At 65.5% G+C, this 110,387-nt stretch carries 116 protein-coding genes and 2 pseudogenes (1 of these 118 running past the window's edge); 46 read left to right on the top strand and 72 right to left on the bottom strand.

Annotated features, from left to right (window positions below; genetic code table 11):
• On the bottom strand, window positions 1-788 hold the 5' portion of the coding sequence (gene miaA / locus ASD14_RS03815; RefSeq protein ID WP_056129257.1) for a tRNA (adenosine(37)-N6)-dimethylallyltransferase MiaA. The gene continues 181 nt to the left of window position 1, outside the view; the window shows 788 of its 969 coding nt (coding positions 1-788); its start codon is at window positions 786-788; its stop codon lies beyond the left edge, outside the window.
• Between the two features lie 59 nt (window positions 789-847).
• Window positions 848-2,275, bottom strand: coding sequence for an amino acid permease (locus ASD14_RS03810; RefSeq protein ID WP_056129254.1), 1,428 nt, complete (start codon window positions 2,273-2,275; stop codon window positions 848-850).
• A gap of 285 nt (window positions 2,276-2,560) precedes the next feature.
• Between ASD14_RS03810 and ASD14_RS03805 the strand changes: the two genes are divergently transcribed.
• Window positions 2,561-3,070: an aldehyde-activating protein gene (locus ASD14_RS03805; protein WP_157475057.1), complete on the top strand. Its 510-nt coding sequence runs from the start codon at window positions 2,561-2,563 to the stop codon at window positions 3,068-3,070.
• Between the two features lie 266 nt (window positions 3,071-3,336).
• Here the strand turns inward: ASD14_RS03805 and folP are convergent, their stop codons facing one another.
• From folP to rlmE, 3 genes are all read right to left on the bottom strand, one after another.
• Window positions 3,337-4,236, bottom strand: a complete 900-nt coding sequence (folP, locus tag ASD14_RS03800; RefSeq protein ID WP_056129253.1) for a dihydropteroate synthase — start codon at window positions 4,234-4,236, stop codon at window positions 3,337-3,339.
• A gap of 227 nt (window positions 4,237-4,463) precedes the next feature.
• Window positions 4,464-6,383: an ATP-dependent zinc metalloprotease FtsH gene (ftsH, locus tag ASD14_RS03795; RefSeq protein WP_056129251.1), complete on the bottom strand. Its 1,920-nt coding sequence runs from the start codon at window positions 6,381-6,383 to the stop codon at window positions 4,464-4,466.
• Window positions 6,384-6,531: 148 nt separating this feature from the next.
• Window positions 6,532-7,179: a 23S rRNA (uridine(2552)-2'-O)-methyltransferase RlmE gene (rlmE, locus tag ASD14_RS03790; RefSeq protein ID WP_056129248.1), complete on the bottom strand. Its 648-nt coding sequence runs from the start codon at window positions 7,177-7,179 to the stop codon at window positions 6,532-6,534.
• Window positions 7,180-7,251: 72 nt separating this feature from the next.
• Between rlmE and yhbY the strand changes: the two genes are divergently transcribed.
• Both yhbY and ASD14_RS03780 read left to right on the top strand, forming a co-directional pair.
• On the top strand, window positions 7,252-7,557 hold the full coding sequence (gene yhbY, locus ASD14_RS03785; protein WP_056129247.1) for a ribosome assembly RNA-binding protein YhbY: 306 nt from the start codon (window positions 7,252-7,254) through the stop codon (window positions 7,555-7,557).
• Window positions 7,558-7,636: 79 nt separating this feature from the next.
• A complete protein-coding gene (locus ASD14_RS03780) occupies window positions 7,637-8,014 on the top strand; it encodes an Mth938-like domain-containing protein (protein WP_056129244.1) in 378 nt (125 codons plus the stop codon).
• 13 nt (window positions 8,015-8,027) lie between these two features.
• Here the strand turns inward: ASD14_RS03780 and ASD14_RS03775 are convergent, their stop codons facing one another.
• The 4 genes from ASD14_RS03775 to surE are packed head-to-tail and all read right to left on the bottom strand — an operon-like array spanning window position 8,028 to window position 10,952.
• Window positions 8,028-8,873 carry a peptidoglycan DD-metalloendopeptidase family protein gene (locus ASD14_RS03775; RefSeq protein ID WP_157475053.1) on the bottom strand — a complete coding sequence of 282 codons (846 nt, stop codon included), beginning with the start codon at window positions 8,871-8,873 and terminating at the stop codon, window positions 8,028-8,030.
• Window positions 8,870-9,487: a YqaA family protein gene (locus tag ASD14_RS03770; protein ID WP_056129236.1), complete on the bottom strand. Its 618-nt coding sequence runs from the start codon at window positions 9,485-9,487 to the stop codon at window positions 8,870-8,872. Before ASD14_RS03770 ends, ASD14_RS03775 begins: the two co-directional genes overlap by 4 nt.
• Window positions 9,484-10,176 (bottom strand): protein-L-isoaspartate(D-aspartate) O-methyltransferase, encoded by a 693-nt coding sequence (locus ASD14_RS03765; RefSeq protein WP_056129233.1) that lies wholly within the window; start codon window positions 10,174-10,176, stop codon window positions 9,484-9,486. Before ASD14_RS03765 ends, ASD14_RS03770 begins: the two co-directional genes overlap by 4 nt.
• Window positions 10,173-10,952 carry a 5'/3'-nucleotidase SurE gene (gene surE, locus ASD14_RS03760; protein ID WP_056129229.1) on the bottom strand — a complete coding sequence of 260 codons (780 nt, stop codon included), beginning with the start codon at window positions 10,950-10,952 and terminating at the stop codon, window positions 10,173-10,175. Before surE ends, ASD14_RS03765 begins: the two co-directional genes overlap by 4 nt.
• Before the next feature lie 153 nt (window positions 10,953-11,105).
• On the opposite strand from surE, the gene ASD14_RS03755 reads away from it, so the two are divergent.
• A complete protein-coding gene (locus ASD14_RS03755; protein ID WP_056129226.1) occupies window positions 11,106-11,663 on the top strand; it encodes a Smr/MutS family protein in 558 nt (185 codons plus the stop codon).
• Window positions 11,664-11,702: 39 nt separating this feature from the next.
• On the opposite strand, the gene ASD14_RS03750 is transcribed toward ASD14_RS03755, so the two are convergent.
• From ASD14_RS03750 to ASD14_RS03700, 11 genes are all read right to left on the bottom strand, one after another.
• Window positions 11,703-11,927 carry a hypothetical protein gene (locus ASD14_RS03750; protein ID WP_157475051.1) on the bottom strand — a complete coding sequence of 75 codons (225 nt, stop codon included), beginning with the start codon at window positions 11,925-11,927 and terminating at the stop codon, window positions 11,703-11,705.
• A gap of 138 nt (window positions 11,928-12,065) precedes the next feature.
• Window positions 12,066-13,088: a tRNA pseudouridine(13) synthase TruD gene (gene truD, locus ASD14_RS03745; RefSeq protein WP_056129222.1), complete on the bottom strand. Its 1,023-nt coding sequence runs from the start codon at window positions 13,086-13,088 to the stop codon at window positions 12,066-12,068.
• 45 nt (window positions 13,089-13,133) lie between these two features.
• Window positions 13,134-13,613: a 2-C-methyl-D-erythritol 2,4-cyclodiphosphate synthase gene (gene ispF, locus ASD14_RS03740; protein ID WP_056129219.1), complete on the bottom strand. Its 480-nt coding sequence runs from the start codon at window positions 13,611-13,613 to the stop codon at window positions 13,134-13,136.
• A complete protein-coding gene (locus ASD14_RS03735; RefSeq protein ID WP_056129216.1) occupies window positions 13,610-14,056 on the bottom strand; it encodes a hypothetical protein in 447 nt (148 codons plus the stop codon). The genes ispF and ASD14_RS03735 overlap by 4 nt, the downstream gene beginning before the upstream one ends.
• A 9-nt stretch (window positions 14,057-14,065) precedes the next feature.
• The gene (gene ispD / locus ASD14_RS03730) at window positions 14,066-14,764 is read right to left on the bottom strand and encodes a 2-C-methyl-D-erythritol 4-phosphate cytidylyltransferase (RefSeq protein WP_056129212.1); all 699 of its coding nucleotides are present in this window, start codon (window positions 14,762-14,764) and stop codon (window positions 14,066-14,068) included.
• Complete coding sequence (gene ftsB, locus ASD14_RS03725; protein ID WP_056129209.1) at window positions 14,764-15,111, bottom strand: cell division protein FtsB; 348 nt, start codon at window positions 15,109-15,111, stop codon at window positions 14,764-14,766. The genes ispD and ftsB overlap by 1 nt, the downstream gene beginning before the upstream one ends.
• Before the next feature lie 10 nt (window positions 15,112-15,121).
• The gene (gene eno / locus ASD14_RS03720; protein ID WP_056129206.1) at window positions 15,122-16,408 is read right to left on the bottom strand and encodes a phosphopyruvate hydratase; all 1,287 of its coding nucleotides are present in this window, start codon (window positions 16,406-16,408) and stop codon (window positions 15,122-15,124) included.
• An 84-nt stretch (window positions 16,409-16,492) separates the two neighbouring features.
• Window positions 16,493-17,326: a 3-deoxy-8-phosphooctulonate synthase gene (gene kdsA / locus ASD14_RS03715; RefSeq protein ID WP_056129204.1), complete on the bottom strand. Its 834-nt coding sequence runs from the start codon at window positions 17,324-17,326 to the stop codon at window positions 16,493-16,495.
• Window positions 17,323-18,996 (bottom strand): CTP synthase, encoded by a 1,674-nt coding sequence (locus tag ASD14_RS03710; RefSeq protein ID WP_056132045.1) that lies wholly within the window; start codon window positions 18,994-18,996, stop codon window positions 17,323-17,325. Before ASD14_RS03710 ends, kdsA begins: the two co-directional genes overlap by 4 nt.
• A gap of 186 nt (window positions 18,997-19,182) precedes the next feature.
• The gene (locus ASD14_RS03705; RefSeq protein ID WP_056129201.1) at window positions 19,183-19,452 is read right to left on the bottom strand and encodes a hypothetical protein; all 270 of its coding nucleotides are present in this window, start codon (window positions 19,450-19,452) and stop codon (window positions 19,183-19,185) included.
• 144 nt (window positions 19,453-19,596) lie between these two features.
• Entirely contained in the window at window positions 19,597-20,253 is a 657-nt protein-coding gene (locus ASD14_RS03700) for a hypothetical protein (RefSeq protein ID WP_056129198.1), read from the bottom strand.
• Window positions 20,254-20,567: 314 nt separating this feature from the next.
• On the opposite strand from ASD14_RS03700, the gene parE reads away from it, so the two are divergent.
• Complete coding sequence (gene parE, locus ASD14_RS03695; RefSeq protein WP_056129194.1) at window positions 20,568-22,475, top strand: DNA topoisomerase IV subunit B; 1,908 nt, start codon at window positions 20,568-20,570, stop codon at window positions 22,473-22,475.
• A 167-nt stretch (window positions 22,476-22,642) separates the two neighbouring features.
• Here parE and ASD14_RS03690 read toward each other — a convergent pair whose 3' ends face one another.
• The 4 genes from ASD14_RS03690 to ASD14_RS03680 all read right to left on the bottom strand — a co-directional run bounded on the left by ASD14_RS03690 (window position 22,643) and on the right by ASD14_RS03680 (window position 25,712).
• On the bottom strand, window positions 22,643-23,131 hold the full coding sequence (locus ASD14_RS03690; protein ID WP_157475049.1) for a hypothetical protein: 489 nt from the start codon (window positions 23,129-23,131) through the stop codon (window positions 22,643-22,645).
• 358 nt (window positions 23,132-23,489) lie between these two features.
• Window positions 23,490-23,663 (bottom strand): hypothetical protein, encoded by a 174-nt coding sequence (locus tag ASD14_RS15910; RefSeq protein WP_157475047.1) that lies wholly within the window; start codon window positions 23,661-23,663, stop codon window positions 23,490-23,492.
• On the bottom strand, window positions 23,660-24,439 hold the full coding sequence (gene hutG / locus ASD14_RS03685; protein WP_056129188.1) for an N-formylglutamate deformylase: 780 nt from the start codon (window positions 24,437-24,439) through the stop codon (window positions 23,660-23,662). Before hutG ends, ASD14_RS15910 begins: the two co-directional genes overlap by 4 nt.
• A gap of 13 nt (window positions 24,440-24,452) precedes the next feature.
• A complete protein-coding gene (locus tag ASD14_RS03680; RefSeq protein WP_056129187.1) occupies window positions 24,453-25,712 on the bottom strand; it encodes an FAD-dependent oxidoreductase in 1,260 nt (419 codons plus the stop codon).
• A gap of 479 nt (window positions 25,713-26,191) precedes the next feature.
• On the opposite strand from ASD14_RS03680, the gene ASD14_RS03675 reads away from it, so the two are divergent.
• Window positions 26,192-27,295, top strand: coding sequence for a M35 family metallo-endopeptidase (locus ASD14_RS03675; protein ID WP_056129184.1), 1,104 nt, complete (start codon window positions 26,192-26,194; stop codon window positions 27,293-27,295).
• 170 nt (window positions 27,296-27,465) lie between these two features.
• Here ASD14_RS03675 and ASD14_RS03670 read toward each other — a convergent pair whose 3' ends face one another.
• Window positions 27,466-27,945, bottom strand: coding sequence for a peptidylprolyl isomerase (locus ASD14_RS03670; protein WP_056129182.1), 480 nt, complete (start codon window positions 27,943-27,945; stop codon window positions 27,466-27,468).
• Between the two features lie 174 nt (window positions 27,946-28,119).
• Between ASD14_RS03670 and ASD14_RS03665 the strand changes: the two genes are divergently transcribed.
• Window positions 28,120-28,602: a C40 family peptidase gene (locus ASD14_RS03665; protein ID WP_235565350.1), complete on the top strand. Its 483-nt coding sequence runs from the start codon at window positions 28,120-28,122 to the stop codon at window positions 28,600-28,602.
• A 180-nt stretch (window positions 28,603-28,782) separates the two neighbouring features.
• The gene (locus tag ASD14_RS03660; protein WP_235565305.1) at window positions 28,783-29,457 is read left to right on the top strand and encodes a C40 family peptidase; all 675 of its coding nucleotides are present in this window, start codon (window positions 28,783-28,785) and stop codon (window positions 29,455-29,457) included.
• Between the two features lie 67 nt (window positions 29,458-29,524).
• Here ASD14_RS03660 and ASD14_RS03655 read toward each other — a convergent pair whose 3' ends face one another.
• A complete protein-coding gene (locus tag ASD14_RS03655; protein WP_056132035.1) occupies window positions 29,525-30,016 on the bottom strand; it encodes an acyl-CoA thioesterase in 492 nt (163 codons plus the stop codon).
• 95 nt (window positions 30,017-30,111) lie between these two features.
• On the opposite strand from ASD14_RS03655, the gene ASD14_RS03650 reads away from it, so the two are divergent.
• From ASD14_RS03650 to ASD14_RS03640, 3 genes are all read left to right on the top strand, one after another.
• A complete protein-coding gene (locus ASD14_RS03650; RefSeq protein WP_056129179.1) occupies window positions 30,112-30,516 on the top strand; it encodes a hypothetical protein in 405 nt (134 codons plus the stop codon).
• Window positions 30,517-30,601: 85 nt separating this feature from the next.
• The gene (gene bla / locus ASD14_RS03645) at window positions 30,602-31,468 is read left to right on the top strand and encodes a subclass B3 metallo-beta-lactamase (RefSeq protein ID WP_056129176.1); all 867 of its coding nucleotides are present in this window, start codon (window positions 30,602-30,604) and stop codon (window positions 31,466-31,468) included.
• Window positions 31,468-31,956: an 8-oxo-dGTP diphosphatase gene (locus ASD14_RS03640; RefSeq protein WP_056129175.1), complete on the top strand. Its 489-nt coding sequence runs from the start codon at window positions 31,468-31,470 to the stop codon at window positions 31,954-31,956. The genes bla and ASD14_RS03640 overlap by 1 nt, the downstream gene beginning before the upstream one ends.
• A gap of 12 nt (window positions 31,957-31,968) precedes the next feature.
• Here ASD14_RS03640 and ASD14_RS03635 read toward each other — a convergent pair whose 3' ends face one another.
• Together ASD14_RS03635 and ASD14_RS03630 are read right to left on the bottom strand one after the other, a co-directional pair.
• Window positions 31,969-32,337, bottom strand: a complete 369-nt coding sequence (locus tag ASD14_RS03635) for a GNAT family N-acetyltransferase (protein ID WP_200947037.1) — start codon at window positions 32,335-32,337, stop codon at window positions 31,969-31,971.
• 251 nt (window positions 32,338-32,588) lie between these two features.
• A complete protein-coding gene (locus ASD14_RS03630) occupies window positions 32,589-33,938 on the bottom strand; it encodes a dicarboxylate/amino acid:cation symporter (RefSeq protein ID WP_056132029.1) in 1,350 nt (449 codons plus the stop codon).
• 242 nt (window positions 33,939-34,180) lie between these two features.
• On the opposite strand from ASD14_RS03630, the gene ASD14_RS03625 reads away from it, so the two are divergent.
• Complete coding sequence (locus tag ASD14_RS03625) at window positions 34,181-35,896, top strand: alkaline phosphatase (RefSeq protein WP_056129172.1); 1,716 nt, start codon at window positions 34,181-34,183, stop codon at window positions 35,894-35,896.
• A 100-nt stretch (window positions 35,897-35,996) separates the two neighbouring features.
• On the opposite strand, the gene ASD14_RS03620 is transcribed toward ASD14_RS03625, so the two are convergent.
• Window positions 35,997-36,449: a CopD family protein gene (locus ASD14_RS03620; RefSeq protein ID WP_056132025.1), complete on the bottom strand. Its 453-nt coding sequence runs from the start codon at window positions 36,447-36,449 to the stop codon at window positions 35,997-35,999.
• A gap of 105 nt (window positions 36,450-36,554) precedes the next feature.
• Here ASD14_RS03620 and ASD14_RS03615 point away from each other — a divergent pair, with 105 nt between their 5' ends.
• From ASD14_RS03615 to ASD14_RS03605, 3 genes are all read left to right on the top strand, one after another.
• On the top strand, window positions 36,555-37,145 hold the full coding sequence (locus tag ASD14_RS03615; RefSeq protein ID WP_056129171.1) for a class I SAM-dependent methyltransferase: 591 nt from the start codon (window positions 36,555-36,557) through the stop codon (window positions 37,143-37,145).
• Between the two features lie 176 nt (window positions 37,146-37,321).
• Window positions 37,322-38,569 (top strand): polyhydroxyalkanoate depolymerase, encoded by a 1,248-nt coding sequence (gene phaZ, locus ASD14_RS03610; RefSeq protein ID WP_056132022.1) that lies wholly within the window; start codon window positions 37,322-37,324, stop codon window positions 38,567-38,569.
• A gap of 92 nt (window positions 38,570-38,661) precedes the next feature.
• Entirely contained in the window at window positions 38,662-38,973 is a 312-nt protein-coding gene (locus ASD14_RS03605; protein ID WP_056129168.1) for a zf-TFIIB domain-containing protein, read from the top strand.
• Window positions 38,974-39,044: 71 nt separating this feature from the next.
• On the opposite strand, the gene ASD14_RS03600 is transcribed toward ASD14_RS03605, so the two are convergent.
• The 4 genes from ASD14_RS03600 to ASD14_RS16630 form a co-directional block, all read right to left on the bottom strand.
• Entirely contained in the window at window positions 39,045-39,968 is a 924-nt protein-coding gene (locus ASD14_RS03600) for a sensor domain-containing protein (RefSeq protein ID WP_056129165.1), read from the bottom strand.
• 34 nt (window positions 39,969-40,002) lie between these two features.
• Complete coding sequence (locus ASD14_RS03595; RefSeq protein WP_082538723.1) at window positions 40,003-40,245, bottom strand: PspC domain-containing protein; 243 nt, start codon at window positions 40,243-40,245, stop codon at window positions 40,003-40,005.
• Window positions 40,242-40,643 (bottom strand): PadR family transcriptional regulator, encoded by a 402-nt coding sequence (locus tag ASD14_RS03590; RefSeq protein WP_056129161.1) that lies wholly within the window; start codon window positions 40,641-40,643, stop codon window positions 40,242-40,244. Before ASD14_RS03590 ends, ASD14_RS03595 begins: the two co-directional genes overlap by 4 nt.
• Before the next feature lie 185 nt (window positions 40,644-40,828).
• Window positions 40,829-41,317, bottom strand: a complete 489-nt coding sequence (locus tag ASD14_RS16630) for a hypothetical protein (RefSeq protein WP_157475043.1) — start codon at window positions 41,315-41,317, stop codon at window positions 40,829-40,831.
• 429 nt (window positions 41,318-41,746) lie between these two features.
• Here ASD14_RS16630 and ASD14_RS03580 point away from each other — a divergent pair, with 429 nt between their 5' ends.
• From ASD14_RS03580 to ASD14_RS03550, 7 genes are all read left to right on the top strand, one after another.
• Window positions 41,747-42,568 (top strand): peptidylprolyl isomerase, encoded by an 822-nt coding sequence (locus ASD14_RS03580; protein WP_056132019.1) that lies wholly within the window; start codon window positions 41,747-41,749, stop codon window positions 42,566-42,568.
• A 167-nt stretch (window positions 42,569-42,735) separates the two neighbouring features.
• A complete protein-coding gene (locus ASD14_RS03575) occupies window positions 42,736-43,038 on the top strand; it encodes a hypothetical protein (RefSeq protein WP_056129156.1) in 303 nt (100 codons plus the stop codon).
• Between the two features lie 10 nt (window positions 43,039-43,048).
• Window positions 43,049-45,049, top strand: coding sequence for a hypothetical protein (locus ASD14_RS03570; protein ID WP_056129153.1), 2,001 nt, complete (start codon window positions 43,049-43,051; stop codon window positions 45,047-45,049).
• Window positions 45,046-46,065: a hypothetical protein gene (locus tag ASD14_RS03565; protein ID WP_056129150.1), complete on the top strand. Its 1,020-nt coding sequence runs from the start codon at window positions 45,046-45,048 to the stop codon at window positions 46,063-46,065. The genes ASD14_RS03570 and ASD14_RS03565 overlap by 4 nt, the downstream gene beginning before the upstream one ends.
• A 103-nt stretch (window positions 46,066-46,168) precedes the next feature.
• Window positions 46,169-48,004, top strand: coding sequence for a DUF885 domain-containing protein (locus ASD14_RS03560; protein WP_235565304.1), 1,836 nt, complete (start codon window positions 46,169-46,171; stop codon window positions 48,002-48,004).
• A 286-nt stretch (window positions 48,005-48,290) separates the two neighbouring features.
• On the top strand, window positions 48,291-49,733 hold the full coding sequence (locus tag ASD14_RS03555) for an amidohydrolase family protein (RefSeq protein ID WP_056129147.1): 1,443 nt from the start codon (window positions 48,291-48,293) through the stop codon (window positions 49,731-49,733).
• 3 nt (window positions 49,734-49,736) lie between these two features.
• The gene (locus ASD14_RS03550) at window positions 49,737-50,582 is read left to right on the top strand and encodes a DUF72 domain-containing protein (protein ID WP_056129144.1); all 846 of its coding nucleotides are present in this window, start codon (window positions 49,737-49,739) and stop codon (window positions 50,580-50,582) included.
• 99 nt (window positions 50,583-50,681) lie between these two features.
• Here the strand turns inward: ASD14_RS03550 and ASD14_RS03545 are convergent, their stop codons facing one another.
• Genes ASD14_RS03545 through ASD14_RS03535 form a run of 3 tightly spaced genes read right to left on the bottom strand, consistent with a single transcriptional unit; the run spans window position 50,682 to window position 52,339 of the window.
• Window positions 50,682-50,987: an antibiotic biosynthesis monooxygenase gene (locus ASD14_RS03545; RefSeq protein ID WP_056129141.1), complete on the bottom strand. Its 306-nt coding sequence runs from the start codon at window positions 50,985-50,987 to the stop codon at window positions 50,682-50,684.
• A gap of 32 nt (window positions 50,988-51,019) precedes the next feature.
• A complete protein-coding gene (locus ASD14_RS03540) occupies window positions 51,020-51,919 on the bottom strand; it encodes a DMT family transporter (protein ID WP_056129139.1) in 900 nt (299 codons plus the stop codon).
• A gap of 24 nt (window positions 51,920-51,943) precedes the next feature.
• Complete coding sequence (locus tag ASD14_RS03535) at window positions 51,944-52,339, bottom strand: cupin domain-containing protein (RefSeq protein ID WP_082538721.1); 396 nt, start codon at window positions 52,337-52,339, stop codon at window positions 51,944-51,946.
• 324 nt (window positions 52,340-52,663) lie between these two features.
• Between ASD14_RS03535 and ASD14_RS03530 the strand changes: the two genes are divergently transcribed.
• Window positions 52,664-53,560, top strand: coding sequence for a LysR substrate-binding domain-containing protein (locus tag ASD14_RS03530; RefSeq protein WP_056129136.1), 897 nt, complete (start codon window positions 52,664-52,666; stop codon window positions 53,558-53,560).
• Between the two features lie 56 nt (window positions 53,561-53,616).
• On the opposite strand, the gene ASD14_RS03525 is transcribed toward ASD14_RS03530, so the two are convergent.
• Window positions 53,617-53,973: a TfoX/Sxy family protein gene (locus ASD14_RS03525; protein ID WP_056129132.1), complete on the bottom strand. Its 357-nt coding sequence runs from the start codon at window positions 53,971-53,973 to the stop codon at window positions 53,617-53,619.
• Window positions 53,970-54,626: a Pr6Pr family membrane protein gene (locus tag ASD14_RS03520; RefSeq protein WP_056129129.1), complete on the bottom strand. Its 657-nt coding sequence runs from the start codon at window positions 54,624-54,626 to the stop codon at window positions 53,970-53,972. The genes ASD14_RS03525 and ASD14_RS03520 overlap by 4 nt, the downstream gene beginning before the upstream one ends.
• A 181-nt stretch (window positions 54,627-54,807) precedes the next feature.
• Between ASD14_RS03520 and ASD14_RS03515 the strand changes: the two genes are divergently transcribed.
• From ASD14_RS03515 to ASD14_RS03505, 3 genes are all read left to right on the top strand, one after another.
• Window positions 54,808-55,752: a DMT family transporter gene (locus ASD14_RS03515; protein ID WP_056129127.1), complete on the top strand. Its 945-nt coding sequence runs from the start codon at window positions 54,808-54,810 to the stop codon at window positions 55,750-55,752.
• Between the two features lie 93 nt (window positions 55,753-55,845).
• Window positions 55,846-57,510 carry an ExeA family protein gene (locus ASD14_RS03510; protein ID WP_157475041.1) on the top strand — a complete coding sequence of 555 codons (1,665 nt, stop codon included), beginning with the start codon at window positions 55,846-55,848 and terminating at the stop codon, window positions 57,508-57,510.
• Between the two features lie 2 nt (window positions 57,511-57,512).
• Entirely contained in the window at window positions 57,513-58,301 is a 789-nt protein-coding gene (locus tag ASD14_RS03505) for a general secretion pathway protein GspB (protein ID WP_056129122.1), read from the top strand.
• Between the two features lie 11 nt (window positions 58,302-58,312).
• On the opposite strand, the gene ASD14_RS03500 is transcribed toward ASD14_RS03505, so the two are convergent.
• Window positions 58,313-58,654 (bottom strand): cupin domain-containing protein, encoded by a 342-nt coding sequence (locus ASD14_RS03500; RefSeq protein WP_056129120.1) that lies wholly within the window; start codon window positions 58,652-58,654, stop codon window positions 58,313-58,315.
• 145 nt (window positions 58,655-58,799) lie between these two features.
• Between ASD14_RS03500 and ASD14_RS03495 the strand changes: the two genes are divergently transcribed.
• Together ASD14_RS03495 and ASD14_RS03490 are read left to right on the top strand one after the other, a co-directional pair.
• A complete protein-coding gene (locus tag ASD14_RS03495) occupies window positions 58,800-59,315 on the top strand; it encodes a sigma-70 family RNA polymerase sigma factor (protein ID WP_056129117.1) in 516 nt (171 codons plus the stop codon).
• Window positions 59,316-59,325: 10 nt separating this feature from the next.
• Window positions 59,326-59,988, top strand: coding sequence for a hypothetical protein (locus tag ASD14_RS03490; RefSeq protein WP_056129115.1), 663 nt, complete (start codon window positions 59,326-59,328; stop codon window positions 59,986-59,988).
• Between the two features lie 69 nt (window positions 59,989-60,057).
• Here ASD14_RS03490 and ASD14_RS03485 read toward each other — a convergent pair whose 3' ends face one another.
• Complete coding sequence (locus tag ASD14_RS03485; protein ID WP_056129113.1) at window positions 60,058-61,086, bottom strand: fatty acid desaturase; 1,029 nt, start codon at window positions 61,084-61,086, stop codon at window positions 60,058-60,060.
• 161 nt (window positions 61,087-61,247) lie between these two features.
• Between ASD14_RS03485 and ASD14_RS03480 the strand changes: the two genes are divergently transcribed.
• The 3 genes from ASD14_RS03480 to ASD14_RS03470 all read left to right on the top strand — a co-directional run bounded on the left by ASD14_RS03480 (window position 61,248) and on the right by ASD14_RS03470 (window position 63,140).
• Window positions 61,248-61,469, top strand: a complete 222-nt coding sequence (locus ASD14_RS03480) for an RNA-binding S4 domain-containing protein (protein ID WP_056129110.1) — start codon at window positions 61,248-61,250, stop codon at window positions 61,467-61,469.
• Window positions 61,470-61,603: 134 nt separating this feature from the next.
• Window positions 61,604-62,128 (top strand): GAF domain-containing protein, encoded by a 525-nt coding sequence (locus ASD14_RS03475; protein WP_056129108.1) that lies wholly within the window; start codon window positions 61,604-61,606, stop codon window positions 62,126-62,128.
• Between the two features lie 109 nt (window positions 62,129-62,237).
• Entirely contained in the window at window positions 62,238-63,140 is a 903-nt protein-coding gene (locus ASD14_RS03470; RefSeq protein WP_056129104.1) for a c-type cytochrome, read from the top strand.
• 9 nt (window positions 63,141-63,149) lie between these two features.
• On the opposite strand, the gene ASD14_RS03465 is transcribed toward ASD14_RS03470, so the two are convergent.
• Window positions 63,150-64,115 carry an alpha/beta hydrolase gene (locus tag ASD14_RS03465; protein ID WP_056129101.1) on the bottom strand — a complete coding sequence of 322 codons (966 nt, stop codon included), beginning with the start codon at window positions 64,113-64,115 and terminating at the stop codon, window positions 63,150-63,152.
• Window positions 64,116-64,245: 130 nt separating this feature from the next.
• On the opposite strand from ASD14_RS03465, the gene ASD14_RS03460 reads away from it, so the two are divergent.
• Window positions 64,246-65,097, top strand: coding sequence for a helix-turn-helix transcriptional regulator (locus tag ASD14_RS03460; protein ID WP_056129096.1), 852 nt, complete (start codon window positions 64,246-64,248; stop codon window positions 65,095-65,097).
• Window positions 65,098-65,112: 15 nt separating this feature from the next.
• On the opposite strand, the gene ASD14_RS03455 is transcribed toward ASD14_RS03460, so the two are convergent.
• Window positions 65,113-65,796 carry a GNAT family N-acetyltransferase gene (locus ASD14_RS03455; protein WP_056129093.1) on the bottom strand — a complete coding sequence of 228 codons (684 nt, stop codon included), beginning with the start codon at window positions 65,794-65,796 and terminating at the stop codon, window positions 65,113-65,115.
• 245 nt (window positions 65,797-66,041) lie between these two features.
• The gene (locus ASD14_RS03450; protein ID WP_056129091.1) at window positions 66,042-67,031 is read right to left on the bottom strand and encodes a right-handed parallel beta-helix repeat-containing protein; all 990 of its coding nucleotides are present in this window, start codon (window positions 67,029-67,031) and stop codon (window positions 66,042-66,044) included.
• A 788-nt stretch (window positions 67,032-67,819) separates the two neighbouring features.
• Between ASD14_RS03450 and ASD14_RS16430 the strand changes: the two are divergent.
• Window positions 67,820-68,050 (top strand): annotated as a pseudogene (locus ASD14_RS16430) (GIY-YIG nuclease family protein); the annotation flags it as partial.
• A 116-nt stretch (window positions 68,051-68,166) separates the two neighbouring features.
• Here the strand turns inward: ASD14_RS16430 and ASD14_RS03440 are convergent.
• The 5 genes from ASD14_RS03440 to hutU all read right to left on the bottom strand — a co-directional run bounded on the left by ASD14_RS03440 (window position 68,167) and on the right by hutU (window position 73,795).
• Window positions 68,167-69,594 (bottom strand): MATE family efflux transporter, encoded by a 1,428-nt coding sequence (locus ASD14_RS03440; RefSeq protein ID WP_082538718.1) that lies wholly within the window; start codon window positions 69,592-69,594, stop codon window positions 68,167-68,169.
• A 174-nt stretch (window positions 69,595-69,768) separates the two neighbouring features.
• Window positions 69,769-70,218 carry a nuclear transport factor 2 family protein gene (locus tag ASD14_RS03435; protein WP_056129087.1) on the bottom strand — a complete coding sequence of 150 codons (450 nt, stop codon included), beginning with the start codon at window positions 70,216-70,218 and terminating at the stop codon, window positions 69,769-69,771.
• A 138-nt stretch (window positions 70,219-70,356) separates the two neighbouring features.
• A complete protein-coding gene (locus ASD14_RS03430) occupies window positions 70,357-71,394 on the bottom strand; it encodes a DUF1615 domain-containing protein (protein WP_056129085.1) in 1,038 nt (345 codons plus the stop codon).
• 71 nt (window positions 71,395-71,465) lie between these two features.
• Window positions 71,466-72,131: a DsbA family oxidoreductase gene (locus ASD14_RS03425; protein ID WP_200947013.1), complete on the bottom strand. Its 666-nt coding sequence runs from the start codon at window positions 72,129-72,131 to the stop codon at window positions 71,466-71,468.
• Complete coding sequence (gene hutU, locus ASD14_RS03420; RefSeq protein WP_056129082.1) at window positions 72,128-73,795, bottom strand: urocanate hydratase; 1,668 nt, start codon at window positions 73,793-73,795, stop codon at window positions 72,128-72,130. The genes ASD14_RS03425 and hutU overlap by 4 nt, the downstream gene beginning before the upstream one ends.
• Window positions 73,796-73,940: 145 nt before the next feature.
• On the opposite strand from hutU, the gene ASD14_RS03415 reads away from it, so the two are divergent.
• The gene (locus ASD14_RS03415; RefSeq protein WP_056129079.1) at window positions 73,941-74,555 is read left to right on the top strand and encodes a TetR/AcrR family transcriptional regulator; all 615 of its coding nucleotides are present in this window, start codon (window positions 73,941-73,943) and stop codon (window positions 74,553-74,555) included.
• A gap of 116 nt (window positions 74,556-74,671) precedes the next feature.
• A complete protein-coding gene (locus tag ASD14_RS03410) occupies window positions 74,672-75,517 on the top strand; it encodes an N-acyl homoserine lactonase family protein (protein ID WP_056129076.1) in 846 nt (281 codons plus the stop codon).
• A 57-nt stretch (window positions 75,518-75,574) separates the two neighbouring features.
• Here the strand turns inward: ASD14_RS03410 and ASD14_RS03405 are convergent, their stop codons facing one another.
• Window positions 75,575-75,928 (bottom strand): hypothetical protein, encoded by a 354-nt coding sequence (locus ASD14_RS03405; RefSeq protein ID WP_056129073.1) that lies wholly within the window; start codon window positions 75,926-75,928, stop codon window positions 75,575-75,577.
• Window positions 75,929-76,017: 89 nt separating this feature from the next.
• A complete protein-coding gene (locus ASD14_RS03400; RefSeq protein ID WP_157475037.1) occupies window positions 76,018-76,548 on the bottom strand; it encodes a DUF4440 domain-containing protein in 531 nt (176 codons plus the stop codon).
• Window positions 76,549-76,650: 102 nt separating this feature from the next.
• Between ASD14_RS03400 and ASD14_RS03395 the strand changes: the two genes are divergently transcribed.
• From ASD14_RS03395 to ASD14_RS03385, 3 genes are all read left to right on the top strand, one after another.
• On the top strand, window positions 76,651-77,880 hold the full coding sequence (locus tag ASD14_RS03395; protein ID WP_056129070.1) for an ectonucleotide pyrophosphatase/phosphodiesterase: 1,230 nt from the start codon (window positions 76,651-76,653) through the stop codon (window positions 77,878-77,880).
• 75 nt (window positions 77,881-77,955) lie between these two features.
• The gene (locus ASD14_RS03390; protein WP_056129066.1) at window positions 77,956-79,458 is read left to right on the top strand and encodes a DNA-3-methyladenine glycosylase 2; all 1,503 of its coding nucleotides are present in this window, start codon (window positions 77,956-77,958) and stop codon (window positions 79,456-79,458) included.
• A complete protein-coding gene (locus tag ASD14_RS03385) occupies window positions 79,455-79,961 on the top strand; it encodes a methylated-DNA--[protein]-cysteine S-methyltransferase (protein WP_056129064.1) in 507 nt (168 codons plus the stop codon). The genes ASD14_RS03390 and ASD14_RS03385 overlap by 4 nt, the downstream gene beginning before the upstream one ends.
• Before the next feature lie 86 nt (window positions 79,962-80,047).
• On the opposite strand, the gene ASD14_RS03380 is transcribed toward ASD14_RS03385, so the two are convergent.
• Window positions 80,048-81,397 carry a formimidoylglutamate deiminase gene (locus ASD14_RS03380; RefSeq protein ID WP_056129060.1) on the bottom strand — a complete coding sequence of 450 codons (1,350 nt, stop codon included), beginning with the start codon at window positions 81,395-81,397 and terminating at the stop codon, window positions 80,048-80,050.
• A gap of 166 nt (window positions 81,398-81,563) precedes the next feature.
• Between ASD14_RS03380 and hutI the strand changes: the two genes are divergently transcribed.
• The gene (gene hutI / locus ASD14_RS03375) at window positions 81,564-82,802 is read left to right on the top strand and encodes an imidazolonepropionase (RefSeq protein ID WP_056129058.1); all 1,239 of its coding nucleotides are present in this window, start codon (window positions 81,564-81,566) and stop codon (window positions 82,800-82,802) included.
• Window positions 82,803-82,815: 13 nt separating this feature from the next.
• Window positions 82,816-84,006, top strand: coding sequence for a dipeptidase (locus ASD14_RS03370; protein ID WP_056129053.1), 1,191 nt, complete (start codon window positions 82,816-82,818; stop codon window positions 84,004-84,006).
• An 81-nt stretch (window positions 84,007-84,087) separates the two neighbouring features.
• Here the strand turns inward: ASD14_RS03370 and ASD14_RS03365 are convergent, their stop codons facing one another.
• From ASD14_RS03365 to ASD14_RS03345, 5 genes are all read right to left on the bottom strand, one after another.
• A complete protein-coding gene (locus ASD14_RS03365; protein WP_056129051.1) occupies window positions 84,088-84,276 on the bottom strand; it encodes a 30S ribosomal protein THX in 189 nt (62 codons plus the stop codon).
• A 167-nt stretch (window positions 84,277-84,443) separates the two neighbouring features.
• On the bottom strand, window positions 84,444-84,911 hold the full coding sequence (locus ASD14_RS03360; RefSeq protein WP_056129048.1) for a MerC domain-containing protein: 468 nt from the start codon (window positions 84,909-84,911) through the stop codon (window positions 84,444-84,446).
• Between the two features lie 49 nt (window positions 84,912-84,960).
• Window positions 84,961-85,773 carry a metal ABC transporter permease gene (locus ASD14_RS03355; protein WP_056129046.1) on the bottom strand — a complete coding sequence of 271 codons (813 nt, stop codon included), beginning with the start codon at window positions 85,771-85,773 and terminating at the stop codon, window positions 84,961-84,963.
• On the bottom strand, window positions 85,770-86,684 hold the full coding sequence (locus tag ASD14_RS03350) for a zinc ABC transporter substrate-binding protein (protein ID WP_056129043.1): 915 nt from the start codon (window positions 86,682-86,684) through the stop codon (window positions 85,770-85,772). Before ASD14_RS03350 ends, ASD14_RS03355 begins: the two co-directional genes overlap by 4 nt.
• A gap of 151 nt (window positions 86,685-86,835) precedes the next feature.
• On the bottom strand, window positions 86,836-88,248 hold the full coding sequence (locus tag ASD14_RS03345) for a carbohydrate porin (RefSeq protein ID WP_056129040.1): 1,413 nt from the start codon (window positions 88,246-88,248) through the stop codon (window positions 86,836-86,838).
• A gap of 127 nt (window positions 88,249-88,375) precedes the next feature.
• On the opposite strand from ASD14_RS03345, the gene ASD14_RS03340 reads away from it, so the two are divergent.
• Both ASD14_RS03340 and ASD14_RS03335 read left to right on the top strand, forming a co-directional pair.
• On the top strand, window positions 88,376-88,831 hold the full coding sequence (locus ASD14_RS03340) for a MarR family winged helix-turn-helix transcriptional regulator (protein WP_235565303.1): 456 nt from the start codon (window positions 88,376-88,378) through the stop codon (window positions 88,829-88,831).
• A complete protein-coding gene (locus tag ASD14_RS03335; RefSeq protein WP_056129034.1) occupies window positions 88,828-90,054 on the top strand; it encodes an MFS transporter in 1,227 nt (408 codons plus the stop codon). The genes ASD14_RS03340 and ASD14_RS03335 overlap by 4 nt, the downstream gene beginning before the upstream one ends.
• A gap of 229 nt (window positions 90,055-90,283) precedes the next feature.
• Here ASD14_RS03335 and ASD14_RS03330 read toward each other — a convergent pair whose 3' ends face one another.
• Together ASD14_RS03330 and gltX are read right to left on the bottom strand one after the other, a co-directional pair.
• Entirely contained in the window at window positions 90,284-90,778 is a 495-nt protein-coding gene (locus tag ASD14_RS03330) for a transcriptional repressor (RefSeq protein WP_056129031.1), read from the bottom strand.
• A 9-nt stretch (window positions 90,779-90,787) separates the two neighbouring features.
• Window positions 90,788-92,191: a glutamate--tRNA ligase gene (gltX, locus tag ASD14_RS03325; RefSeq protein WP_056129029.1), complete on the bottom strand. Its 1,404-nt coding sequence runs from the start codon at window positions 92,189-92,191 to the stop codon at window positions 90,788-90,790.
• A gap of 81 nt (window positions 92,192-92,272) precedes the next feature.
• Here gltX and lpxH point away from each other — a divergent pair, with 81 nt between their 5' ends.
• The gene (gene lpxH, locus ASD14_RS03320; protein ID WP_056129025.1) at window positions 92,273-93,004 is read left to right on the top strand and encodes a UDP-2,3-diacylglucosamine diphosphatase; all 732 of its coding nucleotides are present in this window, start codon (window positions 92,273-92,275) and stop codon (window positions 93,002-93,004) included.
• 241 nt (window positions 93,005-93,245) lie between these two features.
• Here lpxH and ASD14_RS03315 read toward each other — a convergent pair whose 3' ends face one another.
• The 8 genes from ASD14_RS03315 to serA form a co-directional block, all read right to left on the bottom strand.
• Window positions 93,246-93,617: a hypothetical protein gene (locus ASD14_RS03315; protein ID WP_056129023.1), complete on the bottom strand. Its 372-nt coding sequence runs from the start codon at window positions 93,615-93,617 to the stop codon at window positions 93,246-93,248.
• Between the two features lie 181 nt (window positions 93,618-93,798).
• On the bottom strand, window positions 93,799-94,617 hold the full coding sequence (locus tag ASD14_RS03310; RefSeq protein WP_056129020.1) for a ferritin-like domain-containing protein: 819 nt from the start codon (window positions 94,615-94,617) through the stop codon (window positions 93,799-93,801).
• Between the two features lie 247 nt (window positions 94,618-94,864).
• Window positions 94,865-96,334, bottom strand: coding sequence for an amidophosphoribosyltransferase (gene purF / locus ASD14_RS03305; RefSeq protein ID WP_056129017.1), 1,470 nt, complete (start codon window positions 96,332-96,334; stop codon window positions 94,865-94,867).
• A 28-nt stretch (window positions 96,335-96,362) separates the two neighbouring features.
• Window positions 96,363-97,115, bottom strand: coding sequence for a CvpA family protein (locus ASD14_RS03300; RefSeq protein WP_056129014.1), 753 nt, complete (start codon window positions 97,113-97,115; stop codon window positions 96,363-96,365).
• 94 nt (window positions 97,116-97,209) lie between these two features.
• The gene (locus tag ASD14_RS03295; RefSeq protein ID WP_056129011.1) at window positions 97,210-98,235 is read right to left on the bottom strand and encodes an SPOR domain-containing protein; all 1,026 of its coding nucleotides are present in this window, start codon (window positions 98,233-98,235) and stop codon (window positions 97,210-97,212) included.
• Window positions 98,236-98,403: 168 nt separating this feature from the next.
• Window positions 98,404-99,714: a bifunctional tetrahydrofolate synthase/dihydrofolate synthase gene (gene folC / locus ASD14_RS03290; RefSeq protein WP_056129010.1), complete on the bottom strand. Its 1,311-nt coding sequence runs from the start codon at window positions 99,712-99,714 to the stop codon at window positions 98,404-98,406.
• A gap of 192 nt (window positions 99,715-99,906) precedes the next feature.
• Entirely contained in the window at window positions 99,907-100,551 is a 645-nt protein-coding gene (locus ASD14_RS03285) for a histidine phosphatase family protein (RefSeq protein ID WP_056129006.1), read from the bottom strand.
• Window positions 100,552-100,553: 2 nt separating this feature from the next.
• Window positions 100,554-102,119 (bottom strand): phosphoglycerate dehydrogenase, encoded by a 1,566-nt coding sequence (serA, locus tag ASD14_RS03280; RefSeq protein WP_056129004.1) that lies wholly within the window; start codon window positions 102,117-102,119, stop codon window positions 100,554-100,556.
• A 248-nt stretch (window positions 102,120-102,367) separates the two neighbouring features.
• Here serA and ASD14_RS03275 point away from each other — a divergent pair, with 248 nt between their 5' ends.
• Window positions 102,368-102,766 carry a DUF3224 domain-containing protein gene (locus tag ASD14_RS03275; RefSeq protein WP_056129001.1) on the top strand — a complete coding sequence of 133 codons (399 nt, stop codon included), beginning with the start codon at window positions 102,368-102,370 and terminating at the stop codon, window positions 102,764-102,766.
• Window positions 102,767-102,835: 69 nt separating this feature from the next.
• On the opposite strand, the gene ASD14_RS03270 is transcribed toward ASD14_RS03275, so the two are convergent.
• Window positions 102,836-104,995, bottom strand: a complete 2,160-nt coding sequence (locus tag ASD14_RS03270; protein WP_056128998.1) for a S46 family peptidase — start codon at window positions 104,993-104,995, stop codon at window positions 102,836-102,838.
• A 158-nt stretch (window positions 104,996-105,153) separates the two neighbouring features.
• Here ASD14_RS03270 and tdh point away from each other — a divergent pair, with 158 nt between their 5' ends.
• Both tdh and kbl read left to right on the top strand, forming a co-directional pair.
• Entirely contained in the window at window positions 105,154-106,188 is a 1,035-nt protein-coding gene (tdh, locus tag ASD14_RS03265; RefSeq protein WP_200947012.1) for an L-threonine 3-dehydrogenase, read from the top strand.
• 132 nt (window positions 106,189-106,320) lie between these two features.
• On the top strand, window positions 106,321-107,517 hold the full coding sequence (gene kbl, locus ASD14_RS03260; RefSeq protein WP_056128995.1) for a glycine C-acetyltransferase: 1,197 nt from the start codon (window positions 106,321-106,323) through the stop codon (window positions 107,515-107,517).
• A gap of 111 nt (window positions 107,518-107,628) precedes the next feature.
• On the opposite strand, the gene ASD14_RS16425 is transcribed toward kbl, so the two are convergent.
• From ASD14_RS16425 to ASD14_RS03240, 5 genes and pseudogenes are all read right to left on the bottom strand, one after another.
• The gene (locus tag ASD14_RS16425; protein ID WP_056128991.1) at window positions 107,629-108,027 is read right to left on the bottom strand and encodes a hypothetical protein; all 399 of its coding nucleotides are present in this window, start codon (window positions 108,025-108,027) and stop codon (window positions 107,629-107,631) included.
• 277 nt (window positions 108,028-108,304) lie between these two features.
• The gene (locus ASD14_RS03250; protein WP_056128988.1) at window positions 108,305-109,048 is read right to left on the bottom strand and encodes a pseudouridine synthase; all 744 of its coding nucleotides are present in this window, start codon (window positions 109,046-109,048) and stop codon (window positions 108,305-108,307) included.
• Between the two features lie 19 nt (window positions 109,049-109,067).
• A complete protein-coding gene (locus ASD14_RS03245; protein WP_056128985.1) occupies window positions 109,068-109,568 on the bottom strand; it encodes a hypothetical protein in 501 nt (166 codons plus the stop codon).
• Between the two features lie 198 nt (window positions 109,569-109,766).
• A pseudogene (locus tag ASD14_RS15640) lies at window positions 109,767-109,955 on the bottom strand (OmpA family protein); the annotation flags it as partial.
• 46 nt (window positions 109,956-110,001) lie between these two features.
• Window positions 110,002-110,387 (bottom strand): OmpA family protein (locus ASD14_RS03240; protein ID WP_157475201.1); only part of this gene is annotated, 386 nt, incomplete at both ends.

Genomic DNA, 110,387 nt, shown 5'->3' with positions numbered 1-110,387 from the left:
TCGAGGTGTTCCCATGCCTGCCGGTAACCGACGGCGCGCAATGCGGGCAAGTCGAGCGGACGCGGAAGCGCCTGCAATGGCGGCAGCGCGCGCAGACGCCGGACTTCGTCGAGGAAGCAGGCTTCGAGCATCGCGTCGAAGCGACGCTCGATGCGCTGGTGCAGGACGCCGCGATCGGCTGGGGCCAGCACCAGCTTCAACACGCGGAACGGCAGTCGCGGCGCGTTGAGCGCAGCGCGGCGCCAGTCGCTGATCGTTCGGCCGGAGAGGCGGAACACTTCCAGTGCGCGCTGGATCCGCTGCGCATCGGTGGCGTGGATACGTGTTGCTGCTTCGGAATCGATGCGTTGCAGCTCGGCGTGCATCGCGGCCCAGCCGCGTTCGCTCGCTTCGGCTTCGATGCGCGCGCGTGTTTCGGCGTCAGCCTCAGGCATGTCCGACAGACCATGCAGCAGTGCGTGGAAGTAGAGGCCGGTGCCGCCCGCGAGGATCGGGAGCTTGCCGCGGCTGGCGATGTCGTCGAGCACCTTGCGCGCATCGTTGGCGAATTCGGCGGCCGAATACGGCTGCCAGGGTTCGCGCAGGTCGAGCATGTGGTGCGGGATCGCCGCCTGCTCTTCGGCAGTGGGCTTCGCCGCGCCGATGTCGAGGCCGCGATACACCAGCGCGGAATCGACGCTGACGATTTCGCCATCGAAACGCTCGGCGAGTTCGAGCGCATACGCCGTCTTGCCCGACGCCGTGGGGCCCATCACTGCAATGGCGAGCGGGCGCGTATCGGCGCTCATTTCCTACCCGGCCTTCGTTGCGCGCAGTCGATGTGTGCTTCGACTGCGCGCGGCTTCAACTAACCAGCCGCCTGCGGTGAGAACTTCGCCAGCAGGCTGTTCCTCCGCGCGTACACCAGATAGACCAGCAGCCCGAACGCGTTCCACAACAGGCACCAGAGCTGGGTCCGGGTCGGCAGGCTCGAGAACAGGTACGCACAGCCGAGGATCGCGAGCGGCCCGACCAGCCATGCCAGCGGCGCGCGGAAAACACGCGTGCGATGCGGATCGCGCTTGCGCAGCACCAACAGGCAGGCGGCGACCGCGATGAAGGCGATCAGCGTGCCGGCATTCGCCAGCGCGGCGATTTCATCGAGGCGCGCCACGCCGGCCAATGCCGAGGTCACGACTGCAGTGAACACCGTGATCACCACCGGCGTGCCGCGCTTGCCGACCTTCGACAGGCTGCGCGGCAGCAGGCCGTCGCGCGACATCACGAAGAAGATGCGGCTCTGTCCGTAGAAGAACGCCAGCAGCACGGTCGGCAGCGCCACCACCGCCGCAGCGGCAACGATCTTCGCCGCCGCGCCGTGTCCGAGTTCGCGCATGATCAGCGCCAGCGGTTCGGGACTCTGGCCGAAGACGGTGTAATGCATGGCACCGACCGCGGCCAATGCCACGACCATGTAGATCAGCGTGCAGCCGATCATCGAACCGACGATGCCGATCGAGAGGTCGCGGCCGGGGTTCTTGGTTTCCTCGGCCGCGGTGGAGATCGCGTCGAAGCCGTAGAACGCGAAGAAGATGATCGCCGCCGCCGCCATCACGCCGTGCTTGACGTTGTCGGGACCGGCCGATTCAGCGAATCCGTACGGCATGAACGGATGCAGATTGGACGCATCGAATGCCGGCAACGCGACCGCGACGAATACTCCGAGGGCCAGCAGCTTCGCCACCACCAGGATCGCGTTGAGCGTTGCGCTCTCGCGGGTACCGACGATCAATGCGCCAGCGACGACCCAGGTGATCGCGATGGCAGGCAGGTTGACGAAGCCACCGGCGTGCGGCCCGACCGTCAATGCCTGCGGAAGATCGACGCCGACGCCCTTGAGGAAGCCGACCGCATATCCGGACCAGCCGACCGCGACCGTGCTCACCACCAGCGTGTATTCGAGGATCAGGCTCCAGCCTACGATCCAGGCAATCGTTTCCCCAAGTGCGATGTAGCTGTAGGTATACGCGCTGCCTGCAGCCGGCATCATCGTGGCCATCTCGGCGTACGCCAGCGCGGCGCAGGCGCAGACCACGCCCGCCACCAGGAACGACAGCAGCACGCCCGGGCCGGCAAGGTTCGCGCCCACGCCGATCAGCGTGTAGATACCCGTGCCGACGATGGCGCCGATGCCCAGTGCGACCAGATGAGGCCAACCCAGGGTGGGCACCAGCCGGCGCCCTTCCTCATGCACCGTGACCTGGTTGATGTCCTTGCGCCGGAGCCATGCCTGCATACAACCCTCGTATCTGACGGACGAACGGAGCGCACATAGTGAGCCATCGACCGGGGCAATGCGATGTGCCACAGAGGCGGATGGCGCAGGGCAGCATGCGGGAGTGCGGGGTGGATCGCATTTGCCCGGATTGGCGGGTTAGGCTGGTTGCGCGGCCCCGAGGAGGTCTGCGGATCTGGGTTGTCGTGTTGGCTGGTGTTACGGCGCTTGTCGTAGTCGCGTGGAAGGCATCGCGCCACGGACGTCCATCTCGCACGGTTGGCGTCGAGGGCGCCGGCACGCTCCTTGAAGGCGGAGGCGTCTCGGGTTCGGATCACGCCACTTCACTTTGCATGGATTCGACTGACGGTGGTGGAGGTGGCGGCTGTGACTGATCCAACCACTCCGGCGCATCACGGCGGCTGCCATTGCGGCGCCGTGCAATTCGCCTTCGCGACGCAGCGCGCGCTGCCCGACTTCACCCCGCGCGCCTGCGACTGCGACTTCTGCATGCGGCACCGTGCCGCGTGGATATCCGATGCGGCCGGACGGCTTCGTATTACCGCTTCGGATGCGCTGCGCCGCTATCGGCAGGGATCGGGCCAGGCCGAATTCCTCTTCTGCGGCCACTGCGGCGTGCTCGTCGCCGCCGCCTCCACGGGCGCTGACGGGGTTTTGCGTGGCGCGATCAACCGCAACAGCTTCGACGAACGCGAGCTGTTCGCTGCCGAAGTCGCGGCATCACCACAACAGTTGGCGCCGGACGCCAAGCTCGCGCGCTGGTCGCAACTGTGGACGCCGGCGTTCCTGGATTGAGCGCTTCGGCATCGCGCCCGTGCATTTGCCCACAACGCCTGTGGGCAAGCTGTTGGTACATCCTGTGGACAAACGCATGCGCGCCTTGCAGGACAAGCGTGTCAAGCGGTTTGGCCAAAAAATGACCAGAAAAAATTATCGCCGCGGTTGGTGAAAATTTGACCAATCCGCTTGACAGCCCCGTCACGTCTGGGCGGCAGCCACTTGTCCACAGGATGTACTCGCAGCTTGCCCACAGCCGTTGTGCACAAGTCGAAGCGGAGCGCTCAGTCGTCGTCGGGCCAGCGGATGCCCGGACTTGCGGGCTTCGTTTTCGGCGGGGGCAACGCGGCGACCGCGTTCCACACCTTGAGCGCGTCGACGGTTGCGGCGACGTCGTGCACGCGTACCAGCTTCGCGCCGCGTTGTGCCGCGATCACGTGGGCCGCCACCGAGCCGAAGACGCGATCGTGCGCATCCTCGCGGCCGGTGATGTCCCCGATCGTCTTCTTGCGCGAAAGTCCCGCCAGCAGCGGCACGCCGAGTTCGGCAAAGCGTTCGAGCTGCGCGAGCAGCATGAGGTTGTGTTCGCGGTTCTTCCCGAAGCCGAAGCCGGGATCGACGATGATCTTTTTCTTGGCGATGCCGGCCATTTCCGCGGCGAAGATGCGTTCGGCGAGGAAGCGGTGCACTTCCGCGACCACGTCGTCGTACTGCGGCGCGGCCTGCATCGAGCGCGGTTCGCCCTGCATGTGCATCAGCACCACGGGAACCCCGAGTTCGGCCGCGGCGTCGAGCGCGCCTTCGCGGCGCAGTGCGTAGACGTCGTTGATCATGCTGGCGCCGGCCGCGATGGCGTCGCGCATGACTTCGGGTTTGGACGTATCGATGCTGATCGGGACGGTGGTCTGCTTTGCCAGCCGCTCGATCACGGGAATAATGCGGCGCAACTCTTCCTCGACACTGACTTCGTCCGCACCGGGCCGCGTCGATTCGCCGCCGATGTCGAGGATGTCGGCCCCCTCTTCCGCGAGCTTCACGCCGTGCGCGACCGCTGCATCCAGCGTTGCGTGTTCGCCCCCATCGGAGAACGAATCCGGCGTGACGTTGACGATGCCCATGACGCGTACGCGATCGAGGACGAGCATGCGGCCGTTGCAGTCGAGGGTTGGCGTGGTGTCGAACATGCCGAGTTACGGGTTACCAGGTCCCGTCCAGACTAGTGCAGCCGGGCTGCTTTTGCTCGTCATTCCCGCGAAGCGGGAATCTCGTCCTTGTAGTACGCCGAAAGACTAGATTCCCGCTTTCGCGGGAATGACGGGCAGCGGTTCAAGCGATGGCCCTCGCGGTGTCTAAAAGAAACGGCGCCGGTTTTCCGGCGCCGTTGTCTTATGGATCATTCCCGAATTACAGCTCAGGTCTGCGCAGCAGGCCCGGCGATCGGCGGCAGAGGCGGCACTTCCGCCGGCTTGCCATTGCCGTTCTTGGTCCAGCCTTCCGGCGGCGGCGGGTCACGGCCATCCATGATCGCGTCGATCTGCCTGGCGTCGATGGTTTCGTACAGCAACAGCGCTTCGGCCATCGAGTGCAGCTTGTCCAGGTGTTCCTTGAGGATCTGGGTGCTGCGTCCGTAGGCCTTGTCGAGGATGGTGTGCACCACCTCGTCGATCTTGCGCGCGGTCTCGTTGGAGACGTTCTTGTGCTGCGTGACCGAACGACCGAGGAAGACTTCCTCGTCTTCTTCGCCATAGGCGATCGGGCCGAGTTCATCCGACAGGCCCCACTTGGTGACCATGTTGCGCGCCATCTTGGTCGCGCGTTCGATGTCGTTCGATGCGCCGGTGGTGACCTTGTCGGCACCGAAGATCAGTTCTTCGGCGACGCGTCCGCCATACAGCGAGCACAGCTGCGATTCGATCGCGACCTTGTTGTAGCTGTACTTGTCGCCTTCCGGCAGGTACATGGTCACGCCTAGCGCGCGGCCGCGCGGAATGATCGTGACCTTGTAGACCGGATCGTGCTCCGGAACCATGCGGCCAACGATGGCGTGGCCAGCTTCGTGATACGCAGTGAGCTTCTTTTCCTGCTCGCTCATCGCCATCGAGCGGCGCTCGGCGCCCATCAGGATCTTGTCGCGCGCCTTGTCGAAGTGATCCATGCGGACTTCCTTCGCGTTCTCGCGCGCCGCGAACAGCGCCGCCTCGTTGCAGAGGTTGGCGAGGTCCGCACCGCTGAAGCCCGGCGTGCCGCGCGCGATCGTCATCGGCTCGACGTCGTCGGCCAGCGGCAGCTTGCGCATGTGCACGCGCAGGATCTGCTCGCGGCCTTTCACGTCAGGCAGGCCCACGACGACCTGGCGGTCGAAGCGGCCCGGACGCAGCAGCGCGGGGTCGAGGACGTCGGGACGGTTGGTCGCCGCGATCACGATCACGCCTTCGCCGCCTTCGAAACCGTCCATCTCGACCAGCAGCTGGTTCAGCGTCTGCTCGCGTTCGTCATGCCCACCGCCGAGACCAGCGCCACGGTGGCGGCCGACCGCGTCGATTTCGTCGATGAAGATGATGCACGGCGCGTGCTTCTTCGCCTGCTCGAACATGTCTCGGACGCGGCTGGCGCCGACGCCGACGAACATCTCCACGAAGTCGGAACCGGAGATCGAGAAGAACGGCACCTTGGCTTCGCCGGCGATCGCGCGCGCCAGCAGTGTCTTGCCGGTACCGGGCGGGCCCACCATCAACACGCCGCGCGGAATCTTGCCGCCCAGCTTCTGGAACTTGCCCGGATCGCGCAGGAACTCGACGAGCTCCTGCACTTCTTCCTTCGCTTCGTCGCAGCCGGCGACGTCGGCGAAAGTCACTTTGACCTGGTCCTCGCCCTGCATCTTCGCGCGCGACTTGCCGAAGCTCATCGCGCCCTTGCTTCCGCCCTGCTGCATCTGCCGCATGACGAAGATCCAGAAGCCGACGATCAGCAGGATCGGCAACAGGTTGAATACGATCGACCAGAACGAGGGACCGGAGCTCGGCGCCTTGCGGGTGATCTCGACGTTGTGCTCGAGCAGGTCGGTGACCAGCCAGTTGTCGGAGGGACCGAAGGCGGTGCCCTTGGTGCCGTCCTTGCGTTCGAACTGGAGGGCGTTGACCGCGAGGTTGGTGTCGTCGGTGTACTCGACCGACTTGATGCGGTCGGACTTCACGTCCTTCATGAACTGGGAATACGTGACCTCGCTGGCGGGCGCGCCCAGTCCGGTGCGCGGGCCAAACGCCTGGAACACCACCATCAACACGACGGCGACGATGACCCAGAGCAGGAGGTTCTTAGCGAGATCGTTCATTTGTTTACCTGTTCAGCCGTCCGTGCTGGTGTGAAAGCCCGGATGTCCGCCATCCGGTGTGTAAGCAGGGCCGCTAGGGTCGCAGAAAAACGCTGGTATTTCAGGCTCTTTCCGACATTTTGCGAATCTGTCGACCTTGCGGTCAGGTTCATTTCATCTGCGCCAGCTTTCCCTGCGCCAGTGCATAGACTTCCGGTGATCGCTTGCGCGACGCCGCGGGCTTGCGGATCACGACCTTGGTGTAACGACGACGCAATTCACGCACGTATTCGTCGAAGCCCACGCCCTGGAACAGCTTGATCAGGAGCGCACCGCCGGCGCGCAGATGGTGGTCGGCGAAATCCATCGCCAGTTCCGCCAGGTGCATCGCCCGCGGCAGGTCCACCGCATCCACACCGCTCATATTGGGGGCCATGTCGGAGAGGACAAGGTCCACGGGCTGGCCGTTCAAGCTGGCTTCGAGGGCCGCGAGCACCGCCTCCTCGCGGAAATCGCCGTGGTGGAAGTCCACGCCGGCCAGGGTCGGCATGTCCAGGATGTCCAGTGCGATCACCCGCCCGGGATGGGCCGCATCGAGGCGGTTGAGTTCCTGCCGGACCCACTGCGACCAGCCCCCCGGCGCGGCGCCGAGGTCGACGACCACCATCCCGGGCTTGAGCAGGCGGTCGCGTTCGACCAGTTCCTCGAGCTTGTAGGCGGCACGCGAACGCAGGCCCTCGGCCTGCGCCTTCTTCACATAAGGGTCGGAGAAGTGTTCCTTGAGCCAGCGCTGGCTGCTTTTGCTACGGGTCGCCACGGGAGCGCTCAGCCGGGAACTACGGGCCGCCATGATACCCTGCACGCCCGTTCTGCCTTGTACGTGATCCGCATGAGTACTGCCCTGACCGCCGCCCAGACCCGCTTCCTGCGTGGGCAGGCACACGATCTCAGGGCGATGCTGCAGGTAGGCGGAAAAGGCATCACCGACGCGCTCCTCGCCGAGATCGACCTGGCGCTCGAACACCATGAGCTGATCAAGGTGAAGGTTGGCGCCGAAGACCGCGACGCGCGTGACACGATGATCGGGGATATCGCCGAGCGCGTGGGCGCTGCCCTCGTGCAGCGGATCGGCCACACGGCCGTCCTCTACCGGCCGAGCAAGGACAAGCGGCAGATCGTGCTGCCGCGCGCCTGATCCGCGAACCTGAGCCGGGCCCGGCGTCGCATTCGCGACTCGCCCACATTTCCAAACATAGCCTCGGGAGTCCTGCTTCATGCAGCTGAACCTCGAACATCCCGACCAGGAATTCCTGCTCCGGGGCGCCGATGGCAGCCAGGCCCTCGTCAACGATCGGCACCTGACCTCCAGCTTCATCGTTTCGCCGGACAAACTCGTCGAAGCGTGGTCCGTGCGCGATCCCCGCGCGCTCACTGCTGCGGACCTCGAGCCACTGCTCGCGCTCGATCCGGAAGTCGTCCTGCTGGGTACCGGCGGTAGCCAGGTCTTCCCGCCGGCCGCGGTGATGGCGGCATGCCTCAGCCGCGGCGTGGGCGTGGAAGTGATGAACAACTCGGCCGCCGCGCGCACGTTCAATGTGCTCGCGGGCGAAGGGCGCCGCGTGGTAGCGGGGCTTGTTCTGGTCCCGCAGTAACGCGGAAGCCGGTTCAGCGCTTCGGGAGGTAAAGCAGCGGATCGACCGGCTTGCCGTTGTAACGGATCTCGAAGTGCAGCATGTCGCGCGGTGCACCGGTGCGGCCCATCACCGCGATCTGCTGGCCGGCTTTCACGATCGCGCCTTCGTTCACCAGGCGTGCGCGGTTGTGGCCGTACGCAGACAGCCATCCTTCGTTGTGCTTGATGATCACCAGCTCACCGTAGCCGACGAGACCCGAGCCCGAATAGACCACGACGCCATCGGCCGCAGCTTTCACGGACGCGCCGCTGGCGCCGGCGATATCAACGCCCTGCTTCGTCGGTTCGCCGCCGACGAAGCGGCTTAGCAATGCGCCTTCGGCCGGCCAGCGCCAGCGGATGTCGCTGGCGGGTGCGGATGCGACGGGTGCCGGCTTCGTGGCGGTCGCTGTTGCAGGTGTAGCCGTCGCGGGCGCAGTCGCCGGCGGCTTCGTCGCCGTTGCGGCAGCATCGGGCGTCGCGGTCGTGGCCGGAGACGATGACGACGGACGGGTCTCGATGGCGACCGGACGAGCCGCCGTGCCCGCCGCGTGGCGCGGATAGAGGCGCAGGCGCTGGCCCGGATAAATGGTGTACGGCGCACTCAGGCTGTTCCATTCGGCGAGGTCGCGCACGTCGACACCATTGCGGAAGGCGATGCCGTACAGCGTGTCGCCGCGCTGCACCTGCGCCGTGGCGCCGTACTTCGGCGTGGAAACGGGCGCGGGTGCGGACGTCGAAGCGGACGCCGTTCCCGTCCTGCGCACCACGGTGCTGGTGCAGGCCGCGAGCGCGGCTACAGCGATGCCAACCAGGACAATTCGCTTCGTGTTTGTCATACGCCTTGCCGTGCTCTCCAGGCCACCCATGCGACCAGTGCCAGCAGCAGCAGGGTCGCGATCCAGCCGATCGGTTCGATGTAGCGGCGAAGCATGGCTTCGGCGCGCGGACCACCGATGCGTATCGCGGCCGCGAGGAGAAAGACGCGCTTGCCGCGACCGATCAGCATGCTGAGGAAGTATTGGAGCATGGGCACGCCGACGATGCCCGACGCCCAGGTGAACACTTTCATCGGGATTGGCATGAAGCCACCCAGGACCAGGAAGGTGAACACTGCCCACGGCGACTCTGCCATCTTCGCCTGCACGACACTGATACCCGACTCGATGCCATGCAGCATCCCCAGCGAGGCGAAGACCGGCTTGAGCGCTTCGAAGGCGTAGTGACCCAGCGCGTAGCCCACCAGTGCGCCCGCCATCGAGCCTGCGAGGCTCAGCGTGGCGAACCAGAAACCGCTCTTCGGCTTGGCCACGCACATCGGCGCAAGCATCACTTCGGGCATCACCGGAAAGATGATGGCTTCGACGAAACTCAGGCCGGTGAGATAGGCCGGCGCGTGGCGATGGCGCGCCCAGCCGAGGGTGCGTTCGTAGAGCGGACCAAAAATCTTCAATCGATCATCCCGGAAAGCAGGGGAACGAACACCACCGGCGCGAGCACTTCCTGCGTGATCTGGCCCTCGGCGTCCTTGTGCAGTTTCATCAGCGATTGCGAGCCTGCGCCGCCTACCGGAGCGATCAGGTTGCCGCCAGCGGCCAATTGCGACGTCAGAGCGTCGACCAGGGCGGGTGCAGCAGCGGTGACGATGATCGCGTCGAAGGGGCCGTTCTCGGGCCAGCCGATGCGGCCGTCGTCGTGCTTGCTGCGGATGTTCATGCCGAGCGTGCGGAAGCGCTTGCGTGCGGTGCGCAGCAGTTCGCCGATGCGTTCGACGGTGTGCACTTCGAGGCCGAGTGCAGCGAGCACGGCGGCCTGGTAACCCGAGCCGGTGCCAATCTCGAGCACCTTGTTCGGCGCGCCTTCGAGCACGGCTTCGGTCATCTTTGCCACGACCCATGGCTGCGAGATGGTCTGGCCATGGCCTATGGGCAACGCGGTGTCTTCGTACGCGCGCGTGGCCAGCGCTTCGTCGACGAACAGATGGCGCGGCACGGTGCGGATGGCGTTGAGCACGCGCTCGTCGCGGATGCCCTCGCCGTTGCCGGTGCCCGCGCGCAGGCGCTCGACCAGGCGATCACGGACGCGTTGCGAAGTCATGCCGCTGCCGATGGCTTCGGGCTGCAGCTTCATGCGCATCATCATGCGGCCTTCCCTGTCGAAACCGTGAGGCCGCCGACCCAGCTCGCGACCTGTTCGAGCGCCGTGTAGCGCGTGAGGTCCACCTGGATCGGGGTCACGGAGATGTGGCCGCGACGCACGGAATGGAAATCTGTCCCCGGGCCCGCATCGGCTTCCGGTCCGGCCGAACCGATCCACCACCACTGCCGGCCGCGCGGATCGCGTTGCGGAATGCAGGGTTCGGCACGATGGCGATTACCCAGGCGCGTCGCTTCGAAACCAGAAAGTTGTTCCCAGGGCAGGTCGGGAACGTTGACGTTGAGGATGGTATCGGCCGGCAGAGGCTCTGCGACGAGCCGCGCGATGATCTCGACGGCGGCGCGTGCCGCGGTTTCGTAGTTCTGCCCCTTGTGGTCGGCGGTGACCAGCGAAACTGCCACCGCTGGCAGGCCGAGAAAGCGGCCTTCCATCGCCGCGGCGACAGTGCCGGAATAGATGACGTCGTCCCCCAGGTTGGCGGTGTTGTTGATGCCGGACACGACGATGTCGGGCTCGCCTTCGAGCATGCCAGTGATGGCGACGTGCACGCAGTCGGTGGGAGTGCCGAATACGCGCCACGTCGTCGCATCCTGCTGGACGACCCGCACAGGCATGTCGAGCGTAAGCGAGTTGCTGGCGCCGGAACGGTCGCGATCCGGAGCAACGATCACCACGTCATGGCCCGCGGCGCGCAGCCCCGCGGCGAGAACCTGGATGCCGGGAGCGTCGACACCGTCATCGTTGCTGACCAGAACGCGCATTAATTCACAGGCAGTGGCTTGGAGCGGAACCGGCATGATAGCCGATGACCACGGGCCGCCCGGCATGGCGTGCGCTTTGCCGCATGCCGGACTTCGCAACGTCGCCGGGTTGGATGTCATCCGTCGTGACATGCATCGCGCTAGGCTGGGACCATGACGTCAGACAACGACGACGACGCCGACCTGTTCCGATCTGCCGTCGGCCCGATACGGCGGCTTCGCGATGCCGCGCCACCACCTTCCGCACCGAAGCCGAAACCACGCGCGCGCATGGCCGAACGCGACGAGGCAGCCGCGCGCGAAGAATTCCGCCATGCATTGGACCTTTCGCTCGCGCAGTCCGGCGATGTGCTGTCGTATCGGCGCGATGCGTTGCCACCACGTGCATTGCAGCGGCTACGCAAGGGCGAAATCGCGGTGCAGGACGAACTGGACCTGCATGGGCTCGATCTTCGCGAAGCCGAGACTCTGCTACGCGCTTTCCTTGCGCATGCACGTGAGCACGACGCCGGTTGCGTCCGGATCATTCACGGGAAAGGACTGCATGGCGGCTCGGTGCCTTTCACGAGCCGCGACGCCCCGGTACTGAAAAACCTCGTCGACCGCCTGCTGCGCCAACGCGCAGACGTCCTTGGCTTCCACTCCGCGCCGCCGGCCCAGGGCGGCACGGGAGCGGTGCTGGTCTTGCTCGCGCCGCGGCGGCTGCGCTGAGCCCGGCTCAGGCGCGACCGATCCGCGACGGCGGAGTTCTCACTCCTTGGCGACGATCTTGCGCGGCGGGTTCACCCACTGCAGATCGATGCCACGGCGGCGCGCCGCTTCTTCGACCCGCGCCATGTACAGGGTGTCGTTGTCCAGGCGCGTTTCCGCGTATTGCTTGTCGGTTGCGGTGCTGTAGCTGGTCATGCCACCGGAACTGGCACACGCGGCCAGGCCAAGCATCGACACAGACAATACGGCCATGCGTACTTTCATGACGGCATCTCCAGACGGCTCTTGCGCCCGCGCGCCTATCGCGCGGACGGCTACGGTCTGTGGACCGTGCGATTCCTGCTTATACGCCGGCCGCCCGGACGGGCCAGTGTCGCCGATGGCTTTCCGACAAGCGGTCGATCAGGCGCCCATCAACGTATTCATGTCGCCAAGTTCCGCCAGCACGACCGTGGCGTAGGCGCCCGGTGGCAATGAAAACGAAAGCTGGAGCGCAGTGTCGTCCTGCCACTGCCAGCCCATGTCCGCCGGACGTAGCCGCAATGCGCGACGCTCCTGTTCCAGGCCAGCCGATTCCAGTCCTGCCCGAAGGGCGAGCGCATCCTCGTCGGCCAGTACCTGCATCTCGACTTCGGCAGCGGCGGAGCGACTGCGCAGTTCGCCGCGCCCCCACAACGGACCGCTCGGATGGATGTCGAACCCGGCCAGTCGTCGCGCCAGCTCGTCCGTGAACGGCTCCGGGCCGAACACACTGCGGCTGCCCGCCAGCGACCACACTTCGCCTTCGAGCGCCGAATCCCAGTTGCCTGCGCGCACCCGTGCGGCAAGCACGCGGTTGAACAGCTCCGAGCGCGCGGCGGACAGCAGGAGCGTGCGTTCCTCGCGGCGAACCCGGCGTCCGCCGAACATCGCCAAGGCCTGCGCGACGTTGTCGCCGCCGCGCCCGAAACGCTGCTCGCCGAAGTAATTCGGCACGCCGCGCTGCGCGATTGCTTGCAGGCGTTGCCCGATCGCTTCGCGGTCGCCCTGCACGTCGCGCAGCACCAGCACGAAGCGGTTTCCCGCCAAGGCGCCGCGTGGCAGCTTGCGCGAATGCCAGGTGTGTTCGAGGACACGCAGTTCGTCGGAATCCAGCAGCGCGATATCCGGCGCCACCTTCTTCGGCAGGTGCACGCTGAAGCGTTGGCGCGTGACCGCATGGCGATCCTTCAGACCGGCATAGCTCACCGACATCTCGGGCACGCGCGCCCATTGCGCCAATCGCTTGGCGGCGAAAACGGTGTTCATGCCCCGCTTTTCGATCGTCAGCAGCAGGTGTTCGCCGGCGCCACTGGGTTCGAAGCCCGACAGTTCCTCGACGAAGAAGTCCTCGGGCGTAGCGCGGATCCGCGCGGAGAGCAAGGCATCGCCGTGGGCGCGTGACAAGGATTGATTGGAGTCCACGTTGCTACTGGTCCGGTTGAGCGGAGGCTAGCGCTGCACGAGCAGGACGACGGCCTGCGCCGCGACGCCTTCGCCGCGACCGGTGAAGCCAAGTTTCTCGCTGGTAGTCGCCTTCACGCTGACTGCGTCGAGAACCACGCCCAGGTCGGCAGCCAGGCACTCGCGCATGGCCCGTGCGTGCGGGCCGATCTTCGGGCGTTCGCAGACCACGGTAATGTCCGCATTGCCGACGCTCCAGCCGCGCTCCCCGATGAGGTCCTTGCAATGGCGCAGGAAATCGCGGCTGTCCGCATTCTTCCAGCGCGCATCGCCCGGAGGAAAGTGCTGGCCGATGTCGCCCAGCGCGAGGGCACCGAGCATCGCGTCGCACAGGGCGTGGATCGCCACGTCACCATCCGAGTGCGCGACCACGCCGCGCTCGTGTGGAATGCGCACGCCGCCGATCACGACATGGTCGCCATCGCCGAAGGCGTGGACGTCGAAGCCCTGGCCGATGCGGATGCTCATTGCGTCAGCAATGCCTGCAGGATGCGCTGCTTGTCGATGCGCTCGCCGAGCTGCGCCATGCTGGCCTGGACCTGCGCGTCTTCGACCACGCCGCCCATCGCCAGTTCTCCGAGGGTCTTGAAGGCGGCCTGGAATCCTTCGGTGCCTTCCTGCGTCAACGCGCGCTTGGTCTGCGCCGTACAGTCCTCGACGATCAGGCGCTCGAACACCGCGACGGATTCCGATTCGATCTGCTCGCGGCGCGCGGCGTCGATCGTCGTGAATTCCTTGAGGTCGGGGTGCGCGGCGATCGCGGAAAAAATCCAGCGCACGAGAGCACGGCGATCGTCGGTCGTGGTGGACTCGGAAAGGCATTTGGACAAGGCATCTCCAGCTTCACCCGCGCGCGCCTGGGGCGCCAGCAGGGAGCTGGCAGCCAGAACCAGCGCCAGTGCGTGCTTCATCGTTATTCCTCAAGGTCGCGTCAGCAGGAACTCTACCAACATCAGGTCTGCCGGCGTGGTCACCTTGATGTTGTCTTCGCGCCCTTCGACCAGCATCGGCCGGGCACCCGTGCGCTCCATCGCCATGGCTTCATCGGTCACGATGACGCCGTCCGCACGCGCGCGCTCGAGCGCCGCGGTGAGCGGCGCACGGCGGAACGCCTGCGGCGTCAGCGCGCGCCATAAGCCATCGCGCGGTTCGGTTGCGGCAATACGCGAATCGCTGCCGGCGCGCTTCAGCGTATCGCGTAGCGGCGCAGCCAGCAGCGCGCCGTCGTCGCAATGCGAGGCCGCTTCCACCAGGCGGTCGATGTCGGATGCGCGCAGGTTCGGCCGCGCGGCATCGTGCACGAGCACGAGCGCATCGCCGTTCACTTCGGTGGGAAGCGCATCCAGGGCGGCGAGCACGGAATCGGCGCGTTCCCCACCGCCGGTGCAGCGGACGATCGGCTTGCCGTGTAACGAAGTCCAGCCCGGCCAGCGCACGTCGTCGGCAGCGAGCGCGACCACCACGCCTTCGATGCGCTCATGCGAAAGCAATGCGTCCAGCGCGTGGGCGATCAATGGCTTGCCGACCGCTTCCAGGTATTGCTTGGGAATGTCGCCACCGAACCGCGTTCCGCGTCCGGCGGCAGGGATGACAGCCCAGATCCGCGCGGAGGTCGCCATCAATCCGCAGGCTCCGTCTTCTCGCCTTCGCTATCGGTTGCTGCCGCATCCACAGCCGACTGCGGCTCGACCACGCGATAGAACGTTTCGCCGGGCTTGATCATTCCCAGCTCGCTGCGCGCGCGTTCCTCGACGGCGGCTTCGCCGGACTTCAGGTCTTCGACTTCGGCCGAGAGCGCCGCGTTGCGCTGTTGCAGGCCTTCATTCTCGTGCGACTGTTGATCGACCTGCCGGTGCAGATCGGCGACCGAACGGCGGCCGCCCTCACCCCACCACAACCGGTATTGCAGGAAGGCCAGCAGCGCGATCAGCGCCACCAGCACCAGCTGCAACCAGCGCGTCGCCAAGTGCGCGGCCTCAGCGCTTCAGCGACACGAAAGCATTGCGGCCGGCGTACTTCGCCGCCGCGCCGAGCGCTTCCTCGATGCGCAGCAGCTGGTTGTACTTGGCCACGCGATCGCTGCGGCACAGCGACCCCGTCTTGATCTGCGTCGCGGTGGTGGCAACGGAGATGTCGGCGATGGTGGTGTCTTCGGTTTCACCGGAACGGTGCGACACGATCGACGCATAGCGGTTCGCATTGGCCATTGCGATGGCTTCGAGCGTTTCGGTCAGCGTGCCGATCTGGTTGACCTTGATCAGGATCGCGTTGGCGACGCCCTGGTCGATGCCTTCCTTGAAGATCTTCGGGTTGGTGACGAACAAGTCGTCACCGACCAGCTGCACCTTGTTGCCGATGCGGTCGGTGAGCAGCTTCCAGCCGGTCCAGTCGGCCTCGTCCATGCCGTCCTCGATCGTGACGATCGGATATTGCGCGGCCCAGTTCGCCAGGAAGTCGACGAACTGTTCCGACGTCAGGCGCTTGCCTTCGCCGGTGAGGTTGTACTTGCCGTTATCGAAGAACTCGCTCGCGGCGCAGTCCAGGCCGAGCAGGATGTCCTCGCCCGCTTTGTAGCCGGCCTTGCCGATGGCTTCGAGGATGGTTTCGAGCGCTTCCTCGTTCGAACGCAGGTCGGGGGCGAAGCCGCCTTCGTCGCCCACCGCCGTGCTCAGGCCGCGACCCTTCAGCACCGACTTCAGTGCATGGAACACCTCGGTGCCCGCGCGCAGCGCTTCGCTGAAGCTGGCGACGCCCACCGGCAGGATCATGAATTCCTGCAGGTCGACATTGTTGTCCGCGTGAGCACCGCCGTTGATGATGTTCATCATCGGCACGGGCAGCACGGCTTCGCGACCGTTCGCGAGGTACTGCCATAGCGGGATCTTCTTCGAAGCGGCCACCGCGTGCGCGTTGGCCAGTGAAACGCCCAGCAATGCATTCGCGCCGAGACGGCCCTTGTTCTCGGTGCCGTCGAGATCGATCAGACGGCGATCCACCGCGGCCTGGTCGGCGGCATCAAGGCCGCTCAGCGCCGAGGCGATCGCGCCATTGACGTTGTCGACCGCCTTGCGCACGCCCTTGCCGAGATAGCGCGTCTTGTCGCCATCGCGCAGCTCCACGGCTTCCTTGGTGCCGGTGGAAGCACCGGACGGCACCGCGGCGCGGCCGAAGCTGCCGTCGCTCAGGGTGACTTCGGCTTCCAGCGTGGGATTGCCACGGCTGTCGAGGATTTCGCGGGCATGGACTTTGGCGATCGTGGTCATCGGTCTGCTGTTCTGGGGGAATTCGTTAGGCAGGTTTTTTAACCCGCAGCCTGCGGGCGGACAAATAACGTTGCGGGGAATGCCCTACACCGTCGACTCGAGGAAACCGTTCTTCTTGGTGATCCGGTCGATCTCGAGCAGCGTCTCCAGCAGCGCGCGCATCTTCGGCAGCGGCCAGGCATTGGGGCCGTCGCTGAGTGCTTCTTCCGGCCGCGGATGCGTTTCCATGAAGATGCCGCTGATGCCCACCGCCATCGCCGCGCGCGACAGCACCGGCACGAATTCGCGCTGGCCACCGCTCTTGCCACCGGCACCGCCGGGCAGCTGCACCGAATGCGTCGCATCGAAGACCACCGGGCAACCGGTGTCGCGCATCACGCTCAGCGAGCGCATGTCGCTGACAAGGTTGTTGTAGCCAAAGCTCGCGCCGCGCTCGCAGACCATGATGTCCTTGTTGCCGGTCGCCAGCGCCTTGTCGGCGACATGCTTCATTTCCCACGGCGACAGGAACTGGCCCTTCTTGACGTTAACCGGCTTGCCCGCGCGCGCCACGTTCTGGATGAAGTCGGTCTGCCGGCACAGGAACGCGGGCGTCTGCAGCACGTCGACGACGGCCGTGACTTCGTTCAGCGGGGTGTATTCGTGCACGTCGGTGAGCACCGGCACGCCGAACTGCTTCTTCACTTCGGCCAGCACCTTCAGGCCCTCCTCCAGGCCGGGGCCGCGGAAGCCCGACACCGAGGTGCGGTTCGCCTTGTCGAAGCTGGACTTGAAGATGAAGGGAATGCCGAGTTCGGAAGTGATTTCCTTCAGCGTGCCTGCGGTGTCGAGCTGCAGCTGCATCGACTCGATGACGCAGGGACCAGCGATCAGGAAAAACGGCTTGTCGAGACCGATCTCGAATCCGCAAAGCTTCATGCGTTCGCTTCCTTCAGCAGTCGGCCGCCGGCCTGCGCCTTGTGTTCACGGGCTGCACGGATGAAACCGACGAACAACGGGTGCCCATCGCGCGGCGTGGACAGGAATTCCGGGTGCGCCTGGCAGGCCAGGAACCACGGGTGCTTGTTGCGCGGCAGTTCCACCATCTCGACCAGCGTTTCGTCCATCGACTTCGCACTGATCACCAGGCCCGCGTTCTCGAGTTCGTTGAGGTAGCGGTTGTTGAATTCGTAACGATGGCGATGGCGCTCGCCGACCACGTCCTTGCCATACAGCTCGCGCGCGAGCGTGCCGGGCTTGAGGCGCTGGTCCTGCAGGCCCAGGCGCATGGTGCCGCCGAGGTCGGATTCCTCGCTGCGGCGTTCGACTTCGCCGCTCGCGGTACGCCATTCGGTGATCAGGCCGATCACGGGATGCTGTGACTGCTTGTCGTTCTCGGTGCTGTTGGCATCGGTGTAGCCGAGGACATGGCGCGCGTAATCGACCACCGCGGCCTGCATGCCGTAGCAGATGCCGAAGTACGGCAGGCCGTGTTCGCGCGCGTATTGCGCGGTGCGCACCTTGCCTTCGAAGCCGCGATCGCCGAAGCCACCTGGCACGAGGATGCCGTCGACGTCCTGCAGGACCTTGTCGCCGTTCTGCTCGACGTCGGTTGATTCCAGCCACTTCAGCCGCACCCTGGTGCGCTGGCGCAGGCCGCCATGCTTGAGCGCTTCGGCGAGCGATTTGTACGCGTCCTGGTGGTCGACGTACTTGCCGACCACCGCGATCGTGACTTCGTCAACCGGGTGCTCGGCGGCATCGACGACGGCATTCCATTCCGAGAGGTCGGCTTCGGGCTTGGCCTTGCCTTCCAGGCGCAGGCGTTCGACCACGATCTGGTCCAGACCCTGCTGGTGCAGCCACATCGGGATCTTGTAGATGTTGTCCAGGTCGATCGCGGAAATGACCGCCTTTTCCGGCACGTTGGTGAACAACGCGATCTTGCGGCGCTCGCCGTCGGGGAGGGGCTGCTCGCTGCGACACAGCAGCACGTCGGGCTGGATGCCGATCGAGCGCAGTTCCTTCACCGAATGCTGCGTGGGCTTGGTCTTCAGCTCACCCGCGGCGGCGATGTACGGCACCAGAGTGAGATGCATGAACATCGCCTTTTCCTGGCCGCGCTCGGTGCGGATCTGGCGGATGGCTTCGAGGAACGGCAGCGATTCGATGTCGCCCACGGTGCCGCCGATCTCAACCAGCCCGACGTCGTAACCGGCGGTGGCCTCGTCGATGCGGCGCTTGATTTCGTCGGTAATGTGCGGGATCACCTGCACGGTGCCGCCGAGGTAGTCGCCGCGGCGCTCCTTGCGGATCACGGACTCGTAGATCTTGCCGGTGGTGATCGAATTCTTGCCGGACAGACGCGTGCGCAGATAGCGCTCGTAGTGGCCCAGGTCCAGGTCGGTTTCGGCGCCGTCGTCGGTGACGTAGACCTCGCCGTGCTGGAACGGGCTCATTGTGCCCGGATCGACGTTGATGTACGGGTCGAGCTTCATCATCGTCACGCGCAGGCCGCGCGCTTCGAGGATGGCGGCCAGCGAGGCGGCCGAAATGCCCTTGCCAAGCGAAGACACCACACCGCCAGTGACGAAGACGAGCGGCGTTATGGAATTTTGGGGGGTCATGGGGAAGCGGGCTCCCGGAAAGCCATAGTTTACAGACTGGTTGCGGCCGGGGCGAGGCTTGACGGCGACCTCGCGACAAGTTCATCGCTTCCGCCGCGCCTTTTTTCCGGCCCGAAAAGCAGAACGCCCCGGCAGGCGGGGCGTTCTGTGTGAGGAAAAGCCAGCCGGTTAGCGGCCGTCTTCCTCGGGTTCGTCAGGCTGCTCGTCGGCCGACTTCGCATCCTTCTTCGCGGCCTTGGCCTTGGCGTCTTCCTTGTCCTTGCGGGTGTCGGACTTGGCCGCATCGGCCTTTGCCTTGTCCGTCTTCGACGTCGTTGCGGACTGGCCCTGATGCTGGCTGTGGTCCTGGTCCTTGGCATCCGCGTTCTGGGCGAAGGCGGACGGCGCTGCGAGAGCGGCGGCGATGAGGGTCGGTAGCAACAGCTTGCGGATAGTCATTAGGTTCTCCAGTGATCTGCGGCCGGAACCCGACCGCGGGCGCCACCTTACGACATGGGTCCATGCCGGGGACTGAATATGCAAGTGAAGAACCAGGCGCCGGTCTCCCGGCGCCTGTTCGGGTTTGCAGCAATCACCGGGTGATCAGCGACGACGGTCCTCGCGGGTCTGGCGCGAGCGCTCGGGCTTTTCCTTCGCCTGCTTCGCCTTGGCCGGTTGCTTGTCGGTTTTATCGGCCGTCTCTTCCTTCTGGCCGCCGGCGTTGGCGCCTGCATGGGTCACGGCGTTGGCCGCCGCGTTGACGTTGCCGTCGAGACCACCCGCCACCTGGCCTTGGCCCTGGCCGGTCACGTTCGCGGAAACGTCCGTTGCGGTTCCGGCATCCGCCGCGGCGCCGAGCACCGAGTTGCCCGCGGCATTGGCATTGCCGTTGACAGACTCGACCGCCTGCGCGCTGGCATTCGTCGCCGCCTGCACCCCGGCACGAGCGGTACCGCGTACGGTCGAACCCACTCCGGCTGCGGTATCGGCACCGGCCTGCGCCGCACCATTCGCCGCCTGGGCGGTTTCGCTGACGGCATTGCCCTGCACCTGCGCATCGGCATTGCCGCTGACGCGCTTGTCGAGGCGCGAAGCGCCTGTCGTCGCGCCGACATCGGTGCGACCGCTGGCACCAACGCCGATCGAACCGGCGTTCACGCCGATGCCACCGCCGCCACCCACACCAACGCTTACCTGGGCACTCGCGATCGGCGCAACCAGCACGCCCGCGATCATCGTGGTCAAAAGAATCTTGCGCATGTCCTTACTCCTGCAGTCTTCGGGGATGTCCAAGGGCGTGCGCGGGCATGCACAACACCGATTGGACGTCGCTGCTTGCGACGCCGCCAAGCTAGACAGCCGCTTCCCACTCGTTCCTGAATTCGCGCATGGGGAGTTCTACCCACGTGCATCTCCGGGATGGCTCGCGTTCACGCTATCCTGCGCACTCCGTCACTCTTTGCGGCAGCGTTTGCTGGAATGCGACGTGCCTGCTCTCTATGCAGGCTCTAATTGCAAACGTTCCTCCGCCACGCCCGCCACAACCACCGTCTGTATCACGTGAATTCCGCCGCATGAGCTCCCGCTACAACGCTGAAGATATCGAAGTCCTTTCCGGTCTCGACCCGGTCAAACGCCGTCCGGGCATGTACACCGACACGACGCGGCCGAACCATCTTGCGCAGGAAGTGATCGACAACGCGGTCGACGAGGCGCTTGCCGGCCACGCGCGTTCGATCGAAGTCATCCTCCACGACGACGGCAGTTGCGAAGTCGCCGACGATGGTCGCGGCATGCCGGTCGACATCCACCCGGAAGAAAAAATCCCCGGCGTCGAACTGATCCTCACGCGGCTCCACGCGGGCGGCAAGTTCAGCAACAAGAACTACACGTTCTCCGGTGGCCTGCACGGCGTCGGCGTGAGCGTGGTGAATGCGTTGTCGAAGCATGTCGACGTGTACATCAAGCGCGACGGCAACGAATACAAGATGAGCTTCAAGGATGGCGATCGGGTCTCGAAGCTCGAGATCGTCGGCACCGTCGGCAAGAAGAACACCGGCACGCGCCTGCGCTTCTGGCCCGACCCGAAATATTTCGACACGCCCAAGTTCAACCTGCGGTCGATCAAGCACCTGCTGCGTGCGAAAGCCGTGCTCTGCCCCGGCCTCACGGTGAAATTGTTCGACGAAGCCACCGGCGAGAAGCACGAGTGGATGTACGAGGACGGCCTGCGCGACTACCTGAAAGGCGAACTCGCCGGCCTGGAAGCACTACCACCGGACCTCTTCGTCGGCTCGCTGAAGAAGGACACCGAAGTCGTCGACTGGGCCGTCGCGTGGCTGCCGGAAGGCGAGCTGGTGCAGGAAAGTTACGTCAACCTGATTCCCACCGCGCAGCACGGCACCCACGTCAACGGCCTGCGCACCGGCTTCACCGATGCGCTGCGCGAGTTCTGCGATTTCCGCAACCTGCTGCCGCGCGGCGTGAAGCTGGCGCCCGAAGACGTCTGGGATCGCGTCGCCTTCGTGCTCAGCATCAAGATGACCGATCCGCAGTTCAGCGGGCAGACGAAGGAACGACTTTCCTCGCGCCAGGCCGCGGGCTTCGTCGAAAGCGCCGCGCATGATGCGTTCTCCCTGTGGCTCAACCAGCACACCGACCTGGGCGAGAAGATCGCGCAGCTCGCGATCGAGCGCGCCGCCGCGCGCCTGAAGACCGAGAAGCAGATCGTCCGCAAGAAGATCACCCAGGGCCCCGCCCTGCCCGGCAAGCTCGCCGACTGCAGTTCGCAGGATCTCTCGCGCACGGAACTGTTCCTCGTCGAAGGCGATTCGGCCGGCGGCAGCGCCAAGCAGGCGCGCGACAAGGACTTCCAGGCGATCCTTCCGCTGCGTGGCAAGATCCTCAACACCTGGGAAGTCGCTTCAGGCAGCGTGCTCGCGTCGCAGGAAGTGCACGATCTTGCCGTCGCGATCGGTTGCGATCCCGGCAAGGACGACATCTCCGGCCTGCGCTACGGCAAGGTGATCATCCTGGCCGATGCGGATTCCGATGGACTGCATATCGCGACGCTGCTGAGTGCATTGTTCGTGAAGCACTTCCCCGCCCTGGTGGATGCCGGCCACGTATTCGTCGCGATGCCGCCGTTGTTCCGTGTCGATGTGGGCAAGCAGGTGTTCTATGCGCTCGACGAGGAAGAGAAGCGCATCCTGCTGGAGAAGATCGAGCGCGAGAAGAACGATCGCAAGAAGGGTTTCACCGGACAGGTCAACACCACCCGCTTCAAGGGTCTGGGTGAGATGAACCCGTCGCAGCTGCGCGAGTCGACCATCCACCCAGACACGCGCCGTCTCGTGCAGCTCACTGTCGACGACAACATCGAGACCCATGCATTGATGGACATGCTGCTGGCTAAGAAGCGTTCGGGCGATCGCAAGACGTGGCTGGAGACCAAGGGCGACCTGGCGACACTGGAAGTCTGACGGACCATGGTCTTCGCGGTGGCGACGGAGCAAACGTCGCCACCGCGAATTCGCAGCATTGAAGGCCGAGCGGCCGGCACCCGTGACCAGAGTCGCCCTTATCTGCGTTGCGTGGCACAAAGCGATCGGGAAGCAGCTGGCCGCGTCTGCGTCGATCGCTCACAGCGTCACAAACACTCAATCAGTCCATCAAGCACGGTCTGATCAGTGCCAGGTAACTTGGCATACAGCGGCTGCGGGTTGACCAGCGCGGCGAGCAAACGCTCTACGCTGGTCTGAGGCACGAGCGGAATTCGGCATTGCCAGAAGCCTGGTTGGACCGTGATGCCGCCAGTGGCCGCATCGATCGACTCCTGACTGCCCGCGAACGACCACACGCAGGCACCAATACGCCGGCTGCGCGCCTCTACCGAGCACTGGAAACGCAGCGGCTGCAGATTGCTGTAATCACCTTCGCAAAAGGTATCGCCACAGATTTCATCGAACTGGCGTCGCAGCTGCGCGGTGATGCCGTACCAGGCTTCGACCTCGGCATTGGTACGAAGTGTGGCACCGGCTTCGACGTACTGCCCGGTGGAACCAGCGTGCGCAACCTGGCTTCCGCAGACCATTGCGAGACCAAGCGTAGCGGCAATGATGGAGAGCGATCGGCGCATGATTTCCTTCCTGGATGGTGTGCAGGCAGCATCGCCTTGCCCCAGGAGCGGAACCATCGGAATCTGCCGCGATGTCGAGTCGGAAAACCCCGATTTGCATTCAACAGATAGGCGCTATGACTCAGCTGCGCGACGTGGAAGGACTTCCAACGTTCCTGATCCAGGTCACCGGTAGATACGCGGGCTCATCGCGAGCTGAATTACGGAGATACTCGCGCGCCGATCGATAGAGGCGCGATGTGGCGCCGAATCTTTGTTCTTCGCACGCAACGATAAGAAAAAAGACAAAGCGGACCGAGCAAGGCTCGGCGCTGCCAAGCAGCGGAGCAAGCTCCGCTCTACGAATCGGCGGCAATGTTTACTTCAGCAACGCGCCGATCTTTGCGTGCAGCCACTGTCCGGTCTCGTGCAGTTCGACCGGAAACAGCGTGATCAGCGCCCAGTACGCGACGCCCAGGCAGATCGCCAGTATCAACAGCGCGCGCAGGTAATTGCCGGGCTTCCTGCGCCCGTTGGCACGTATGTACGTCATGACGCGGCCTCCAGCAGGGAACGGATCACCGCCTGCGCATCGGCTGCCTTGGTCGGATCGTATTCGAACGTGTCCTCGTCCATGTAGATGCGCTGGCTGATTTCGAGCTGGATCGCATCGACGCCGCGCTTGGGATCCGCGTAGTGCCTGGTGATGTAGCCGCCCTTGAAACGCCCGTTGACGACGAAGTCGTAGCGCGATTGCTTCGCGAGCGCAGCTTCGACTCGCGCCTGCCGCTCCGGCGAGCAGGTCGCGCCACCGGCCGTACCGAGATTGAGATCGGGCAGGCGACCGGGAAACAGGAATTCGAGGCCACTGCCCCTGATCGAGTGCCCTTCCCATAGCAGCGCGCGGCCATGCGTGGCATGGAGGCGCACGAGCTCATCCTGCAGTGCTTCGTGATACGGCCGCCAATAAGTCCCGGTGCGCGCGGCGATCTCGTCCGCGGAAGGTGCCTGCCCTTCGAGATAGACCGGTGCGCCAGTGAACTGCACGGCCGGGCACAGTCCGGTCGTGTTCTGGCCGGGATAGAGCGAGGTGTCGTCCGGCGGACGGTTCAGGTCGATCACGTAGCGCGAATAGCGCGGCACCAGCATCGAAGCGCCGAGTTCGCGCGCGAAGGCGTAAAGCCGCGCTACGTGCCAGTCGGTGTCGGGCGCGCAACGCGCGCGTTCGACCATGCGCGACTGCAGTTCCTCAGGAATGACGCTGCCGTTGTGCGGCAGGCTTACCAGGATTGGGGCGGTACCACGGTGGAGCTCGAAGACATCGTTCATGGCATCGCTCCGGTCACGCGAACCGCGCGGGCGAATACGGCGCCGGATCGACCTCGGGCGTACTGCCGCTGACCAGGTCGGCGATGAGCTGTCCCGTGGCCGCGCTCATGCTCACTCCCATCATCCCGTGGCCCGTCGCGATCCACAGTTCATCACGACCCGGCACGCGTCCGATCAGCGGAACATCGTCGATGGACATCGGGCGCCAGCCGTACCACTTCTCGCGTACTTCGGAACCGACGGGTTGATGCAGGTACTCGGCCGCGCCGCGCTCGAGTGCGGCAAGGCGAGGTTCGTTCAATGCCTCGTCGTAACCGGAAAACTCCATCGTGCTGCCGAGCCGGTATCCGCTGCCCCAGGCGGTGACGCACACCGAACGCTCGCGCAACACGATCGGCCGGCGCGGCACCAGCGAAGGCGCCGAATACGTGATCGAGTAACCCTTGCCCGGCTGCATCGCATTCCGCAGCGCGGGAAATCCGATCGCAGCCGCGAGCTTCGGCGACCACGCACCCAGCGCGAACACGACTTCACGCGCTTCGATCGTGTCCTGCGAGGTATGCAGCGACACACCACCACGGTGCGCATCCACGCCTTCGAACGCGCATTGCTCGACGATCTCGCCACCGCGTTCGCGGACCAGCCGCGCCAGTTCGGCGACGTAACGATCGGGGCGCAGCACCGCATCGCCATCGAAGCGCATGACGCCGGCGACACCGCGCTTGAGCGCCGGTTCCATCGATTCATAGCGCGCGCCATCGATGGCTTCGACGGGCACGCCCAGTTCCTGCAGCAATTCGATTTCGTGTTCTTCCGCCGCGAATGCGCGGGTGTCGCGGAATACGTAGTCGACGCCGGCTTCCGCGAATTCGCATTCCATGCCGTAGTCGCGAACCCATCGTCCGAGTCGGGCGCGCGAATCGTTGAGCAGCGCCGCCTTGCCCTGCGCGGCGCGGCGCCAGTCGCGCTCGTTGCAACGCACGGCAAAGCCGAGCAGCCAGCGCCACAGGTGCAGGTCGATGCGGGGTTTGATGTACAGCGGCGCGTCGGGTGTGAACATCCACCGCAGCGCGACGCCGACCATGCCCGGCGCGGCCAAGGGAGGGGCGTGGCTCGGCGTGATCGTTCCGCAGTTGCCATGCGAAGCGCCGCCGCCGATGCGGCCGGCATCGATCACGCGCACGCCGCGCCCGGCTTCGAGCAGCGCCAGCGCCGAGGCCAGGCCGATAACGCCTGCGCCAACCACCACGATGTCTTCAGGTTTCTGTTGCATTGCAAGATAGTTTGATGAGGAAAACGTCGGCGATCTGCACAAAAAGTTTCGTCCGAATCGCTTTATCGCGGTGCAGCATGACACCATCGTCAAAGGCGCCGATAACACCCGCCGCAATCTAACCCGTGCTGCATGGGCCGCAGCCGGATTGGCTCCGAAACACTCGTTCGCCGTCGCCGGTGTCGAAGTGTAGGTGCGCAATCCGCTCGCCGCCCCATCCACCACAGGTTCTTCAATGAAGCTGCAGATCCGCCGTCATGGCGTGGCAGTTCCCTCCCGGTCGCCGCATCGGCGTCGCGATTACGCGAGCACCCGCAACTTCCTGACCCGCTCGTATCCGTTCCGGGCGCGGTCGTATTCGCGTCCGTCGCCTGCGAGGCCTGCCCGGCCCGGAATACACATCGCGCCGCCTGTGCGGCGTCCGCTCTGATTTCAACGTGCCACCGCTACAGCCCCGCCAACTCCCAGGAAATCCGCGCATGAAAGTTCTTTCCGTCGTGTCCTGTTCCGCCCTTCTCGCCGGTGCCGTCGCCGCCGTTTCCGCCCAGCCGGCGGCCAAGTCGAACCCACTGCGCGTCAGCATGGTTGCCGCCCAGGCCTCCAGCGGCGGCTTCCTCGGCGCAGTCGAGGTGACGATCACCAACACCAGCAACCACACCGTGCGCGTGCCGAGGTGGGAGCTGCCCTCGGATTTCATGGAAGCCAAGCTCTTCCAGGTCAGCCGCAACGGCGAGCCAGTGCAGTACGAAGGCCCGATGGTGAAGCGCCCGCTGCCGGGCGCCGGCGACTTCGCGCTGCTGCGCGCCGGTGAAACCCTGCGCACCACCGTCGACCTGTCGGGTGCCTACGACATGGCGAAGACCGGCGAATATATCGTCACCCTGTCCTCGCCGCTGCAGCACGCCTCGCTGTCCAACGGCGAGATGCTGAAGCATGCCAACGGCCTGCCGATGGTGATCCAGTCGGTGCCGCTGCGGCTGTGGGTGGATGGGAGCGACCAGATAGATGCCAAGGGCGGTGACAATCAGACCATGCGCAAGCCGCCGTCCGGCGGTGGCACGGTCGTCAACGGCGTGTCCTACGTCGGCTGCTCGACCACGCAGATCAATGGTGCCGGCCAGGCGGTGGTCGAAGCGCGCAAGTATTCGGAAAACGGCAAGGGGTATCTCGCCGGCAACACCGTCGGGCCGCGCTACACCACGTGGTTCGGCGCCTACACGAGCGCACGCTGGGGCACGGCCAGCCAGCACTTCGTGGCCATCGATTCGGCGATGGACCAGAGTGCCGGCCAGGTCAAGATCAACTGCGGCTGCAACCAGAGCTATTACGCCTACGTCTACCCGACCCGTCCGTACGAGATCTTCGTCTGCCGCGCGTTCTGGAGCGCGCCGCTGACCGGCACGGATTCGAAGGCCGGCACGTTGATCCACGAAATGAGCCACTTCAACGCCGTGGCCGGTACCGACGACCACGTCTACGGGCAGTCGGGTGCGAAGAGCCTGGCGATCTCGGATCCGGCCGCTGCATTGGATAACGCCGACAACCACGAATACTTCGCCGAGAACAACCCGTTCCAGAACTGATCGGCGCAGCAGCTCGACACCGGACGGCCCGCCAAAGCGGGCCGTCCTTGCAGGGCGACTCGATGGGCGTCGTGAACGTGCCCACAGCGCACCGCTACGACTTCATCAGAAGCCAAAACGAAACGACCCGCTCATGGCGGGTCGTTCTGCATCACGATCGCGTACGGCGATCAGTGCTGATGACCACCTTCGCCGTGCACGTGGCCGTGCTCGAGTTCCTCGGCCGAGGCTTCGCGCACATCGGCGATCTCGATGGCGAAGTGCAGGTCCTTGCCGGCCATCGGGTGGTTGAGATCGACGTCGACCACGCTCATGCCGACCTTCTCGATCGTCACGGCACGCGGGCCGAAGTTGGTCTGCAGGATGACCTGCATGCCCGGCTCGAGGCGCTGGTTGCCGAAGTGCTTCTTCGGAACGCGCTGGCTCAGTCCTTCGCGCTTTTCGCCGTAGGCATCGGCGGCAGCGACGTCGACTTCGAACTTGTCGCCGGCTTCGTGGCCTTCCATCGCGCTTTCCAGGCCCGGGATGATGTTGCCGTGCCCGACGAGGATCACGAGCGGATCGCGGCCTTCGGAGCTTTCCAGCGGCTCCTGCCCCTGCTCGCTGACGGTGTAGTGGAAGCTGACGACGCGGTCTTTCTCGATCTTCATTACGGGACTCGGTGATGGGCCGCGGTTGCAGCCAGGAGACGTGCCGGCGCCTTGCCGGCAGCGGCGGGAACGGCCAAGCTTGGGTGCGTGAAGACGCCAATCCCGAGCCCCGCCGAGGGAGCCGCGCATTATCCCGGCAACCTCCGCGCCATTCCAGCGCACGGAGCATTCCTTCTGTTGCTGGCGGCTGCACTGCTGTCGGGCTGCGGTGGCGACAAGGTGGTGCGCCGGCCGGCGCCGGCGCAACGAGCCTGGCCGGTAGTCGCACCGGCCGATCCGGTGCGCGCCAACGCGGTGCTGATGCGGGCGATCAGCCTCGTCGGCACGCCCTACCGCTACGGCGGCAACACGCCCGATACCGGCTTCGACTGCAGCGGCCTGGTCAACTATGTCTACCGGGACATGCTGGACGTGCGCCTGCCCCGGACTTCCCGCGATCTCGCCGCGTGGCAGGGAGCGCGGATCAAGCCGGAGCGGCTCGCAGCGGCCGACCTGGTGTTCTTCGGTTCGGGCGGCAGCGTCAGTCACGTGGGGATCTACGTCGGTGAAGGGCGCTTCGTCCACGCGCCCAGCACCGGTGGCACCGTGCGGCTCGACCATCTGGACGGACCGTACTGGCGCGACCATTACAGCGGCGCAAAACGGGTCCTGAACTGACGGATGCCTGTTTTTGCCAAGTCGGTCGACCCCGCTTAACGAATACATAACTTTTTGTGAACAACCGGTCCCAGCCCGGCAGGCATCATCGCGCATCGTTTTTTGCTTCGTGATGACCGCGTGACGACCCGAAAGTACGGCCGCCCTGCTGCCACCACCCTCGCCCGCCCGACACGGGCCTTGACCCATATCCTTTTGGCCGCGGCGCTGTTCACGCCGGCCGCGACCGTGTTTGCCGCTCCGATCGACGATGCGGCGCCGTTTCCGACCAGGGCGAAGGCTGCCGCAGCCGACATCCCGGCACCCGCCAGGACGGACAAGACCCCACAAGCTCTGGCTTCGACCAGGACATCACCCACGCTGTCGGATCGCGCGCTCGGCCTCGCGGCCGGCGTCAACCGCTTCCTGTCTCCTGCGCTCGCCCTCGACCTGCCGGCCGAAGCCATCGGTACGCCAGTTGCCGAGGACAGCAAGGTCAAGACGGTCCTGCAGAAGGCGCTCGCCCTGCTCGGCACGCCGTATCGCTGGGGCGGCGCGGATCCGGACAAGGGTTTCGATTGCAGCGGCCTGGTCGGCTACGTCTTCCGCAATGCCCTCGGCATCGAACTCCCGCGCGTGTCGCGTGACATGGCCAGGAGCGGTGAGCTGGTGACCGACCGCGCCAAGCTCGCCGCTGGAGATCTCGTGTTCTTCGGCCGCAAGGGCCGGGTGAACCATGTCGGCATCTATGTCGGCGATGGCCGCTTCGTCCATGCGCCGAGCCGCGGCAAGGACGTGACCGTATCCAGCCTGGACCAGGGTTACTGGAGCGGACGCTTCCTGCAGGCCCGTCGCGTGAGCGCCGACGGCACCTGAGCCATATCCGAATCCATGAAAGGCCGCCCTCTGGCGGCCTTTTTGTTTTGCCGAATGGAACCTGCGGTCAGTTGCCCGCGACGCGATAGCGCTCCACCGTCTGTTCAATCCCCTTGCTCAGCTCCATCACCTTCATCGCGTACTCGGCGAGGCGCTTGTCCTCGTCGCTGGTGAGCTGCAGCGGCGGCACGGCTACCGGCTTGCCTTCCACGCCGTCCAGCGCGACGAACACGATCACGCAGTGCGTGCACAGTCGTGGCGCGTCGTCGCTGATCGGATCGGCCGCCATGACGTCGACGGCGAAGTGCATGCTGCTGGTGCCGGTGTGCACCAGCTTGGTCGAGACGGTGACCAGATCGCTGATGCGGATCGGTGCGACGAAGCGGATTCCGCCGACCGCGACCGTCACGCTGTAGCGCCCGCTCCATCCGACCGCTGCTGCATAGCCCGCCTGGTCGATCCACTTCATCACCATGCCGCCGTGAACCTTGCCGCCGTAGTTCACGTCGGTGGGTTGCGCGAGGAAGCGCAGGGTGAGTTCGCGTTGCTGGCCGCTCATGTCCTCGATCCGTGCATGGAAGCGACGCCAAGTGTGCACGCTTGCGGCGTCCGATGGCGTGGGCGATCCTGCGGCCCACATCGGGGAGAAGCGCAATGGGACGAACGATCCTGGGAATCGTGGCCGGTCTGGTCGTCGCCTGGCTGGCGATGACGATCTGCGAATTCGCGAGCCTGTTCCTGCATCGGCCACCCGCCGGGCTCGACCTGCGCGATCCGCAGGCGTTGGCTGCGCACATCGCGGCGGCGCCGGTGTCGGCAATGCTCTTGGTGATTGCCGGCTGGGCATTGGCTGCATTTGCCGGCGGCTGGGTGGCTGCGCGCATCGCACGGCATCGCCTGGCAGCGGCGCTGGTCATCGGCGTGCTGGTGCTCGCCGGGGTGATCGCCAACAACGCGATGATTCCCCATCCGCTGTGGATGACGGTCGCCGGCATCGCGCTGCCTTTGCCACTGGCGTGGCTTGCAGCCCGCGCCGCATCACCACGCGCAACGCGCTGACAGCGCAAGCGCATAACGAGGTCGCGCACTGGCCCGTATGTGCGCGATCACCGAAACTGTTGCGCCCGTCCTCCCATCCGTGCCGATGAAACGCCTCGCATTTGCCGTCTGCCTGCTCGCTTCCGTTCCATCCGTCCGCGCACTGGAACCCGTGCTGCCCCAGTCCAGCGCGTACCTGACCCAGGACGCCTGGCGACAGCCGATCGCACCATTCCAGATAGGCGAGCACACCTGGTACATCGGCACGGAAGGCCTGACCGCACTGCTGGTCCGCACGCCTGGAGGCGCGGTACTCATCGACGGCGGATTGCCGCAGGCAGCCGGCATGCTGCTGCAGCGCATGCGTGAGCTCGGCGTGCAGCCGCACGAGCTCAAGCTGATCCTGCACAGCCACGCGCATGGCGACCACGCCGGCCCGATCGCGGCCATCAAGCGCGCGACCGGCGCGCACGTGGTCAGCAATGCCGAATCCGCGATCCTGCTCGGACGCGGCGGCAGCGACGACATCCACTTCGGCGACGGCATCCTGTATCCGCCTGTGCAGACGGATCGGTTCGTGATGGATGGCGAAACCGTGGAACTCGGCGGCATCCGCTTCGTCGCGCATTACACGCCCGCGCACACGCCGGGCAGCCTCAGCTGGACCTGGCGCGACACTCGCAACGGCAAGCCGCTCGACATTGCCTATGCCGACAGCCTGTCCGCGCCCGACTATCGACTCGTCGACAACCCGCGCTATCCGCACATCGTCGACGACTACCGCCGCGGCTTCGCCGCCGTACGCGCACTGCCCTGCGACCTGTTGATCACGCCGCATCCGGATGCGAGCGGATGGTCGCCGGCGAATACCGCCGTGCCGCATCCGTCGCCGATCACCTGCCGCGCATACGCCGACGCGGCCGAAGCGAAATTCGACGCGCAACTCGCCGCGCAGCGGAAGGGGCAACGCTGATGCCGTACATGCCCATCGTCGCTACGCTCGGCTATGTGCTCTCGCCCGACGGCAACGACGTGCTGATGGTCCATCGCAATGCGCGTCCCGACGATCACCAGCTCGGCAAGTACAACGGACTTGGCGGCAAGATCGAACCCGACGAGGACGTGCTCGCGGGTATGCGCCGCGAAATCCACGAAGAAGCCGGCATCGACTGCATCGAGCTGTCGCTGCGCGGCACGATCAGCTGGCCTGGTTTCGGCAAGCAGGGCGAGGACTGGCTCGGCTTCGTCTTCGTCATCACGCGCTTCAGCGGCGCGCCGTTCGAGCGCAACGCGGAAGGCACCCTGGAATGGGTGCATCGCGATCGCCTGCACGAACTGCCGATGTGGGAAGGCGACCGCCAGTTCCTGCCGCTCGTGTTCGACGACGACCCGCGCCCCTTCCACGGCGTGATGCCGTATCGCGACGGACGCATGCTGTCGTGGAAGTTCTCGCGCGCGTGAAATCCCGCGCCGCTATTCGGGCTGCTGTTGTTGGGGTTGTTGCGACGCGACGATGTATTCCATGTTGACCGAGGCCGGCGCGGTCTCGACGAAGCCATACTTCGCATACAGATGGCGCGCCTCGCCATCGGCGACCAGGGTGACGTAGGCCGACGGTTCGGCGTTCTTGCGCAGCCACGCGTCGAGTGCGGTCATGATGCGCTTGCCGAGGCCGCGTCCCTGGTATTCCGGCGCCACCGCGATGTCGACAACGGTGTAGAAACAGCCGCCATCACCGATGATCCGGCCCATCCCGATCACTTCGCCATCACGCTGCAGGCTGACGCCGTACAGCGTGTTGGGCAAACCCTTGCGGGCGGCCTCGAGCGTCTTCGGCGACATGCCCGCTTCGCTGCGCAACCGGCAGTAGTCGTCGGCGCCGGGAAACCGTTCCACCAGTTTGATCTGTTCTTCGATCTTCGCCTGGTTCTGAGACATTTCCGCCTCCCCACCTCAGGACGCCATTGAGTACCGACCGCACTCATTCTGCTGCTCGAAAACGAAACGGTGCGTGAGGCCCATCTCTTCCACAGTTGAACCTCCACGCCGGCTTCACCATTGCGAATGGAGCCACAGCCGTTGAGTCCAGTGCCTCACGCGTGGTTTTGGGTAATCTCGGCCGCCTCGCCTTCAGCGATCCCCACGTTGCTGGAAGCGGCTTCGTAGACCTCGCGGTCGAGCAAACCGGTCTCCTTCGCGACCAGCACCGGCACCAGCATCTGCCCGGTGACGTTCGTCATCGTGCGCATCATGTCGAGGACGCGATCGATCGCGTAGAGATAGCCAATCGCTTCCAGCGGCAACCCGGCGGCGCTCAGCACGACCGTCGCCATGATGACCGCCGTGCCCGGCACGCCCGCGGTGCCGAAGCTGCCGAGCACCGAGGCCAGCGCGATGATGAGGTACTTGTCGAGCGTGAGATCGATGCCTGCGTACTGCGCGATGAACACCGCCGCGAGCGCCGGATAGATCGCGCCACAGCCGTCCATCTTGATCGTCGCGCCCAGCGGCACCGCGAACGCGGCGTAGTCCCGGTCCACACCGTGGTTATGCACCACGCTCCGCAACGACACCGGCATCGCCGCGAAGCTAGACGACGCGACGAAGCCCACCTGCATGCCCGGCGCCGCGCCGCGGAAGAACTTCACCGGATTCAGTCCGTGCGCGAGCAGCAGTCCGCTGTAGACCACGACGATGTGGAATGCGCATGCGGCATACAGCGCGATGACGAAGCTGCCGAGCGGCCGCAACTGTTCGAAGCCGTAACCGCCGACCAGCGAGGCGATCAGGCCGAACGTGCCGAGCGGCGTGAATTCGAGCACGAAGCGGGTGACCTGGATCATGGTCTCGCTCGCTTCGCCGCAGAGTTTGCGCAGGTTCGCAGTCTTGTCACCCAGCTTCACGAAGGCGAAACCCACCAGCCCCGCGAAGAAGATCACCTGCAGCACCGTGCCGTTGCGCGGCACCAGCACGCTCATGCCGTCGGCGGTTTTCGAAGTCGCGGCCCCGGCCAGCGCCGTGAACGGGTTCGAAGGCACGATGTTGAACAGCACGTCGAACACGCCCGGCGGCGTTTTCGGCACGTAATCGGACGCAACCTGCAGCGTGGCGATGTTGACGCCGGCGCCCGGCTTCACGATCCAGCCGGTGAGCAGGCCCACGCCCACCGCCAGCACCGCGGTGATCGCAAACCACAGGAACGTGCGTCCGCCGAGCGCGGCGATCGACTTCTGCCCATGCAGTGAGCTGACCGCGTTGATCACCGCGAAGAACACCAGCGGCACCGCGATCATCTTGATCAGGTTGACGTAGAGGTCGCCGAGAGGACCGAACCAGGTTTCCGCGTCCTTGCCGAACAGCCAGCCCGCGAGTGCGCCAAGCACGAAGCCGAGCACCACCCGTTGCCAGAACGGAATGCGCAACCAGCGCGACACCAGCTTCATCATCAGGACGCTCCAGAATGCGGGACAGGCCGCCACGGCAGGCGCCGTGCGCCGAAACCGCACCATAGCCGAGCAGGCCCAGCGCAGCGAGTCCACGCGTGCAAACCGTTGTTCCAACACGTCATGTGGAAGCCGGGATTCGGCAAACCCGGGCGCCGCACAACGCTACGCGGACACATCTTCCGGTTGCGGTCGCTTGGCATAATCGGCCGCCCGCTTCACGCCCGCTACGGCAGGACTACATGCATTCATTGGACGTCATCAGCATCGCCCTGGCTTCCACCTTGCTCGGCGCCTGCGCCAGCACCGCGCCGATTTCTGGCCCATCGGGTACCGCCAGCGCGCGCCCGATTGCCGTGGCCGTTCCGGTGATCAAGCGCCCTGCCGAAGAAACGCCTTCCTGGTGGTTCCGCGACGGCGCGGCGCAGGCCGCCCATCGGGGCGCGATGGGAGCACGCGCCAAGAACGTGATCCTCTTTGTCGGCGACGGCATGAGCCTGACCACCGTGGCCGCGGCCCGCATCCTCGAAGGCCAGCGCAAGGGCGGCACGGGCGAGGAAAACCACCTGGCATGGGAAACCTTTCCCGCTACCGCGCTGAGCAAGACCTACAACACCGACTCGCAGACACCGGATTCGGCCGGCACGATGTCGGCGATGGCGACCGGTGTGAAGACGCGTGCCGGTGTCATCAGCATCGGGCAGGAGGCGAAGCTGGGCGACTGCAGCGCAGCACTGAAAACGCCGATGCTCACCTTGTGGGAGCTCGCCGCCAGCAGCGGACTCGCCAGCGGCGTGGTCACCACCACGCGCGTCACCCATGCCACGCCTGCCGCGGCACTCACCCACTCCGCCCATCGCAGTTGGGAGAACGACACGGACATCACTGCCCAAGATGCAAAGGCAGGTTGCGTCGACATCGCGCGCCAGCTGGTCGAGTCGCCCTTCGGCCACGGCCCGGATGTGCTGATGGGCGGTGGCCGCGAAAATTTCATGACCGCGCAGCAGCGCGATCCGGAAGAAGACGACAAGGTAGGCCAGCGCCTCGACGGGCGCGACCTCGTCGCCGAATGGAAGCAGCGCCATCCCGACGGCGCCTACGTCTGGAACGCCGCGCAACTGCAACAGGCGCCGGCCGACAAGCCGCTGCTGGCGCTGTTCAACTATGACCACATGGCCTTCGAGCATGACCGCAGGCAGGATCCGGCAGGCGAGCCATCGCTTGCGGAAATGACCCGTGCCGCGATTACGCGCCTGCAACGCAACGACAACGGCTTCGTACTGCTCGTCGAGGGTGGCCGTATCGACCACGCCCACCACTACGGCAATGCCTACCGTGCGCTCACCGACACCATTGCACTGAGCGATGCCGTGCGCGTCGCCGATGAAATGACTTCAGCGGACGACACGCTGATCCTGGTCACCGCTGACCATTCGCACACGCTCAGCTTCGTCGGCTATCCCGTGCGCGGCAACGACGTCCTCGGCAAGGTGCGCGGCAGCAGCGGCGAAGACGGCGGCGCGGATTTCGCCACCGACGCGCTGGGTCTCCCATATACGACGCTCAACTACAGCAATGGTCCCGGTTACGTCGGTGCGAGCGCGCAGCAGCCCGAAGGCCCCAAGCGTTTCCTGCATCAGCTCAGCGGCGCACAGGCAGCAAAGAACGGCCGCCCCGACCTCACCCACGTCGACACCGAAGATCCGGATTACCTGCAGGAAGCGATCGCGCCCATGGGCAACGAGAGCCACGGCGGCGACGACGTCGGCATCTGGGCGCGCGGACCCGGCAGCGAAGCGGTGCGCGGCAGCGTCGAGCAGAACACGATCTTCCACTTCATGCTGCAGGCGATGCCCGCGTTGCGCGCGAAGCTGTGCGCGGCGGGTGATTGCGACGCGAATGGTGTACCGGTGACGTTGCCGAAGCCCGAGGCATTCAAGGCGCAAGCAACCAATTGAGTCATCTGTCTGGTCATCCAGGCGTTCGCCTGGATGACGACCCCGCTTCTCACGCTCGAACGTGTACAGCGACTTCGCGCATCCCCAGGCCGGTTTGGCTTCAGAACGGCTTGGCCAGCACCAGGTACACGATCGCGACCAGCAACAGCACCGGCAATTCATTGAACCAGCGCAAGGTGCGCGACGAAGGCAGCGCGCGCCCGTGTTCGACGCCTTTCAGCCAGCGTCCGGACACGATGAAGTACGCAAGCATGACGGCGACCAGTGCCAGCTTCGCATGCAGCCAGCCGCCCACGGCGAACCCCTGCGGCAACGCGTCGCCGAACAACCGGTAGCCCTGCCACAGGGTCAAGCCGAACAGGAATGCCATTCCGAACATGACGTGGCCGAAGCGATACAGCCTCCGTCCCATCAGGACCAGTCGCGCGCGTACGGCTTCCTCGGCACCGGCTTCGGCGATGTTGACGAGGATGCGCGGCAGGTAGAACACGCCGCCCATCCAGGCCATGACGAACACGACGTGGGCGGTCTTGATCCAGAAATAGGCTTGCATGGCGGGCTCCGGCGGGGTGGCCATAGGATGGCATGAAGATTCGATCCGTCCTGCACGATCCGACCCACGTGCAACAATCCCGCACGCACCGGAGCCGCATCCTCCATGACCAAACGCTACGACAGGCACTACTTCGACACCTGGTACCGCAAGCGCGGCATCGGTGACAACGCACGGCTCGCGCGCAAGGTCGCGATGGCCGTGACCACGGCCGAATACTTTCTCGAACGCCCGCTGCGCACCGTGCTCGACGTCGGTTGCGGCGAGGGCGTGTGGCGCGCACCACTGCTCAAGCTGCGGCCAAAGGCGAAGTACCTCGGCTTCGACAGCAGCGAATATGCCGTCCGCCGTTTCGGCGCGCGACGCAACCTGCATCACGCGAGCTTCGGCGACTTCGCGATGCTGCGCCCCTGCCCGCCCGTGGACCTGCTGGTGTGCAGCGACGTGATGCATTACCTCGACACGCGCGAACTCGACCGCGGACTGCCCGGCCTGGCCGAGCTGTGCGGCGGCGTCGCGTTTCTCGAAACCTTCGCGCGCGAAGACGGCGCGGAAGGCGATGAGCATGATTTCCGCAACCGCCCGGCGAAGTTCTATCGCCAGCGTTTCGAAGGCGCCGGCTTCGCGCAGGTCGGCTCGCACCTGTGGCTCTCGCCCACTCTGCGCAGCCATGCCACGGCCCTCGAAACCGCGTAGGAGCGGCCCACGGTCGCGACATTCGTCATACGCTGAACCAGGTCGCGGTCGTGGGCCGCTCCTACGCGGCGATCGTGACGTGCTTCACAATCCCCCACCCGCCATCGGCTATGCTGCGGCGCGTCATACGCACTATCCGGTGCGCCGTTTCCGGGGTCAGGGGCCCTTTGCGAATGCTGCTTTATCACCTGCACGAACTCGGCCGCGCCTGGATGCAGCCGTGGAATTACTGGGCTGAAGCCAACGCGCGGATGTTCGGCACGCAGGGCAGCTGGCTGTCCACGTTGCCCGGAGCCTCGCGCGTGTCGGCCGGTTACGAGCTGATGTATCGCATCGGCAAGGATTACGAGAAACCCGAATTCGGCATCCACTCGATCGAGAAGGATGGCAAGAGCTATCCGGTCGTCGAACAGGAAGTATTGAAGAAGCCGTTCTGCCGCCTGCTGCGCTTCAAGCGTTTCGCCGACGACGCCGGCAACATCGCCGACTTCAAGGACGATCCGTCCGTGCTCGTCGTCGCGCCGCTGTCCGGCCACCACGCCACCCTGCTGCGCGATACGGTGAAGACCCTGCTGCGCGACCACAAGGTGTACGTCACCGATTGGGTCGACGCGCGCATGGTTCCGCTGGAAGACGGCGCGTTCCACCTCGACGACTACGTCGCCTATGTCGAGGAATTCATCCGCACGATCGGCGCCGACAACCTGCACGTGATCAGCGTGTGCCAGCCGACGGTGCCGGTACTTGCGGCGGTGTCGCTGATGGCAGCGCGCGGCGAAAAGACGCCGCGCTCGCTGGTGATGTTCGGCGGTCCGATCGACACGCGCGAGAACCCGACCAAGGTCAACGACCTCGCCACGACCAAGCCGCTGTGGTGGTTCGAGGCGAATCTCGTGCATGCGGTGCCGCCGAACTATCCCGGCCACGATCGCCGCGTGTATCCCGGCTTCCTGCAGCACGGCGGTTTCATGGCGATGAATCCCGAACGCCACTTCCAGTCGCACTGGGATTTCTATCAGGACCTCGTGAAGGGGGACCTCGAGGACGCCGATTCGCACCGCCGCTTCTACGACGAATACAACGCCGTGCTCGACATGCCGGCGGAGTACTACCTGGAAACCGTCGACGTCGTGTTCCAGCGCCACCTGCTGCCGAAGGGCGAATGGGTGGTGCACGGGGAACGAGTCGACCCGGGCGCAATCAAGGGCACCGCGATCATGACGATCGAAGGCGAGCTCGACGATATTTCCGGACAGGGCCAGACGCGCGCCGCACATACGCTATGCACGGGCGTTCCCAAGCGCGATCAGCAGCACCTCACCGTCGATGGCGCTGGCCACTACGGCATCTTCAGCGGTCGCCGCTGGCGCACGCAGGTGTATCCGCAGGTGCGCGATTTCATCGCGGAGCATTCGGCCGCGTGATCGTGGCGCCGTGCTGAACGCTGGCGGCGCGCGGCTTGAACGTGCGCCCGCCTGCCCCGACCTCATTGCGGTATCCATACTGGAGCCGCCCCATGAAGTGTCCCGCCTGCGACGTCACCCTGGTCATGACCGACCGCCAGGGCATCGAGATCGACTACTGTCCACAGTGCCGCGGCGTGTGGCTCGATCGCGGCGAGCTGGACAAGATCATCGAACGCACATCGGCCGTTGCCGCGCCGCCTACGCCGTCCGAACCACCGCGTGCCGCGTCCACACCGGCCGGCGAGCACTACCGGCACAAGGACGAGCATCGCTACCGGGATGACGATGTCCGCCACAAGGGCGACGATTACTACCGGCACAAAAAGAAGAAGAGCCTGCTTGGCGAGCTGTTCGACTTCTGAGTGCAACCCAACTGGCCACAACACAAGGCCTGGCATTGCCGGGCCTTCTGCTTTCTGCGATGCGGCGCCGGTCAGTCGTACTGCGACGTCTTCACCAGCATGTGCTTTGCGAGTTGTCCGTGCAGGTAACCGACGCCGCGCGCCAGGTGCAGGGTGAGGAACAGCAGCACTACGCCGGCGATGAAACACAGCGGCAATGCCCACAGGCCATGCACGTCCATGACGTTGATCTCGTCGATCCACAGCGTGCCGCCGAAATCGCCGAACAGCACCACGATCGGCGCCGCGATCAATGCCAGTGACGTCGCCAGTCCGGTCACCGCGACGGTGAAGTAGGCGATGCCCAGCGGCAGCATCAGCAGGAAGTACAGCTGCGTCGCCCACGTGCGCGGATCGGTGAACAGTTCCTTTATCCGTTCCAGCAGCGGCTGGCCACGCGTGGAATACAGCGGCCGCCGTGGCATGCGCTCGCCGAGCATGGTCTCGACGATGCGGCCTTCGACCAGCGACAGCACGCGCACCGAACCGAAGTACAGGATCACGAACGGAATGCCGATGATCAGCACGGCGAGACCGCCCGACAGCGAAACGCCGGTCACCACCCAGGTGAAGTAGAAGATGCCGGTCGCCAGCGCGAGCAACATATAGAACAGCGATGCGTACGTGCGCGGTTCCGCGATCACGCCGAAGAAGCGCGCGAACGGCGAACGCTGCGACACGACCGGACGCGTGCTCGGCGTGCGCAGCGCGCTTTGCACCTTCACTTCGGTGTCGCGATAGATGTCCGCGACTTCGTCCGGTGCGCCATAGCTGCCGGCAACGGCGGCAATGACTTCGGCTTCGGATTTCCCCGGGTTCTCCGTGAGTTCCGAACGCAGGTACTCCTCGGCGTCGTAGAGCGCGTCCTGCACCAGCGCAGGGTCGGCGCCGGCCAGCGAACGCTGCAACTGCTCGAGGTAGTCGGGGATGGTGGTGGGCAGGACGGAAGCGTTCATGGTTCGGATCCAGGCTGAAGAAGTTGCGTGGAATTCACAGTGCGGGGGTGAAGCGATCGCCTTGCGCATCCGCGCCGGCCTCGTCTTCTTCTTCACGTACGGCGATCCACAGCACGAGGTAGACGACCAGTCCGCCGCCGCTCACCAACAGCGAAAGCAGCAGCAACGCGCGCCATACCCACGAGGCTAGCGGGGTGCATTGGCCCAGGCCGCCGCAGATGCCGCCGATCAGCCGATCGCGCTGCGAGCGCCGCAATGCATTGAGATTCCAGGTCATGGCGTAGCTCCCCTAGTGTCCGACGGAATGTTTTCGAGCACGGCATCGACCGAGTCGCGGGTGGCGCGCCATGCGGCGGACCACTCGTGCAACGCGTCGTGCCCTGCTTCGGTGATGCGGTAATAGCGGCGCGGCGGCCCCGAAACAGAAGGCTCGACGAAGCTTTCGAGCAGCCCGCCGGACTCCAGGTTGCGCAGTACCGGATACAGGGCGCTCTGCTTGCCACTGAGCACGCCCTCGCCTTCCTGCTCCAGGCGCTTGGCGATCTGGTAGCCGTACATCGGTTCGCCGGCCGAGCCCAGCACCGCCAGCAGCGCCAGGGACACCGTGCCGGCGCTGAGCTCCTTCTGGAACTTGCGCAGCTGGGTGTCGGGCAGGCTGGTGGAGGACTGGGTCATCGGGGTATCCGGTAGCTTGAAGACAATGCTATTGCTAAGTCCGCTATACCGGGCCTGCCATTAGTCATTACAGGTCGAAGTCATGCCCGCGCTCGCGCCGCGTCGACCCGGACCCTGCTAAACGAGCCCTGCGCCGCCCGGTTCGCGGCGTGGAGAACTCCCATGCCCCGTGGAGACAAGTCCGCCTATTCCGGCAAGCAGAAGCGCCAGGCCGAACACATCGAGGAGAGCGTCCGCGAACGCGGCGGCTCCGAGGAAGACGCAGAACGCATCGGCTGGGCCACCGTCAACAAGGAGACCGGTGGTGCGCGCGGCCGCAAGAAGACCGCGAAGAAGGCCACCAAGAAGTCGACGCGCAAGTCGCCTGCGAAAAAAGCGACCAAGAAATCGACGCGGAAATCACCTGCGAAGAAAACCGCAAAGAAGGCGACCCGCAAATCACCCGCGAAGAAAACCGCGCGCAAGAGCACGCGGAAATCACCGGCAAAAAAGACCGCCCGCAAATCCGCGACAAAGAAGAGCGCGCGCAAATCGACTGGCCGTAAATCGACCGCACGCAAGTCGCCCGCGAAGAAGTCGGCTCGCAAGAGCACGCGAAAGACGGCGGGACGCAAGACGGCGCGCAAGTCTTCGAGCTGAAGCCAGGCAGCGTGGCCGCGCATGGTCGTGGCCACGTTGCGGGATCAATTTTCCTCGCATGCGTGTTGACGACGCAGCTCTTGGCGGCGCCGCACACCGCGGCACGCATTGAAGACAAGTACGCGCAGCGCAACGCTGTCGCATGCCTCGGTGCACTGCCTCGCAGCCGAGGCTCGGGGTGGAAGCCTGCCGGTTTGTCGTATCCTCGCCCGGTCCTGCGGAGCCGCACGATTGAATGCCGCGCGGCTCCGATTACCGCTGCGAATCGATGGCGGATGCCGCCCGCGAACCAAGGAGTTTCCATGCGTTTCAAGCACGCCGTCCTGTTTCCTGTTCTGCTCGGCCTGACCCTTACTGCCTATGCCGCCAAGCCCGCCGCAAAGAAGCCGGTCGCGAAGGCTTCCACGCAGAAGGCGTCCGCAGCGAAGCCCGCAGCGGAAACAACCGCCGCCAAGCCGAAGTCGATGCAGGAAATCCTCGATGCCACGCAACCTGGCGACTGGCGTGCGCTCGACCCGGCCAACACGCTTTACCTCGACCTCGCCTCCGGCCGCGTGGTGATGGAACTCGCACCCGGCTTTGCCCCGGCGCATGTCCAGAACATCCGCACGCTGGCGAAGGAAGGCTATTGGAATGGCCTCAGCATCAATCGCTCGCAGGACAATTTCGTCGTGCAATGGGGCGATGCCGCGGAAGACGACAAACAGAAGAAGCCGCTCGGCAGCGCCAGCGCCAAGCTGCCCGCCGAGTTCGAACGCGCGAGCAAGGGCGTGAAGTTCGATCGCCTGCCGGACAAGGACGGCTGGGCGCCGCAGGCCGGATTCGCCGACGGCTTTCCCGCCGCGCGCGATCCGCAGAGCGGCAAGGCCTGGCTCGCGCATTGTTACGGCGCGATCGGCGCAGGCCGCGACGTTGCGCCCGATTCGAGCAACGGCACCGAGCTCTACGTGGTCACCGGCCAGTCGCCGCGCCAGCTCGACCGCAATATCACCGTCGTGGGCCGCGTCGTGCAGGGCATCGAACTGCTTTCGGTGCTGCCACGCGGCACCGGTCCGCTCGGCTTCTACGAGAAGCCCGAGCAACGCACGCAGATCAAGGCCATCCGTCTTGCGTCGGAAGTACCCGAGAACGATCGCGTGCCGCTCGAGCTGCTGCGCACCGATACGCCTGCGTTTACCCAGCTGGTCGAAGCGCGCCGCAACCGTCGCGACGAGTGGTACAAGCGCCCCGCCGGCCACATCGACCTGTGCAACGTGCCGCTGCCGGTGCGCACGCCCAAGAAGTGATCGCCGCTCGCGAATGCAGCTGACGGAAGGCCGCCGAAGGGCGGCCTTCTGCATTCGCCGCTTCCGCATGCCACCGTCCGCGGGATTCAGCAAAGTCCACCCGCCCGTCACGTACTGCCGCCTAGCCTGAGGCGGCCCCAGCGAGACCAGGACAGAGGCGGCGTCCCATGCCCCAACTGCGTTTGCGAATCACCGGCAGCGACGACGATGCGCGTGCGATCAGCAACCTGCTGCAGAGCATCGAAGGTATCGAGCACGTCGAGGAAGTCGCCGACCTGATGGACCACCTGGACGATGACGATTCCAGTTCCGCCGGCCTGCCCGACGACCAGGGCCCCGGTGTGCACGAGCTGGAGATCGAAGCGCCCAACGACGCCACCGCGCGCAAGGTGCGCCAGGCCGTGGAAGCATTGGCATTCGAACTCGACGTGATCGTCGAATTCGAATCCGATGAGGAATGGAGCGAATAGGACGACGGCGATGTGGCGGCTGATCGCATTTGTGCTGGTCTGCCTCTGCGTCGCGCCCGCCGGCGCAGCCGCGGCATACGAAACACTCTCCTGTCCGGTCATTCCACTCGCGGGCGACACCAGTGCGGCTGCGGACAACATGCGCACGCGCGCACCGTTGCCGCTGAAGATGCCGCAACGCACGACCCGCTACCAGATCGACGCGATGCTCGACCCGGAGACCCACGCCATTCGCGGCAGCCAGCGCGTGAGCTGGCGCAACCGCAGCAGCGTGCCGGTGTGCGCGCTGTACCTGCACATGGACCTCAACGCGTTCGAAAGCTACGGCACGCGTTATATGTCGTTGCAGCGTGCGCGTGGCCGTGAGCCGGACGTGCCGCGGGGCGAATGGGGCTACAGCGAACTCAAGCGCGTGCGGCAAGGCGGTCTGGACGCGCCGTGGATCTACGTGCAGCCGGAGGGAAGTCCAGCGGATGATCACACCGTGGTGCGCGTCGACCTGCCGCAACCGGTTGCGCCCGGGGAAGTTGCGGAACTGGAGATGGACTTCGCCGCCCGGCTTCCCGGTTCGTGGGCGAGCACGGGCCGCGCCGGCAGCTTCCACCTCGTTTCGGGATGGTTCCCGCAGATCGCCACGCTGCAGTTGCCGGGGGAACAGGCCGCCGCCTGGCTGCAATGGAACACGTACGCCTTCAATGGCGATTACGCCGATCGCGAACCGGCCGACTTCGACGTGCACATCAAGGTTCCGCCCAATTACAGGGTGGCTGCGAGCGGCGAACCGCTTGGTGTCGCGTTGCAGCCGGACCATCGCGACCACCATTTCGTGCAGCAGGACGCGAAGACGTTCGCCTGGGCCGCCGACTCGCAGTTCGTGCAGCCGCTCGAATACGAGTACACCCCGCCCAACGGCCAGCCGCTGACGCTGCGCGTGCTGTATCGCCTAGGTAATGCCGCCGCGGCCGTGCGCGTGCTCGGCACGATGATGGATGCGCTCACCTATTACTCGACATCGCTGGGCAGCTATCCCACGCTCTCGCTGACCGCCGTCATCGCGCCGCGTAATGCAGCCCAGCTGGCCGGACAGTCATTCCCCGACTTGTTCACGGCCAGCGGACAGCCTTCCGCTGCCGGTACTTCCCCCCTCGATGCGCCTGCACTCGCCGCCATCGGCAGCGCGTATTTTTCCGAGGGCACCGATGAAACGCTTCGCGAAGGCGCGTGGCGCTATTGGGCCGATCGCTACCAGCGTTATCGAGGACAGGCGACGGCTGTTCCGACGAAATCCGGATGGCTGCGCCGGTTCTTCGAACCGTGGCGACTGGCATTCACGGCGCAGCGAACCAGAAACGCCACGCGCATGGATTCCGAAAACCTTCGCACGGACCACGTCGCCAAAGCGCTGCATGACGTGGAAATGCGCATCGGCACACCTGCCATGGACAATGCCTTTCGCAGCTGGAGGCGCGGCGTACGGGCGGGCTATCCCGATACCAGCCAGACGCGCTGGCTGCTCGCCGAAGGCAGCGGCTATCCCGACGAATTCGAGCGCGCGTTCGCGATCATGGATTCGGGTATCGCGGTGGACGACCGCATCATCGGCTTCAGCAGCGACAGGATCCTGCCCCGGCCCGGATACGTCCTGCGCAACGGTACGCGGATCGAGCTGACCGAGACTGAGCAGGCAGACGCGCGCAAGCTGGAGTATCGAACGGTCGTTGTCACGCAGCGCGAAGGCGTCGCCGTGCCGCAACTGCTGACCGTCACCTTCGCCGATGGCAGCAGGCGCAGCGCGCAATGGAACGACACGCGCACGCTTGCGCACTTCGAATGGACCACGCCGGTGCGCGCGATATCGGTCCAACTGGATCCGCAGCGGCACGTCGTGCTCGATCGCAACAAGTTCGACGATGGCCGCACGCTCGCCGCGGACACGCGTCCCGTGCGGCGCTGGACCAGCGAACTCGCGGCCATGGTGCAACTCGCCGCCTCCTGGCTGGTGCTGGTGTGAACGCGCAGACCGCCACGCATGCTCCCCCCGAAATTCCGGCGGCCGCGAAGCCGGCGGCGAAGCGCGCGACGGCCGATGCCACGCATGCACGCAATGGATGGGGCGCACTGCTTGCGGGACTGCAGCGCGGATTCCATCCGCAACTCCTGCTCGCGTGGGTGATCATGCTGTGGTTGCCCGCGGCGATCGCCGCGCTTCCCGCGGCGCTCTGGCTGTACCTCGAGTTCGGACATTCGCCGATGGCCGCTGCTATCGCCGCCGATACGGATGCGACGTTCATCGCCAGCGCACTCGAGGGCATGCAGGGCGAAGCCGTCCTGCTCGGCGCCTGCGCCGTCTTCGCGCTGCTCGTGGCGGTCTTGCTGTCGCCGTGGCTCAGCGGAATGATCGTCGCGCAGATCCGCACCGTGTACCGGTTACGCGTGGGTGGCGTCGTTCGCGCGGGCCTGGGCGAGTATTCGCGCATGTTGCGGATGCTGGTGTTATCGGCCGTGCTGCTGGCGGTTGCGGCCGCGATCGGCATCGCCGCGATGGTCGGCATCGAGTGGCTCGTTACGCGTTTCGCTCCATCGCCGGAAGACCTCGCGCCATCGCGCATGGGCTGGCTGTTGCCAATCGCGCTCGTGTTGTTCGTGCACATGACCGTCGAAGCCGGGCGCGGCTGGCTCGGGGCGGATCTCGCGTTGAATTCGGTGACCCAGGCATGGAAGCGCGGAATCGCATTGTTGTGGAAACGGCCTGGCGCCACCCTCACCGTGTATCTCGGAACGAGCCTGGTCGGCGTCGGATTGGCCATCGCCTTCCTGCGCCTGCGCGCCTTCGTCGATGCCAGCGGATGGACGGGCTGGCTGCTGGCCTTCGCCTGCACGCAGCTCGTGGTGGCGTCGATGGCCTGGGGCCGCAGCGCGCGGTTGCACGGCCTCGCCGACCTCGCCACCGCACAGCTCGTTGCGCCGCCCGAGGACGAAGCGGACGCGAGCTCCGAAGCGCCTCGCACCGACACCGACACCGACTGAGTTTGCCGCGTCCGCCACCTTCGCGAAGCCGCGACGAACGACCCGCGCATCGCCACCGCGACGGCGATATCCTCGGGAAATCGCGGCTCGCCGCCTACCCGAGATGCCTGACACCATGCGCCTGCGTCCCATACCTGCATCGATCGCGATCGCCCTTGTGATCGCCACCTCCGCCTGCCAGAAGCAGGACACCACCGCTTCGACCGCAACGCCGGCCGCGAACACGCAGGCCGCGACGGCGGAAGCCGACGCGAAATTCGCCGACGTCTCCAGGCGCTGGCTGGATGGTTGGCTGGAACAGCAGCCCGTCAGCGCCACGCAGACCGGCAAGCACGACTTCGACGACCGCATCGAGGATCTCAGTGCCGCGGGCCGGCAGAAGTTCACCGACTTCAGCAAGAAGATGCTGGCCGAAGTCGATACCCTCGACGCGAGCAGGCTCTCGCGCGAGAACCAGGTCGACCTCGCCATCCTGCGCAACCAGATCCGCTACGACATCTGGCAGATGGACACGCTGCAGAGCTGGGCATGGGATCCGCAGCTGTACAACGGCATCGCCGGCGGTGCGTTGTACACGTTGATGGCGCGCGAGTTCGCGCCGATGCCGCAGCGCCTCAAGGCCGCGACCGCGCGCATGGAGAAGATCCCGCAGCTGTTCGCGCAGATGCGCGAGAACCTCGACGCCGGACGCGTCCCAAAGATCCACGCCGAAACCGTCGCCAAGCAGAACGCCGGCATCACCAGCATCGTCGACGGCATGATCGCACCGCATGCGGGCGAACTCACCGGCGAAGACCGCATGCGCCTGGACGCCGCGATCGCGACGGTGAAGAAGGCTGTTGCCGAAAACCAGGAATGGCTGGACAAGACCCTGGTGCCGAATGCGAAGGGCGACTTCCGCATCGGCCAGAAGCTGTACGACGAGAAGCTCGCGTTCGCGCTGAATTCTCCGCTGACCCGCCAGGAAATCCGCACCCGCGCCGAAGCTGCGATCAAGCAGACGCGCGCGGAGATGTACGAGATCGCGCGCAAGCACCTGGCCGGGAAGCCGAACACTCCGGCGGAAATGCCCGACACGCCGAGCGACGAGCAGCAGCAGAAGGTGATCGAAGCGGCGCTTGAAATGGCGTATGCCGATCGCCCGGCTCGCGACAAGGTCGTCGAACTCGCCAAGCAGTCCACCGCCGAAGCCACGGCGTTCACCCGCGAGAAGCAGCTGGTATCGGTGCCCGAAACGCCGGTGCAGATCATCCTGATGCCGGAATTCCAGCGCGGCGTGGCTGTCGCCTACTGCGATTCGCCCGGCCCGCTCGACAAGGGCCTGGACACGTTCTATGCGGTCTCGCCGATTCCGGACGACTGGAGCAAGGAGCAGGTCGATTCGTTCCTGCGCGAATACAACACCCGCTCGATCCACGAGTTGAGCATCCATGAGGCGATGCCGGGCCACTACCTGCAGATCGCGCATGCGAACAAGCATCCCTCGGTGCTGCGCGCGGTGCTCGGCTCGGGTTCCTTCATCGAAGGCTGGGCCATGTACGGCGAGAAGGTGATGGACGACGCCAACTACATGAACGGCGATCCGCTGATGAAGCTGATCCAGCGCAAGTGGGCGCTGCGCGCGATGGCGAACGCCGTCCTCGACCAGGCGATCCACGTGGACGGCATGAGCCGCGACGACGCGATGAAGCTGATGACCGTGACCACGTTCCAGCAGGAGCGCGAAGCCGCCGGCAAGTGGGTGCGCGCGTCGCTGACGTCGGCGCAGCTGCCGACCTATTTCGTCGGCTACAGCGAACACCTCGACCTGCGCAACGAAGTGCAGAAGCGCGAAGGCGACAAGTTCAACCTCAAGGCGTACCACGACAAGCTGCTGTCGTACGGCTCGCCGCCGGTGCGCTTTGCGCGTGAGCTGATGCTGGATGAGGAGATCAAGTGACGCATCGGCCCGGGCGCGCATAGCGCGCCCGGCTTTGCCGATGCGTCATCCCCGCATGCTCCAGGCGGGGATCCAGCGACTTTGCTTTTGACTTCCGCTTTCGCTTCACGCTCACGTCCCGCGCCGTCGCTCCATGCTTCACGCGACGGCGCTTCGATCGCGCCGCGGTTCCGGCATCCTTCTTCCTCCTGTTTGCACCCCCGTTCACCCTGAGCGCTGGTCAAAGCCCCGAAGTCAGAGAAGCGACGCAACAAGCCCCAACACCTATCCAGGCTATATCCACGCCATGAAACCCCGCTTCGCCCTGCCCTGCTTGCTCCTGCTGCTCGTGTCCTGCGCGCATCGCGAAGCCGTTCCCGTCGACCTTCTGGTCGAAAACATCACCATCGTCGATCTGCACGACGGACGCCTGCTCGACCATCACCATGTCGCCGTGCGCGACCAGCGCATCGTCGCCGTGGCCGACGATCGCGAAGCCGCGCGCTTCCGTGCCACCCGCACCATCGACGGCAAGGGAACGTACGCGATCCCGGGGCTCTGGGACATGCACGTGCACTTCGGCGGTGGCGAAGCCCTGGTCGACGAGAACCGCGACCTGCTGCCGCTGTACGTGGCGCATGGCGTGACCACCGTGCGCGATGCCGCGGGTGACCTCAGCACGCAGGTGCTGCAGTGGCGCGAACAGATCCGCAAGGGCGAACTGCAGGGGCCGACGATCTACACCTCGGGTCCGAAGATCGAAGGCAAGGGATCGATCTGGCCGGGCGACCTCGAAGTCGCCAACGAAACCGAACTGCGTGCCGCCTTCGACCAGCTCGAAGCGATGCACGTCGACTTCATCAAGATCACCGACAGCGCGCTCTCCCCGCAGCTGTTCAAGGCGGCGCTTGCGGAGGGCGAACGTCGCGGCATGAAGACCTCGGCGCACGTGCCGATGTCGCTGATGCTGGACGATGTGAGCGCCGCCGGACTCGATTCGATCGAACACATGGGCTACGCGCTCAAGGCCGGCTCGACGCGCGAGCGCGAAATCGCCGACGCATCGGCGATGGGCAAACTGAGTTATCGCGATGCCCTGGTGCAGGCAGCCGATTCCTTCGACCACGACACCGCCCTCGCCGCGTATCGCAAGCTCGCCGCGCGCGGCACCGCGATCACGCCGACGCTCTACGGCAGCCGCGTGACCGCCTACCTCGACCAGGACGACCACCACGACGACGATTACCTGCACTACATCGGGCCGGGCCTGAAGGCGACCTATGCCTGGCGCGTCGAGCGCGCCGCGAAGGACGACGCTGACGCCATCGCCGCGCGCCATCGCGTGTACGAAATGAGCGCTGCGCTGCTGCCGCTGCTGCAGGAAGCAGGCGTGACCATTCTCGCGGGCACCGATGCGGGTTTCCTCAACTCCTTCGATTACCCGGGCATCGGCCTGCACGATGAACTGCGCGAGTACGTGCGTTACGGCCTGACGCCGCTGCAGGCGCTCCAGTCGGCGACGCTGCGCAGTGCCGCCTTCCTCGGCCACGAAGGCGACTCGGGCGACATCGCCGCCGGCAAGGTGGCCGACATCGTGCTCCTTGACCGTAATCCGTTGCAGGACATCGGCGCGACCCGCGCCATCCACGCAGTCGTACTCAAGGGCGACTATCTTGACCGCGCCGCGCTCGACGCCCTGCTGGCGAACGTGCGCGCCCGGGTGCATGCCCGCGAAACCGGAACCCGATAGACCATGGCAAAAGCACGGCCGCAGCCCGAAGCCTTCCCCGAGTCGACACCTGCGATCGACGGCATCCGTGTCGGCGTCGGTGGCTGGACGTACGCGCCGTGGCGCAGCAACTTCTATCCGCCCGGCCTGGTGCAGCGGCGCGAACTGGAATACGCGTCGCGCCACCTGAGCGCGATCGAGATCAACGGTACCTACTACGGCGCGCAGCGACCCGCGACCTATGCGAAGTGGGCGTCGGAAACGCCGGAAGGTTTCGTGTTCTCGCTCAAGGCGCCGATGCGGATCATGCAGTCGCGCGTGCTCGCCAATACCGGCGCGCAGATCGAGGACTTTCTCGGCGGCATCGCGTCGCTGGGCGACCGCCTCGGTCCCGTGGTGTGGCAGTTCGACATCGGCAGGAAGCTGGAACGCGAGGATTTCACCGCCTTCCTCGACCTGCTGCCGGATGAAGTCGATGGCCGCCGCATGCGCCATGTGCTCGACGTGCGCGATTCATCGTTCGTCGACGCACGCTTCATCGCGCTGATGCGCGAGCGCAGGCTGGGCACCGTCTTCACCGATTCCCGCGATTACCCGTCGTTCGCCGATCTCACCACCGACTTCGTCTATGCGCGGCTGATGCGCTCTCGCAGCGAGATCGAAACGGGCTACACGGAAGAGGAACTCGCCCACTGGGCCAGCCGCGCGCGCCAGTGGGCGCGCGGACAGCATCCGGACGACCTGCCCTACATCGCGGTCAACGGCACGCCGGCGGCGGAAGCGCGCGACGTGTACGTGTTCTTCATCAGCGCGGCGAAGGAGCGCAATCCGGCCGCAGCGATGGCGCTGATCAGGCAGCTGCAGCAATAACGATTGCTCCGGCGAGAGTCCTCGGGGCGAAACTCCGGGGCGCCAACGCATCGCGCCCAAGGGCGCTCCTACAGTTGACGATCCGTGGCAGGCGGGCCTTCAGCCGGCCGAGCGCACTTCGTAGTGCACGCACTGCGGCTCGAATTCGAGCAGGTAGCTTTCGTCTTCCGGGTAGTACTTCGCCTTGAGCAGGTCGGTCCCCGCGAATGAGCGGATCGCGTCCTCGCTCTCCCAGTAACTCAGGGTGACGAAGTGGGCGACATCGCCCTCGTCGCGCCTCAGCACCTGCGCGCCGAGATTGCCGGGCGTGCCTCGGTAATCGGGCATCGCCCGCTCACCCAGGAAGGTCGAATACGCATCCGCGCGATCAAGGCGCGTGGTGCCATGCCAGAGTCGGGCGATCATGAAGGCATCCTCGCGGAATGCGCGTCGCAGGATCAGCGCGACGGTTGCTGGCTCATGGCCACGCTACCCAGGATGAGCGCAGCGGAGATTGCCATTGTCCAGGTTAAGGCTTCGCCAAGCAGCAGCCAGGCCCAGGCGACGCCGAACACCGGAATCAGGTAGGTGACGGTCGACGCGCGGCTCGCGCCGATGCGCGCGATCAGGCGGTAGTACATGACGAAGGCGATGCCGGTGCAGAGCACGCCGAGCATCCCCGCCGATATCCACGATTTCAGTGGTATCGCATGCTGCGGCCAGCTGGCGACGGCAAACGGCAGCGTGAGCAGGGTCGAAGTTCCCAGCGTGGCCGATGCCACCGCTGCCGGCGGCAGCCCGGTGAGATGACGGCGCACCAGGTTGATGCCGATGCCATACAGGAACGCCGCCGCGCTGCCGGCGAGTACGGCCCAGCCGATGCTCGCGCCGGCAATCTTGCCGCTGGCGAGCACGACCACACCGGCGAAGCCGGTGAACAAGGCGACCGCTCGCTTGGCACCGATCTTCTCGCCGAAGAACAGGAAACCAACCAGCGCCGTGAACAGTACCGTCATCGCGTTCGAGATCGCGCCCACGCCCGCCGGTGCACGCTGCGCCGCCCAGGCGAACAGCATGAACGGCACCGCGGAGTTGATCGCGCCGATCAGCGCGAGTTTGCCCCACAGCTTCCCGGAGGTGAAACGCGAACGTTCGCGCCACAGGAACGGCAGCAGCACCAGCGATCCCAGCCCCAGGCGCACTTCCACCAGCGGCATCGGGCCGAAGTCGTTCGCTGCAACGCGCATGAACAGGAACGATGCGCCCCAGATCGCGCCGAGCACGGCGAGTTCGACCGGCGTGAGCCACGCGCGCTCATTTGCGCGCAGTAACGGACGGTTGTCGGCAATGACGTTCATGGTTTCTTCCCTGGACGGAGGGCATCAGCCCTGGCTGTAATTGAAGCGGTGCGTGCGGCTCGTGGCTTCGCGCGCGGCGCTCATCGCGGCCGGGTCGAGATTGAAGCCGAACAGGCGCACGCCGGTGTCGGTGCGCGGCCGGTGGCTGGTGCCGGGCAGGAAGCGGACGTAGGTGCCCGCGCCGTAACGCTTGCTGCCTTCGATGACCTCGCCTTCGATCACGTAGTAGTACTCGCCGGTATCGTGGTCATCGACGTAGGGCCAGATGCTGCCCGGCTCCATGTCGACTACCCAGACGCGCACGCTGCCGTCGGACGACAGGTCGCGACGCATGCAGCCGGCGCCGATGCGCACGGCCGGCACGTCGTCGATCCGCGATGCCTGCAGCGTGGAGACGGGAACTGCTTCGAGTCGGCCCATGGGAAACTTCCTGTGCGTAGGCGCATGGCATTGGGGGAATTGCCCGGCACTGCAATGCGGGCACCGCTCAATTTCCGGCAGACACGGATTCGGCACAAGCGCATACTTTCGCCGGCAGACACAAACCAGATTTGAGGCTCCGTCAGTAGATGTCTTCAGCACGTGGTGCGTTGTTTTCCGATAGCCGCCAGGTGGTGCTGCGAGCGCGGCGCCGCACGGCGGCGATTGGGGAACAACCATTGGACCGGGCACTCGGACGTATCAGACGCTTCATGACCCACCAGCCCGGCGCACCTCGTGCCGAAGGCATCTACGGACGTTGATATGGCCCTGCGCGCGGACCTCCTTCCGGCCCTTGCGGCGTTCGAATCCGCCGCACGCCACCAGAACTTCGCCCATGCAGCCGAAGAGCTGCACCTCACCGCCAGCGCGGTCAGCCATCACGTGCGCAAGCTCGAAGCACGGCTCGGCGTGGTCCTGTTCCAGCGCCATGCTCGCGGGGTGTCGCTCACCGCCGAAGGTCGCCAGCTCGCCGACGCGGCAGGCAGCGCGATGGCGGACATGGAAGGGGTCGTGCGCAGCCTGCGGATTGCGCGGTCGGAGCAGCACCGGGTGCACATCACCACGCTGCATTCGCTGACGTACACGTGGTTGCAACCGCGGCTGCCGCAGTTCGCGGCCTCGCATCCACATATCCAGCTCACCGTCGACACCGAAGTGGCGCTGACACGCTTCGATGACGGCGGGCCCGACCTGGGCATTCGCCATGGTCCGGGGCATTGGCCTGGGTTGACTGCCCATCACCTGATGGACGATTACCTGTTCCCGGTCGCTTCGCCCACGCTACCGGGCGTGGAAAACGTACGCGATCCCGCCGGCATCCTGCGCCTGCCGCTGGTTTCCGACCTGGCGCGACAGGGCTGGCATGACTGGTTGCGCGCCGCCGACGTGCATGGCGCAACGCCGGACGAACGCTACCGCTTCAGCGACAGCACCGCGGCGCTCAACGCCGCCGTTCACGGACTCGGCGCGGCGTTGGCGCGCGACAAGATCGTCGCGCCCTATCTCGCCGCGGGGGTGCTGACGCGATTGCCGGGACCCGCGATCAAGGCGCGCTGGGGGTACTCCGTGGTGTATCCGTCGCACAAACGGTTGAAGCCGGCGGCGCGAAGTTTCGTCGACTGGCTCATCGGCCTGCCCAAGACCGACGTCAGTTTGTAGAGCGGAGCTTGCCCCGCCGAGCACGCTCCGTTCGACAAGAGTCGGCGTTGCCGAGCCTAGGGAGAGCGGCGCTTGCGGCGCGGCTTCGGCGCGGGCTTCCGGCGCGCCGCCTCGATCGCCAGCAAGGCCCACGGCCGCATCGCCTGCGGCGAATCCATCGCGTCTTCCGGCAACGACCAATAGCTCATTGGCAGCGGCTTGCCTTTCATGTCGTAGACGAACGGTGCGCAACCTGCGGCTTCGAAGCGGCCGCGCGTTTCCGCGTCCGTCTTCAGGTACAGCGTCTCGTCCATGATCACGCCGATGATGACGCCTTCGAAGTAGAGACCGTAGCCGCCGAACATCGCGCGTGCCGAAATCGGCCCGAGTGGTTCGAACAGGTCGCGCAGGTGCTCGATCAGTGCTTCGCTCATGTCGCTGCCGCCGCCTTCGCGCGCGCGCTCCAGCGATCGATGGCCACCAGCACCGCGCCCAGCGCCAGGAAGACCACGAACACACCGGCGCAGTTGCGCAACACATCCGGCAGCGGGACTGCGCCGAGATCAAGGAACGGATACGGATACTCGTTCACCCATGCGCCACGCAGGAACACCCAGCACAGGTACACCAGCGGAAACAGCAGCCAGCGCAGTACGTCGCTCCAGCGCAGGACGCCATGCGGAACCGCAAAGAGCCACCACAGCAGATACAGCACGGGCACCGCGTAATGAAGACTGGAATCGGCCCACCATTGCGCGCCCTGCGGTTCCCACAGCACGCGCAGGATCGTCGCGTAGATGGCGAACGTCACGCCGATGCACAGCGCAACCGCGCCACGCACCAGCGGACGGGCGAACCACCGACCCAAACCGGATTCGGGCATGAAGGCGAACGTAGCCGTGATCAGCAGCACCAGCAGATTGCTGAGGATGGTGAAGTAACTGAAGAAGCGCACCGTGGCGAGGACCGGACCGATCGTGCCGAGCGTCGCGCCAACCAGCAGCACGTACTGCAGCACCAACGCGAACGCAGCGACGGCCGCCACCAGCGCGGCGGACGTCCGGGCGGAACGATACGACAGGCTCATGCCTTCTCCTTCTATCGATCGCGCACTGGCCCTGACGCTGTGCCACGCCGTCCAGAACCGCAGGCATCGCGGCGAGAGTCACGTTACCCGGTCGCGCGACTCTGCAACACTAGCGCAGGCGGATCGCGACCGTGGGTTGCGACCTTGAAAATCACCAGACACCCATGCCGACCACGCTCCCATGCCGATGAATCCCACCCGCAAGGCCTTCCTGCAGATCCATTTCTGCGTGGTGTTGTGGGGATTCACCGCGATCCTGGGCAAGATGATTTCCCTGCCGGCACTGCCGCTGGTCTGGTGGCGCCTGCTGATCGTCGTCGCCGCGCTCGCGCTGGTGCCGCGGGTCTGGCGTGGCCTGCACGCGATGTCGCCGCGCCTGATGCTCGCCTATGCCGGCATCGGCGCGCTGGTCGCGTTGCACTGGCTCACCTTTTACGGCGCCATCAAGCTTTCGAATGCGTCGGTCGGCGCGACCTGCATCGCGCTCGGGACCGTGTTCGTCGCGATGATCGAACCGTGGCTGACCCGTACACGGTTTTCCAAGCGCGAACTGGCGCTCGGCGTGCTGGTGCTGCCCGGCGTGGTGCTGGTCGTCGGCGGCGTGCCGCACGGCATGCGCGTTGGCATCGCGGTAGGCGCGTTGTCGGCACTGCTCGTCGCGGTGTTCGGATCCCTCAACAAACGCCTCGTCGAACATGCCGACCCGCTCACCGTCACCGCACTCGAACTCGGGGCGGGTGCGATCGTGCTCACCGCGCTCGCGCCACTGATGCCGCTGATCTTTCCGTCGTTCGCCGGCGACCTGCTGGTGATGCCAGGCACGCGCGACCTGCTCCTGCTGCTCGCCCTGTCACTGGCGTGCACGCTGCTGCCCTTCACCCTGTCGCTGATCGCGCTGCGGCACATGAGCGCCTTCGCGCAGCAGCTCGCGGTGAATCTCGAACCGGTGTACGCCATCGTCCTCGCCATCCTGTTGCTGGGCGAGCAACGCGAACTCACCACCCAGTTCTACCTCGGGGTGGCGATCATCCTCACGGCCGTGTTCGTGTATCCCCTGCTTGGCTCGCCGCGCCCGCTGCAGGAGGACGTGCTGTGTACCGCCGAATCCAAGGGCGCGGCCGAATGAGCCGCCTGCCTGCGTTCGCGCGGTTGAAAGCCCGTCGCATCCGCCGCCGGAGGGGTTGACCTGCTCCACGCGGTGGCGGCTAATGGCAGCCCAGTGGCCCATCCTGCAGGTCCCGGTATGTATCTCGAGCACTACGGCCTGAAAGAACCGCCGTTCTCGATCACGCCCGACCCGCGCTTCGTCTACCTCAGCGAGCGCCATCGCGACGCACTCGCGCACCTGCTGTTCGGCATCGGCCAGGGTGGTGGCGGCGGCTTCGTGCAGCTCACCGGCGAAGTAGGTACCGGCAAGACGACCCTGAGCCGGCTTCTGCTGGAGCAGATTTCCCAGCTCGAAACCAGTGTGCCCACGCGCGTCGCGCTGGTGCTGAACCCGCGCCTGTCGCCCGTCGAGTTGCTGGAAACCATCTGCGAGGAACTGCACCTGCCGATCGAAGGCAGGCGTGGCAGCGTGAAGGCGCTCACCGACGGGCTCAACGCCTATCTGCTCGATGCTTACGCAAAAGGCCTGCGCGTGGTGCTGATCGTCGACGAGGCACAGAACCTTTCGATCGAAGCGCTGGAACAGGTACGGCTGCTCACCAACCTGGAAACCGATACGCAGAAGCTGCTGCAGATCATCCTGCTCGGCCAGCCGGAACTGCGCGAAATGCTGGCGCGGCCCGAGCTGCGCCAGCTCGCGCAACGCATCACTGCCCGCTATCACCTCACTCCGCTCGACGCGAATGAAACCGCCACCTACCTTCGCCACCGCTACCGCGTCGCCGGCGGATTGCACCTGCCCTTCGACGCTGCCGCGATCAAGCGCATCCACGCACATTCGGGCGGCGTCCCGCGCCTGATCAACGTGATCGCCGAACGCGCGTTGCTCGGCGGTTACGCGCACGACGACACCCGCCTCGATGCGCGCATGGTCGATCGTGCGGCGCGCGAAACGCTCGCGCCCAGGAAGTCCGGATTTGCCGGCCGGCGCTGGCTGCTGCCGGCCGGCGTGGGTGCCGCGGCCTTGCTGCTGATTGCGGGTGTCTACGCGTGGCGCGCGTCGGAAACGGCTGGGAAGCCGTTGCCCGAAGCGGCTGCAGCGACCGCGTCGGCCGTGCCTGCGATCGCCAAGGCGAAAGCGAACAAGCCGACCATCGAATCGCTCGATGCAGATGCGCTCGCAGCGCGTATCGGCAATGCGGCGCCCGCGTCACCGCTCGCATGGAAACAGCTGCTCGAGCTATGGAAGCTGCCTTCCGACGATCTCAGCATCGGCATCGCGGCGAGCTGCCCGTTCGCGGTTTCCGCCGAAGCCTACTGCCTGCGTACGCGCGGTTCGCTCGACCGGCTCGTGACGCAGGATCGCCCCGTGCTGCTGCATCTTCGCAATGCTGCTCGCGACGCCTGGGCCGTGCTGCTTGGGGCCGACGCACGCCGCGCGCGGATAATGCTCGACGGGCGCACGCTCGACATCGACCGCATCGCGCTCTCCCGCTACTGGAACGGCGAATACGCGGCGTTGTGGCGCGGGCCCTCCAACCTCGCGCTGCCCGTCACCGACAGCAATCCTTCGCTGCCATGGATACGCGATCACCTCGCCACGCGTTACCTCCCGGTCGACGCCGTGGCCACGCTCGATGCCGACATGCAGTCCGCGGTGCGCCGCTTCCAGGACGACCACGGTCTCGCCAGCGACGGCGTGATCGGTGCGGAAACGCTGATGGCGCTCGCCTCCGGCGACAATGACGGGCCGCGCCTGCTGGGAAGCCTGGAGTAGCCATGTCGCTCATCCTCGAAGCTCTGCGCAAATCCGAAGCCGAGCGTCGTCGCGGACAGACGCCGGACCTGCTCACGGATGCGATTCCGGTCGCGCCCGCTATCCGGCGCCCGCCGCCGAACTGGACCATGCTGGTGCCGGTGATCGGTGCGGCGCTGATTACGCTGCTGCTCGTGGTGTGGTGGCTGCGTCCATCGGCGGAACCAATTTCCAGCGGCGGCGCTGCTGACGCCTCCGTCGGGGACCCAACGGTCATTGCTGGCGAAACCGCACCGGCTCGACCGCTGGATTCTCCGGCAGCACGTGCGCTGCCGAGCCTTTCGCCACCGGCCATCGGTTCGTCGGCGTCCGCCATACCCGGGAAATTGACGCCGCCCGCACCATCACCGCCTTCCCCGGCCGTGCCGTCGATGGTAGCAGCGCAGACTCAAGCATCCGTGCCCGCACGTGCACCTGGCGCAGCCGAGCCGAAACCGGCATTACCCGCGCCTGCGCAAGTCGCCTCGCTCGAGCCGCTTCCGGCACCTGCCTCCGCGAACGCGCCCGCCTTCGCCAGTCCCGATGTTCCGGTGAAACTCTCGGATCTTTCATCGGAGGATCGCGCGCAACTGCCGACGCTCAAAGTCAGCATGCACATGTGGACGTCCGATGCTGGGAGCCGGTTCGCGATCATCGACGGCACGCGCGTCAGCGAGGGCGATCGCGTGGGCGAAGCCACGATCGAGGCGATCCAGCAGGACGGCGTGATGCTGTCATGGCGCGGACGGCAGATCCGGTTGCCGATCCGCTGAGGTGCGTTCCGCTACTCGCGCCCTGGCCCCTTCGGATCACCTTGCGAATCGAACGCCGGCGGGTAGTAGAAATTGAGTGTCTTCAGCAGCGTGCGCCCGGTGTTGCGCACCTCATGGCGCTCGCCTTTCTCGATCACCAGCAGCCTGCCCGCCTTCAACGGCACGCGTTTGCCTTCGACTGACGCCACGCCGCTGCCCGACAGCACGAACAGCCACTGGTCCGCGCCGCGATGGCGATTGTCCGGGCCGCCTTCGCTACCGCCCGGCGCAATGACCATCTCCGCGGCCTGCGCCTTGCGCACTTCAAAGGCGACGCGGAAGCCTTTTCCGAACCTCAACGTTTTGCTGCGCATGACCGCGCTCCGCCTCCTGCCAGCCTCATCCTGCATGAGGGCACGTCAACGCGGGATGCAGCGGCCGTGTAAGGAATTGCCCGCTGCCGCGAATCACCTTCCGAAAACCGGCCTCCACTCCCGCCCAGGAAGGAACTGACTTTCCATGCAGATCGCAGCGGCCACGCAGGCCAGCACGCGCGCGCAGTTCAGCGAACTGCTCGAACGCCATCGCGGCATCGTGCTGAAGGTGGCGTACTCCTACTGTTCGCATCCCGAAGACCGGGCCGACCTCGCGCAGGAAATCGCCGCCCAGCTCTGGCGCGCATTTCCGGGTTACGACGCGGAACGCAGCTTCCCGACATGGATGTACCGCATCGCGCTGAACGTGGCGATTTCGCACCTGCGCAACACCAGTCATCGCCGGCAGCATGCCATTCCTTTTGAGGACGTCCTGCACGACATTGCGGATGAAGGTAGCGATCCGGAAACCAGCGAGCAGCTTCGCCTGCTCCACCGCTTCATCGCGCAGCAGGATCCGTTCAACCGCGCGCTGCTGCTGTTGTACCTGGAAGACCGCAGCTATCGCGAGATCGCCGACGTACTCGGCATCAGCGAAGGCAACATCGCCACGAAGATCAGCCGTCTCAAGCAGCGCATGCGCGCCGTTTTTTCTTCCTGAGGACACGACCATGGAACTCGACGAACTCAAGCTGGCCTGGCGCTCGATGGAACAACGGCTGGACAGCGCAGGAAAGCTGGGGCTGCAGCTCTATCGCGAGAGCCGGACGGATCGCGTCCGCTCGACGCTGCGCCGGCTGATGGCCGGCCAGTCACTACAGGTCGCGATCTGGATCGCGGTGACCACCGTCGTCGCGCCTTTCTGGATTGAACATCGCGCCGTACCGCATCTGCTCGTGTTTGGACTGGCCCTGCATGCCTACGCGGTCGTCACCGTGGTCAGCAGTGTCCTGCAGATCTGCATCATGGCTTCGATGGACTATTCCTCACCGGTGCTCGCATTGCAGCGCCGCCTCATCCAGCTGCGCACGCTGCGGATCTGGAGCACGTTGCTGCTCGGCCTGCCGTGGTGGTTGTTGTGGACGGTGGGTTTCGTGGTGGGGGTGAAACACTGGCTCGGCATCGATCTCTACGCGACGGCGCCGGCGTTCGTCTGGAGCAACCTCGGTTTCGGCGTGCTCGCACTGATGGCCAGCGTGTGGCTTGCGCGGCGCATCGCCCGTCGCGCGAAGGAGACCGGCGAGCCGGCCCGGTTTGCCGACGACCTCGCAGGCCACAGCCTGCGCCGGGCGATCGGGCAGTTGGGAGAACTGGCGCGTTTCGAACGTGATTAGCCGCGGACAGCCGGAGCGCAAAAAAAAGCGGGCCAACGCCCGCTTTTTTCTGTCTTACCGGTCGACGAATTATGTCGTCGCGCGCCTCGGAAACCCGACCATCCGCCGGGTCTCTTCGCACCACAGCTTCAGGCGCGCGCTCTTCAGGCTGGTCCACAGCGTGATGCGCGGTGCGGCCTGCAGCAGCGGGCTGGATTCGAACGCCTCGCGCAGGCGGTAGTTCGGAATGCGGCTCGCCAGGTGATGGATGTGGTGATAGCCGATGTTGCCGGTGAACCAGTGCACCACGCGCGGCAGGTCGTAGAAGGAACTGCCGGCGATCGCCGCCTGGTTGGAATCCCACTCGTCCTTGCGCGTCCAGTACGCCTCTTCGAACGTGTGCTGGACATAGAACAGCCACACGCCCGCGGCGCCGGCAATGAGCACGACCGGCAGGTGCACCAGCAGCACGGTGTGCCAGCCGATCGCCCAGCCCATCAGGCCGCCGACGACGAGCAGGACGAGGTTGTTGAGCAGCACGCTCGCCCATTCCTTCTTCCAGGTGAAGGGAAGATCGAACGGGAAGCGGTGCTTGAGCACGAACTGGTAAAGCGGCCCGATGCCCAGCAGCACCGGCGTGCTGCGATAGAGACGGTAGCCCAGGCGGCCATACCAAGGACGTGCGCGGTACTCGGCAACAGTCAGGGTTTCGATGTCGCCCATTTCCCGGCGGTCGAGGTTGCCCGACGTGCCGTGATGGATCGCGTGCGTCTTCTTCCAGTAGCCATACGGGAACAGAGTGACGATGCCGAGCACGCGGCCGACCATGTCGTTCGCGCGCGAGCTCGCGAAGAACGAGCCATGTCCGCAGTCGTGCTGGATGATGAAGGTGCGCACGTACAGACCTGCCGCCGGAACGGCGAGCAGCAACGTCCAGCCGTAGCCCCATTCGCCCACCACGCTCCATGCCATCAGCGCCCACAACGCGGCGAACGGCACCATCGTGTTGATCAGTTGCCATACGGCGCGACCAACATGGGGAGTGGCGAATTGAGCGCAGAGCTTGCGCAGGTTGACGGACGGAGCGGCGGATACGGTGTTCGATGCAGCAGTGTTCAAGCGGTTCTCCCCTAAGGCCCGGCCATTGTCCGGCCACATCCGCGCCACCGCAAACGACGCAGGCGTATGTTCTCGAAATGGTTGGGCTGGCGGTCACATTCCGCTTGCACTGCAGCCCGTTGCGCTGCGACCCTGCCGCCCCATTCAGCAAAGGTGGCTCCATGCAACGCCTCACTTTCGAGCTTGATCGCGACTTCGTCGAACTCAACCAGCTGCTCAAGCTCACCGGGCTTTGCGACAGCGGTGGGGCCGGCAAGCAACTGGTCGCCAGCGGCGCGGTGCGCGTCGACGGCGTCGTGGAGCTGCGCAAGACCTGCAAGATCCACGCGGGCCAGCGCGTGACGATCGGCGGCGCGGAAATCGAAGTGCTGCCAGCGCGCTGAGTCGCGACCGCATGACGACGTGCCGGTGTCCCGACCACGTCACTCATGAAGTTTCGTCCGTTCCCTTGGGCAACAGCCAGCCTCCGCAAGATCTGGTTTACCCTTCGCCCTCACGCGTCCGGAGAGCCAGCGCAGTGGATACCGTCACCCGCTTTCTCGAGCGCCGCGACGCCCTGCTGACGCGGCTCGACGAGCAACTGCAGGAAACCGACAGCGCGCACGACGCCGCATGGGTCCTGTGCGAATACACCGGCCGCGAACTCAATCTCGGCGACTGCGTCATGTACCTCCCCACCAGCGGCGACATTCTTGTCCAGGCCGCCGCATGGGGACCGAAGCGCGGTGCCGAACGCATGCTCGAATCGCGCCTGCGCCTGTCCATCGGTCGCGGCATCGTCGGCGAATGCGCGCTGCTGCTGCAGACGCAGTGCGTAGACGACACGCGCGAAGACATGCGCTACATCCACGATGACCAGCCGGGATTGTCGGAACTGTCGGTCCCACTCAGCCGCGACGGAATCCTGCTCGGCGTGCTCGACAGCGAGGCCGCGGAAACCGGCTTCTTCGACAGCCGCTACCAGCAGGCGTTCGAAGCGATCGCCCATATCGGCGCCGCGCACCTGTGGCGCCTGCGCAACCTGGCTGTCGTCCGGCGCTGAGGCACCGGCCCGGCTGCTGAATACGATTTCATGAGTCCCGTTGCCTCGGCGCTGGCCTGTTCCGGGCTCCGTCCGCGTATCCGCTTCCTGAAACATCACGGACACGGTCATGCGACGACTTCTGAAATGGGCCGGTATCGGCCTCATCCTCCTCCTGCTCGGCGTTGCCGGCCTCTTCGCCGTGGCCTGGGCGGTCACCAGCAGGGGGATGTCCCGCACCTACACGGTCGCCGATGCGCCGCTGCGCGTGGACGCCAATGCCGGTGCGCTCGCCCGCGGCAGGCATCTGTTCGATACGCGCGGCTGCGGCGACTGCCACGGGCCCCGAGGCGCCGGGCGCGTGCTGATCGATGATCCGGGGCTCGGCCGCATCGTGCCGCCCAATCTCACCCGCAGCCTGCGCAACCCGGCCTACACCGACGACGCGCTTGCGGCCGCGATCCGCCATGGCATCCGTCCCGATGGCACGCCGCTGCTCATCATGCCGTCGGGCGAATTCGCGGACCTTTCCGATGCCGATGTCGCCGCGGTGATCGCCTACATCCGCACGCTCCCGGCGAGCGACAACGACCCCGGCACCAGCGTCGTGCGGCCCGTCGGCCGCGTGCTCTACACCCTCGGCAAGCTGCCGCTGCTGCCCGCGGAAACCATCGACCATGCACCGCGCGAGCGCCACGCACCTCCCGCCGCGATCACGCCCGAATACGGCCGCTACATCGCGCAATCGTGCACGGGCTGCCACGGCGCGAATCTCGCCGGCGGCATCACCCTCATTCCCGGCAAGCCGGCGTCGGCCAACCTCACGCCGCATCCGACCGGGCTCGGGCAGTGGAAGGAAGACGAGTTCCTGCGCCTGATGCACACCGGTCATCGTCCCGACGGCACCAGCGTCGATCCGCTGATGCCGTGGGCGGTCTACAACAACATGGAAGAAGTCGAGCTGCGCGCGGTGTGGGCGTACCTGCGTTCGATCGATCCCGTCGCCGGCCGTGGCCAGGTGGCCAAGCGCTGAAGCCGCCGCTCACACGTTCCAGAGGCGACGGGCTTCTTCCGCAATGACGTCCGGAAACTCTTCCGGGAAGAACAGCTTCGCGCCGGTCACGCGGCGCACGCCTAGCGAATTGCCGAAGCTCCGATCGAGATAGTCCGCGCCCTCTGCGGAGAAGATCGTGTCGCCCGTGCCCCACACGATGCGCGCGGGTACCTTTGAGCTTCGCAGCCTGACCCCGAAGCCTTCCAGCCAGTTGCGATCCAGCGCGATGGCATAAGCGTGGGTGCGGTCCGGATTGGCCACCAGCGGCGAGAGGTAATACTCGATCGCTTCGTCGCTGGGATTGTGCGGATGGGTGAACGTCATTCCGCCGAGCCCCTGCGGTGAACGCGCAAGCGTCTTGTCCGCCAGCCAGGGTGCGAGCCATTTCGCGACGAACTCGCCCTTGCGCGCCAGCTCCAGCACGGGCAACAGCGCCGGAGGCGGGCAGTCGTGTTCGGTATCGCAGTTGGTCAACAGCACCGTGCGCACACGATGCGGATAGCGCACGAGGAACATCTGCGCGATCGCACCGCCGCTGTCGTTGGCAATCAGGTCGACCGTCGCGACGCCCAGCGTGTCGAGCAACTCGGCCAGCATTTCCACCTGGGCATCGGGCGCGACGCTCTGGCCGGTTGCGACTTCGGTATAGCCCAGGCCAAGCATGTCCGGCGCGATGCAACGGCGATACGGCGACAGACGATCGATCACACCGCGCCACTGGAAGCTGTTGAGCGGGAAGCCATGCAGGAACAACGCCGCGGCACCACTGCCGCGTTCGAGATAGGCGATCCGTCCGAATCGCGTCGTGGCCAAGCGGCGCTGCGCACGGTAGGCGGCGGCATCCAACGGTTCGCTAGTGGCAACGCGAGTTGGCTCGCGAGTGGAAGCCCGTACGCCCAGCGCAATTAACGCCATCGTACCGCTGGCCAAGGCGAGGAAATCACGACGATGCATCGATCTGCTCCGGAATGTTGACGGAGCGAATGATTCGCCACCGGATGCAGGTGGGCAATGACGCGCGAGGTCATGTCGGCTTGACCTGCGAGGTCATGGTCTTGCACGCGCCGCGGCGTATCCTGCTCTGGTGGACACCTTCGCACCGACCTCAACGCGCACGTCGACGCCACCTGTCGGGCAATTACTGCGCGAGTGGCGCACCGCGCGCCGCCTCAGCCAGCTCGACCTCGCACTCGCGGCCGATGTTTCCACGCGTCATCTCAGCTACATGGAAACCGGCAAGGCGCAGCCCAGCCGCGACATGCTCGCGCGCCTCGCCGATGCACTCGGCCTGCCGCTGCGGGAACGCAACACGCTGCTGGTCGCCGCAGGCTATGCCGCGCAGTACCCCGAAACCGCGCTGACCACGCCCGAACTCGAACGGGTGCGGCGCGCCATCGACTTCATCCTGCAACAGCAGGAACCCTTCCCCGCCTTCGTGCTCAACCGGCGCTGGGACGTGCTGATGGCCAATCCGGCGGCCATGCGCGTCAACCGCTTCGTCATGCGCGGGCGTGCGAGCGCGCACGACAACATGATCCGGCAGATTTTCGATCCGCAGGATCTGCGTCCTGCCGTTGCCAACTGGGAGGAAGTCGCCGGCGATCTCATCCGGCACCTGCACGATGCGGTCGCGGCCGCCCCTTCTGACCACGCCGCGCGTGCCCTGCTCGACGAAGCACTGGCCTATCCCGGCGTGCCTGCACGATGGCACCGGCGCGAAATCGACGTCGCCCCACTGCCGTTGCTGACCACGGTTCTACGGCGCGACGAACACGAACTGCGCTTCTTTTCGACGATCACGACGTTCGCCACTTCCCGCAACGTGACCATCGACGAATTGCACATCGAGTGCTGCTTTCCCGTCGATGAAGCCACTGCGGCGTTATGCCGCGCGCTGGCAGTCAACGAAGACAGCCTGGGCGACGGCAGCGCCTGATCCGGATCTACTCGTTCATGCCTGCGAGCGGCGCAACGACCAGAAGCCGATGTCGCAGCGATGACGGAAACCGATCTGTTCGTACAGCTGCTTCGCCCGCGCGTTCTCGTGGCTTACGTGCAGGAAGGGCGTATGTCCGTGTGCAAGCGTGTCGTTGGCCAGCATGGCGGTGAGTCGCCGCGCGTAACCGCGGCCGTTGAAATCGGGGTGCGTGCAGATCGCGCTCATCTCGGTGTGGGTCCCGGTGCCGAGGCGCTCGCCGATGATCGCGGCAAGCCGGGAGTCCTGGTAGATGCCGAAGTAGCGGCCCATCTCCATCGTGCGCTCGCGGAAGTAGTGCGGATACACCAACGCCGTCAGCGCCAGCACGTCGCCGCGATGCGTTTCGTCGAGCGGGAGGATTTCGGGTCCATCGACGACTTCAAGCCGCTGGGCGCAGACCATCTGCGCAAGCGGACGGAATGCTTCCACCTGCCATCCGGCGGGAACGTCCGGCAGCACGCCCAGCAGGTAGACGCTTTCATCCGGCGCCACCAGCGACTCGACGGCTTCCGCCACGTCCACTTCCGCGGATGCGACGCCGAGAAATGGGGCGAACTCGCGTGGATATCGCGCGACGTCGCCGATGCGCTGGGCGACATGGCGATGCCTGGTCTGCAGCGAATTCCAGAAGGGATTGTCGAGGTCGTGTGCAGGCATGAGTATGGGCAATGCATGCGGGTCGCGTGGAAAACGATGGTGGATTACTCGCCCGCATCAAGCAACGGCCTGGATGTCGGAACCGTTTCTCCACTCGGCTTTCACTGGCGGCGGTTGAATCGCCGGACGGCTCACGCCAGTACCGACAGTCGACCCGATGCTGTCCGACGAGCCGAGAACTTTGCATTCGGAAAAAAAACAGCCCGGCAAAATGCCGGGCTGTGCTAGGACCGCAAGGCGCGCCGCTATTGCGTAGCTTGAGTCGACGTAAACGAACCATTGTTGGCGTTTCCGCTGATGATATTACCGCCGTACGAGTAGATCGTTCCGCTATTGGACAACAACACACCGATCTTGTTGACGCTGATGGTGTTGCCTTGCATGCGCACGGTCGCGGCCGCGCCATCCGCCTGGATGCCGGCTGCGGTCGTCGAGCTGAAACCGTTGCCCGAGATGGTGCTGTTCTTAACCACCGCGCGTACCTCTCCCGGAGTGTTGGCGCGAGCGAAAACGCCATCGAACAGATTGCCGGTCACCTGGGAATTGCTAAGCGTCGTCCAGATTGAATAATTGCTAAAGCTGCCGTCGGCGAACAGTCCCGTATTGTTGTGGGCTAGGTTGACGTTATCGACGTCAACGATCGCATAGGCGTTGCCGGACGGCTTGATGCCGATTCCGCCACCGCCGCCGGCAGCCGCTGCCCCATTGGCATTGATGATGCTGTTGCGGACGGTCACGCGTACCGTACCCGCGCTCGGCGCGACGTAGATGCCATAGGAGGGTGTGGTACCCCGGAAATTCTGGATCAGGCAATTCTCGATCACTACCTGCGATGCGGAATTCACCCTGATGCCATTCAGGCCGGTTCCCGCGCCTTCGATCATGAGGCCTCGCAACACGATGCGGTCGGTGGCGGCGGCCGATACATTGATGCCGTTGGTTCCAGGAACCAGGATGCCGGCTTCGCCGCCTTCATTGGTGATCGTGATGGACTTCGTGATAGTCACCGCGCCGTAGCCGCCGGGATCCAGAACGCTGATTTCGCCGCCCGCCGCCGTCTTGGAAATGGCGCCAGCGAAGGTTTTGCACGGCGCCGTGCGGCTGCACGGATTGGCGTCATCGCCAACGCCGGAGACCCAGGTCCTGGTCGCCTGTGCGTGCGCCGCGCCGGTAGCAATGAAAACAAGAAACGCGGCCAACGTCGCCCGATGCAGCCATTTGGATGAATGCTTCATATCCCCTCCCCGTTGATGTCGTGATGGCCGGCGTTCCGGCGCCGGGCCATCGCAATCTACCGGATACCACGACCGGCGTCACATCTCAGGGAACATGGATCGAGCGTGGATGGCTGGCCGGAGTGGGCTCACAAATACGTTGCGGATCCACGCAACTGTGCGCGTGCGCAGGCCTTGCGGAGACAGCCCGTCCGAAGACGCAACGCCAGCAGGTGCGACGCATCGTGGGTGGTGAACATCCAGCGCGACCAGTCTGGCATGGGTGAAGCGGAAAGCTCACCGAGAAGCATCGTCAGCCGCCCTGCCACGGATCGTGGTGATTCCGGTGGTTACGGCTGCGTCGGCCGTGGACGACCAGGTCGTGATTCCCTGAATTCTTCATCAGTGCAATCCGCCCCCCTAGTTTCGCCAGGATCTACCTGCCATTCGAGGGACGTCCGCGGCGCCTGCAGGTAGGCGCTTTCATCTGCGGTATCGGGAGCCATCGGCGATTCGATTGCTTTCCTGATGCGTTGCTTCTTCCTACTCGGCTTCAATGGCAGTGGTGGGGATCACCGGACGGATCCCGTCCGGCATCCATAGGCTCGTGTGTTCCCCTGCCGTGCCTGAAGTGCTTCCAGTCGTGCTCGTCGGTACGCGTATTCCTGTCTCCGGAATTGTGGCCGTACTCTCTTTCGGGCTTCTCGCTGCCTGTGCAGGCGGCCGCCACTTCTCCTCGCAGGACGCCCGCCGTGGAGTGAACGATGCGTGCTTCGTCCACCGTATTCCTGCATCGTAGACTGCTGCGCATGGGCACATGGTTCGTCTATCTCATCGAATGCCGCGGCGCGAGCTTCTACACCGGCATCGCCACCGACGTCGACCGCCGCTATGCCATGCACGTGGCGGGTAAAGGTGCGCGCTATACGAGAGCACATCCACCGCAGCAGCTGCTTGCCCGGTTCGAATTTCCAGACCGCTCCGCCGCGAGCCGTGCCGAATACGCGATCAAGCAACTCGGTGCCGCACAAAAGCGGGCTCTCTGCGCCGGGACATGGCTGCCTGAATTCCTGGGTGGGCCAGGATCGCTGACCTTCGGTACCGCGCTCGGTACTTCACCAGCACCAGCCGGATCCCGCACCTGATTCTGCGCCTGCTACACCTGCACGGTCTTCCACTTTCCCCGCGAGAACAGCCACAACGTGAACAGGCCGACCGACGTCTCGGAGACGAACACGCCCCAGAATACGCCCGACTGCTGCCAGTCCAGCTGGATCGCGAGCCACCACGACAACGGGATCTGGATGAGCCAGAAGAACACGAAGTTGATCTTGGTCGGTGTCACGGTATCGCCGGCGCCGTTGAACGCCTGCACCGCCACCATCCACCAGCCGTAGACGAAGAACGAGTACGACAGGATGCGCAGCCATTCACCGCCGACGGCGATCACCTGCGGATCGCTGCTGAAAATCCCGATCAGCTCGCGCGGAAACAGGAAGAACAGCACCGACACCGCGACCGTGAAGGCCATGTTGTACCAGCCGATGCGCCACACCGAGGCTTCGGCGCGCCCCGCTTCGCCCGCGCCGAGATTCTGTCCGACCAATGTTGCCGCCGCGTTCGACATGCCCCACGCGGGCATCAGCGTGAACATCATGATGCGGATGGCGATGGTCGCGCCGGCGACGGCTTCGCTGCCGATGCTCGCGAGGATGCGCATCAGGAAGATCCACGAGGTCATGCCGATGATCATCTGGCCGACGCCGCCGAGCGACGTGCGCATGATATTCCAGAGGATCGCGCCGTGCCATTTCAGTTGCGAGGCGAGCACACGGATGTGTTCGCCGCCGCGGAACAGCTTCCACAGCTGATACAGCACGCCGGTGCCGCGGCCGATGATGGTGGCGATCGCCGCGCCTTCGATACCCAGCTCCGGGAACGGACCGATGCCGAAGATCAGCAGCGGGCACAGCACGATGTTGAGGCCATTGGAGAGCCACAGCACGCGCATCGCTATCGCCGCATCGCCCGCGCCGCGGAAGATCGCGTTGATGATGAAGAGCAGCAGGATCACCAGGTTCGCGCCGAGCATCCACTGCATGTAGCGGTAACCGTGTTCGAGCGCCCAGGCGTCGCCGCCCATCAGACGCAGCAAATCCTGCGCCCAGACGATGCCGGCGATCGAGAACGGCACCGATACGAGGAGTGCGACGAAGATCGCCTGCACCGCGGTGACCGCCGCTTCCTCGCGCTTGCCCTCGCCGATGCGCCGCGCGATCACCGCGGTCACCGCCATCGCCAGCCCCATGCCGACCGCGTACAGCAGGAACAGGAAACTCTCGGTCAGGCCCACCGTCGCCACCGCCGATGGCCCGAGTTTCGCGACGAAGAAGATATCGACCACGGCGAAGGTGGATTCCAGAACCAGTTCAAGCACCATCGGCACGGCGAGCAGGAACACCGCGCGGCGCAGCGGAATCTTCGTGTAGTCCGCGCCGGTGCCGCGGACGGCATCGCGCAGGTCCGACCAGAGCGAGTGCGTAGGCGCCATCGCGGTGGTTTCGAGAGTGGGCTCGGTGCTCATGCGCTATCGATTTCCTTCGCGGCAGACAATCGTGCGACGTACCCGTCGCACGGGTTCAGAAAGGCGACGAACCGGAAGAGGCGAAATCGACATTGACACGTCGGCGTCTCGCGGCCGCAGTGTCCTTGCATAGACCCGGCTGCCGCAAGCAGCCGTCATCGGCTGCGGCAGGATTCAATCCGCAGGTGGCCCGGGGAGGCGCGACGCATGGCTGGCCGCAAGCAGCCAGCGCCCGTCGCGATACAGCCATGTATCAGTAAAGCGGAAATCCGCCGCGAACGCCTCGCCGCCCGCCGTTCCCTTGATGCTGGTAATGCCGGTAACGATGGCCGTGTCGCCGTAGATGCGGATCGATTGGCCGTGATTGCGGAATGCCTCGTAGCGCGGCTCGCGGGCCTGCACTTCCTGCAGGTTTTGTTCGAGGTTCGTCACGGTTCCGCGCGAATCCACCAGCGTGAAGCGCGGGTCCAGTGCGCCGCGAAGATAGGCGGCATCGCCGCTTTCGAACGCTTCGCAGACAGCCGCCTCCGCCCGCAGGATCTCGCGCTCATCCTGTTTCGCGTCCCGCGCTTGCGCACCGGCCATGGCCAGCACGAGAGCCGGTATCAGCATCCATCCTTTCATCGTCGAGTCTCCGCGAACGCAGGAATGGCGATGCTACTAAGCCTACGACTGCATCGTCTTGGCGCGGAGGCGCGAACTCCGGCGCACCGGCGGTTGGAGAAAGACGACGAGCCCTTCTGATCGGTCTTGCGGCCGGGCTCACCGGGCCATGCACTGCTTCCAGCGCTGGTTCACGCGATCCGCGAACCACGCGGTGGTCAGCCTTCGGCTGATCTTCGGACTCTTCAGGTCGATCTGCGGCAGGCGTGCGCGGGCGAGCGCACCGCCGGCCTTGCGTTCGGCGATCGCGAAGACGTTGCGATACAGCGCAGTGTCTTCGAATGCGAGCAGGCGGCCCCTGCCCAAGTCATCGCGAATGCCGGCGGCATCCATTCCGAGTTGCGGTGCGATCGTGCGCACTGCGGCTTCGGTCGCGCCGGGACTGTCCATTGGCGCACCGGGTGCGAGCAGGTCGCCATCGAACACCAGTGCCTTGCCCGCAGCGATACTTACGGCACGTTGAAAGGCGGCGTTGCGACTCGCATACCAGCCTGCGTTGAAGTCGGCGAAGCGATACAGCGGTTGCCGGTAATTCGCCGGATAACCTAGCAGATGCATCGTGCCAAAATAGATGCCGCCGCGTCGCGTGAACACCTCATGGCGTATCGAGCCGTCGCGGGGGTATGGATATCCCCGCGCATTGCGTTCGGCGAAGGCGATGCTCACCTGCATCGGGCCGCTGGTGTGCACCGGATTGAAGCCATCGAGCATGCGACGCCCCAAGGGCACTCGATGAATCATCTCTTCGAACAGTTCCGACAGTTCGCGTTCCGTGCGTAGCGCCGCGAGGCGCTCGGCATAGGTGCGTCCGTCGGTCGAGCGGATGTCCAGCGCCGCGTCGAGCATGAAGGCGGGAACATGCAGGCGTTCGGCGCGACGTGCGATCTCATTGCGCGCGATCTGGGGAAGGCCGGTCACGGGCGGATCGGCGCGATAGGTCGATTCCTGCTCGATCACCGCCAGCACCGCGCACAGGTTGCTGACGCTGGGTTCGATCTCCTGCGCCGCGAATGCGGCCTGGATGTCACGTGCCCAATCGGCGCGATCGGGCACGCTGCGCGGGATCCGTCGCGTGAGTTCGGCGCGCACTTCTTCCGGCGTCGGACGCGGCTCGCACGCGGTGAGCAGCAGCGCCATCGCAACGCACGCCAGCACGAATCGTTTCGTTCGCTGGTGTGCTGAACGACGCCCGAGCCAGCCCGAGGGCATCATCCCCGCTTCGCCGCCGCGATCTGCCGCAGCGCGTTCTCGAACACCTCGACCGGCTGCCCGCCGGAAATCAGGTGGCGCTGCTCGATGATGATCGCCGGCACGCCCTGGATGCCGTTCTCGATGAAGAAACGTTCCTCCGCGCGGACTTCCCCGGCGTACTCGTCGGTGCCGAGGATCGCGCGTGCACGATCGGCCGACAGGCCCACGCTTTCGGCGACCTTCACCAGCGTGGCGTGATCGGAAACATCGCGCCCTTCGGTGAAGTAGGCGCGCAGCAGTGCGTGCTTGAGCACGGATTGCTTTCCTTCGAGCGCAGCCCAATGCAGCAGCCGGTGGGCATCGAAGGTGTTGTAGATGCGCCGCCGCTTTTCCATGTCGAAGGTGAAGCCCAGTGAGGCACCGCGCTGGCGGATCGTTTCCTGGCTCGCGGCAAGGTCAGCGTCCGACATGCCGTATTTCTTCTGCAGGTGCCCGGCGACGTCTTCGCCTTCCGAGCCGAGCTGCGGGTTCAACTCGAACGGACGAAAATGCAGTTCGACGTCCACTTCGCCGCGCAGGCGTTCGATTGCCTGTTCCAGCGAAGCCAGCCCGACCGCGCACCATGGACAGACCACGTCCGAGACGAAGTCGATACGCAGCGGCACCGTGGCGGCCGCGCTCACGACTGCACCATCGGCAGCTTCAGTCCCTGCTCCTTCGCGCACTGCTTCGCGATTTCGTAGCCCGCATCCGCATGGCGCATTACACCGGTGCCCGGATCGTTCCACAGCACACGCGCGATGCGTTTGTCGGCTTCGACGGTGCCGTCGCAGACGATCACGACGCCCGAATGCTGCGAATACCCCATGCCGACGCCGCCACCGTGGTGCAGCGACACCCACGTCGCGCCACCGGCGACATTGAGCATCGCGTTGAGCAGCGGCCAGTCGGACACGGCATCGGAGCCATCGCGCATCGCTTCGGTTTCGCGATTGGGCGAGGCGACCGAACCGCTATCGAGATGGTCGCGCCCGATCACCACCGGCGCCTTCAGCTCGCCGTTGCGCACCATCTCGTTGAACGCGAGACCAAGCTTGTGCCGCAGGCCGAGACCGACCCAGCAGATGCGCGCCGGCAGGCCCTGGAAGCTGATGCGTTCGCGCGCCATGTCGAGCCAGCGGTGCAGGTGTTCGTCGTCGGGAATGAGTTCCTTCACCTTTGCGTCGGTCTTGTAGATGTCCTCGGGATCGCCGCTCAGCGCGACCCAGCGGAACGGCCCGACGCCGCGGCAGAACAGCGGGCGCACGTAGGCCGGAACGAAACCTGGGAATGCGAACGCATTCGCACAGCCTTCGTCGAAGGCCATCTGGCGGATGTTGTTGCCGTAGTCGACCGTGGGAATGCCCTGCTCGTGGAACGCGAGCATCGCTTCGACGTGCACGCGCATCGACTGCTTGGCCTCGTCGCGCACCTTGTTAGGATTCGCCTGCTGTTCTGCCAGCCATTGTTCGATCGTCCATCCGATCGGCAGGTATCCGTGCACCGGGTCGTGCGCGGAGGTCTGGTCGGTGACGCAGTCCGGACGCACGCCGCGCTTCACCAGCTCCGGCAGGATCTCCGCGGCATTGCCGAGCAGCGCGATCGATTTGGCTTCGCCCGACGCGGTGTACTTCGCGATGCGTGCGAGCGCGTCGTCGAGATCGTTGGCCTGTTCGTCGATGTAGCGGGTGCGCAGACGGAAGTCGATGCTGGCCTGACGGCATTCGATCACCAGCGAAGACGCGCCCGCAAGCGATGCGGCGAGAGGCTGCGCGCCACCCATGCCGCCCAGGCCGGCGGTGAGGATCCACTTGCCCTTGAGGCTGCCGTTGTAATGCTGGCGCCCCATCTCGACGAAGGTCTCGTAGGTTCCCTGCACGATGCCCTGCGAGCCGATGTAGATCCACGAACCGGCGGTCATCTGGCCGTACATCATCAAGCCCTTCCTATCGAGCTCGTTGAAGTGCTCCCACGTCGCCCAGTGCGGCACGAGGTTGGAGTTGGCGAGCAGCACGCGCGGCGCGTCGGGGTGCGTGGGGAAGATGCCGACCGGCTTGCCCGACTGCACCAGCAGGGTTTCGTTGTCTTCCAGATTACGCAGCGACTCGAGGATCGCGTCATAGCTTTCCCAATCGCGTGCGGCGCGGCCAATGCCGCCATACACGACGAGCTCCGCGGGATTCTCCGCGACTTCGGCGTCGAGATTGTTCTGCAGCATGCGATACGGGGCTTCGGTCAGCCATGACTTGCAGGCGAGCGTGTTGCCGCGCGGCGCGCGGATGCTGCGGGACGGGTCGCGACGGGTCATGGCGGATTCCAGTGTTACGAGGAGTTGGAAAATTATCGCGCCGGGATTTCAATGCCCGCCATGCATCGCAGGTGGCAAGGGCCACGAAAACCTCCCTCGGACGTCGAATTCCACGCCTCGGGCAGCTTTTGTATACGCTGTAAACATGACGCGCAGCCGCAAAGCCTCCGCAACCTCGTCCGCAACGACCGGCACGGCAGATCGGATATTGGGCGCGGCACGCGCGCTATTCGAACGCGAAGGCGCACAGGCCGTCAGCATGCGCCGCATCGCGGATGCGATCGGCCTGACACCGATGGCGATCTATCGCCACTTCCCCAATCGCGAAGCACTGCTCAAGCGCATCAGCGACGACAGCTTCGATGAGATCGCGCGGCACTGGCTCGCGCGCAACCAGGGCGGCGATGCGCTCTCGCGCGTGATCGCGCTGCAACGCATCTACCTGGACTACGCGCTGGCGTATCCGCATCTGTTCGACCACGCATTCTCGACGCGGCGCGCGGATGCGCGGAAATACCCTGAAGACTTCCGTGCCGGACGCTCCCCCACGCTCGGCATCGCCGCAGACGCCGTGGCCGAGGCAATGCGTGCCGGCCTGTTGCGCACGGACGACGAGTGGGACGTAGCGATGACGCTCTGGGCGCATACGCATGGGCTGGTCGCGCTGTATCGCGCGGGACGTTTCAGTTACGCCGAGGCCGAATTCCGCCGCTTCTACGAGGCTTCGCTGCGCCGGCTGCTTGATGGCCTGAGGGCATAGGCATGCACCAACGCGGTATCGCTGGCGATTGTCCCGCCGATTGGACTCAGTGTTCGCCGCATGGTGGAGACATGGCGAAGATAATTCGCGCTCCTTCACCCACATGGACGATTGCAATGCCTCATCGAATCGCTCTTCTCATCGCCACGGCGCTGCTGGCCACCGCCGTTCCGGCGCAGGCTGCAAAGGCCCCCGCGACCATGCGCGTGTACGCATTGGATTGCGGCCGCATCGAGTTCAAGGACCTGGGCAACTTCTCCGATACCGGCGAATACGACGGCAAGCCCGGCACCCTTGCAGAGCCCTGCTTCCTGGTCCGCCATCCCAAGGGCGATCTGCTGTGGGACACCGGTCTCGGTGACCACTTCGCGGCGACGCCCGGTGGCGAAGAAGTACGTCCTGGCGTGCGTGCGATCGTCGACAGGCCCCTGATCGCGCAACTGAAGCAGCTCGGCGTGGCGCCGGCCGACATCGAGTTCCTGTCGTTCTCGCACTTCCATTGGGACCACACCGGCAACGCCAACGCCTTCGCCCAGTCGACGTGGCTGCTGAGCCGCCGCGAAGTCGACGTGCTGGAAAGCCCGCATCTTCCGCCCAACGTGAAGCCCGACACTTTCAGCGCGCGCACCCAGGCGAAGGTGGACCTGATCGACCTGGATCGCGATGTGTTCGGCGACGGCACGGTGAAGATCCTTCGCGCCAACGGCCACACCGCCGGCCACCAGGTACTGCAGCTGAAACTGGCGAAGGCGGGAACGGTGATCCTGTCGGGCGACCTGTTCCACACGCGCGAGAATTTCGAACAGGAGCGGATGCCGGTGTTCAACGATTCGCGTGGCGAAACGCTCGGCTCGATCGACCGGATCAAGCGCATCCTGAAGAACACGAATGGCCGCCTGGTCATCCAGCATGACCCGGGGGACTTCAAGGTGTTGCCGAAGATTCCCGCGTATCTCGATTGAAGGCGCAGAAACAGGAACGCCCGGCATTGCCGGGCGTTTTCTCGATGCAGGTGGCAATCAGTGGATGGCCGGATCCAGCTTGCGCAACGCATCGGCGAGATTGATGTCGCCGGTGCGGTCCAGGTCGTCGCGGGTGTAGGCGCGGCCGATTGCACCGTTGCTGCAAGTCCGCGACTTGCGGGCACTGGCAGTGGAGGCACTCGCATCCACCTTGTCCGCCGCACGGCTGGTGATGCGCGTGCCGGTGTGGCGCAGGCAGTAGGCGTCGCTCGCCGGCGGCTTGTTCGCATCGGCCCGCGCGGCCGCCGTGGTGTCACTGGCCGGTGTGGCCTGGGGTTCGGCTGCCTGGACCATCGCGGTGAAGGCCACTGCGCCGAGCAGGCTGATGAGGCTGATCTTCAGGCGTTTCATGCGTCGATCTCCCATGGTGCTTTCGTGGTCACCTTACGCCGCTGGCGTGGCCCCGGCATGTGTCGCGAAAACCGGGATTCAGCGGCTTGTCAGCTGTTCGCCGGGGCCACGCAGTCGGTGCGTCCGGCTTCGAAATTGCGGACGTCTTCGGTCGTGGCGGGACGGGGTTCGATGCCGTCGTCGAACAGTACGCGCCAGACGCCGTCGGCGTCCTTGTGCCAGACCGAGTGGAAGGCGCCGATGAGATAGCGCTCCTTGGACTCTGGATCGAGCACCTCGATCAGGCTCGGACCGCTGGACCAGGCCACGTCTTCGACGCCCGGCGCCATCGTCACGCGCGTCGGGTACCACTGCAGTGCGACGCGCTTGCCCTCGATCAGGCCGGCCCAGCGCCTCGCGATTGCATCGCGGCCGCGTTTGGGTTCGGGCGTGCTGGCGCCGAACGCCGCGTTTTCGGCCACGTGAGTCGCGAAAGTGGCGGCATCGTGCTCGGCCACCGAGCGGGCGAAGCTCTGCTCGCGCTGCCACACCGCGCACTCGCTGGCGGTGAGTTGCGGCGCGGCGGCCGCGGCGTTGGCAGACAGAAGAAGGCTGGCGAGTGGAAGCAGGAGGATGCGCATGAGGGTTCCGGAGATTTGCCGTGTCTGCCGGCATCTTGCCAGCGCGCCTCCGGCCATCGCACTGCAATAGTTGTCGCAAAGTCCGCTGGCTATGATCCCGCGATGAGCTTCCTTCGCGCCCTCGCATTCACCGCCTTCGCCTTCTTGCTGGCCGCGTGCGCTTCGACGCCTCCGGCGGCTTCCGGCGAACCCGCGCCCGTGCTGCTGATCTCGATCGACAGCTTCCGTCCCGATTACCTCGATCGCGGTGTCACACCGAACCTGGTGCAGATCGCCCGCGGCGGCGTGCGTGCGCGCTGGATGAATCCGTCGTATCCCTCGCTCACCTTCCCCAACCACTACACGCTCGTTACCGGATTGCGGCCCGACCATCACGGCATCGTGCACAACGTAATGCGCGACACGGAGCTGGGCGAATTCCGCAATTCTGATGAGATGGCGGTGCGCGAACCGCGTTGGTGGGGCGGCGAACCGGTGTGGGTCACGGCGGAGAAAGTCGGACTGCGCACGGCGACGCTGTTCTGGCCGGGCAGCGAGGCCCCCATCAACGGCACGTGGCCGAGCGACTGGGTGAAATACGACGACGGGATGCCGATGCCGCAACGGGTCGACATCGTGCTGGGATGGCTCGCGCGTCCTGCGCAACAGCGCCCGCGCCTGGTCACTTTGTATCTCGGCGCGCTGGACCACACCGCGCACGACTTCGGCCCGGATTCACCGGAAACCAACGCGACGTTGGCCGCGGTCGATGCGGCGATCGGCCGCCTGTTGCATGGCTTGTCGGCTCAGGGATTGCGGGATCGAGTCAACATCGTCGTCGTGTCGGACCATGGCATGGCGCCGGTGGCGTATTCGCATTCGCGCAGTGTCGAAACGCTGGTCGATCGCAATGACGCGACATACGTGAGCGCGGGTGAAGTGATTGGCTTCGTGCCGCGTCCCGGCCATGAAGCAGCGGCCGAAGCGCAGCTGCTCGGCCGTCATGGTCACTACGAGTGCTGGCGCAAGGGGGAACTGCCTGCGCGCTGGCACTACGGCACGCATCCGCGCGTGCCGCCGATTGTTTGCCAGATGGACGTGGGTTTCGATGCCCAGACGCCGGACAAACTCGCCACGCGCAAGCCCGGCTCGACGCGCGGATCGCATGGGTATGATCCGGCCGATCCGTCGATGCGCGCCTTGTTCATTGCGCAGGGACCGGCATTCCGGCAAGGCGTGGAAATCGAGCCGTTCGACAACGTCGACGTGTATCCGCTGCTCGCGGCACTGGTCGGTATCGAGCCGAAAGCGAACGATGGCGACATCGCGCCGTTGCTGCCGGCGCTCAAATAAACCGGCCCGGAACGCCACCCATACGATGTCCGAATCCGGCGAGTCCAGGCTCGCAGGCGGTGCTAGCCTGCGTGCATGACGATCCTCGCCGCCACGCTTCCCGATGCACGGACCTGCGAGCAGGCGCGGCGCAGCCGCGATCCGCGCTTCGATGGCCTGTTCTTCACCGCGGTAACGAGCACGCGCATCTACTGCCGCCCGGTGTGCCCGGCACCCATGGCCAAGCGCGTCACCTATTACACGAGTGCCGCTGCCGCCGAAGCCGCGGGGTATCGCCCTTGCCTGCGCTGCCGGCCGGAACTGTCGCCGGGCGATGGCGCGTGGCGGCGCGGCGATGCGGTGGTCGCGCGTGCGTTGAAACTGATCGAACAGGGCGCGCTCGACGATCAACCGTTATCGGTGCTTGCAGAGCGCGTCGACATCGGCGAACGGCAACTGCGTCGCCTGTTCGTGGAGCGACTCGGCGTTCCGCCCATGGGCGTGCACGGCACGCGCCGTCTCCTGTTCGCCAAGCAGCTGCTGACCGAGACGGTGATGCCGGTCACCGAGGTCGCGCTCGCCGCCGGCTTCGGCAGCCTGCGCCGGTTCAATGCGTCGTTCCTCGAGGCCTATCGCATGGCGCCGCGTGACCTGCGCAGGCAGCGCGTCGAAGTACCGGGTGAAACCCTGACCCTTCGCCTGGGCTATCGCCCGCCTTACGACTTCGCGGCGATGCTCGATTTCCTGCGCGGACGTGCACTGCCCGGCGTCGAAGTCGTGGACGACGCGAGCTATGCGCGCGTGATCGGGTCGGCGCAGGCGCCGGGCTGGCTGCGCATATCGCCATGGCCTGCTTCCCATCGTGCCTCGGACGAGCATGCACTGAAGCTGGAACTGCACGGCGCGCTCCCCACGCAGATGCTCGAAATCGTGAACCGGTTGCGGCGCATGTTCGATCTCGACGCCGACCCGCGGGCGATTGCCGACGCACTTGGCAGCGACGCGCGGTTGCGGCCGCTATTGAAGAAGCGGCCGGGCCTGCGCGTGCCCAGCGGTTGGGACGGATTCGAAATCGCGGTGCGCGCGATCATCGGCCAGCAGATCAGCGTCGCCGGGGCACGCACGCTGGCGTCGCGGCTCGTGCATCGATTCGGAGAGTCGATGGCTGCGCCGCTTGCACCAGGGCTCGACCATATTTTTCCGACGGCGGAAGCGGTTGCCGACGCGGATTTCGCGTCGATCGGCCTGACCCGGGCGCGCGCCGAAACCTTGCGAACGATGGCGCGGGCCCTGCTGGACGGACGCATCGACTTCAAGCCCGAGCGCACGCTCGACGACTTCACGTCACGCTGGGTCGCGCTGCCTGGCATCGGACCGTGGACGGCGCACTACATTGCACTGCGTGCGCTGGGCCATCCCGATGCATTTCCCGCAGACGATCTCGTGCTGCAGCGCTCGCTTCCGAACGATGGTTCGCGACTGAGCGCGAAGGCGTTGGCGGCGCGAGCGGAAGCGTGGCGGCCATGGCGCGCATATTCGGTGATCCATCTCTGGAAGGACTCGATGGCAACGACGCGACCAGCGAAGGTGGCAGCATGAGCGTCCTGTTCTATCGCTACATCGACAGCCCTGTCGGACCGCTGCTGGTCGCCGGCGACGACGAAGGACTGCAGCTGATCGAATTCCATGCCCCACGCCATCCGATGCGGCGCGGAGAGCACTGGCGCGAAGGCGATCACCCGGTCCTGCGGCAGGCGCAGATGCAACTTGGCGAATATTTCTCGGGAAAGCGCCGCCACTTCGCCCTGCCGCTGGCGCCACAAGGCACCGACTTCCAGCGCGAAGTCTGGTGGGAACTCGCCAGCATTCCCTTCGGTGGCACGGTCAGCTATGCCGAACTCGCGCAGCGCGTCGGCCGGCCCACGGCAACGCGCGCGGTCGGCGCGGCGAACGGGCGCAATCCGCTCCCCATCGTGCTGCCCTGCCATCGCGTGATCGGCGCGGATGGCAGCCTGACCGGCTTTGGCGGCGGGCTGCCGACCAAGCAGTTCCTGCTGCAACTGGAAGGCGCATTGCCGCGCGAAGTGGACTTGTTCGCCTGACCACCCGTGCGGGCGAACGACTCCGCCGCGCAACGCCGTGTGTGGTGCGCTTCACCACGCACGGAATGGGCGGCTACATGGACCGGTTATGTGGCGAGCAACGATCGCATGGTCTCGCGGTAACGCAGTGCAATGGCATCGCGATCGCGGTGCCGGCCATTCCCGACAACCTGGCGGCCAGCAACGTATACATCGCGCACCAGGTTGCGATTGCCACTGAAGATCCAGCGATCGATCGCGTCCTGGGCAGCCGCGCCGGCGAACTGCGGAGCATCGGCATCCAGGATCAGGCAGTCGGCATGCTCGCCCACGCCAAGCATGCCGATGCGATGCCCGGTCGAAGCCGACGCGCTCGCCATCACGCCCTGCACGAGCGTTTCGCCGACGCTGCCGGACCCCGCATGCACCGCGATGTTGCGATGGTGTGTCGCGAGCCGCTGGCCATACTCGAGCCAGCGGAGTTCTTCGATCGGCGATATCGAGATGTGCGAATCCGAACCCACGCCCCAGGCGCCGCCGGCATCGAGGTAATCGCGCAGCGGGAACAAACCGTCGCCGAGGTTGCCCTCGGTCGTCGTGCAGATCGCCACGGTCGCGCCGCTGCCCGCAATGCCGAGCGTTTCCTCACTGCTGAGATGCGTGGCATGCACCAGCGTCCAGCGCGCGTCCACGGCTGCGTTGTCGAGCAGCCATTCCACCGGACGCGCATTACGCAACGCAAGGCAGTCCTGCACTTCGCCGAGCTGCTCGGCGATGTGGATGTGGATGCGGCTGTCGGCTGGAAGCGCAGCCAGCACCGCGTGCATCGCATCAGGTGGAACCGCGCGCAGGCTATGCAGCGCACACCCGATGCACAGCATGTCGTTCTCTTCCGCGCGCAGCGTGTCGAGCAGGCGCAGGTAGCCGCCGACGTCGTGGCCGAAGCGGCGCTGCCGCTCGCCCAATGCGCGCCCGTCGAACCCGCCGGTCATGTACAGCACAGGCAGGAGCGTGAGGCGGATGCCCGTGTCGCGCGCCGCCGCGATCAATGCCCGCGACATCGCCGCCGGGTCGCCGTACGCACGGCCATCGAGCGCGTGGTGCAGGTAATGGAATTCGCAGACGGTCGTGTATCCGGCTTCGAGCATCTCGACGTACAGCTGCGCGGCCACTGCATACAGCGAATCGGGATCGAAGCGCGCGGCGAAACGGTACATCGTCTCGCGCCAGGTCCAGAACGAATCGCTGGGATTGGTCTGGCGCTCGGCCATTCCAGCCATCGCGCGCTGGAAGGCGTGCGAATGCAGGTTCGCGATGCCGGGCACGATCCAGCTCGCGCTGCCGCTGGGCTCGGCCTTGCGGGTAGCAGCGATGCGGCCGGCAGTGTCGATGTCGAATCCGGCATCGGCCTGCCATCCGGCCGGGGTCCACAACATGGCGGCGTCGAGGGTCTTCATGCGTGCATTCTCGCCCCGCCCTGCGGTCCAGCGGAAGGGTCGATGCCGTGGCGATGGATGACATCGGCAATCAAGACATGCCTGCAAACGGACAGTCCCGCTCCGCTGGGATGGCCTCCCCCGGCGCCATGCAGGAGCACGCAGCCCAAGCCGTAGAATCGCCCCAATGAATACCGCTGCTATACAACCCTTCGACGGCCTCATCCTTGGCGCGAACCTCGCGACACTCGATGACGAGCACGGCTATGGCGAAATCACCGACGGTGCGCTCGGCTGGCGCGATGGTCTAGTCGCCTTCGCGGGACCACGCGCGCTGTTGCCGGGCGACCCGCGTACGCTCGCGCGCGAAGTGATCGAAGCCACGGGCTGGATCACGCCAGGCCTGATCGACTGCCACACCCACCTGGTCTTTGCCGGCGACCGCTCACTCGAGTTCGAACTGCGACTGCAGGGAGCGAGCTACGAGGACATCGCACGGGCAGGTGGTGGCATCCTGTCTACCGTACGCGCGACGCGCGAAGCGGATGAAACCGAATTGCTGCGGCAATCGTTGCCGCGCGCCCGCGCGTTGATCGCCGATGGCGCGACGACGCTGGAGATCAAGTCCGGTTACGGCCTGGACTTCGACAACGAACGCAAGATGCTGCGCGTCGCGCGACAGATCGGTGAAGCACTGGGCGTCACTGTGCGCACCACCTGTCTCGCCGCGCATGCACTGCCACCGGAGTTTCGTGATCGCGCCGACGACTACATCACGGCCGTGTGCGAGTGGCTGCCGCAGCTGCATAGGGAAGGCCTGGTGGACGCCGTCGATGCGTTCTGCGAAGGCATCGGTTTCACTCCGGCGCAGACGCGGCGCGTGTTCGAGGCCGCGCGCGCACTCGGACTGCCCGTGAAGCTGCATGCCGACCAGCTCAGTGATCTCGGTGGCGCCGCGCTCGCGGCGGAGTTCGGCGGGCTCTCCGCCGATCATGTCGAACACACCTCGCCCGGGAGCGTGCGTGCGATGGCGGCGCAGGGCACGGTCGCGGTATTGCTGCCGGGCGCCTTCCACGTGCTACGAGAGACGAAGTTACCCCCGTTGCAGGCTTTCCGCGACCACGGCGTCCCGATGGCCATAGCCACCGACTGCAATCCCGGCACCTCGCCGCTGTTGTCGTTGCGGCACGCGATGCAACTGGCTTGCACGCACTTCCGCCTTACACCCGAAGAAGCCTTGCGTGGCGCCACCACGCACGCGGCGCGCGCACTCGGCTTGCATGATCGTGGCGTGTTGCGCGCCGGCATGCGTGCCGACTTCGTGTTGTGGGACGTCGGGCATCCGGCGGAATTGTGCTACTGGCTCTCCGGCCAGCTGGTGCGATCGGTGTACGCTGCGGGCCGGCCGATCCACTCATCCACGTGACACTGGAGTTCGCATGAAGCTACTCACCCCGGCGCTTCTCGTTTCGCTGGCGACTGGTTTTGCGGGGTTCGCCAATGCGGCGGAAGCGCCCGAAGCCGCGCGCCGCATCGCACAGGATGTCGTCATCGTCGATACCCACATCGACGCGCCGGGCGAACTGCTCGACCATTGGAACGACCTCGGCCTGCCCACGCCGACGCGCCAGTTCGATTACCCGCGCGCGCGCGCCGGTGGACTCGATGTCGCCTTCATGTCGATCTACACCTCGGCCGACGAGGACGAGCGGGGCGAGGCCTGGCAGATCGCGCAGACGCAGATCGATGCGGTGGAAGCGATGGTCGCGCGGCATCCCGACAAATTCGCGCTGCTGCGCTCCCCGAAGGACGTGCAGGAGCTGCAGCGCGGCAACAAGGTGCTGCTGGCGCTCGGCATGGAAAACGGCGGGCCGATCGGCGATGACCTGTCGAAAGTCGCGGCATTCCACGCGCGCGGCGTGCGTTACATCACCCTCGCGCACGGCCGCAACAATCGCATCAGCGATTCGGCCACGGACTCCGCGCCGCGCTGGAATGGCCTGAGTCCGTTCGGCCGCGAAGTGGTGAAGGAAATGAACCGCGTCGGCATCATGGTCGACGTCTCCCATTTGTCCGAAGCCGCGATCAGGCAGGCCGCAGAGCTGAGCAGCGTGCCGGTGATCGCCAGCCATTCGGCGTTGCGCCACTTCACGCCCGGCTTCCAGCGCAACATCAGCGACGAGAACGTCAAGGTGATCGCGGCGAAGGGCGGCGTGATCCAGGTGCCGTTCGGCAGCATCTTCATCGATGCGCAGGCGGCGAACGCGTACGCCAACGTCCTGCGCGAGCGCGAGGCCTATCGCGTGGCGAAACTGGCGGCCGAAGTCGCGGGCAAGCCGTTCACGGCTCCCGAACCCAATTCGCCGGTCGCGCCGCCGACTTCAATCAACCAGGTCTTCGACAACGTCGATCGCATCGTGCAACTGGCAGGCGTCGATCATGTCGGCATCGGTTCCGACTTCGACGGCGTGAATGGCGAACTCGCGGCGGAACTGCAGTCGGTCGCCGACTATCCGCAGTTCGTCGCCGGACTCCAGCAGCGCGGTTACAAGGACGCCGACATCCGCAAGATCCTCGGCGGCAACCTGTTGCGGGTGTGGACCGAAGTCGAGAACGCGGCGAAACGGTAACGGGCCACGCGTGCCGACATATCGAACGCAATAAAAAAGCCCCGCGATGCGGGGCTTTTTCGTGTCACTCCAAAGACCTGCTCAGGCGGCGGTCTTCTTGGCCACGGCCTTCTTGGCCGGCGCCTTGGAAACGGTCTTGGCTGCAGCCTTCCTGGCAACCGGCGCGGCGGCGGTGCCGTTGGCCTTGGTCACGGCGTTGCTGCTGCGGGCGTTGCCGTAGCTGGAGTTGTAGCGCTTGCCCTTGGCGGTCTTGCGGTCGCCCTTGCCCATGTTCGTGCTCCTGAAGCTGTCAAAAATCCGCACGGTTCGGGTGCGGGGGTTACGAAAGTCGCGCCTCGCGCGAGGCCGCGAAGTCTAGCACGCAGGTCCTCCTGGCCGAGATTTCGGAAACCTGCTGACTGCCTGTCGCGCGCAGGAGGCTTCGAGAACCGGGGTTCCTACCGGCTGAAGCCCTGGGGATCGGCCGGGGCGCAGCACGCGTCGGTGCCGTCATGCACATGGCCGTGGTTGAGCCGCAGGTTCGCCAGGTGCGCCAGTCCCACCAGCGTGCCGCCGATGGTCATTGCAATCGCGTGCGGGATGACCGCGTGATGCAGCGGCTCGTAGAGCACACCGGTCCACAGGATCGCCAGACCCGGCAGCAGCAGGCTCAGGGCACGCACCGCCCCATGGCGGCGGTAGCCCCAGACGACACTGAACAGGCCAAGCATCGTCGCGAACAGCACGAAACCACGTTCGAACCCCTCGCCCAGCCACACCGCGATGCCCAGCGACGGCAGCACGGCGATCACCACCGGCAGCAGCGCGCAGTGGATCGCGCACAGCAACGAGCCGAACGCGCCCAGCCGGTCGAGCATCGACCGGGTGGTGCGGTTGGATCGGGGCTGGCGGGGGATGTCGGTCATTTCGTTACATTGTAACGTTGGAAGATCGCGATTCTGTCACGACGGCCGGTTACGCCCCGGCGTCAAAAACAGGCCGCTCGGTTTCGTGCGCGGGATGCGAGCGGCGGACCGCGGGAACCGCCTGCGCGAGCAGTGCACAGCCCGCGAGGGTCCACACGATCATGGCGCCGCTGGGCAGGTCCAGCACCGCCGACAGGCCCAGACCGATGATGTAACCGAGTGCGCCCACCACGTATGCGGCGACAAGCCGTCCGCGTCCCTTCATTCCCGCCGTGGCCAGCGCCGGCACGATCAGGCTGGCGAAGACGAGATAGACGCCCACCAATTGCACCGACGCCGTGATCGCCAGCGCGAACAGCGCGTAGAACAGCAATCCCGCAAGCCGGCCGCCGCGCAGCCACATGAAAGCCAGCAATACCGCCGACAACACGACTGCGGGAATCAGTTGCGCATAGCTGACCCACAGGATCTGCCCGACCAGGAGATCCTTCAGGTGTTCACCGCCCTGCGGGTTGTCGGCAAGCAGCAGCAGGCCGCCGGTAGCCGCGAGTACGAACAGCGTGCCGATCAGCGGTTCCTGGTATTCCGGCCAGCGCCGGTCGGTCCACGACAACAGGCCCGCGCCGGCCAACGCCGCCGCCGCGGCGGCGAACTGCACACCGAGGCCGTGTTCGTCGATACCCAGGTACTGCGCCAGGATCACGCCCAGTCCCGCAATCTGTGCGATCGCCAGGTCGATGAAGATGATCCCGCGCGACAGCACCTGCTTGCCGAGCGGCACGTGCGTGGACAGCACCACGAGCCCGGCGACGCAGGCCGGGCCGAGGATGCTGAGATCGAGACCATCCCAGTTGAGTGTCACTTCGCAGCTCCTGCGTTGGATGCCCCAAGCAACTTGGAAATCGTGGAATCGAACAGGCCGAACAGGTCCTTCGACTGCGCATCGCCGCCGACGGTGAACGGCAGCGACACCGCGGGCACGCCGGTGCGGCCGGACAGCCACTCGGACGGCTTTCCGTCCTGGTACGCCGCACGCACGATCGCGAGCGTGTTCGCGCCCTTGGTCGTGGCGATCAGGCTGGCCAGGTGCGCGCTGGTCGGCGGCACGCCGGGCTTGGGTTCAAGCGCGCCGACCTGTTTGATGCCGAGCCAGTCCCACAGGTATACCCAGCTGATGTGGTGGACGACGACATTGCGCCCACGGAGCGGTGCGGCCTGCGCCTTCCACTTCGCCATCGCGGCGAGCCAGCGCTGGGTGAAGCTGTCGAGCCGCTGCTGGTAGGCGGCGGCGTTGGCGGGATCGAGTTGCGCCAGTCGCGCATCGAGTGCCTTGGCGATGACGAGCACGCGGCGCGGGTCCATCTGCACGTGCGGATTACCGTCGGGATGTACGTCGCCGTAGGCACGATCGAGCGCGGTCGGCTTCTCCAGCGTCTTCACCTGCGCGGCGGCCATGAACGAACCGGCACCGGACGCGACCTTCGAATTTCCGGACTGGCGGATCAGCTGCGGCAACCAGCCCACTTCGAGTTCCGCGCCCGTGCACACCATCAGGTCGGCGCTGCGCACCTTGGCGATGAGGCTGGGTTTGGCTTCGATCTGGTGCACGTCCTGCAGCGCGGACGTGCCAACGGAAACCTCGACCTTGTCGCCAGCGAGTTCGTTCACCAGCGAACCCCATTCGGGTTCGCAGGCGAACACCTTCAGCTTCGCCTGCGCGGGCGTGGAGATCAGCGCGGCGAGCAGCAGTGCGGGGATTGCGAAGAGTTTCATTGACGTCTTACCTCGAGTGAAACGTTGGGTGCTGGTCTTTGCTCGTCATTCCTGCGAAAGCAGGAATCCAGTGCCTTGCTGTTGCCACATATGTAAATCGAAAAGCAAAAGTCGCTGGATTCCTGTTTCGCAGGAATGACCAGCGGGAAAGTCAGAACTTGTGCGCACCGTGCGCGCCCAGGCTGGTCTGGTACTGCACCGTGACCGCGTTGTCACTGTCCTCGTTGTTCGGTTTGTCGTGGCTGAGCTGCAGGCGGAACAGGCTGAATTCGCTGTTGCGCCAGGTGAGCTCGGCGGTGTGGCGGTAGGGGTCGAAATCGCTCGCGTACGGGCCGCTCGCGTCCGCCCACAGCTTGTCGTAGCGGTAGCCGACATCCCACAGGCGATTGAGGCGATACACCGCTTCGACGTAACCGCCGCGACGCGCGCCGTTCCACGGCGAGGTGATCGTGTCGTCTTCCGGATCGATGAAGAGTCCGTCGCGATCGTCGCGGAAATACTCGGTGCGCAGGGTCACGCCACCATCCTTGAAGTTGCCCTGCGGCGCCCACTTCCAGGTCGCGTCGGCGACGTACACCTTCGCGTCGCCACTGAAGCCGTCTTCGCCGCCTTCGGTCTTCGTCTTCAGCATCGAAACGCCGGCAAGCCACTCGTTGTTGGTGCCCACATCGCCGCCGACGTGCGCGAACACCGTGTGCGTACCGACGCCACCCTGCTGCGCACCGCCGCTGGGATAGTTCTGTCCACGCAATGCTTCGCCGCCGACTTCAAAGAGGAAGCTGGTCGGCGCAACCCAGCGCAGCTGCACGCCGTCGTCGCCGTACTGTCCGCCGAGGAACGCCTGGTACGCCAGCGGCCGGTCGAAGAAGCTGTCGGTGTGCGCATGGTGGCTGTTGAGGTAGCCGATGTTGGAGAAGAAGCGACCCAGGCGCAGGTTGAAGCCGGCCGGCAACGCCGTGGTATCGATGTAGGCCTCTTCGATGCCGAGTTCGTCTTCGCCGTCCTCGCTTTCCATCGCGACGGTGAGCTGGCCGTAGAACTTGTCGTCGATGTTGGCGGCGAACGAGATTTCGCTCTCGCCCAGCGAGAAGCCGTCCGGACTGGGGCCACCCTCGCCTACCAGCGGGAAACCCGCGCGCGCATAACTTTCGGGATCCAGCGAGTGATGCGAATAACTGCCGTTGAGGATAATGCTGATTGCCGGATTGAAGGCGTTGCCGTTGGCGCCGCTCGCGCTCGTGGAGTCTGCGGAAGCCGCGATGTTTGCGGTGGGGTCGATGTCGAGCTCACTGGTCGCGCTGGCGGCCGGCGCTGCTTCGGGCGTGGCCGCAAGCGAGTCGATTTCCGCCTGCACGCTGTCAGCGGGAGCCGTGGGTGCGGCCTGCGGTGTGCTGGCGGGCGTGGAAGCCGTGGACTGCGACTTCATCGCCTGCAGTTCGGCCTGCAGCGCCTTGACCTGGGCCTCGAGCGCTTCGATGCGGCGGTCGGTCGCCGGGTCGGCCGCGAATGCGGGCGGGATCGCGAGGGTGCTCAGGATGCAGAGGGCAAGCAGGGATTTCCGCATGGGCGCGAGGCTCGCTGGCAGGGTTATGGGCGGGATGTAATAACATAACACTCGCTGTCGCGAAGCGGTCAATAGGGCTTTCGTCATCCCGTTGGCTGCAGGTCATTTCGACAGGAGTTGCAAATAGGTGTATATACACGTAATGACCGACCAGACGCCGCCTGTCAGCCACTGCACCTGCTTCCGCCTGCGCAAGCTCTCGCGACTGGTGACGCAGCGATACGACCGCGCCCTCGCCCCGCTGGGCCTCAACCTCAACCAGTACTCGATCCTGCGCCGCGCCGCGCGCGAGCCACGCCCGATCGGCGATCTCGCCCGCGAACTCGGCATGGACCGCACCACCCTGAGCCGCGATATCCGGCCGCTTGCCGCGGCGGGGTGGATCGAACTCGCCAGCGGTGCCGTCGATGCACGCCAGCGTTGCATCCATGTCACCGCTGCAGGCAAGGCACTGCTCGAAGATGCGAAGCCGCGGTGGCGCGAGGCACAGGACGCCATCAATGCGCTGCTCGGCCCCGGCATCGGAGCCCTGCACGACCACCTCGATCACGCGATGCAAAAACTGGAAGGCCGATCGGCATGAACACGACTTCGCAATCGCCGCGCTACTGGCCGCTGGTACTCGCCGCCACCGCCACGCTGATGGTCACGATGGGCATCCGCCAGTCGATGGGTCTGTTCGTCAGCCCGATCGGCAAGGCGACCGGCCTCGGTATCGCGCAGATCAGTTTCGCGCTCGCGATCGGGCAGTTCGTGTGGGGTGCAGTGCAACCTTTGTTCGGTGCGATCGCCGACCAGCGAGGACCCGGGCGCGTGCTGATCGCGGGTGGCTTGCTGCTGGTTGCGGGCACTGCCCTGGTGCCGTTCTTCGATTCGCAGTTCGGCCTGCTGATGACGTTGGGCGTGCTCACCGCCGCGGGCGCCGGCGCGGGCAGCTTCTCGGTGCTGATCGGCGCGACGGCGCAGCACGTACCCGCTGAGAAACGTTCGATGGTGGGCGGCGTGATCAATGCCGGCGGTTCGTTCGGACAGTTCGTGTTCGCGCCGTTCGTGCAGGCGTTCATCAGTGCATTCGGCTGGGCGGCGGCGATGTGGGCGCTCGCGGTGGCGGCGTTGTCGACATTACCGCTGGCGTGGCCGCTGCGCCGGCGCGAAGCCCCTGTGCGTGTTGCCGCGACTTCGAGCACGACCAATGGGATCACCTTGCGCGAACAGTTGCGCGTCGCCCTGCGCGATCGCAGCTACTGGATGCTGCATGTCGGCTTCTTCACCTGCGGCGTGCACATCGCCTTCCTGGTGACGCATCTCCCCACCGAAATCGCGATGTGCGGCCTCTCGCCGCAGGTGTCCGCGATCAGTCTCGGGCTGATCGGGCTGTTCAACATCGGCGGCAGCCTGGGCATCGGCTGGCTCGGCCAGCGCTATCGCATGAAGCACCTGCTTGCGCTGATGTATGCGAGCCGCGCGGCGTTGATCGCGATCTATATGGTGTCGCCGCCGACGCCGACGACCTTCTTCCTGTTCGCCGCCGGACTCGGCCTCACTTGGCTGGCCACCGTGCCGCCAACAGCGGGGCTGGTCGGAAAACTGTTCGGCCCGCGTTATCTCGGCACGCTGTTCGGACTTACGCTGCTGTCGCACCAGATCGGCGGTTTCCTCGGCGCATGGGTCGGCGGACTCGTCGTCGAACGTTTCGGCGGGTACACATGGATGTGGTACGCCGACATTGCGCTGGCATTGATTGCGGCGGCGGCAAACCTGCCGATTCGGGAAACGAAACTGGTGCTGCGTCCTGCGACCGCGTGAGTCTCGCAGTTCGCCGAAAGGGCGCCGTCAGGACAGCCGGTTGTAGAGCGCGATCGCAATGATTGCGAGGATCAGCACTAAGGTTCCGATGGCTTCAATATCTCCATCGAGCGTCTGCCGAGCCCAGCGACGCGTCCGCTTGCTGGTCAGCAGCGGACAACCAACAGCAGGCCGGCCACCGTCGTGACCGTGCTGATCACCAAGTGCTGTTCGAACCAATTCAACGGTGTTATTCCGCCGCTTCCTGTTTCGCGCAGTTCACGCAGAACCCATGCACTTCCAGCGTCTGCGCCTGCGGCATGAAACCCAACGCGCGGGCGCTGGCTTCGAGCGAATCGACGACGTCCGCATCTTCCAGTTCCGTCGCGGACTGGCAGTTGTCGCAGATCAGGAACGGCACCGCGTGCTGTTCGCCACCGGGATGGTGGCAGCCCACGTAGGCATTGATCGACGCGAGCTTGTGGATGAAGCCGTGCTCGAGCAGGAAGTCGAGCGCGCGATACACCGTCGGCGGCGCCGCGGCGTCGTGCGTCGTCTTCATCTGGTCGAGCAGGTCGTAGGCCTTGATCGGGCGGCCCGCATCGGCGATCAGCCGCAGCGCGTTGGCACGGATCGGCGTGAGGCGCAATCCGCGCTGCTCGCATGCGCGCTCGACCTCGCGCACGAAGCCGTCGCCATCGTGAACGTGGTGCTGCGGGTCGGTGCAGGCGGGGGAATGGGCCATGGCTTCGATTTAGGCGCCCACGGGCAGTTTTGCAAGGGCCGCGTTGATGCGCGCGACCGCTTCGCCCTGCCCGGCCAGGTACACCGTGTGCGAAATATCCGGGCTGACCTGCGTGCCGGTGATCGCCACGCGCAGCGGCTGCGCGACCTTGCCCATGCCGATGCCGAGCGCTTCGGCGGTTTCGTGCAATGCCGCGGAGACGGATTCAGCCGACCATGAAGGCAGCTTCGCCAGGCGCTCGCGCGCATCGGCCAGCGGCGCCTGCGCGGACGCGGTGAGGTGCTTGGCGACGGCGGCTTCGTCGTACTGCGTGAGTGGCTGGAACCACACCGCGGCGCGCTCGGCCATGTCCTTCAGCGTCTGCACGCGGTCGCGCAGTGCGACGACGATGTCGGCAGCCTGTGGGCCCTTCGACAGGTCGAAACCGTGGTTGAGCAGGTGCCATTCGAGATACCTGGCGACGTCTTCGGGCGCATCGGCCTTCAGGTACTGCTGGTTGAGCCAGCCGAGCTTCGCCGGATCCAGGCGCGAAGCCTTCGCGTTCACGTCCTTCAGGTCGAACAGGGAGATCATCTCCGCGATCGAGAAAATCTCCTGGTCGCCATGCGACCAGCCCAGGCGCACGAGGTAGTTCAGCAGCGCATGCGGCAGGTAACCGGCATCACGATACTGCATGACGTCGGCCGCGCCGGTGCGCTTGGACAGTTTGGCGCCCTGTTCGTCGAGAATCATCGGCAGATGCGCGAAATGCGGCACGGGCGCACGGAGCGCCTGGTAGATGTTGATCTGGCGTGGCGTGTTGTTGACGTGGTCGTCGCCGCGCACCACGTCGGTGATGCGCATGTCGATGTCGTCGACCACGACGGCGAAGTTGTAGGTCGGATAACCGTCGGAGCGGAAGATCACGAGGTCGTCGAGTTCGGTGTTGCTGATCTCGATGCGGCCCTTGACCTTGTCTTCCCATGCCACGACGCCGTCGAGCGGATTCTTGAAGCGGATCACGCGGTTCGGATCATCCCGGAAACCGGCATCCTGCTCGCGATAGGCGCCGTTGTAGCGCGGCTTCTCGTTCTTCGCCATCGCCGCTTCGCGCATCGCTTCGAGTTCTTCCTTCGTCTCGTACGCGTAGTACGCATGGCCGGATGCGACGAGTTGCTCGGCGACTTCCTTGTACCGGGCCAGGCGATGGGTCTGGTAGATCGGGCCTTCGTCGTAATCGAGACCCAGCCACTGCATCGCGTCGAGGATCGCGTCGATCGCGGCCTGCGTACTACGCTCCTGGTCGGTGTCCTCGATGCGCAGGATGAACTGCCCGCCACGGCGGCGCGCCTCCAGCCAGCAGTACAGCGCGGTGCGCGCGCCGCCGATGTGCAGGTAGCCGGTGGGACTGGGGGCGAAGCGGGTACGGGTCATCCTGGAGCTCGGGAACGTGCGGAAAGGTTGAATTTTAGCCGCTGCGCAGCGCGTCCGCCCCGAGCCCCTTAAAATGGCCCGATGACCACGCTTTTCATCTCCGACCTGCACCTCGATGCCGAGCGCCCGCAGGTCACCGACCTGTTTGGCCGTTTCCTGCGTGAAGAAGCGCGCCGCGCCGATGCGCTCTACATCCTGGGCGACCTGTTCGAGGCATGGGTCGGCGACGACGATCCCTCGGAAACCGGCGATTTCGTCGCTCGCGAACTGAGCGCGCTCGCTTCAGGCGGCGTGCCGGTGTTCTTTATCCGCGGCAACCGCGACTTCCTGCTTGGCGAAACCTACGCGCGCCGCGCCGGCATGGCGATCATGCCGGATCCGGTCGTGGTGATGCTGTACGGCCAGCCCACGCTGCTGATGCACGGCGACACTCTGTGCACCGACGACGTGGCGTATCAGCAGTTCCGCTCGCAGGTGCGCAATCCGGCGTGGCAACAGCAGTTCCTGTCGCAGCCGCTGGCCGCGCGCGTGGCGTTCGCGCAACAGGCACGTGCGGCAAGCAAGGCGCATCAGGCAGGACTGCAGGACAAGGGCGCGATGGAAACGATCACCGACGTGGCGCCCGTGACGGTGGAGACGACTTTGTCGCGTTTCGGCATCACTCGACTGATCCACGGGCACACGCATCGACCCGCGATCCATGACCTGGATGTAGATGGACGGGCGCATCAGCGCATCGTGCTGGGCGACTGGTATGACCAGGGGTCGGTACTGCGTGTGGACGCGGACGGAGTAAAGCTCGAAGCGCTTTGAGCTGGCGTTTCAAGCCCCTCTCCCTGCGGGTGAACAGCACCGTGCAATGAGCTGATTGCTCTTCATCTTCGCTTCGTCGCGCCCTCATCCGACGCTACGCGCCACCTTCTCCCGGAGGGAGAAGGGAAGGACAGATGCTCTATCGTCGTTCACCGAAGTCGCTTCGCCGCCTCGCATCCGGCGCGGCGCGCTACCCTCTCCCCTAGGGGAGAGAAAGCTCGCACTTCCTGGCTGTTCGCGATCACTTCGCGGCTTCAGCGCAACCCTTGTACGTCGTATCGCCGTAAATGAAATTCGCGACGTACTCGTAACGGTTATCCGACATGCCGTCGCTGCATTCGCCGGGGCGGATGTCGAGATTGAATTCCCTGTCTCCGTCCTTGCCGATGTAGACGAAGCCGACCAGCGACGGCACGCGCCTGCCATGCATGCTGCGCCCGGCCTGATCTTCCGGCGTACTGAAGATCAGCGTGTCGCCATCGACGCGCGCGTTCCAGAAGGGTTCGGTGCCGAACGCGCGCCAGGCCATCAGCGGCTCGTTTTCCTGGCCAGCGGCGCGCTTGGCTAGCGGGCCCGGCGGCGGCGTGGCCGGCATGGACGCGGGCTCGTTCATGGGTGCTGGCTCCGGAGCCATTGCAGCAGGCGTCTCCGCGGATGGTGATTGCGGGGAACGCGGGCATGCGGCTAATGACAACGTAGCCGCACAGAGAAGGAAAACACGGGTGAACTTGCTGCGCATGTTCGTCACTCCATCAGGTGGCGCATGTGCCGCGCCGTCGTTAGCTGTCGTGCCGCTACTTTGCCGCTACAACGGTCGACTCAGCCTGCAGGCTCAGCAGCTCGTCTTCATCGAAACCGGCGGCGAGCCGCGCGTCGGTGTTGAACGGACCGTGCAGCACGCCACCCGCATATTCGTGCAACAGTTCTCGAAAGCGTGAGCGTGGCTCGATACCTGCGCGCCCGCAATACCAGCGATACCAGCGCGAGCCCGCGGCGACGTGCGCGACTTCCTCGCGCAGGATGATTTCGAGGATGCCAACCGTCGCAGTGTCGCCGAGCGAGCGAAGCTTCGCGATCATTCCCGGGGTAACGTCGAGCCCGCGCGCCTCCAGCACGCGTGGCACCAGCGCCATGCGCGCGAGGCCGTCATGCGCTGTCTTCTCGGCCATTTCCCACAGGCCGTTGTGTGCGTCGAAGTCGCCGTAGTCGTAACCGAGTTGCTGCAGGCGCTCACGCAGCATCGCGAAGTGCCGGGCTTCGTCGTTGGCGACGCCGACCCAGTCCGCGTAGAACGCATCGGGCATGCCGCGGAAGCGATAGGCCGCGTCCCAGGCCAGATCGATCGCGTTGAATTCGATGTGCACGACGGCGTGGATGAAGGCGGCGAGACCTTCCTTCGTTCCGAAGCCGCGGCGCGGGAGATCGCGCGGGTGCACGAGCCTGGGTCGCGCGGGGCGGCCAGGCATGCGGATGGGTTCGGGCGGCGGTGCGTCTGCGGGAATGACGAGTCCGTCGCGGGCGAAGGCTTCGGCGGCGGCGAAGGTGCACGCCAGTTTCTCTTCAGGCGTAGCGGCGTCGAGGCAGCTGCGGGCGGCGGCGAAGAGGTGGGTCATGAATTCTGCGTGCGTGCGATCAGGCTCGTCATACCAGGGCAATTCCGTGTCTTCAGCTCCGACACAAGAGCAACGGCAAGTCACTCGGATTACCAGACATTCGTCTGTGGAAAAGCCCCGCTTCCGCGGGAATGACGAGCAAAAAAGCAACGACGAACAACAAACAACAAAACGAATAACGAAGAACAAAGAACAAAGAACAAAGAACTAAAGAACAAAGAACAAAGAACAAAGAACAAAGAACGGACTATGAAGCCCGCCGCGTCTTCTTCGCCTCATCCGACCGCAGCTGCTTGATGCGATCGAAGTATCCATCCTCGATACCCGTGACGTATTCGCCGTTGAAGCATGAAGAATCGAAGTGCTCCAGGTGGTGCTTCGGTCCGGACACCGCGTCCTCGAGATCCTCGAGATCCTGGTAGATCAGCCAGTCGCAACCAAGCAGCTGCTGCACTTCCTCGTCGGTGCGGCCGTGCGCGACGAGCTCCTCCGCCGACGGCATGTCGATGCCGTAGACGTTCGGATAGCGCACGGGCGGTGCGGCCGAAGCGAGATAGACCTTGCGCGCGCCGGCTTCACGCGCCATCTGCACGATCTGCTGCGATGTTGTGCCGCGCACGATCGAGTCGTCGACCAGCAGCACGACGCGGTTCTTGAATTCCAGCGGGATCGGATTGAGCTTGCGGCGCACCGACTTCGTGCGCTGGCCCTGGCCCGGCATGATAAAGGTGCGGCCGACGTAACGGTTCTTGATGAAGCCTTCGCGGTACTTCACCCCGAGGACGTTGGCGATTTCCAGCGCGGCATCGCGCGAAGTGTCCGGAATCGGGATCACCGTGTCGATGTCGTGGTCCGGGCGCAGGCGCAAGATCTTCTCGCCGAGTTTCTGGCCCATGCGCATGCGCGCCTTGTGCACCGAGATGTTGTCCATCATGGAATCGGGACGCGCGAAGTACACGTATTCGAAGATGCAGGGCGTGTGCTCCTGCGGCTCGGCGGTCTGCTTGGTGAACAGCTCGCCGCGCGCGGTGATGATGATGCATTCGCCGGGACCGACGTCGCGCATGCGCTCGAAGCCGAGCAGGTCGAGCGCGACGGATTCGGAAGCGACGGCGTATTCGTCGGTACCGTTCTTGGTGCGCTTGCCCAGCACCAGCGGACGGATGCCGTGCGGATCGCGGAAGGCGACCAGGCCGAGACCGAGCACCGACACCACGACCGCATAACCACCGATGCAGCGGCGGTTCACGCCCTCGATCGCGCGGAACACCGCTTCGGGTGTCAGCGACTTCTGCGTATCGAGTTCGTGCGCGAACACGTTGAGCATCACTTCCGAATCGGATTCCGTATTGACGTTGCGGCGGTCCTGCTCGAAGACCTCGCGGCGCAGCTTGTCGGTGTTGATCAGGTTGCCGTTGTGCGCGAGCGCGATGCCGTACGGCGAATTCACGTAGAACGGCTGCGCCTCGTCGGAGCCTTCCGAACCCGCGGTCGGATAGCGGCAGTGGGCGATGCCGAACTTGCCCTGCAGCAGCTGCATCGAGTCCTCGTCGAAGACGTCGCTGACCAGGCCATTGCCTTTGTGCACGCGGAGCTTGCCGCCATCCGCGGTGGCAATGCCGGCCGCGTCCTGGCCACGATGCTGGAGCACCGTCAGTCCGTCGTAGAGCTGCGCGGCGACATCCGTGTTGCCGACGATTCCGAGAATGCCGCACATAAGCTTGAATCCTGCAAATAAGGATGTTTCAGAGGACCTTCGCGTCGTCGGGCGGCGTGCCCTGCGACGGTGGATCCGCGGTAACCAGTTTTGGATCCTTCTGCCGTGGCGTCGTTTCCGTCGCGGGCGGGAGAAGTTCGGGTAGCGCCTGCGGAAGTCCGTCCGCCAGCAGTCCCTTGGAAAGCGCCCCATCCGGGAGCACGCCCCCGGACACCATATCCGCGATCGGCAATCCGTCCGGCATCGCTTGCCTGAGTCGTTCCGCTTCGTCCTGCAGCGAGGTGCCCCGCCCTTCCAGGTCGATGCGCAGCGCCATCCACGGCGGCATCGCAGCACGCATCGTTTTCGCCACCGGCAGCAGCACCGCGACGCCGGTCGATTCGTGCCACGCACGCTTGCCGGGGATTCCGGTCAATCCGAGCATCAACAGCAGCACGCAGGCGAAAAACAGGCCGCGCACCACGCCTAGACCGAAACCCAACAGGCGATCCACGCCCGACAATCCTGCTTCCTGGGCCAACCGGCGAACCAGCAGGCCGACCAGCGCCACCGCGATCCATACGATGGCGAAACTCATCGCGTAGCCGCCGAGGTACTCGCCCCAGCCGAGCTGGCCGTCCGTCACCAGGCTGCGGCCCACGTCGCCGCCGAACAGATATGCGGTCAGTCCGGCCAGCAGCCAAGCCACCAGCGACATCACCACGCCGATCATTCCGCGCAGCAGGCCGAGCAGGCCCGACACGCCGATGATCAGCAGCAATACCCAGTCCAGCGCCGTCATGGCTCGTCGCTCCTGTCACTGCCCCTCACCCTGCTTCGCTCCGCGAAGCGGTCCCTCTCCCCGCAAGCGGGGCGAGGGGTGCGGGGATACAAAATCACGGTTGCGGTTTGACGATCGCGTCGCCGATGCCGAGTTTGGCCGCGACCTGCGCCTTCAGCTGGTCGGCTTCGGCACGCGTCAGCACCGGACCGACGCGCACGCGGCTCAGCACGCCCTTGTCGGTACGCACCGAGTCGACGAAGGCACGCATGCCCGCGGCGCGGGCGCGATCGCGCAGCTTGGCGGCTTCAGTTGGGCTCGCGAAAGCACCCAACTGCACGGCGAAACCGGTGCCGGAAGCGGCCGGTTGCGCGGGCTTGGGCGCGGCGGCGGCGGTCGTGGTCGCGGCCGGCTTGACCGTCGTAGTCGTGGCCGCTTTGGTCGCCGTGGCCGTGGGTTTCGGAGCCGCGGGCCTGGGTTCCGCAACCAGCGGTTCCGGCTTCGATACGGGCGTACTCGCCGCGGCGACCGGCTGCGAAGCAGGCGCCGGCTCTGACACGGACTGTCCGGTTTGCGCGGGCTGCGCGGCGCCGGCATCGAGCACGACGACTTTCGCGCCGACGTCGTCGCGTACGTGCGCGGCGCGCAGGCGCGCGGCTTCGGCGTCGGCCTGCGTGGCGTACGGCCCGATGCGGACGCGGTAGAGCGTGCGGCCGCCGTCGATGGTGGATTCCTGGTAACCCGGCAGCTGCGATGCGCGCAGTGCCGCGACAACCTTGTCGGCATCCGTCGCGCTGGCGTAGCGGCCGAAACTCACGACGTAATCGCCGCCCGCAGTGGCGGCCGGCATCATTGCGCTGTCCGTGGAGGCCCCGGATGCGGGTTCAGCCGCGTCATCGGCCTGCGCATCGCTGGCATCGAGCCCGACCACGCCGCTCGCCGGCGCCGCGCCGGGCGCGACCAGCGGCAATTCGCGCGTCTGCAGCGAGCCGTCGCCCTGCGGGGCGTCGGGCAATTTGAGGGGAACGTCGGAGACACCGCTTTCGGGCGCCGGGCCCTTGATCAGCATGGGCAGGAAAATCACTGCCAGCGCCACCAGTACTGCCGCACCTACCACGCGCTGCTTCAAAGCGGGTTCCATCGATTCATGGGCCTCGGGGGAAGGGCGCGCGAATTATACGCGTCGCATCGCGGTGCCTGCCGGACTGAGATGAACGCCGGTACATACATGTGGGTTGGGCGCGCGAGCGAGCTGGCGCGCCGCCTTTTGCCCTGGGTGGGTGCTGCCTGCAATGCAGCCGGGAGCCTGCTACTTCGTCTTCAGCCACTCGAGCGCGGCGGCCGCCGTGTGAAAGGAGCCGAACACCAGCACGCGATCGCCCGGCGCTGCCTGCGCCACCGCTGCTTCGAGGGCAGCGGCGACATCCGCACGGCGGGTGCCCGAAGCCGCCGCACTACCCGCGAGGCGCTCAGCGAATGCGTCGACGGTGAGGCCGCGTGGGCCGCTGTCGGCCAGCCCGGCCAGATGCCACGCATCGATGCGCTCTGCGAGCGCGTTCACAACGCCCGCGATGTCCTTGTCGCCGAGCGCGGCGAACACGGCGAACGTGCGGCCCAGCGCCGGTGCCGTCGTGAGCCACGCGGCCAGTTCGCGCGCCGCCTGCGGGTTGTGGCCGACGTCGACGACGACTTCGACGCCGTTGCGCTCGAAACGCTGCAGGCGTCCGGGGACGTGCGCACTCGCGACGCCCTGGGCGATCGCTTCGGGCGGAAGCTTGCTCCCCAGCGCGCGCAACGCGGCGATCGCGGTCGCGGCGTTGCGCAGCTGCGCGGGTGCGGCGAGGCGCGGCAATGGCAGGTCGAATGATTTTCCCAGCTCGCGCCACGTCCAGCGGCCAGCATCGGGCAGCACCGAATCGGTGGGACTGAAGCGGTTGCCGTGCGCAGCGGCGGAGTCGAAGAAGAAATCGCAACCCGCGCGGATCGCGGAAGCACCGATTGCGTAGGCGTGGCGAAGCACGCTCGCCGGCGGATCGTCTTCGCCGAGCACCAGCGGTTTCCACGCTCGCGCGATGCCGGCTTTTTCGAAGCCGATGGTCTCGCGATCGTTGCCGAGCCAGTCCTGGTGGTCGACGTCGACGGTGGTGATCACCGCGACATCGGGGTCGACAAGGTTAGTTGCGTCCAGGCGGCCACCCAGACCGACTTCGAGAAGTGCCAGGTCGAGCTTGCAGCGTTCGAACAGCCAGAGCGCGGCCAGCGTGCCGTATTCGAAATACGTCAGCAGGGTTTCTCCACGCGCGGTTTCGATGGCTTCGAACGCGGCGACCAGATCGTCATCGCTAGCGTCGACACCATCGATGCGGACGCGCTCGTTGTAGGCGAGCAGATGCGGCGAGGTGTATGCGCCGACCTTCCATCCCGCGGCGCGCGCGATCGCCTCGATGAAGGCGACCGTCGAGCCCTTGCCATTGGTGCCGCCGACGGTGATGACCTTCTTCGCCGGCTTCTTCAGCCGCATGCGCGTGGCGACTTCGCGCACGCGGTCGAGACCCATGTCGATGGTTTTCGGATGTTGTCGCTCGATGTAGTCGAGCCATTCGGGGAGCGTGCGGGCCATGTGCGCATTGTAGTTGCGGTCGCGCTCCCCTCTGCCCTTCCCTTCTTCCCGTGGAGCTGGGAGAAGATGCCCGAAGGGCAGATGAGAGCGCTTTTGCCTTTGCTGTCGGTTGCGAAACCAGCCGCCCGACCCCTCACCCTGCGTTGCTGCGCAACGCTGTCCCTCTCTCCGCGTGCGGAGCGAGGGAAGATGTCAGAGGGCCCGGTGCACGGCTTCGCCAAACAACGCCGTGTGGTGGCTGCAATCATTGAGCCGCACCACATCGAGGTGATCGACGTCGGGGCCCTCCAGCAGGTTGAGCGTCGTCGGTGCCTGCCGGAACGACCACAACTTCGACAGCGGGATGCCGAGCACACGGCACAGCAGCACCCGGTTTACCGCATCGTGCGCAACGACGAGCAGCGTCTCGTGCGCGCCCATGCCGGAGCACGCGCGCTCGAACGCGGGCCACGCACGATCGAGCACGTGCTGCAACGATTCGCCCTGCGGCATCAGCACTTCGTGCGGGGCGTGGCGCCACGCATGCATCAGGTCGGGATCGCGCTCATGTATCTCCGAAGCGAGAAGGCCTTCCCACGTACCGTGGGCGATTTCCATCAGGCCTTCGTCGAGCGTGAGCATCGATGCGCGCTGTTCGCCGAGCGCGAACTGCGCGGTCCGTGCGGCACGCACCAATGGCGACGCGACGGCGCGATCGATGCGTACCTCGTGCAGGCGTTCGCCCAGCGCGCGTGCCTGCGATTCACCGACCGGCGAGAGCGGGATGTCTTCCTGCCCCTGGTAGCGGCCTTCGGCATTCCAGGGGGTTTCGCCGTGGCGTGCGAGCAATATCTTCATGCTTACACCTGCTGCAACGACAGCACGCCTGGCGTCGCTCGCAACGCGCCGAGTTGCTTGTCGCTCAACTCGCGATCGACCGTGATCGCCGCACGCGCCTCGCCCTCGCCCGCCGCGCCGAGCGCGAAGTTGACGATGTTGATGCCGGCCGCGCCCAACTGCGAACCCACGGTGCCGATCATGCCCGGACGGTCCTCGTTGCGAAGCAGCAGCACGTGCGCCTGCGGATCGAATTCGATCTCGACGCCGTCCAGCCGGACCACGCGTGGTCCGCGATGCAACGTCGCTTCGATTTCGCGCGGCTTCTTGCCGCCTTCGACGCGGATCCTCAGCAGGCGGTCGAAACCGTCGCCGTCGCCGCCCACGGTTTCCGCCACCACCAGGCCGCGCGTGGCGGCTTCATGCAACGCATTCACCGGCGTGACACGGCCGGAGTGCGGACCGAGCAGCGCGGCAACGAGCAATCGCGTGAGCGGCCGCGTGTCGAGTGCTTCGGTGCGCCCGGCGTAGGTCACGGTGAGCCTGGTCGGTGCATCCACGAGGCGCGATGCGAGGCGGCCGAGCGCGGACATCAGCGGCATCCACGGGCCGACTTCGCGCGCGGCTTCGGCGGTGAGCGGCGGCAGGTTGACGCAGCCGGCGACCGCGCCGGTAGCGACGAAGTCGATGATCTGGCGCGCGAGGATCGTGCTGACGGCCTGCTGCGCTTCGCTGGTCGAGGCGCCGAGATGGGGCGTGAGGATCAGCTTGGGATGCTTGCGCAGCGGCGAATCGGCCTGCAACGGCTCGGTGGCGAAAGTATCGAGCGCGGCACCGGCGAGCTGGCCTTCGTCGAGCAGACGCAACAGCGCGGCTTCGTCGACCAGGCCACCGCGGGCGGCATTGATGACGTACGCGCCCTTCTTCATCGCGCGCATGCGCTCTTCCGACAGCAGGTTGGTGGTTTCCTTGGTGCGCGGGATGTGCAGCGTGACGATGTCGGCCCATGCGAGCAGCTCATCGAGCGTCTTCAGCGGCACGCTGCCCTTGCCCGCGGCCGAAGCCGGCAGGAACGGGTCGTGCGCGGCGACTTCCATGCCGATGCCCTGCGCCTTGCGCGCAACGGTACCGCCGATGCGGCCCAGGCCAATGACGCCGAGCTTCTTGCCTTCCAGCTCGAAGCCGGTGAGGCCGGCCTTGGGCCACTCGCCGGCTTTCATGCCCGCGTCGGCGCGCGGCACGTGGCGCGCGAGCGCGAACAGCAGCGAGATGGCGTGTTCGGCGGCGGCCAGCGTGTTGCCGTCGGGGGCATTCATCACCGCAATGCCCTTGGCCGTCGCAGCGTCGACATCGATCGTGTCGACGCCGGCACCGGCGCGGCCAATCACCTTGAGGTTGGGAACGTTGGCGAGGGCCTCGGCCGGCACTTTCGTTGCCGAGCGCACGAGCACGGCATCGACGTCCGCGAACGCCAGGGCGAGGACCTGGGGATCCTTGATGGGGTCGGCGGCCACGACCACGTCCCATCCCGCTTCGCGGAACAGGGCCAGACCGTCTTCGTGGATGCCATCGCAGGCCAGTACTTTCATCGCAAGCTCCTAGAGGGGTGGGAGCGCGGAAAGCCTGCGTAGCCGGCACAACGTGTGGAACTGAGTGCGTCGCCGGAATACAACTCGGAACGCGGGTCACTCACGGGTCGGGAGACGGGGCCGGCATGGCATGGGAATCCGCGACGGAGGAAGCCTAACAGAGCGCGGACGCGGATTCGCAATGGTTGCTTATGAAATCGCATGCAATAGGCCCTTAGCATGCGGCATCCCCCACACAGGAGCGCGTCATGGAGCAACAGGCCAAGGGTCCTTTCGATGTAAAGCGGACCGCGATGGAAATGGTGGATGCAGGGAACGGCGCTTCGTTCGGTCGGATCCGCTTCGAGAAGCGCTTCCACGGCGACCTCGACGCGACCGGCGTCGTCGAGATGCTGAGCGGAGGAGACCCGGGCGCGGGCTCCGCCGGCTACGTGGCCATGGAACACGTCATCGGCACGCTGCAGGGACGTCGCGGCAGCTTCATGTTCCAGCACAGCGGGACGATGGATCGCGGCGCGTCGTCGCTGACGGTGGGCGTGGTGCCGGGCACGGGCAAGGACGAGTTGCAGGGACTGCGCGGCACCTTGCGCATCGACATTGCCGAAGGCGGCGCGCATTCGTACACGTTCGACTACACGTTGGGCTGATTCGCTCAACACTTTGTAGGGCGAAGCTTGCTTCGCCCTACAGAACAACATCAAAGCAGCCGCATCGGCTCACTCCGCCGGCAGGTTCATTTCCTTCAGCAGGTGCGGTGCCGGATACACCTTCGCCAGCAGCCAGCGCATGTAGCGCATGTCGACATGGATCGCGCGCTTGTAGCGCGGATCGAACATCCAGCTCGCGCTCACCGCCTCCCAGTTGCTGTCGAAGTTGAGGCCGATCAGCTTCCCGTACGCATCCATCACCGCCGAACCGGAATTGCCGCCGGTGGTGTCGAGGTTGGTGAGGAAGTCGACTGTCTGCGTTTTCAGGGTTGGTTCGGCGGTGCTGCCGAAGTCGCCCTTCGCGATCGCGTCGCGCAGCGGTTGCGGCGCATTGAAAGGCTCCTCGCCGGTGTGCTTCTCGAGGATGCCCTGCACCGTCGTCAGCGGCGTGTAATGCACGCCGTCACGCGGATCGAGCGCGCTGACACGGCCGTAACTCACGCGCAGGGTGGAATTCGCATCCGGATACACCGCGCGGCCCTGCGACTTGCGGAAGCCGATCAGCGCGCGCATGTAGGCCGGACGCAGGCGCAGGAGTTCGCCTTCGCTGGCCTTCTTTTCCTCTTCGATCCGCAGCAGCGCGGGCAGCAATGCATTGGCGGCCTGCAGCAGGGAGTCCTTCGATGTGGCGAGCGTGGCGCGGTCGGCCTGCATGGCAGCAAGGCGTTGGCTTTCCGCACCCAGTTGCGTCCCGGCGTAGAGCGCATCGAGTTTCGTCTTCAGTTGCGCGGGCGTGGTGCCGAACACGGTGTCGAATTCGGGTACGTGCTGCGCGGCAGGCAATGCCTCGTATTGGGCGAGGAGCTCCGTGAGCAATGCTTTTTCGACATCGGCCGCGTAACGGCGCTGCACCTGCTTCAGCTGCCCGGCGATCAGCGCTTCGTCGCGCTGCTGGAAGCCGCTCTCCCGCTGTGCATCCGGCTTCGTTCGTTCATGCGCAAGGCGCTGCAACGTCACGGCTGACTTCAACAGCTGGCTCTGGGAAACGATCACGCCGAGCAGCTGGTCGCGTTCGCGCATCGCCGCTGCCCTATCGAGCACGGCCTGCGCGGCAGCGATATCGGCCTTCGTGGTGGTGGCATCGGATTGCCTGTCCAGCCATGCATACATTGCGGCTTCGTCGTTCCGGCGTACCGCCGCTGCGTTACTTCGACGCAGCCCATCGAGTTCGCCCTGCGCGCGTTTGAGATTGTTCTTCAGGCTGCGCACCTGAGAGGCGTAACTCACGCGCGCGGCTTCGTCCTTCGCCGCGGCGCCCTCAACGACATCGATCATGCGCTGGTATAACGCCACGCGCGACGGCAGCTGCCACTCGATCTGCTGCGCGAATTCGGACGCCATTCGATGACGGAAGGTCACGCCCGGATAGCCGGCAAGCATCGCGTAATCGCCTTCCTTGAGGTTTGCCGTGGAGACCTGCAGGTGCGCCGACGGCACATACGGCACGTTGTCTGGCGAGTAATCGCCCGGCTTTCCATCCTTGCCGACATAAGCACGCAGCAAAGTGAAGTCGCCGGCGTGGCGTGGCCAGACGAAGTTGTCGACTTCACCGCCGTAATTGCCGATGTCGTTCGGGGGCGCGTAGACGAGCCGCACGTCGCGCAGTTCGAGTTGCCGCACTAGATAGAAGTCGGTGCCGTAGTACATGTTGGCGACGCTGCAGCGATAGCCGGCTTCGCGTTCGCATTGGGCGACTACCCGCTTGGTCGCTGCATCGACCGCGTCGTAGTACGCGCGGCCCTGTTTACCCTTCGCATCGCCGAGGATGCGGTCGGTGATGCGATCGAAACCGGTGGTGACGAGCACCCGGTAATCCGGGTTGGACGGCAGTTCGTCGGCCCGCGTGTTGGCGATGTAGCCGTCCCTGATGAGATCGCGCCCTGGCTTCGAGTTGTACTGGATCACGCCGAAGGCGACGTGGTGGTTGGTGAGCACCAGGCCCTGATCGGAAACAAACGCGCCGCTGGCGCCGCCCACCTTCACCACCGCGCTCATCGGCGGCTTCGCGAGCTCGGCGAGGTCGCGCGGATCGCCCTTGAAGCCCGCCGCCTTCATCTCCCTGGCGAGATCTGGCAATTGCGAGGGCATCCACATGCCTTCGTCGGCATGCGCGTTCGCACCCAACAGCGAGAGGGAAAGACCCAACAGACGGCGGCGAATGGTCGGCATCAGAAAAGGACCGGAAAAAGAAGCCGCGACGATAGGCGAGCCGCCCGCTGTCGGCAAACGCTGCACCGGAGCCGGCACGCACCCGGGCGTATAATTTCGCCCTTCTCGCCGCGCACTGCGCGGCCCGCCAAATCAAGCAAGCCAGGCAGGCAAATCCCATGTCGCAAACGATGAAGGCGCTGGTCAAGCGCGAAGCCACCAAGGGCATCTGGATGGAAGAGGTGCCGGTGCCCGCGCCGGGCCCGAACGAGGTGCTGATCAAGCTCGAGAAAACCGCGATCTGCGGCACCGACCTGCACATCTATCTCTGGGACGAATGGAGCCAGCGCACGATCAAGCCGGGGTTGGTGATCGGCCATGAATTCGTCGGCCGCGTCGTCGACCTCGGTCCGGGCGTCACCGGGTACAAGATCGGTCAACGCGTGTCGGCCGAAGGGCACATCGTCTGCGGCCATTGCCGCAATTGCCGCGCCGGCCGCCAGCACCTGTGCCCGAACACCGTCGGCATCGGCGTGAATCGCAACGGCGCCTTCGCCGAATACATCGTCATGCCGGCTTCGAACCTGTGGCCGATTCCGGACCAGATTCCATCGGAACTGGCCGCGTTCTTCGATCCCTACGGCAACGCCGCGCATTGCGCGCTTGAGTTCGATGTCGTCGGCGAAGACGTACTGATCACCGGCGCAGGCCCGATCGGCATCATTGCCGCGGGTATCTGCAAGCACATCGGTGCGCGCAACGTCGTCGTCACCGACGTCAACGATTACCGCCTGAAGCTCGCCGCCGACATGGGCGCGACGCGCGTGGTGAACGTGTCCAACACGTCGCTGAAGGACGTGATGAAGGACCTGCACATGGAAGGCTTCGACGTCGGCCTGGAGATGAGCGGCAATCCCCGCGCTTTCAATGACATGCTCGACTGCATGTACCACGGCGGCAAGATCGCAATGCTCGGCATCATGCCCAAGGGCGCCGGCGCCGACTGGGACAAGATCATCTTCAAGGGCCTGACCCTGCACGGCATCTACGGCCGGAAGATGTACGAGACCTGGTACAAGATGACGCAGCTGGTGCTGTCCGGCTTCCCGCTTGGCAAGGTGCTGACGCATCAGTTGCCGGTCGATGAATTCCAGCAGGGATTCGAACTGATGGAATCGGGCAAGGCAGGAAAGGTCGTACTGAGCTGGAACTGATCAACGTCATTCCCGCGGAAGCAGGAGTCCATGGACGTTGCCGTTGCTTCGTCGCTGGACTCCCTTCAATCGCGGGCATTGCAAACCAAGTCCATGGATTCCCGCCTTCGCGGGAATGACGAGCGAGAAGTCATGTCATCCCTCACCCAACGTTACGCCGACACCCTCGAAGAAATCCGCGCCGCTGGCCTGTTCAAGTCCGAGCGCATCATCACCTCTCCGCAATCGGCCGAGATCACCCTCGCCGACGGCCGCACGGTGTTGAACTTCTGCGCCAACAATTACCTCGGCCTCGCCGATCATCCGGACGTGATCGCCGCAGCGAAGGAGGCGCTTGATACGCACGGCTTCGGCATGGCCTCAGTGCGTTTCATCTGTGGCACGCAGGACCTGCACAAGCAGCTGGAGAAGACGATCGCCGACTTCTTCGGCACCGAAGACACGATCCTCTACGCGGCCTGCTTCGACGCCAATGGCGGCCTGTTCGAGCCGTTGCTGGACGAAAACGACGCGATCATCTCCGATGCGCTCAATCATGCCTCGATCATCGACGGCGTGCGTCTGTGCAAGGCCAAGCGGTACCGTTATGCCAATTGCAACATGGCGGATCTCGAGAAGCAGCTGCAGCAGGCGAAGGCCGATGGTGCGCGCACGATCATGATCACAAGCGATGGCGTGTTCTCGATGGACGGCTTCATCGCGCCGCTGGACGAGATCACCGCGCTGGCAAAGAAATATGGCGCCCTGGTGCACATCGACGAATGCCACGCCACCGGCTTCCTCGGCAAGACCGGCCGCGGCTCCGCCGAAGTCAAGGGCGTGATGGACAGGATCGACATCTTTACCGGCACGCTGGGCAAGGCGATGGGCGGCGCGCTCGGCGGTTTCACGACGGCGAGGAAGGAAGTGATCGAACTGCTGCGCCAGCGTTCGCGTCCGTATCTGTTCTCCAATTCACTGCCGCCGCATGTGGTTGCAGCCGGCGTCAAGGCGTTCGAGATGCTGTCCGCCGCTGGCGACCTGCGCGAAAAGCTGGCCGAAAACACCGCGTACTTCCGCGAGAAAATGACGACCGCCGGTTTCGACGTGAAGCCGGGCGTGCATCCGATCTCGCCGGTGATGCTCTACGACGCGCCGCTGGCGCAGAAGTTCGCCCAGCGCCTGCTCGAGGAAGGCATCTATGCGATCGGTTTCTTCTTCCCGGTTGTGCCTCAGGACCAAGCCCGCATCCGCACGCAGATATCGGCGTCGCACACGCACGAACACCTGGATCGCGCGATCGCGGCTTTCATCAAGATCGGCCGCGAGCTTGGCGTGATCAAGGCCTGAGCGAGCGCCCGGGTACTGCGACGCCCGGGTTCGACCTCATACCCGTGACAACACGAACGCCCCGCAGCCGTGACCGGCGCGGGGCGTTGCCATGTTCCGCAAAGGAAACGATTACTTCTTCGCGCCCTTCTGCGGTTCTTCCTTCCCCGCTGCCGGCGCGCCGGTAGCGACGCGATAGCCATTCTTCTTCATCCACGCGTCGAAGTCGTCGGCAGTCATCCGCTTGCCGTTTTGCGTCATGTTGAAGCGCTTGCTGGTGTCGGTCGGCTGCGCGGCGGGTGCTGGTGCCGGCGCGGCCTTGGCAGCAGTCTTGGCCGACTTCTTCTTCGCAGCTTCCATCGCGCCGGTCTTGCCGACCAGCGGATGTTCTGCGTGGATGGCATCAAACGCCGTCGCCATCAGTTGGCTGTCGGCGCCGGTGCGTACATCGAGCGAAGGAGCTTCCCTGGCCGACACGAAGCCACAGAAAAGCAGGCACGGCAGTGCCACCATGATCATGCGCATGTTCATCCCCTAGTTCCCCCGTTTGCCGGGCGTGCGGGGAAATGAACACGTCGACCATGCGGAAAATGGTGCGCACGCACACAGATTGCGCGCTCCACTGAACAGCCCCCCGATATCCTTCGCGATGCGTGGCGGACCGCACACTTCAAGTTGCAACGCAGATATCAGTGTTGCGTGCGGGAAGCGACAGGCAAGCTTCGGTACGCATGCTTCTTCTGCGATGCACCATGTGGCGCACGACACACTTTGCGCGAAGCGGGCTGGCGAAATACTTCAGCGCACTTCAGGCATCCAGAGCTGCAAGCTCTGCTTCGCCCAGTACGCGCCACTGCCCTTTGGGCAGATCACCGAGCAACAGGCCGCCGACGGCCACGCGCACCAGCCTGAGGACCTCGATGTCGAAGGCGCCAAGCAAGCGGCGGATCTGCCGGTTGCGTCCTTCGTCGAGGACGATCTCGAGCCAGGCGTTGCGCTCGCCTGCCCGCAACAGACGCGCGACCTTCGCGCGCAGGAGCGCGCCTTCGTGCTCCACGCCACGCACGAGTCCGGCGAGCAGGGCTTCATCGGGAATCGCGTCGACCTGCACGTGGTATGTCTTGTCAGGTCCGGCCTGTGGGTCGGTGATGCGTGCCGCCCACTCGGGATCGTTGCAGAACAACAGCAGGCCCTCGCTGGCCTGGTCGAGTCTTCCCACGGGTGCGAGCCATGGCAGCGGCGCGTTGTTCCACTGCGCGCCATCGAAGCAGCGATAGACAGTGTCTCTGCCACGCTCGTCCTGCGCGGTCGTGACCAGGCCCCGGGGCTTGTTCAACATCAGGTAGAGGCGCGCGGGTTCGTCGATGTCGCGTCCGTCCACCGCTATGCGGGCATTCCCGCCGGCGATGATGGGGAATTCGGGATCGCGCACTGTCCTTCCGTCGACGCTCACCCGCCCGGCTGCGATCCATCGCGCGGCTTCGCTGCGCGAACACACGCCGCGCTTGGACAGCACCCGAGCGAGACCGTGGCGCGCATTGCCCGCGGCCATATATAGGCTACCGCTGGCGCTACTTCTTCTTCGGTTCCTGCGGCGGCTCGACCGGCGGTGGAGGCGTTGGGGCTGGTGCGCCCTTGGCGACGCGCACGCCGCGCGCCTTCATCCATGCATCGAATTCTTCGGCGGTCATGCGCTTGCCGTTCTGGCTCATATCGAAGCGCCAGGGCGTGTTGTCGTATTGCGTCTGCGGCTTGTAAGCAGCCGGACCCGATGAAGACGGAAGAGCGGGGCTCGTCGCGGGCGTCGCCTTCGCAAGCGCGAGACAGTTTTCCAGGCGCTGGCGGAGCAGCACGTTGTCGACGGCGAGGGCTTCATCGAAGGCCTGCGCAAGCACGCCTGTGGGAGCACCGAGCTGGTGCGTAGGCGCAGTCAGTTCGGGGGACAGTGGCGCTACGAGCGTCGGCTGCACAGGGAGGCCGGAGCCACCGAGTGTTGCGCAGTTACCCGCCGCCTGTGCATGCGCCGTGCTGGCAAGGGCGAAAAGAAGGAGACCAGTGAGTGCGCGCTGCATGTTCGACTCCGCGAGCTTTTTATCTGCAGCGAGTGTAGGCGCGGGTGTGTCGTGCAACAACCTGCGCGACGTGAATGCGGAAGTTGGCTCGTGAAGTCGCGCGAACCGCACGTCCGTCGAGCTATCGCCTTCTTTATAAAGCTGGAAAAACGAAGCCCGGCACTAGGCCGGGCTTCGAAGGTGTTGCCTGACGCCAGATCAGTTCTGGACGTTCAGCTCGGTGCGGCGGTTCTTCGCACGGCCTTCCGGATTGTCCGAACCATCTTCRTTGGTGTTCGGAGCGATCGGACGGCTTTCGCCGTAGCCGTTCGGGCCCACCAGGCGCGCGGCGTCGATGCCGTTGCTGGTCAGGTAGTCGTACACGGCGCGGGCGCGACGCTCGGACAGGGGTCACCGAAACATAGCTCGCATCCGCGAAGGACCACTCGAGCGNTTGGTGTTCGGAGCGATCGGACGGCTTTCGCCGTAGCCGTTCGGGCCCACCAGGCGCGCGGCGTCGATGCCGTTGCTGGTCAGGTAGTCGTACACGGCGCGGGCGCGACGCTCGGACAGGGCCTGGTTGTAGGCATCGGTGCCCTTGGAGTCGGTGTGACCGGCGACTTCGACCTTCAGCTCCGGATAGCGCTTCAGGATCTCGGTGGCTTCGGTCAGGATCTGCACCGCGTCAGGACGCAGGTTCGACTTGTCGTAGTCGAAGTTCACGCCCTTCAGGTCGATCGAAACCGGGACCGGGCAGCCGTCCGGACCGATGGTCTGGCCTGCCTGCGAACCGGGGCACTTGTCGTCGCAGTTGTTCACGCCGTCGCCGTCGTCGTCGCC

The organism is Lysobacter sp. Root494 (genome assembly GCF_001427225.1).
GTDB lineage: Bacteria > Pseudomonadota > Gammaproteobacteria > Xanthomonadales > Xanthomonadaceae > Agrilutibacter.
The sequence above is the reverse complement of the archived record's forward strand: the minus strand, read 5'-3'. Positions and strand labels throughout refer to the sequence as shown.

What these genes read in the sequence shown, in the direction of transcription:
- ASD14_RS03810 (WP_056129254.1), bottom strand. Translation starts at nt 2,275, where the DNA reads ATGCAGGCATGGCTCCGGCGCAAGGACATCAACCAGGTCACGGTGCAT.
- folP (WP_056129253.1), bottom strand. Translation starts at nt 4,236, where the DNA reads ATGTTCGACACCACGCCAACCCTCGACTGCAACGGCCGCATGCTCGTC.
- ftsH (WP_056129251.1), bottom strand. Translation starts at nt 6,383, where the DNA reads ATGAACGATCTCGCTAAGAACCTCCTGCTCTGGGTCATCGTCGCCGTC.
- yhbY (WP_056129247.1), top strand. Translation starts at nt 7,252, where the DNA reads ATGAGTACTGCCCTGACCGCCGCCCAGACCCGCTTCCTGCGTGGGCAG.
- ASD14_RS03780 (WP_056129244.1), top strand. Translation starts at nt 7,637, where the DNA reads ATGCAGCTGAACCTCGAACATCCCGACCAGGAATTCCTGCTCCGGGGC.
- ASD14_RS03775 (WP_157475053.1), bottom strand. Translation starts at nt 8,873, where the DNA reads ATGACAAACACGAAGCGAATTGTCCTGGTTGGCATCGCTGTAGCCGCG.
- ASD14_RS03765 (WP_056129233.1), bottom strand. Translation starts at nt 10,176, where the DNA reads ATGATGATGCGCATGAAGCTGCAGCCCGAAGCCATCGGCAGCGGCATG.
- surE (WP_056129229.1), bottom strand. Translation starts at nt 10,952, where the DNA reads ATGCGCGTTCTGGTCAGCAACGATGACGGTGTCGACGCTCCCGGCATC.
- ASD14_RS03755 (WP_056129226.1), top strand. Translation starts at nt 11,106, where the DNA reads ATGACGTCAGACAACGACGACGACGCCGACCTGTTCCGATCTGCCGTC.
- ASD14_RS03750 (WP_157475051.1), bottom strand. Translation starts at nt 11,927, where the DNA reads ATGAAAGTACGCATGGCCGTATTGTCTGTGTCGATGCTTGGCCTGGCC.
- ispF (WP_056129219.1), bottom strand. Translation starts at nt 13,613, where the DNA reads ATGAGCATCCGCATCGGCCAGGGCTTCGACGTCCACGCCTTCGGCGAT.
- ASD14_RS03735 (WP_056129216.1), bottom strand. Translation starts at nt 14,056, where the DNA reads ATGAAGCACGCACTGGCGCTGGTTCTGGCTGCCAGCTCCCTGCTGGCG.
- ispD (WP_056129212.1), bottom strand. Translation starts at nt 14,764, where the DNA reads ATGGCGACCTCCGCGCGGATCTGGGCTGTCATCCCTGCCGCCGGACGC.
- eno (WP_056129206.1), bottom strand. Translation starts at nt 16,408, where the DNA reads ATGACCACGATCGCCAAAGTCCATGCCCGCGAAATCCTCGACAGCCGT.
- kdsA (WP_056129204.1), bottom strand. Translation starts at nt 17,326, where the DNA reads ATGAAGCTTTGCGGATTCGAGATCGGTCTCGACAAGCCGTTTTTCCTG.
- ASD14_RS03705 (WP_056129201.1), bottom strand. Translation starts at nt 19,452, where the DNA reads ATGACTATCCGCAAGCTGTTGCTACCGACCCTCATCGCCGCCGCTCTC.
- ASD14_RS03700 (WP_056129198.1), bottom strand. Translation starts at nt 20,253, where the DNA reads ATGCGCAAGATTCTTTTGACCACGATGATCGCGGGCGTGCTGGTTGCG.
- parE (WP_056129194.1), top strand. Translation starts at nt 20,568, where the DNA reads ATGAGCTCCCGCTACAACGCTGAAGATATCGAAGTCCTTTCCGGTCTC.
- ASD14_RS03690 (WP_157475049.1), bottom strand. Translation starts at nt 23,131, where the DNA reads ATGCGCCGATCGCTCTCCATCATTGCCGCTACGCTTGGTCTCGCAATG.
- ASD14_RS15910 (WP_157475047.1), bottom strand. Translation starts at nt 23,663, where the DNA reads ATGACGTACATACGTGCCAACGGGCGCAGGAAGCCCGGCAATTACCTG.
- hutG (WP_056129188.1), bottom strand. Translation starts at nt 24,439, where the DNA reads ATGAACGATGTCTTCGAGCTCCACCGTGGTACCGCCCCAATCCTGGTA.
- ASD14_RS03680 (WP_056129187.1), bottom strand. Translation starts at nt 25,712, where the DNA reads ATGCAACAGAAACCTGAAGACATCGTGGTGGTTGGCGCAGGCGTTATC.
- ASD14_RS03675 (WP_056129184.1), top strand. Translation starts at nt 26,192, where the DNA reads ATGAAAGTTCTTTCCGTCGTGTCCTGTTCCGCCCTTCTCGCCGGTGCC.
- ASD14_RS03670 (WP_056129182.1), bottom strand. Translation starts at nt 27,945, where the DNA reads ATGAAGATCGAGAAAGACCGCGTCGTCAGCTTCCACTACACCGTCAGC.
- ASD14_RS03655 (WP_056132035.1), bottom strand. Translation starts at nt 30,016, where the DNA reads ATGAGCGGCCAGCAACGCGAACTCACCCTGCGCTTCCTCGCGCAACCC.
- ASD14_RS03650 (WP_056129179.1), top strand. Translation starts at nt 30,112, where the DNA reads ATGGGACGAACGATCCTGGGAATCGTGGCCGGTCTGGTCGTCGCCTGG.
- bla (WP_056129176.1), top strand. Translation starts at nt 30,602, where the DNA reads ATGAAACGCCTCGCATTTGCCGTCTGCCTGCTCGCTTCCGTTCCATCC.
- ASD14_RS03640 (WP_056129175.1), top strand. Translation starts at nt 31,468, where the DNA reads ATGCCGTACATGCCCATCGTCGCTACGCTCGGCTATGTGCTCTCGCCC.
- ASD14_RS03635 (WP_200947037.1), bottom strand. Translation starts at nt 32,337, where the DNA reads ATGTCGCCGAAGACGCTCGAGGCCGCCCGCAAGGGTTTGCCCAACACG.
- ASD14_RS03630 (WP_056132029.1), bottom strand. Translation starts at nt 33,938, where the DNA reads ATGAAGCTGGTGTCGCGCTGGTTGCGCATTCCGTTCTGGCAACGGGTG.
- ASD14_RS03625 (WP_056129172.1), top strand. Translation starts at nt 34,181, where the DNA reads ATGCATTCATTGGACGTCATCAGCATCGCCCTGGCTTCCACCTTGCTC.
- ASD14_RS03620 (WP_056132025.1), bottom strand. Translation starts at nt 36,449, where the DNA reads ATGCAAGCCTATTTCTGGATCAAGACCGCCCACGTCGTGTTCGTCATG.
- ASD14_RS03615 (WP_056129171.1), top strand. Translation starts at nt 36,555, where the DNA reads ATGACCAAACGCTACGACAGGCACTACTTCGACACCTGGTACCGCAAG.
- ASD14_RS03605 (WP_056129168.1), top strand. Translation starts at nt 38,662, where the DNA reads ATGAAGTGTCCCGCCTGCGACGTCACCCTGGTCATGACCGACCGCCAG.
- ASD14_RS03600 (WP_056129165.1), bottom strand. Translation starts at nt 39,968, where the DNA reads ATGAACGCTTCCGTCCTGCCCACCACCATCCCCGACTACCTCGAGCAG.
- ASD14_RS03595 (WP_082538723.1), bottom strand. Translation starts at nt 40,245, where the DNA reads ATGACCTGGAATCTCAATGCATTGCGGCGCTCGCAGCGCGATCGGCTG.
- ASD14_RS03590 (WP_056129161.1), bottom strand. Translation starts at nt 40,643, where the DNA reads ATGACCCAGTCCTCCACCAGCCTGCCCGACACCCAGCTGCGCAAGTTC.
- ASD14_RS03580 (WP_056132019.1), top strand. Translation starts at nt 41,747, where the DNA reads ATGCAGGAAATCCTCGATGCCACGCAACCTGGCGACTGGCGTGCGCTC.
- ASD14_RS03575 (WP_056129156.1), top strand. Translation starts at nt 42,736, where the DNA reads ATGCCCCAACTGCGTTTGCGAATCACCGGCAGCGACGACGATGCGCGT.
- ASD14_RS03570 (WP_056129153.1), top strand. Translation starts at nt 43,049, where the DNA reads ATGTGGCGGCTGATCGCATTTGTGCTGGTCTGCCTCTGCGTCGCGCCC.
- ASD14_RS03560 (WP_235565304.1), top strand. Translation starts at nt 46,169, where the DNA reads ATGCCTGACACCATGCGCCTGCGTCCCATACCTGCATCGATCGCGATC.
- ASD14_RS03555 (WP_056129147.1), top strand. Translation starts at nt 48,291, where the DNA reads ATGAAACCCCGCTTCGCCCTGCCCTGCTTGCTCCTGCTGCTCGTGTCC.
- ASD14_RS03550 (WP_056129144.1), top strand. Translation starts at nt 49,737, where the DNA reads ATGGCAAAAGCACGGCCGCAGCCCGAAGCCTTCCCCGAGTCGACACCT.
- ASD14_RS03545 (WP_056129141.1), bottom strand. Translation starts at nt 50,987, where the DNA reads ATGATCGCCCGACTCTGGCATGGCACCACGCGCCTTGATCGCGCGGAT.
- ASD14_RS03540 (WP_056129139.1), bottom strand. Translation starts at nt 51,919, where the DNA reads ATGAACGTCATTGCCGACAACCGTCCGTTACTGCGCGCAAATGAGCGC.
- ASD14_RS03535 (WP_082538721.1), bottom strand. Translation starts at nt 52,339, where the DNA reads ATGGGCCGACTCGAAGCAGTTCCCGTCTCCACGCTGCAGGCATCGCGG.
- ASD14_RS03530 (WP_056129136.1), top strand. Translation starts at nt 52,664, where the DNA reads ATGGCCCTGCGCGCGGACCTCCTTCCGGCCCTTGCGGCGTTCGAATCC.
- ASD14_RS03525 (WP_056129132.1), bottom strand. Translation starts at nt 53,973, where the DNA reads ATGAGCGAAGCACTGATCGAGCACCTGCGCGACCTGTTCGAACCACTC.
- ASD14_RS03520 (WP_056129129.1), bottom strand. Translation starts at nt 54,626, where the DNA reads ATGAGCCTGTCGTATCGTTCCGCCCGGACGTCCGCCGCGCTGGTGGCG.
- ASD14_RS03515 (WP_056129127.1), top strand. Translation starts at nt 54,808, where the DNA reads ATGCCGATGAATCCCACCCGCAAGGCCTTCCTGCAGATCCATTTCTGC.
- ASD14_RS03505 (WP_056129122.1), top strand. Translation starts at nt 57,513, where the DNA reads ATGTCGCTCATCCTCGAAGCTCTGCGCAAATCCGAAGCCGAGCGTCGT.
- ASD14_RS03500 (WP_056129120.1), bottom strand. Translation starts at nt 58,654, where the DNA reads ATGCGCAGCAAAACGTTGAGGTTCGGAAAAGGCTTCCGCGTCGCCTTT.
- ASD14_RS03495 (WP_056129117.1), top strand. Translation starts at nt 58,800, where the DNA reads ATGCAGATCGCAGCGGCCACGCAGGCCAGCACGCGCGCGCAGTTCAGC.
- ASD14_RS03490 (WP_056129115.1), top strand. Translation starts at nt 59,326, where the DNA reads ATGGAACTCGACGAACTCAAGCTGGCCTGGCGCTCGATGGAACAACGG.
- ASD14_RS03480 (WP_056129110.1), top strand. Translation starts at nt 61,248, where the DNA reads ATGCAACGCCTCACTTTCGAGCTTGATCGCGACTTCGTCGAACTCAAC.
- ASD14_RS03470 (WP_056129104.1), top strand. Translation starts at nt 62,238, where the DNA reads ATGCGACGACTTCTGAAATGGGCCGGTATCGGCCTCATCCTCCTCCTG.
- ASD14_RS03465 (WP_056129101.1), bottom strand. Translation starts at nt 64,115, where the DNA reads ATGCATCGTCGTGATTTCCTCGCCTTGGCCAGCGGTACGATGGCGTTA.
- ASD14_RS03455 (WP_056129093.1), bottom strand. Translation starts at nt 65,796, where the DNA reads ATGCCTGCACACGACCTCGACAATCCCTTCTGGAATTCGCTGCAGACC.
- ASD14_RS03450 (WP_056129091.1), bottom strand. Translation starts at nt 67,031, where the DNA reads ATGAAGCATTCATCCAAATGGCTGCATCGGGCGACGTTGGCCGCGTTT.
- ASD14_RS03440 (WP_082538718.1), bottom strand. Translation starts at nt 69,594, where the DNA reads ATGAGCACCGAGCCCACTCTCGAAACCACCGCGATGGCGCCTACGCAC.
- ASD14_RS03435 (WP_056129087.1), bottom strand. Translation starts at nt 70,218, where the DNA reads ATGAAAGGATGGATGCTGATACCGGCTCTCGTGCTGGCCATGGCCGGT.
- ASD14_RS03430 (WP_056129085.1), bottom strand. Translation starts at nt 71,394, where the DNA reads ATGGCGCTGCTGCTCACCGCGTGCGAGCCGCGTCCGACGCCGGAAGAA.
- hutU (WP_056129082.1), bottom strand. Translation starts at nt 73,795, where the DNA reads ATGACCCGTCGCGACCCGTCCCGCAGCATCCGCGCGCCGCGCGGCAAC.
- ASD14_RS03415 (WP_056129079.1), top strand. Translation starts at nt 73,941, where the DNA reads ATGACGCGCAGCCGCAAAGCCTCCGCAACCTCGTCCGCAACGACCGGC.
- ASD14_RS03410 (WP_056129076.1), top strand. Translation starts at nt 74,672, where the DNA reads ATGCCTCATCGAATCGCTCTTCTCATCGCCACGGCGCTGCTGGCCACC.
- ASD14_RS03405 (WP_056129073.1), bottom strand. Translation starts at nt 75,928, where the DNA reads ATGAAACGCCTGAAGATCAGCCTCATCAGCCTGCTCGGCGCAGTGGCC.
- ASD14_RS03400 (WP_157475037.1), bottom strand. Translation starts at nt 76,548, where the DNA reads ATGCGCATCCTCCTGCTTCCACTCGCCAGCCTTCTTCTGTCTGCCAAC.
- ASD14_RS03395 (WP_056129070.1), top strand. Translation starts at nt 76,651, where the DNA reads ATGAGCTTCCTTCGCGCCCTCGCATTCACCGCCTTCGCCTTCTTGCTG.
- ASD14_RS03390 (WP_056129066.1), top strand. Translation starts at nt 77,956, where the DNA reads ATGACGATCCTCGCCGCCACGCTTCCCGATGCACGGACCTGCGAGCAG.
- ASD14_RS03385 (WP_056129064.1), top strand. Translation starts at nt 79,455, where the DNA reads ATGAGCGTCCTGTTCTATCGCTACATCGACAGCCCTGTCGGACCGCTG.
- ASD14_RS03380 (WP_056129060.1), bottom strand. Translation starts at nt 81,397, where the DNA reads ATGAAGACCCTCGACGCCGCCATGTTGTGGACCCCGGCCGGATGGCAG.
- hutI (WP_056129058.1), top strand. Translation starts at nt 81,564, where the DNA reads ATGAATACCGCTGCTATACAACCCTTCGACGGCCTCATCCTTGGCGCG.
- ASD14_RS03370 (WP_056129053.1), top strand. Translation starts at nt 82,816, where the DNA reads ATGAAGCTACTCACCCCGGCGCTTCTCGTTTCGCTGGCGACTGGTTTT.
- ASD14_RS03365 (WP_056129051.1), bottom strand. Translation starts at nt 84,276, where the DNA reads ATGGGCAAGGGCGACCGCAAGACCGCCAAGGGCAAGCGCTACAACTCC.
- ASD14_RS03360 (WP_056129048.1), bottom strand. Translation starts at nt 84,911, where the DNA reads ATGACCGACATCCCCCGCCAGCCCCGATCCAACCGCACCACCCGGTCG.
- ASD14_RS03350 (WP_056129043.1), bottom strand. Translation starts at nt 86,684, where the DNA reads ATGAAACTCTTCGCAATCCCCGCACTGCTGCTCGCCGCGCTGATCTCC.
- ASD14_RS03345 (WP_056129040.1), bottom strand. Translation starts at nt 88,248, where the DNA reads ATGCGGAAATCCCTGCTTGCCCTCTGCATCCTGAGCACCCTCGCGATC.
- ASD14_RS03335 (WP_056129034.1), top strand. Translation starts at nt 88,828, where the DNA reads ATGAACACGACTTCGCAATCGCCGCGCTACTGGCCGCTGGTACTCGCC.
- ASD14_RS03330 (WP_056129031.1), bottom strand. Translation starts at nt 90,778, where the DNA reads ATGGCCCATTCCCCCGCCTGCACCGACCCGCAGCACCACGTTCACGAT.
- gltX (WP_056129029.1), bottom strand. Translation starts at nt 92,191, where the DNA reads ATGACCCGTACCCGCTTCGCCCCCAGTCCCACCGGCTACCTGCACATC.
- lpxH (WP_056129025.1), top strand. Translation starts at nt 92,273, where the DNA reads ATGACCACGCTTTTCATCTCCGACCTGCACCTCGATGCCGAGCGCCCG.
- ASD14_RS03315 (WP_056129023.1), bottom strand. Translation starts at nt 93,617, where the DNA reads ATGAACGAGCCCGCGTCCATGCCGGCCACGCCGCCGCCGGGCCCGCTA.
- ASD14_RS03310 (WP_056129020.1), bottom strand. Translation starts at nt 94,617, where the DNA reads ATGACCCACCTCTTCGCCGCCGCCCGCAGCTGCCTCGACGCCGCTACG.
- purF (WP_056129017.1), bottom strand. Translation starts at nt 96,334, where the DNA reads ATGTGCGGCATTCTCGGAATCGTCGGCAACACGGATGTCGCCGCGCAG.
- ASD14_RS03300 (WP_056129014.1), bottom strand. Translation starts at nt 97,115, where the DNA reads ATGACGGCGCTGGACTGGGTATTGCTGCTGATCATCGGCGTGTCGGGC.
- ASD14_RS03295 (WP_056129011.1), bottom strand. Translation starts at nt 98,235, where the DNA reads ATGGAACCCGCTTTGAAGCAGCGCGTGGTAGGTGCGGCAGTACTGGTG.
- folC (WP_056129010.1), bottom strand. Translation starts at nt 99,714, where the DNA reads ATGGCCCGCACGCTCCCCGAATGGCTCGACTACATCGAGCGACAACAT.
- ASD14_RS03285 (WP_056129006.1), bottom strand. Translation starts at nt 100,551, where the DNA reads ATGAAGATATTGCTCGCACGCCACGGCGAAACCCCCTGGAATGCCGAA.
- serA (WP_056129004.1), bottom strand. Translation starts at nt 102,119, where the DNA reads ATGAAAGTACTGGCCTGCGATGGCATCCACGAAGACGGTCTGGCCCTG.
- ASD14_RS03275 (WP_056129001.1), top strand. Translation starts at nt 102,368, where the DNA reads ATGGAGCAACAGGCCAAGGGTCCTTTCGATGTAAAGCGGACCGCGATG.
- ASD14_RS03270 (WP_056128998.1), bottom strand. Translation starts at nt 104,995, where the DNA reads ATGCCGACCATTCGCCGCCGTCTGTTGGGTCTTTCCCTCTCGCTGTTG.
- tdh (WP_200947012.1), top strand. Translation starts at nt 105,154, where the DNA reads ATGTCGCAAACGATGAAGGCGCTGGTCAAGCGCGAAGCCACCAAGGGC.
- kbl (WP_056128995.1), top strand. Translation starts at nt 106,321, where the DNA reads ATGTCATCCCTCACCCAACGTTACGCCGACACCCTCGAAGAAATCCGC.
- ASD14_RS16425 (WP_056128991.1), bottom strand. Translation starts at nt 108,027, where the DNA reads ATGAACATGCGCATGATCATGGTGGCACTGCCGTGCCTGCTTTTCTGT.
- ASD14_RS03250 (WP_056128988.1), bottom strand. Translation starts at nt 109,048, where the DNA reads ATGGCCGCGGGCAATGCGCGCCACGGTCTCGCTCGGGTGCTGTCCAAG.
- ASD14_RS03245 (WP_056128985.1), bottom strand. Translation starts at nt 109,568, where the DNA reads ATGCAGCGCGCACTCACTGGTCTCCTTCTTTTCGCCCTTGCCAGCACG.